Below are 109,348 nucleotides of genomic sequence, written 5' to 3'. Positions count from 1 at the left end.
GCTTAAGCGGGCCAAGAGGATGTTTCCGGAGATCGCGACCATGAAGAAGCTCTATCCCGATGCCGCGGCGGCGCTCGAAGGGGTCCTTCACGACGGCATGACGATCTGCGCGGGCGGCTTCGGCCTGTGCGGCATCCCCGAGCGGCTGATCGACGCGATCCGCGATGCCGGGACGAAGGACCTCACCATCGCAAGCAACAACGCCGGCATCGATGGCGAAGGCCTGGGCAAGCTGCTGCGCACGCGCCAGGTCAAGAAGATGATCAGCTCCTATGTCGGCGAGAACAAGGAGTTCGAGCGGCAATATCTGAGTGGTGAGCTCGAGGTGGAGTTCTGCCCCCAGGGCACGCTCGCGGAACGCTGCCGCGCGGGCGGCGCCGGCATTCCCGGCTTCTACACCAAGACAGGCGTCGGCACGCAGGTCGCCGAAGGCAAGGAAGTGAAGACTTTCGACGGCCAGGACTATATCCTGGAACGCGGCATCCGCGCGGACCTATCGATCGTCAAAGGCTGGAAAGCGGACGAGAGCGGCAACCTGATCTTCCGCAAGACCGCGCGCAACTTCAACCATCCAATGGCGACCGCGGGAAAGATCTGCGTCGCCGAGGTCGAGGAAATCGTGCCGGTCGGCAGCCTTGATCCCGACTGCATTCACCTGCCGGGGATCTATGTGAACCGGATGATCCTAGGCGCGCCCTACGACAAGAAGATCGAATTCCGCACCGTGCGTGAGCGGGCGGCGGCGTGAGGGAGCAGGCCTTTCTAAAGCCCCTCCCCTTCAGGGGAGGGGTTAGGGGTGGGGCAGCGTCGAGCGGGGCTCGATGCCCCGATCGGCGCTTCGGTCTGGGTGGCACGAGTCCTTTTGAGCGCGCAGACGCGCGCCCCCACCCCCTAACCCCGCACCGGGTGAAGAGCGCCCCGCGCTCTTCAGGCCATGCCGGGGGCATGGCCGACCCAGTGCGCCTGAAGGGGAGGGGCTTGCTTGTCTTGGCCCTCGCCCTTTCCGCCTGTTCCACGACGCAGACCCCGCCGCCGTCAAAGGATACTGGCCTCGACCTCGCGGGCGGCAGCGTCCTGTTTGTCGAACCCACACCCCCACCCCCAACCGTCCCCGCCGGCATGCAATATCTCTACGGCTCCGGCGAAAGCTCGGCGATCAGCGCGCAGGCATGGCATACCCTGCTCGGATACACAGCGGGCCAAGCCCGCAGCCGTCCCGCCGACAGCGCCATCCTCGCCCCCGACGCCACGCTCGCCGCGCCCACCTTCGTCCCCTGTGGCACCAAGCCAAAAGCCGCCGTCTTCGACGTTGACGAAACCGTACTGCTCAACCTCGGCTTCGAGTATAACGAAGCCGCTGACCCCAAGCCCTATGACGAGGCCCGCTGGAAGGCTTGGGAAAAGACCGGCGCCGGCAAGGTGTCCCCAACCCCCGGCGCGCTGGAGGCGCTGACTGCCCTGCGCAAGATGGGCGTGACGGTTGTCTTCAACACCAACCGCTCAGCCGTGAACGCTGACGCGACCAAAGCCACCATCGAAGCTGCCGGCCTGGGCCCAGCGGTCCACGGCGAAACCCTGTTCCTCGCCGGCGACGACACAATGGGCTCGAAGAAGGACGGCCGGCGCCAGATGATTGCCGCGAAATATTGCGTGATCGCGATGGGCGGCGACCAGCTCGGCGATTTCAGCGACTTGTTCAACGCGATCAAGTTGCCCGCCGAGCGGCGCGAAGCCACGCTCGCCGGACCGATCGCGGACAAATGGGGCGCCGGCTGGTTCGTGCTACCCAACCCCGTATACGGCACCGGCCTCAAGGGCGGCTTCGACGATATATTCCCTGCAGACAAGCGTTGGGCGCCGCCCCCGCCTGTCCCCACGCCCACGGAGAAGTAACATGGCCTGGACCCGCGACGACATGGCGGCACGCGCCGCGCGCGAACTGCAGGATGGTTTCTACGTCAATCTCGGCATCGGCATACCGACGCTTGTCGCAAACCATATTCCGGAGGGTGTCGAAGTGACGCTCCAGTCCGAGAACGGCATGCTCGGCATCGGTCCCTTCCCCTATGCGGGCGAGGAGGACCCCGACCTGATCAACGCCGGCAAGCAGACCATCAGCGAGCTGCCGCAATCGGCCTATTTCAGCTCGGCGGACAGCTTCGCGATGATCCGCGGCGGGCATATCGACCTGACCGTGCTCGGCGCGATGGAGGTCGCCGAGAATGGCGACATCGCGAACTGGATGATCCCCGGCAAGATGATCAAGGGCATGGGCGGCGCGATGGATCTGGTCGCCGGGGTGAAGAAGATCATCGTGGTGATGGAGCACACCAGCAAGAACGGCGACCCCAAGTTCATCCCGGCCTGTACCCTGCCGCTGACCGGCAAGGATGTGGTCGACATGATCATAACCGATCTCGCCGTGTTCCAGCGGCCCGATCACCTGTCGCCTTTCCGCCTGACCGAGATGGCCCCCGGCGTGACTGCCGAGGAAATCGCGGCCAAGACCACCGCCCATTATCTGAGCTGATCCATGGCCCTCACACTCATCACCGCAAACCGCAATTATTCGAGCTGGTCGCTCAGGCCATGGCTGTTGATGAAGGCGCTCGGCATCCCGTTCGAGGATCGCCTCGTCCAGTTCACCAAGCCCGACAATTATGACGATTTCCGCGCCTTCTCCCCGACCGGACAGGTCCCCGTCCTGATCGATGGTGACCGCACCATCTGGGATTCGCTCGGCATCACCCTTTATCTCGCCGAGCGCCATCCAGGCGTCTGGCCGGCGGACGAAGCGGCGCGCGCCTGGGCGCAGTGCGCCACCGCCGAAATGCATGGCGGCTTCGGCGCGGTGCGGGGCGATTGCACGATGAACGTGGGCGTCCGCGTGGCCGCGAAGCCGGCATCGGCCACGCTGAAACGGCAGGTCGCACGGCTCGCCGAACTCTGGGCCGAGGGCCTGTCGCGCTTCGGCGGCCCATGGCTCGCCGGCCCGGACTTCACCGCGGTCGATGCGTTCTACGCGCCGGTTGCATTTCGGGTCCGTACCTATGGCCTGGACGTCGGCACCGATGGCGCACGCTGGGTCGCGCATATCCTCGATCATCCAGCGATGCGCGAATGGGAAAGTGCCGCGCTGGCCGAAACCTGGCGCGAGGCCGATCATGAGGCAGAGCTCGCCGCGGCCGGCACGATCACCGCCGACTATCGGGCGTGATGCAGCGTGCCATCGCCGCCGCTGCGCTCGCGATCCTGCTCGCACTGGCGTTGATGGTGACATTCATCTCGCCGCCCGCGCTGCTGAGCCTGCTCGACGGCGCCATCGGCGGCGGCGTGGGGGCGAGCCGCCCGGGCAGCGCCCTGCCCTTCGGCACCCACGGCCAGACGCTCGATGTATGGCGGCCGGCGGGCAAGGCGACCGTGAAGCGCCCGGTGCTGATCTTCTGGTATGGCGGCGGCTGGGCCAAGGGCGACCGGCGAGCCTATGCGTTTGCTGCGCGCGCCTATGCCAGGTCCGGCTTCGTCGTCGTCATGCCGGATTACCGCAAGGTGCCGGGCATCCGCTTTCCCGCCTTCGTACAGGACGGCGCCGAAGCGGTGAAATGGACCCGCGATCATGTCGCCGACTATGGCGGCGATCCGGACAGGATCGCGGTCGCGGGGCATTCGGCGGGGGCATACACAGTCGCGATGCTCGCGCTGGACACGCGCTGGCTGAAGGCAGAGGGTGTCGACCCGAACATCATCAAGGCGGCGGTCGGCCTCAGCGGCCCCTATGATTTCTACCCCTTCACCTCAGCCCGCGCGATCGCCGCGATGCAGGGCGCCGATGCGGCCGCAACCCAGCCGATCAATTTCGCCCGCGCCGATGCGCCGCCGATGCTGCTCGTCACCTCCACCGGAGACACCGAGGTCCGCCCGAAGAACGCGATCAACCTCGCAGCCCGGCTTAAGGCGCTCGGCGCTCCGGTGACGCTGAAAATCTACCCCGACCTGACTCATGAGGACGTCGCCAAGGCGCTGTCCAAACCGTTTCGCGGCAAGGGACCAGTGCTAGCCGACAGCGTCGCCTTCCTGAAAGCGGAACTCGAAAGGCCAGCGTCTCAGGGACGGCACTGATGCGCGCAGGGACTGGCTGCCTGCTGGTGCCGGTCTTCGCGCCGCTCCTGTTCATTGCATCCTTGGGACTTGTCCGGACGAGCGCCATGGAATCGCCCGCAGCTTCGACCGACGCCTTTACCTTGACGATTGCCAGTGCCGCCGCTTCGGCTTCGTCGCTGGGCGCCTGGCCAGTGATCTATAACGATATCTATCCGGATGACGGTCGAATCACAGGAACGTTGAACCCGCATTCGCGCACCGTGAAGGTGCAAAACCTGCAGCTGATCATCAGCTCTCCATCCGGCCAAAGCCGCGTCACGCGGTGCCTCTCGGACTATCGGGATACATGTTATTTCGACGCGGACCTTCGACCCGCGAAACTCGAACAGGGGGTCGTGGTTTTGGTGCTCGATGCGGATTCAGGCAAACCGGTCTCATCACCGATCAGTTTCTCCTTCGCGCGCCGCGTCACCTACTCTTCCACTTTGTGGGAAATTTTGATGAGCGTCTGACATCTGGTCGATCGCCGATAGCCAACACCCACCGCGATACAGCCGATCTGAAGGCAATTCCGGCAGCGGCCTCGCCATTTTCCTCTAGCCTGCAGCTGCACGTTTGACGGCTACGAGCCGCAGATCGGTGGAGGGGAAGAATGGCCTTTGCTTTGACGTGGTTGCCGGATGTGCTGAAAGCTGCCGGCCTCAAGGTCGAGCTCCAGCCGGGGTGGGAAACCCGCGGCCTCGGCGACATGGGCATAGTGCGCGGCGTGATGTGTCATCACACCGCCGGGCCGGCAGCCGGAAACATGCCCTGCCTCGGCGTCATCACCAATGGCCGCCCCGATCTGCGCGGGCCCTTGTCGCAGCTCGGCCTCGGGCGCGACGGCACCTATTATGTCATCGCCGCGGGAAAGGCGCAGCATGCCGGCAAGGGCAGATGGCAGGGCGTGACGACGGGCAACACCAATTTCATCGGCATCGAAGCGGAAAACCGGGGCATAGCGGCTGACCCATGGCCGGAGGTGCAGATGGACGCCTATCGACGCGGCGTCGCTGCTATCCTCGGCAAGATCGGCGTGGGCGCCATCATGTGCTGCGGGCATAAGGAATATTCGCTGCCGCTGGGCCGCAAATCCGATCCCTCCTTCGACATGATCGATTTCCGCGCCAGGGTCGCCGCACTCCTCACCGGCACCACACCAGCGCCCAGCCCGGACATCGGTGAAGGTCCCCGGCCGGTCTTGCGTCGGGGCGCGGAAGGAGCATTTGTCGCGGAAATCCAGGCAAAGCTCGGCCTGCCGAATGACGGGATCTTCGGGCCGAACACCGAAGCGAAGGTCCGCGCCTTCCAGCAAGCTCAGGCCCTGTCAGCCGACGGCGTGGTAGGCGCGAAAAGCTGGGCCGCGCTGGACGCCGCTTTCCCCTGATCGCGGAGCCGGCTAAACGCGCCGCCATGAATATTCTGCTGACCGGATCGAGCGGCTGGCTTGGCCGTTTCCTCGCGCCGCGGCTGCGCGCAGCCGGCTATGTCGTGACCGGGCTCGATGTGGCGCCGGGCGTCGATACCGACGTGATCGGCACTGTCGCCGACCGCGCGCTGGTGGACCGGATCTTCACTGAACGCGGGATCGAGGCGGTCATCCATGGCGGCGCGCTGCACAAGCCCGACATCGTCCGCTACTCGAACCAGGCCTTTGTCGACGTAAACCTCAGCGGCACGCTCAATCTGCTCGAGGCATCGGTTGCGGCTGGCGCCAGCCGGTTCGCCTTCACCTCGACCACCTCGCTTATGATCTCGACCGCGATCCGCGAAGGGCGCGGCGATACCGCCGTGTGGATCGACGAAACGCTGGCGCCGCTCGAGCCGCGCAACATCTACGGCGTGACCAAGCTCGCCGCCGAGCAGGTCTGCCGGCTGATCCATGCCGAGCACGGTCTGCCTGTCGTGATCCTGCGCACCTCGCGCTTCTTTCCCGAGGATGACGATACCCACCTCACCCTCTCGGGCGAGAATATGAAGGCGAACGAGCTGCTCCACCGCCGGCTCACCGTCGAGGATGCCGCCGAAGGCCATATGGTTGCGCTCGAACGCGCGCCCGAGATCGGGTTCGGCACCTTCATCCTTTCCGCGCCGACGCCTTTCGTCCTGGACGATGTGGCTGCGCTGAAAGCCGACGCGCTCGGCGTGATCGCCCGCTATTTCCCGGATGCCGCGGAGCTCTATGCCCGGCAGGGCTGGCAGCTTCCCGCCACGATCGACCGTGTCTACGACGCCGGCCTGTCGGAGCGCCTGTTGGGCTTTCGCTGCAAGACCGATTTTGCCGCTGTCCTCGCCGCACTGCGCAGCGGCGAACCGCTGCCCTTCGCGCATGACGCCGATTATGTTTCGCCGAAAGAGCGCAGCGCCTCCGTCGCAATTTAGTCGCTCGACACTCTCGTTTCGCTGCCGTTCCTGTACGGGCCCCGATCCATTTTTTAAGGACACGGGATTTCTTCATGCGGATATTGAGACGGATCGCGATCGGGCTCGTCGGGGTCATCATGCTCGCAACGGCAGTGTTGTACGGCGGATCGGAGTGGGCGCTGGCGCGCGACCATCAGGTGCCGCTGGCGTCGCTCAGCGTCCCGCACGACGCCGCTTCGATCGCCGAGGGTGGACGGCTCGCCCGCATCACCGGTTGCCGCGGCTGTCACGGCGTCGATGGCGGCGGCAACGTCCTGGTCGATGATCCGATGCTCGGCCGGCTGGTGCCGCCGGCCCTGGCGCGTGTCGCAGCGACCGAAACCGACGCCGAGCTCGACCGTACCATCCGGCATGGGGTCCACAAAAATGGCCAGGCGCTGTTCGTCATGCCAACCAGGGCGCACCGGTATCTCGCCGATGAAGACAGCGCGCGGATAATCGCCTGGATCCGGAGCCTGAAGGCGCGGCCGGATGACGTGGTTGCCAGCACGAGCTTCGGGCCGGTCGGACGCGGACTCGTCCTCTTTGGAGCGTTGCAGCCGAGCGCCCATCCCGAACGCGTTTCGCCGGCCACCCGGCCGGCGGACATCGGCCGCTATTTCGTCAACATTTCCTGCGTGTCATGCCATGATCTCCACACGCCTCGACCGACCGAAGACGGCAAGCAGGTTGCGCCGCCGCTCGCGCCGATGGCGGCGGCTTATGACGCGGCCGCATTCCGCACGCTGCTCCGCACCGGCAAGGGCATGTCCGGACGCGATCTGGGGATGATGACAAGCGTGGCGCGAGGCGATCTCTCCGCTCTGAGCGATACCGAGATCACGGCGGTCCAGGCCTATCTGACCGCCGAGGCGGCCAAGGCACCGCTGCAATAGAGGCGTCGGCTCGATTCAACTGCGCCGCCGGATCGGCCATAGGGCAAGCACCAGACATCCCGGATGCTCGCCATGCCCTTTATCCTCACTGACCTGCTGGAGGTTTTTCAGCGCCGGTACGCCAGCGACGTTCGCCCCAAATTCCCTGATAATTCCCTGTTATTCCCTGTTCCGCGGGGGCCAGACCGACCGGAGATTCTTTCAAGTCATTATAAATCAACGCAAAACTGCGGTATTTCTATCGGCACGGCCACAAGAAAAAAAGAAAAATTCCCTGTTATCGCCGCCGGAACAGGGAAATCCACACCGCCACAGCCGCCGCCGCTACAGCAATTTGCGCAGCGTCAAACTCACCGTCCGCCCGATCGGATCGAGATAGTCGGGCTGGAACCGGTTCGGGACTCGGCCATTCCCGTCGCGCACCCGCTGTTGCCCGTCGGTGATGTTGCTCACGCTGACCTTCAGCTGGACTTTCTTCGTCCATTGCTGGGTCTTCAGGAAGTGATGCACGCTGATGAAGGCGCTCATGTTCAGCTTGAAGATCGGCGAGAACTGCAGGTCCGCGGCGGGCGTGGCGCCGCGCGCCCGGCTGGCTCCGTTGTACCAGCAGTCGAACGACATGCCGTTGCCGAGATAGTTGATCCCGCCATAAGCATAGCTCCCCACGCGGAAGGCGCCGCCGGCACCGGTCGTGTCGCCGCGCAGCAGATCGAACTCGGCCGTGCCCGGTCGCAATTGCAGCCGGCTGCTGAACTTGATGCTCGGACCCATGCCGGCATAGAAGTTCGCCCTCGCTGGAGCCGGGCCAGGCGCTGCTGTCTTGGGCGGCGGCTTGCCCAGCATTCCGCTCGAGTTGATGATCAGGTTCAGCGTGCGCTGGCGTTCGCGGTAGAAGTTGATCGGCTGATACGCGACCGAGACGAGCCGCCCCGATGCGTCCCGGACGAACAGGTCGGGCAAAGCCGCCTCGATCTGGGGCGTGACCGCATAGACCGTCCCGGTACGATCCCGGATCATGGTCGCTTCATAGGTCGCGCTCAGCCGCAGCTCGCGCTTCGCGAACGGCTTGATGGTCAGCCCCAGCGACCTGACGAGGCGGTGCTCCGCGCCAAGATCGGGATTGCCGCCGGTGATCAGCGTGACCAGTTCGGTGCGGCCATTGCCGAAATCGAACACGGGTACGTCCGACAAGCGTATCACCGGGTTCGACAGATCCGTCAAAGACGGCGCGACCGCGCTGCGCTTGAGCTGCGCGATCAGCTGGACTCCTTCCAGAAACCCCCATGTCACGCCAAAAGTCGTATCGCTGAGCGACCCGAAGCCACCGACTTCGCGCACATTGGCTGACGCGTTCACCGAGAGATCGCCGATGAAAGAAAGAATTTTTTCGCGTCTCGATGCGATCGGGATGTCGATCGCGACACCGCCCTCGATGCGGGTCCGGCCGATATGCAGCTCGAACGGATTGGCACCGCGCGTAAAGGAGTTCGCTGTCGAGCGGTCGAACTCGGCGGTCGCCGTCACTGCCATCACGCCGGCCGGCAAGCGTATCGGCGTGTTGGTGATTACGGATTTCATGCTGGCGGTGCGGGTGCGCAGCTGCGCCACATCGACCAGCCGCGCTTGCAACAGCGATTGGTCAAGCGGCGCGAATGGGTTCGCGCCGCCCGCGATTGCCGCGTTCGCCGCTTTCACATCGATACTGCGCTCGTTGAACCCGGCGATCGTCTGTTGATCCAGCACTGCGCTCAAATCCCAGCGCCACCCCGCGATCGCCCCGCGCACCAGGCCTCCGGCATGAAGCGTGGTGGTGGTCTGGCGTTGCCGGAGCGGATCGACCTCAGTCAGATAGCGGCTCAGCAGGACAGTTCCCGCAAAGGGCGAATAAGGGTTGGTTCCGGGCACGGTCAGGGTCGCCGGTGCGAGCCCGGCCACGGTGCGGTCGCGGCTTTGCTCGGCCAACAGGCTGAGCGATCCGGCAATCGTCTTCCCGATACGGCCGGCCAACACCGCCTCAGCCTTCACCGCATCATTGCGCGCCACCATTGTCCGATATGGTCCGGAATCGAACAGGCGCGGCTGGTTCGCGCCTGCTGCGAAGCCGGCGATAGTGCCCCGGTCAGCCGGCGCCCCGGGCACTGGCGCGACCGTCACGATCTGGCCCGCTGCGGCCGAGAGCGCCGGGTCGATCTCACCCCGGTTCAGGCCGCTGACATTGCCGAGCGCGTCGAACAATATGTCGGGATCGGGTGCTATGTTGCGTTCGGACTGGAAGAGCGGCTCGGTGTGGCGATATTCCAGGTTGACCGTCAGGCGGCTGTCATTGTGCAGCCGGGTCAGGCCGAAATTGGCATCGCCCCGCGCGCTCCCGCCGCGCGTCGTGGTGCCGGCGGTGCCACGGATCTCGATCTGCTTGAATTGCCGCTTGGTGATGAAGTTCAGCACGCGCCGGGTCGGCGGATAGCCGAATTTCAGCGCTGCCGCCTCAGGCAGCAGCTCCACCTTCTCGATCGCCTCGGGCGGAAGCGCACCAATGTCCTGATAGCCCGAGACCCGCTGCGCATTCAGCAGGAAGATCGGTTCGGATCCGTCCGCGGAGCGCGCCGCGGGGCGGATCACGCGCATCAGGTCCTCCATCGTCGTCGCGCCGACGCCGGCGATGGTGCTCGCGTCATAGGTCGCCAGCGGCTCGATGTCGGTAACAGCCGATCCGCGCTGCCCCGTGACGACGATATCGGAAGCGAGATCGCCGCCGCTTTCCGCCTTTTGCGGCACTGGCGGCTGGCTCGATTGCTGTGCCGCAACCGGCACTCCGATCACGGCAGCAGAACAGGTCAGGGCGCAACGCAGCCACGCTCGCGCAGGACTCGGACGTTTCCTGCGCAAGATCATCCACTCCCCGGGCACAGCGCCCTACTTAACGCCTTGATTTCGCAGGTCCAACGAAAGCGTGATCAAACCCGCCGCGCGAAGCTCCCAGGATCGGCGGCACGCCACCATGCGGCGAGGCGGGGATCACGCGCGCCGTCGATCAGCTCACCAGGTTCGACAAAGGGGTATATCTCGTCGATCGACCGCATCTCGGCCGCATTGATCCGCTGCCGCAGACCATCGGGGGTGAACTCGTCCGGCGATTGCAGCCCACACGCAACCACGATGTCGTGCAACGCATCGAGCGTCGCCTTCTGGAAGCGCGCGACCCGCTCGGCCTTGTCCGGCACCACCAGCCCGCGCTGGCGTGCCGGCGACTGGGTGGCGACGCCGGTCGGACAGGTGTCGGTATGGCAGCGCATCGACTGGACGCAGCCGAGCGAAAACATGAAGGCGCGCGCGGCGTTGCACCAGTCGGCGCCCAGCGCTGCGTTCATCGCGATCGACGCGCCTGAATTGACCTTGCCCGATGCGGCCAGCTTCACCTTGGTCTTGAGGTTGGCCCCGACCAGAGCATTGCGCGCCAGGATAAGTCCCTCTCGCAACGGCATCCCTACCCGGTCGCTGAGCTCGGTCGGTGCCGCCCCCGTCCCGCCCTCGGCACCGTCGATGACGATGAAGTCGATCAGGATCTCCGTCTCGAGCATCGCCTTCATCACTGCGAACAGCTCATGCGGATAGCCGACGCACAGCTTGATCCCGACCGGCTTGCCGCCCGACAGCTCGCGCATCCGGCCCGCGAACTCCACCAGTTCGCGCGGCGTCGAAAAGGCTCTGTGGCGGGCCGGCGACAGGCAATCCTGCCCCTCGGGCACATCACGGGTCTTCGCGATCTCGGCCGTTACCTTCGCGCCGGGAAGCAGGCCACCATGCCCCGGCTTCGCGCCCTGGCTGAGCTTGAGCTCAGTCATCTTGACCTGATCGTTCGCGGCACGATCCCTGAAATGCTCAGCGTCGAAATGCCCATCCTTGTCGCGACAGCCGAAATAGCCCGAGCCGATCTCCCACACCACGTCGCCGCCGTGCTTCGCATGATAGGGCGAGAGCCCCCCCTCGCCGGTGTCGTGGTAGAAGCCGCCGATCTTCGCACCCAGATTCAGCGCCTCGATCGCGTTGGCGCCAAGCGCCCCGAAGCTCATCGCGGAGATGTTCAGTCGAGACGCCTTGTAAGGCCGGCTGCACTGATCCGTCCCGACCGTGACGCGCGAATATTTCTCCACCTCGCGCGACGGCGCCATCGAATGGGCAAGCCACTCATATTCGTCCGAATAAACGTCGAGCTCGGTACCGAACGGATGAGTCGAATTGTCGCCCTTGGCCCGGGCATAAATCAACGAGCGCTCGTCATGATTGAACGGCCGCCCGTCGAGATCGCTCTCGACAATGTACGATCGCAGGAACGGCCGCAGCCATTCGAAAAACCAGCGAAACCGCGCCGAAACCGGGAAGTTGCGCCTTAGCGAATGATGAGGCTGGAACAGATCGATGAGTCCGACGATCAGCAGCGGCGCGAACAGGGCGAGCAACCACAATGCAGCCGGGTGTTCGAACCCGATGGCAATCACCGCGGTCGTGCCGGCCAAACCCGCAAACAGCAGAGAATTGCGCGAAAGGCCCTGATCCCGAAAAAGGGTATCGATGAGTGGCGCGCGGCCGTTCACGACAGCAGCGCCTTGACGTCTCGGATCTTCCCGATTGGTGCCACCGATATCGTCATCGCTCGCCTCCCCCTCGCGCCGCCCGCAGCGACTCGTCGAGCTCGATCGTCGGGCTTTTCTCTCCACCCTTCAATAGCCGAGCAATGACATTCAACGGCTGCCAAAATAGGTCCAATTGGAACCTAATGACGCCTCCAAGCGCTTGAACCCCCGGAGAAGAGGAGGACGACATGGCAGAATATCGAAACACTGATGGAACGACCACCATCGTTGAGAAGCGATCCAATGCTGGCGTTATGATAGGCCTCGTCATCGCATTCATCGCGATCATCGTCGCCTTGCTGTTCCTGACTGGATTCTGGAGCGCCGACGTCAAGAAGAGCGGGTCGCTGCCCGATGTGAAGGTCTCGGCGCAGGGCGGAAGCCTGCCTGAGGTGGACATGCATTCCAAGGAAGTCGTTGTGGGCACCAAGGCGACCAAGGTCACCGTGCCCAAGGTCGAGACCACCAAGACCACCGTCGACGTTCCGGTGGTCGGGGTGAAGGACGACAAGAAATAAGCCCAGCCTAGCCGCCATGCTTACTGGCGAGCAGCAAAGAAAGACCCCGACGGCTCCGCCGTCGGGGTTTTCCGCGAAAATCAGGCAGCCAGTTCGCGCGGCGTCGTGAGCAGAGCGCCGATCGCGGCAGCATCTACCGGGCGGCTGATCAGATAGCCCTGCGCCATGTCGCAATGTGCGTCACGCAGGAAGGCGAGGCATTCCTCGTCCTCGACGCCCTCGGCCACCACCTTTAGGCCGAGCTCGTGGGCCAGCTCAATGGTCGAGCGCACCAGCACCCCGTCGCTGCGATTGCGGTGCGCGAACTGCACGAAGCTGCGGTCGATCTTGAGCTCGTCCAGCGGCAGGCGCTTGAGGTAACTCAGTGTCGACTGGCCGGTACCATAATCGTCCATCGAGATGGCGATGCCCATCGCCTTGAAACCCTGAAGCGCGGCGATCGCGCCTTCGCCGTCGATCATCGCCGCTGACTCAGTCACCTCGAACACCAGCCGGCCCGGCGCCAGCCCGCTGTCCTCGACCAGCTTGCGCGCCGCGGCGAGGAACGGCTCCGAGCCGAGAAGCTTGGCCGAGATGTTCACCGCACCGCTGATCCTGTTGCCGTCACTTTCCCAGGCGCCCAGATCAGCGATGGTCTGGCCGAGCACGAAGAGGGTGAGCCCGGCGATACGATCATTGCGTTCGGCGAGCGGGATGAAGGCGTCGGGCGAGATCATGCCGCGCTCGGGGTGAATCCAGCGCACTAGCGCTTCGACGCTCGCGATATGGCCATGCGCGATGTCGAATTTGGGCTGGTAGAGCACGCGCAGGCCACCCTCCGCCACCGCTTCGTCGAGCTCGCCGAGCAGTGACAGGTCACGCGCGGCCTCTTCCCCCTCGCGCTCGGCATGGACATGCCACCCTGCACCCGCCGCCTGCGCCTGGGCTGCGGCGAGGATCGCGTTGGCCACGACCCGCCCGGCGTCGCGCGGCTGCCCGCTCGCCATGCCGATCACCAGCGACACGTCGATCTTGCGGCCCTGGACCTCGACCGGCGCGAGCATCAGCGCGCGGAGTTGCTCATAGTGCCAGGTGAGCTGTTCGGCATCGACCGTGGCGCACCAGCCGAGCACACGGTCCTCCACCCGGTACACGGTGTTGCCGGCGCCGATCAGGCTGACGCGGTCGCGCACGCGGCGGATCAGGTCGCCGACCGCGTCTCCGCCGATGGCCGCGACGATCTTCTCATAATCAGCGATGCGCGCGGTGGCGACGACCAGCGGCGCGTCGCCATCGCGCGTCGCGGCGACCAGCGCGAGGCGGTTCGGCAGGCCGCTCTGCGCGTCATGCGCCCGGGCGCGGCCCACCGCCTCGGCAACGCGCATCGACAGCATCGCCGATGTGGCGACAGCCCATGCAACCAGCGCGGGAACGAGTTGGAAGACGCACCCAAAGGAACTCGCGGCACCGACTGCCGTGCAGAACAACAGTGCCGGACCGGCAGCGATAATCCCCCCGAGCATCCAGCGCCGCCGATAGGAAACGAACGTGGCCATGCCGGCGAGCATCAATGCCACGAGCAACGGCGCGATCCAGCCGCCGGCCACCGGCACGCCCTGCAGCAGCGTCTCGGCGGCGAGCGCCTGGATGACCACCCCCGGCACGACACCGTGAGCGGGCGCGACATAGCGGTCGCCGACCTCGATCGCCGTCGCACCGATCAGCACCCGCTTGCCACGCACTGCGGCAGGGTCGAAATAGCCGTCGCGGACATCAATGAAGCTGAGCCGCGGAATGGTTGCCGGATCGATCGCATAGTCGATCGGAAAACGCGTGCTCGCGTCGCCGCCGCGCTGCGCGAGGATCGCGGAGAGCGCAGGACGCGGCACGCCGGCAGTCACCGCGCCGAGCGGGACGTTGCGCACCACGCCGTCCGCATCCGGCGCAACGATGATCGAGGCGAGCATTGCATGGTCGCGCAACTGCTGCACCGGAAGAGAGTCGGTCACGCCGCGCCGGCCGCTCCCCGGGGGTTGCGAGAAGGTCGGCAGGATCACCTGGCCCTCAGCCCGCGCCAGCGCGGCCGCGAGCGCCGCATCGTCGTCGGGATTGGAGCGTGACGAGAAGTCGACATCGAACGCGATCGCAGCCGCGCCGGCCCGGCGGAGCTGGTCGATCAGCGCGGCATGGTTGCGGCGGGGCCAGGGCCAGCGGTCGATCCGCGCGATGCTGTGCGCGTCGATCTCGACGATCGTAAGGTCACCACTCGCTGCGTGGCGCCGCAGCGCGAAGCGCCAGTCCTGCACCATGTGCTCGGCACCGGTGCCGAGTTCTCCCACACCGACCAGCACCCCGGCGCAGGCCGCGAGACCCAGCGCAAGCGAACGCCACCGACGGCGCAATAGCACTAGAAGGGGAGACGGAAGCGGTGCGCGGCTCATTGGGTCACCTACCGCGACAAAGCTAACGGAGCGTCAATCGTACCTAGCCCTTCGGGTTGCCGCCGCCGCCGCTGTTGCCGTTGCCGTTGCCGGAATTGCCGTTCCCGTTGCCGGAGCCGTTTCCGTTGTCCGACCCGCCGCCATTACCGTTGCCGTTACCGGAATTGCCGTTCCCGTTGCCGGAGCCGTTTCCGTTGTCCGACCCGCCGCCATTACCGTTGCCGTTACCGGAATTGCCGTTCCCGCTACCGGAACCGTTTCCGTTGTCCGACCCGCCGCCATTACCGTTGCCGTTACCGGAATTGCCGTTCCCGTTACCGGAGCCGTTATCGGACGCGCCGCTGCTACCGTTGCCATTTCCACTATTCGAGCCACCGGAGTTCCCGTTGCCCGAGCCGGTGTCATTACCCGCACCGCTGGAGTTGCCGTTGCCGTTGCCGTTGCCGTTGCCGTTGCCGCTGCTGCCCGCGCTGGAACCATTTCCATTGCCGCTATTCGACGCGCCAACCAAATTGCCGTTGCCTGAGCCGCTCGTCTCCGCGCGCGCGATCGCCACAGCGCTCGCCACCGCGGTGCCGTTGCTCTTGCCGCTGACCAGGCCGTCGGTGATCTTGCCGAGATCTGCCGGCTTAGCTTCGATCGGTGCGGCGACGACGCTGTTCGCGACATCCGCCCAGGCGATATCGTCATAACCGGCCGAATGGCTGCCGGCGCTGCCCGAGGCATCGACCGCCCCGGCGTCATCATGGTCCCCGCTCGCGCTCGCCCCATTCGGGGTCGGCGCTGCCGGGGCGGTCGCCCCGCCACGCCCACGTGCCGGTGAATCGATGCTGTGCGCGTTCTGGCCCTGCACCGTGAGGCGGAAGCGATCGCTCGCCATCACGCTCGCCACCGCACCGGGTCGGATCAGTTCATGCGCGCCGCCATCAGCGGTTGCCGCCTCGACAGCACCCTCGATCACCTGGACCGAGCTGCCCTCGCGGGTGACGGTAACGGAGAAGGTCGTGCCCTTCACAACGGCGGCGAGGTACGGCGCCTGCACCGCGAAACGCGGATCCTTGCGGTGTTCGATGCGGAACAGCGCATTGCCCCATTCCTGGATCATCTGAAAAAGGCCGCCGGACTGCGCCGCGACCGGAAGCCGCATCCGCGCATTCGCCGAGAGGGTGACGAAATCCTGGCCGCGCACCAATATGGCGCGCCCGGTCGGTCCGGTCATCACGGTGGCACCCGCCGGTACCGCGGCCCCGCGCGCGCCAGGGTGATCGCCCGCGCTGTCGCGTATGACGACGCGTCCGCTCGCCTCGCTGATCGTCCAGCCGGCACTCTGCGCATAGGCGCTCGTGCTGCACAGCAACGCAGCGATAGCAGCCATCCCGGCTCGAAGCATTGTGGAAACCCCCCTTCTCTCGCTTGCCGGATAGCGGGTCGTGCTTGCAACCAAGTTGGCGAGGCTGGTTAACTGTTCGCTTATCAACCTAATTTTTACAGCTGAGCGCGTAGGTGCGAGAGTTCTTGATTCACGACGGGAATGCCAATGCAGCGCCGGCCGGCCAGGGCCCTTGGAAAGCTTGTGCTTGGCTGCGCTGCGCTGGCTTTGTCTGGCGCAGCCGCGGCACAGAGCGCGCTCGACCGCGCCACCCGTTCGACCCAGGCCGATAGCGAGCGCCCGACTGCACCTGCCACCAGCGTCGCGCCCATCCCCGTCGACATCGCCGATGATGCCGCGCCGCCGCCTGCTGCATCGAACGAAGCGCCGGTCGCGGTCGGCGCCATCCGGCTGGTCGGGCTGCAAATCCTTACCCCTGCGGATTTCTCGGACATCCTCGGCGATTATGTCGGCAAGGAATGTACGACCGCCGATCTCCAGGCGCTCGCCACCAAGCTGACTCAGCGTGCCCGAGCGCGCGGTTACGTGCTTGCCTCGGCAACGATCGCGCCGCAGCGGCTCGTCGCCGGCGTGCTCGCGGCGTATATCGATGAGGGCCGTATCGCGCATGTTCGGATCGAGGGCAGCGACCGCGCCGCGCTTCATGCCGTGCTCGATCCACTGGCCAGCGGCAAGCCGATCACCATGGCCGAGCTCGAACGTCAGCTGATGCTGGCGAGCGATATCGACGGCATTGCCATCCGCCATACCCGCTATGCGCGCGAGCAGGGACTTGGCGTGCTGACGGTGAAGGTCAGTGCCAACCGCGTGCGGGGGCGCGTGGTCGTCTCCAATGACGGCACCAGGCCGTTCGGCCCCGAACAGGTGCGCATCGAGCTCGGCGCCGGCTCGCTGCTCGCCGCAGACGATTGGGTGAGCTTCACGCTCGGCAGCAGCTTCGAGCCCGGCGAGGTTGCCTATGCCAAGCTGCGGTACAAGCTGCGGGTCGGCGCGAGCGGCACCGAGCTCGCGCTCAGCGGCTCCTTCTCCGCGACGCATCCGGGCGCCTATCTCGCCCCCTATGACCTGGTCGGCCATGACGCCTTTCTTGGCGTCTCGGTGCTCAAGCCTTTGCTGCGCCGTCGCACCCACAGCATGTGGCTGAGCGCCGGGCTCGACCTCCGGGACGCACGGCAATGGTCGCACGGCATCGGCATTCAGCGGGACCGGATCGTCGCGGCGCGGCTCGGCCTTTACGGCTATCAGCGCTTTGCCGGCGGCAATCTGCGCTACAACGCGCTGCTGACCCAGGGCCTGCCGCTGTTCGACGCGAGCGACACCGATCTCGGCGCCTCGCGCTGGCTCGCCCGCGACGATTTCACCTCGGCCTCGGTCTGGGCCGACTGGACCCGGCCCCTCGGGGGAGGCGTCGGCGTCAAGCTCGCCGGGCAGGTGCAGGTCGCCTCTGGCCCCTTGTTCATCGCTGAGCAGATCGGGCTGGGCGGCGGACCGTTCCTGCGCGGTTATGATTATAGCGAGCGGTCGGGCGACGAAGGCGTCATGGGCTCGGCCGAGCTCCAATATTCCCTGCACACCGCCGATGACGGTACGGTGCGGCGCGCGCAGATCTACGCCTTCATCGATGGCGGCAAGGTCGCATATCTCGGCGGCGGTTGTTGCGGCGGCGCGCTCGCCTCGGGCGGCGGCGGCCTCCGCGCCGATCTGGCGCATGGCCTCGGCGCAACGCTGGAAGTGGCGGTCCCGATGACCGGCCCGCGCTACGACACGGGACACGCCGACCCCAAGGTCAACGTGGCGATCGCCAAGTCGTTCTGAACGGCGCCCGCGAGCAATCTAATCCGCACGGATCGCCACGGCTTCGTTGCCATAACTCCGATCGCGAGCGGACGAAAATTCCAGCCATGTCAAAGAGCGGCGCGCACCGCTTCTGACGGTTCGTGGGTGCCGCTATGGGCGATTTCAGGCATGGGTTGAATCGCGGGACGAGTTCGGGGCGGAAATGTTGGACGTGTGACATAATTCGACGCGGATTTTGGCGCTCCGAAGCGGGTTCCACGAGGGGAAATACCCGGAAAACGGCGCGCCCGAGTTGGAGAATTTTGTCATGCCTATCGGGGCTATTCGCAGTTAGGACATGGGACCGAGACAGGTGTCGACAGCGCTCAGCGCCTCCGAGGCTGTTGGGAATGTCATGAGGGGTCACTGACATTTCCTATCTGTACAGAACATTGTACAGATCCGCTCACACCCTGACTTGACTGCTTAAGCGACTGCCCTCGGAGAACCGTGCGATCCTGAGCGATGTCTGACGGCGACTGAAACGACTAAGGGCGAACGCCCGGGGAAATGTCACCGCGACAGAATTGTGAAGCCGGAACTCGATTCCTCATCCCCCGCCGCAAGTCTCACCAAAATGGTGCGATCCTTTTTGATCGCCAAAAAAGCACGGGCTATGCTGCCCCGAGCCCGCGACCGCTTCTGCAGGAAAACCGACGATAAAGAAGGAGGCCCCGTCAATGCCTCGGATACCATGCCCGCCAAGCCGCCGCCTGCGCATTTTCGCGCTCGACCCAAGCCTCGGCAGCTCGCTTCGGACCTATGATTCAAGGATCGCGACGGTCAACGTGCCGTTCGAGGCTGATCTCTGCAAAGGGCCGGTCGGTGAGTATCTCGAGGTCGTCGATGTCGATCCTGCCTCGAACCGCTATTATTTGCCGGTCGACCTGAACCACCCCTATCTGCTGGCGCAGGACGGGCTCGATCCGTCCGAGGGCAATCCGGGCTTTCACCAGCAGATGGTCTATGCGGTGGCGATGCGCACCATCGCCGTGTTCGAAGAGGCGCTTGGCCGCAAGGCACTCTGGGCGCCGACGGTGCCGAAGATCCATGACGGCAGGCCCAACCAATTCGTCCAGCGCCTGCGCCTCTATCCGCACGCGACGCGCGCGGCCAATGCCTATTACAGCCCCGACAGACGGGCGATCCTGTTCGGCTATTTCCCGAGCGAAGCCGAAGAGAATGCGACGACTCCGGGCGGCACCATGGTTTTTTCCTGCCTGTCGGGCGATATCATCGCGCATGAAATGACTCATGCCCTCCTTGACGGCGCGGCGCGGGGTTTTCGGGAATCGTCAAACCCCGACGTTCTCGCCTTTCACGAAGGGTTCGCTGACATCGTCGCGCTGTTCCAGCATTTCAGCTATCGCGACCTGGTCAGGCGCGAGATCGCGGCGGCGCGAGGCACGTCGGGCGCGGCGGGCCTGCTGTCCGGGCTGGCGAAACAATTCGGCGAAGGCGCCAGCCGCGGCGGGCCGCTTCGCGACTATGTCAATTTCCCGTCCGACCTGAGCTATGCGACCACCTTCGAAGTTCATGACCGCGGCTCGCTGCTGGTCAAGGCAGTCTATGACGCCTTTCTGCTGATCGTCGAACGCCGCACCGGCGACCTGATCCGGCTGGCGACGGGCGGCTCGGGGATCTTGCGGCCCGGCGCGCTGCATCCCGACCTTGTCGAGCGCCTGACCGACGAGACCTGCCGCGCCGCGTGGCATGTGCTGCGCATCTGCATTCGCGCGATCGATTATTGTCCGTCAGTCGACATCACTTTCGGCAGCTATCTGCGAGCGCTGATCACGTCCGATCTCGAACAGGTCGAGGAGGATCGGTTCGCCTATCGCATGGCGTTTCTCGAAAGCTTTCGGCACCTGGGGTTGCTGCCGCGCAACCTGCGCACGGTGTCGATCGAGACGCTGCGCTGGCGCTCGCCGCGCGGATCCAAATTGCGTGCCTCGGCGCAATGGGTCCAGGACGTCGTCGACGCGCTCCACATCGACTGGCGGACCAGCTTCACGCGAGAGGAGATATTCCTGAAGGGTGAGGAGCGGCGCAACGTCGTCCAGAAGCTGCTCAAGGAACGCATCTCGAACGAACCCGACATCGCCGCCGAACTCGGCCTGAAGCTCAAGCTACCGAAATATAAAGACGACTTCTCGGCTGATGAGGCCTGGGTCGAGCGCAACAAGGATGACCCGAACGCAACCAATTTCGAAGTGAGCAGCGTGCGCGCAGCGCAAAGGCTGCGCCCGAACAGCCAGTCGCGCGAAGAGATCGTGATTGTCCTTAACCAGCGCAGGCCGATGCCGATCGACCCCGGCCGACCGAAATCGCAGCGCTTCTGGTTTCGCGGCGGGGTGACGCTGATCATCAATCCGCGTGGGCCCGGCAACAAGGCCGAGATATTATACGCCATCACCCGCAGCATGCTCGACAAAGAGCGGCTCAGACGGGAACGCGCGTTTCGCGCCAACCCGGCAGGCGCCGGGCTGTCCGCGCTCTATCTCGCCGACCCGCAGCTTTCGAAAATGGAGCCGTTCGCGATGCTCCATCGGCGCGAGGAAACGGCCCATGAGTGACGAACGCGACGCGCCGGACGCGGAGACGGAGGGCGTCCTGCTCAACCTGTACTGCCATGGGCTTGGCGACTGCCACCTGCTCGGCCTTCCCGCGACCGCCGGCGGGCGGGCCTGGATGCTGATCGACTGCGGCCTGCACGGATCGACCAAGGGCGGCAGAGACCGGATGCGCGTGGTGAAGGAAGCGCTCCGCAGCGAGCTGGACGGCAAGGAGATCGCCGTCGTTGCCCTGACCCATGAGCATTGGGATCACAATTCGGGTTTCCACCCGACGCGCGGCGTGATCGCCGCCGGCGCGCCGGTGGTCGGGGAGGTATGGCTCGCCTGGACCGAGGATGCGACCTGCCCGCTCGGCGGCCAACTCGACAAATATAAGGGCCAGGCCTTCGCCGCGATCGATGCGAGCGAGAAGCGGATCGCCGCGGTGGACTCGCTGGGGCCCCTGAGCAAGGCATGGGATGCGATGCTTGGCTTCTACCGGCAGCCGGTTGATGAGTCAGGTGGCGACAAAGCTCCCACCGACGGCGACTTCGCGCTCAAGGGCGAAGTCACGCGCGCGGCGCGCGACGCAGCGGCGTCCCTCGCGGCCCCGAAACCGCCGCGCTATCTCCACCCCGGCGAGGTCGTGACGATCCCGGGCGTCGATGCGGTCCGCTGCTATGTCCTGGCGCCACCGCGCGACGCCAAATTGCTCGGGCTGCTCGACAGTGCCACGGATACCTTCAGCGCCGCGTCAGGGCGATCGCCCGTGCTTGGCGCGCTGTCCAATGCGCTTGCGGTCAACGCCGGAAGCCTGACGATCGACCAGGACGAGGCGAGCCCCTTCGACGGATCGGAAGGCATGTCGCTTTCCGAGGCGAAGGAGAAGGTCGCTTTCCTGCGCGAGCATTACGGCAATGATCCGGACCGGATGATCGAGCATGACTGGCTGGTCGGCGCGACCGACCTTGCGCTCCAGCTCGACGCCAAGACCAACAACACCAGCCTCGTGCTCGCTTTGGAGATCGTCGCGACCGGTCACGTCCTGCTGTTCGCCGCCGATGCGCAGATCGGCAATTGGCAGAGCTGGGCCAAGGTCGAATTCAAGGGCGCGCCGGGAAGGCCGGCGACTACCGGCGCGGAGCTGCTCGCTCGCACCGTCTTCTACAAGGTCGGCCACCATGGCAGTCGCAACGCGACCCAGAAGGAGGGGCTCGAGCGGATGACGGCGCTCGAGATAGCGTTCAACCCGACCGATCAGGCAATGGCGAAGAAGGTCGGCTGGGGCGATATTCCGGCAAGCAAGCTCAATGCCGAACTCGAGCGCCGGACCAAGGGGCGGCTGATCCAGTCCGACGCCGCCTGGATTCGCGACAAGAATAAGCCGATCCCGATCGCACCGGGCGGAGCGCTGGCGAGCATTGAGCGGAGCGATGGACCGGCGCTGAAACTGATCATCACCTGAAGGGAGATTTTCATGACAGTCCGATGACGTAGCGTAATTGAGTTAGCCATCCTCCTGCATATGCGGAATCGTCCAGGTGCGTGCAGGTCCGCCAATTCCGTTCGGCGCTTCGGCTGGGCCCTCTTCATAAAACGTTTATCAGCGCTTCGTAGTGCCCGGGTTCGGCTGGGGAACGGAGCAGGCATGAACGGAGGGCAGGTCGTTCTGGCGATCAATATCGCTGCGGCGGCCATTTTCATCTTTGGCTACGCGATGATTGCATGCTCATACCGCGCGCAACGTCCCGCTTTGTGGTTCAGCGCGGTCTATGCGATCGGCACGCTCTCACAGATTTTGAACTTTCTGATCTCGCTGATCGGCGGCGCGGCCGTGCTCGAGCGGGCGAGCTATTCGAGCTTCCAACTGGCGATCCTGCTCTTTTCAGCGGGCTGGGCGGCCTATCATCGCCGGCGCGCGCCGTGGCGCATCGTCGCCACCCTGTTATGCGCGGGCGCGGTCCTTCACGAACTCTCTTTTATCCTCCCGCCCGCGACTTTCGCTACCGGAATGGCATATCAGCTCCCCTTTGCGGCAGCCGCCATGCTGGCAGCCCATTCGGTGTTCTCGATCGGACCGCGGAACCTGTTGGTCAGGGCGTTGGGAGGTAGCTACGCGCTGCTCGCACTCAACTTCCTGGCCAAGCCTTTCCTGGCGCTGGAATGGGGATTTCCGACCCACCTGGTCGACTATACGGCCACCAGCTACGCCCTGCTGTCCCAGGCGAGCACCGGCATTCTCATGCTCGGATGCGGCATGATCCTGCTGCTGATCGTGGCGAATGCAGCGATTACGGAGGCGTTATTGGCGTCGGAAACCGATCCGCTATCCGGCCTGCTCAACCGCCGCGGCTTCGAACGGCTTGCGCAGGAGGAGATTGCGCGGGCTCGCAGCCGCGGCGAGCCGCTGGCAGTGGCGCTGTTCGACCTCGACCATTTCAAGCAGATCAACGACCGGCTGGGTCATGATGGTGGGGACCAGGCGATCGTCGGCTTCGCGGCGCTGCTCCGGCAGCACGCATCCGCGACCGCCGCGATCGCGCGGCTTGGCGGCGAGGAATTTGCGATGCTGATCGCCGAGGAGATTGGCCGAGCGTTCGACCGCGCCGAGGCCGTCCGCGTTTCGGCCATGGCATCAGCCGAGGCGACGCATCTCTCGCCCACCACCAGCGCCGGCGTCGCGCGACTATTGCCTGACGAAACGCTGTTCACCCTGCTCCGCCGCGCTGATCAGGCGTGTTACGCCGCGAAGAGCGGCGGACGTAACCAGGTGTGTCTCGCAGGCGAGCCAGCCGTCGCGCTGACGCTTGTCGCCAAGGACATGCTGGCCGCGGCGTGATGCGATCGCCTGACGTTCAGCAGCGAATAGAGAACTGACAAGAATTCCGAATTCCGGTGACCGCAACTCCAGGCATTCGATACGAGGGGACCATGAACGGCCTAACAGAGGACCTACTGGCGAGAGTCGCCGAGCGCGCGAGCGACCCCAGGCGCCGCTACATGACGGCTGCGGAAGACGAGGCGAGGGTTGAGCTGCCCGTCGCCGAAATCGAACGGCGCGAGGAAGAATGGACGCGGAGGCTTGTCGTTCGCTCCAACGCTCTGGAAGGCAAGGAAATGTCCCCGGAAGATGTGGAGCGCCACATGGATGAATGGCGCGTCAGCCGCGATGCTATACGCGACCAGATGGACGCACAGATGCGTGCCTGGGGCCAGACTCCCCCTGAGACCAAGAGCCTCATTGAAACCGAAGACTATTTCCGGGTCTCGTCCGAACCGGCCGGAGCCAAACCCTTGCAGCCGCCGCCGTCCGAGAGCGACTGGAAGGCGCTGGAACACATTGCCGAGCGTCCCATGCCCGAGGACTTGAAGCGTCTCTACACTGTTTCCGACGGCGGCTTCGGGCCAGGGTACACCGGTCTCAACCCGGTGCAGCTCATCAAGACCGGTTGCGAGGACTTCCGGCGGCGCGGACCCGATTATTGTGGCACCGTCGACTACCCCCAGGCTTTCCTTCCCCTCGCCAATGCGGACCTGGATTATCACTATGACCTGGATACCGGCCGTATCATCTCAAGCAACTCGCGTTGGGAAGACGAGGGTCTCGAGGCCAACGATATCTACGACCTGGCCTTTCTGAGCCTCGCTGAGATGATGGAAGATTGGCTCAGCCGCTCGTGAAGCATTCGGAAAACTGACACCGCAACTCTACTCACTCGTCTACGCCGAAGTATTTACGATGGAGGAAAAATGTGAGCGCCAGCGTATCGAAAGCATCGACACTATCAACCCGATTGTTCAGACGAATGAGGCCAGAGGCAGGTTTGGACACATAGGTACCATTCGCCGATCCAATAAACAGGTTGGTGGTCCAGTCAGCATAAACATCGTCCCCGCGCAGGTCCTTCGCGTAGCCAAGATATCGGATTTCGCACTTCGCCACGCCGCCGCCCGACCTCAAACGCTTCATCCTTCCGCTCTCACGCACGAGCCCCGCTGAGAAATCACCAAGAGCCTTCTCGTCTCTGCCGATTGCCACCAGCTTGGCGCGAAGATGCAGATCGAAGCAGAAGTCGCGCGGTATCAGCAGGTCAGATTTTCCGATGTTGATGGCGCGAAACGTGATTGCATCACCCGAAAATCCAGCAGTGAGAATTACATTGTCGCTATCAATAACGCTGGGATGGTGGCTCCGCGCATTGGCATCTGATGTGCTGCAAATGCCCAGCGCAACCAGCAGTGCGACTCTCACGAAAGAGGGAAATCCAATCATTTTCGACACAGCTCCTTATCCCCCAGTCACTCGATCAAAATCCGTGACGGTGCTGGAGCACACCCCTGCGTTGAGACGCGCCTAATTGAATAACACAGAGATTTAGTTGCGTTTCAACATAGGGCGCGCTCCAGTTCCGCACCGGAATTCCCGCTGGATCATCTCGTTCAGCCGGCGAACCGTGTTCCAGTTTCGCACGGTGCCCGCGCCAAGACGCTTCGTCGCAAGCTGGGACAACAGCCGGGAACGGGCCGGATCCTGTTCAAAATGAATCCAGAGATGGCCCTCAGCGAGTTTCAGGGACTCACCTTGGGTCGCATAGGGCATCAACGCTTCGATAGCGGCTTCATCCAGCGGCTTGCGCATGACGCGCACCGCGACGCGCGCGGGATCGCGCTCAGCTTGCTCGGGGAATGGATTGCTTCTCATCAATTTTCGCCAATGCGCCCCGGTCTTCACGATCGTGTCGATATGGCGCCCGAAACTTTGCTCGAACGCCGTTTCGAGGCGTTTCTCGAGTTGCCTGACCGTCGCACGCTCGCTTTCAAACACGGCATTGCCAGTCGCGATCAGCGTCTGAGGCCGTTTCAGCCCGATGGCCTCCATCATGGCACGCCAATCGGCCATGACGAGCCTGCGGTCATTCCCGATCGTGATGCTGTGGAGCAGGGCGATATGGGATGCCATCGATACCCACGCCATAGCCAATCGGCCGAAGATGCAACAGCGACAACTGGGGAGAATTCGCCAAAACAGTCATCCGGCCAGCCGCAAAATCCCCGCCGGTGAAGGCAATTAAGTGCACTGTCACCGTAACCCGGTGAAGGCAATTAAGTGCACTGTCACCGTAACCCAACGTATAAGCACCTGCAACACTTCTCTCTGCGGCTATAGCGGCGCAAACTCAAACACTTGGTTTGTGGGGCCAATGTTTGAAATATTGAAAGAACCACTAGCTGTCGTCGCCGCGGCGTACAGATCGCAACTATTTATTCTTACAAACTCAACCAATTCTTCAATTTCTACTCCATTTATTCCATCAAGGCTACAATTGAAATAGGCATAATTATTGTTTGAGTGTAAAATAACTAGTTGTAGCGTTGGCTCCATGCCCTTTTCGGCAATAATTGCAAGAGACGATTTGCTGTTATTCCAAAGCAAAGACCCAACCTCCGATGTGTCTTCATAAACATTCTCGGTCGGCAGGGCATAGCTTCTCAGCAGATCAATAAAACTGTCTTTATCCATATTAGTGACCTCCCGCATTAACTTTTAAGGTTTTTTGGTGTAAAAATTTTAATAAGGTCACCAGGCTGTAGGAGGGCTCGCGTTATTGGATCCCGAACCTGCGGACTCCATATATGTCACTGAGCACGGATTACGGGATTACCGTGTCAGTGCACGCAACTTCAGCCTTGGGCTCGGCCTGCCTTGACTGAACGATCCTGAGGCGCCCGTGAACCCTTACAATGGCAAATCCCACTGTATGCCTTCAAAGAGACCCGCGACGTCCCTCAAGCCGTTCATGCATGCGCGCCGCGGGACCCGCTCGGTCGGACTCGTCTTCAGTAAACCAAACGGCACCCATGCGATGCCTCCGCGGCAGGCGCTTCACACGCACGATCTCCTCGAAATGGACCCGCGCCGCGCTGAGATCGGGAGACTTGCTCCACGGGAATTTCCGCTTCGGCCGCTCGAAGGAGGGGTCCCTGCGGAGCAGCGCCAGCGCCTTGAGTTCGGCCTGCCTCGCATTGAGCGCCTGCACCCATCGCGTCGTGTAGAAGCCATAAGGTCCGGCTGTCCCCGTCGGTCCGACCGGAAAGCCGGTTCCACGAATGAAGCATTTCCAGGCAGGCATTGGAGCGCAGTAAGCCAGCCCCGGCTTTCCATCAACAACCCCAGCTTCACGCAACAAAACACCGCAGCGGGTTGATCCAGCGCAAGAAAGGGCTAGAGCCCCAGCATGGCTTCCCGTCCGCTGACTCTCTACGAAAAGATCTGGGCGTCGCACGTTGTCGAACGGCGCGATGATGGCACCTGCCTGATCTATATCGATCGCCACCTCGTCCATGAGGTGACCAGCCCCCAGGCCTTTGCCGGCCTGCGCGCCGCCGGGCGCACGGTGCGGCGGCCCGATCTGACGCTTGCGGTGCCCGATCATAATCTTCCCACCACCGCGCGGGTCGATGCGGCCGGGCACCGGCTGCCGATCGCCGATCCGGAAAGTGCGGCGCAGCTCGATGCGCTGCAGCGCAACTGCGCCGAATTCGGCATCGACTATATCGATGCGATCGCGGCCGCGCAGGGCATCGTCCATGTCGTCGGACCGGAACAGGGCTTCACTCTGCCCGGAACCACGCTTGTCTGCGGCGACAGCCATACCTCGGCGCATGGTGCACTCGGCGCGCTCGCTTTCGGGATCGGCACCAGCGAGGTCGAGCATGTCCTCGCGACGCAGACGCTGTTGCTGACTCAGTCGAAGACGATGGAGATCCGCGTCGACGGCACGCTCGGCTTCGGCGTCAGCCCCAAGGACGTGATCCTCGCAATCATCGGCAAGATCGGCGCCGCGGGCGGCACCGGCTATGTCATCGAGTATACCGGCGAGATCATGCGCGCGATGTCGATCGAGGGGCGGCTGACGGTCGCCAACATGTCGATCGAGGGCGGCGCCCGCGCGGGGCTGGTCGCGCCCGACGAGACCACTTTCGCCTATCTCAAGGGCCGGCCGATGGCCCCCAAGGGTGAGGATTGGGACAAGGCCGTGGCGTGGTGGAAGACACTGCCGAGCGACGCCGCCGCGACCTATGACCGCAGCGTCCGGCTCGATGCGACCGATATCGCGCCCTCGCTGACCTGGGGCACCAGCCCCGAGGATGTCGTCGCGATCACCGGGCACGTGCCGGATCCCGAAAGTTTTGCCGATCCCGCCAAGCGCGAGGCGGCGCGCAAGTCGCTTGCCTATATGGGCCTGACGCCCGGCACCGCGATGCAGGACGTGCCTGTCGAGCATGTCTTTATCGGCAGCTGCACCAATTCACGGATCGAGGATCTGCGCGCGGCCGCCTCGGTCGCGAACGGCCGCCATGTCGCTGACGGCGTGCGGGCTCTGGTCGTGCCGGGCTCCGGCCTGGTCAAGCGCCAGGCCGAGGCCGAGGGGCTCGACCGCATCTTCGTCGACGCCGGATTCGAGTGGCGCGAGCCCGGCTGTTCGATGTGCCTTGCGATGAATCCGGATAAAGTGCCGCCCGGTGAACGATGTGCTTCCACTTCGAATCGGAATTTCGTAGGACGGCAGGGACCGGGGGCACGGACGCATCTGGTATCGCCCGCAATGGCCGCAGCTGCGGCAGTGACAGGGCGGTTGAGTGACGTCCGAGACCTTATGGGGAGGAAGCCGGCATGAAGCGCGCATTGGTCCTGTTGATTCTCGGCACCGTGATCAGCGGCATCGCAGCCTATGCCGCGAGCGCCCGCCCCGCGCCCGAAGCCCTCGCCTCGGAAAACCAAACCCCAGAGACTAAAACGGCGCGATAATGGAGCCGGTCAGCCAGGTTTCGGGCCGCGCCTATCCATGGGGCGCGAAGAATATCGATACCGACGTCATCATCCCAGCGCATTGGCTGAAGACCATCACCCGCGAAGGGCTCGGCAAGGGCGCCTTCGAGACGGTGCGCGCGCAGGCCGGCAATATCTTCGACGATCCACGTTATGCCGGCGCGCCTGTCCTGATCGCGGGCGATAATTTCGGCTGCGGCTCGAGCCGCGAGCATGCCGCCTGGGCGCTTGCCGATATGGGCATCAAGGCAGTGATCGCACCGAGCTTTTCCGATATCTTCTCTGGGAACGCCTTCAAGAACGGCATCGTCGCCGTCGTCCTGCCGCAAGAGGCGATCGACCGGCTAGTCGAGGTCGCGAAGACCGACACCGTCACCGTCGATCTCGAGACGATGACCGTCACTACCGCTTTCCAGGATCGGTTCGTCTTCGAAATGGACAGCTTCCGCCGCCAATGCCTGATGCAGGGGCTGGACGAAATCGGCCTGACGCTGGCAAGGGATACCGCGATTTCGAATTATGAGGACGGTGTCACTGCGCACCGGCCATGGATGAGTGGAGACAGGGCAAATGCGGGCACTCTTGTCGAAAGCACCGGGCGGGCCTGAAACGCTCGTTATCGACGAGTTGCCTGATCCCGTTGCCGGCCCCGGCCAGGTGGTGGTCGCGGTCAAGGCCTGCTCGATCAACTATCCGGACGTCCTGATCATCGAGGACAAATATCAGTTCAAGCCGCCGCGTCCGTTCGCGCCCGGCAGCGAAATCTCCGGCGTGATCGAAAGCGTCGGTGAGGGCGTGACCGGCTGGGCGCCGGGTGACCGGGTGATCTCCACCACTGGCTCTGGCGGTCTGGTCGAGAAGATCGCGCTGCCGGCGGCGAGCCTCTATCGCCTGCCCCCGGGCCGCAGCTTTGCCGAGGGCGCCGCGCTGCTGCTCACCTATGGCACGACCATCCATGCGCTGCTCGATCGCGGCCATCTCGTCGAGGGCAACAGCCTGCTGGTGCTGGGCGCGGCCGGCGGCGTCGGCCTCGCTGCGGTCGAGCTCGGCAAGGCCTTTGGCGCTCGCGTGGTCGCCGCCGTCTCCTCCGACGAGAAGGCGGCCGTGGCGAAAGAGGCGGGCGCCGACGAGACGATCGTCTATCCGCGCGCGCCGTTCGACAAGGACCAGTCCAAGGCGCTCGCCGACGAATTCAAGGCTGCGCTCGGCCCCAATGGCGCCGACGTGATCTATGATCCGGTCGGCGGTGACTATGCCGAGCCGGCGCTGCGCTCGATCGGCTGGGAGGGCCGCTATCTGGTGGTCGGCTTCCCCGCCGGCATCCCCAGGCTTCCGCTCAACCTGACCCTGCTCAAGAGCTGCGACGTCTGCGGCGTGTTCTGGGGCGCCTTTGCCGCGCGCGAGCCCAAGGCGAACCAGTCGAACATCGAGCGCCTCTTCCGCCTGTGGAAGGACGGCCAGATCGCCCCGCGCGTGACCGAGACCTTCGCGTTCGAAGATGGCGGCAAGGCAATCGCCAAGATGGCCGCGCGCGGCGCGATCGGGAAGCTGGTGGTGACGGTGGCGGAATAGCTTAATCCTCCCCGGAACGGGAAATCCTCCCCGGAACGGGGAGGGGGACCATCCGAAGGATGGTGGAGGAGCTTGGAGCGCGGCACGGTCGCCGCGCTCCAAGCCCCTCCACCATTCGCTGAAGAAGCGAATGGTCCCCCTCCCCGAGCAAGCTCGGGGAGGAACTAAGGGGCGTTGCCTATCGGCCTTCCCCACCCTATCTCGCATCTGACAATCGCACGCCCAAAGGGAAGAAGAGCATGACCACTTTCGACGATCGCGAACGGGCGTTCGAGACGAAATATGCACGTGACGAAGAGATGGCGTTCCGCGTCACCGCGCGGCGCAACCGCTTGCTCGGCCATTGGGCCGCGAGCCTGATGAAGCTGACCAAGGAAGAGGCCGATGCCTATGCTTCGGCGGTGGTGCAGGCCGAGTTCGAGGAAGCCGGCGACGAGGACGTGATCCGCAAGCTGGTCAGCGATCTGACCGCGGCGGGCGCTGAAGTCGATGAGGGCGCCGTGCGCCGGGCGATCGAGGAACAGACGATCGAGGCGCGCCGCCAGCTGATGCAGTCGGAATAGACCATGGCAATGGCAGCCGAAGAGATCGAGGCGCTGATCACCACGGGCATTCCGGATGCGCGGGTGGAGATCACTGACCTTGCCGGCGACGGCGATCATTATGCGGCGCGGGTCGTCGCCGAGAGTTTCCGGGGCATGCCCCGCATCAAGCAGCACCAGGCGGTCTATGCCGCGCTGGGCGGGCGGATGGGCGGCGTGCTCCATGCATTGCAGCTCACCACCGCGACACCCGAGTGATTTTATTTTGCGCATTTTCCGAGGGAAAATGCTTTGGGAGTGAAGACAGTGACTGACGACGCACAGGCCCGCATCGCCGACATGGTCGCGAAGAGCGACGTCCTGCTGTTCATGAAGGGCAGCCCGCTTTTCCCGCAATGCGGCTTCTCCAGCCGTGCAGTGGCGATCCTCAACCATCTCGGCGTTGAATTCGACAGCGTCGATGTGCTGCAGGATCAAGGCGTCCGTCAGGGCATCAAGGCATTCTCCGACTGGCCGACCATCCCCCAGCTTTATGTGAAGGGCGAGTTCGTCGGCGGCTCGGACATCATGATGGAAATGTACGAGAGCGGCGAGCTCGGTCAGCTGCTCGAGGAACAGGGCGTCGCCTCCGCCGGATAAGGCGGGGCACGTTACGACGCGCGCGCCGCGCGAGCGGTTCCTGACGGTATCGGATTGGGAAAAGCCGGGTAAGGCGGACCGATGCGAGATCGGGGGGAGCATCGGTCCGCCCTGCTGAAGCGTGAACCACGCTCGGCATGTCATGATAGTAGCAGGGTGCGTGCCAGTCCAGCGAAATCGCAGATTTCCGCGGGTTTCGATGGTAAATGACCGTTAACTCTCTCTACAAAGTGTAAGTTTTTTCGACATTCCGCCCGCGCTACCCAAGCGCGAACCGAGCGGGTAGAGACGGCGCCATGACGAAACCCCGTACCGGCGGCCGAATCCTGGTCGATCAACTCGTCGCGCAAGGCTGCGACCGCATCTTCACCGTACCCGGCGAAAGCTTCCTCGCCGTGCTCGACGCGCTCCATGACACGTCCCAGATCGATCTGGTGGTGTGCCGCCAGGAAGGTGGCGTCGGCTTCATGGCCTGTGCCGATGGTGCGCTGACTGGGCGACCCGGCGTCGCCTTCGTCACCCGCGGACCGGGCGCGACCAATGCCTCGATCGGCGTCCATGTCGCGATGCAGGATTCGCAGCCGATGATATTGTTCATCGGCGATGTCGATCGCGGCACGAAGGACCGCGAAGCGTTCCAGGAAATCGACTTCCCGGCGATGTTCGCGCCCATCGCCAAATGGGCGGCGAAGATCGACGATGCCGCGCGCATTCCGGAATATGTCGCGCGGGCATGGACTGTCGCGATGTCGGGCCGGCCGGGGCCAGTCGTGCTGGCGCTGCCCGAGGATATGCTGCTGGACGAGGTGGTCGCGGTCGACCGGCCAAGGGTCGGGCGCGCCGTCCAGGCCTGTGACCCGCTCGTCATGTGTGCGCTGGCCGATCTGCTCGGCGAGGCCGCCAATCCGGTCGCGATCATCGGCGGTGCCGGTTGGGATGCAGAAGCGACGCGCGATCTCCAGCTTTTCGCGGAGCGTAGCGGCTTGCCGGTCGTCGCCGCCTTCCGCCGCCAGGATGCGATCCCGAACAGCTCGCCCGCTTATGCCGGCAATCTCGGCTATGGCCCCAATCCGAAGCTCGTCCAGCGGGTGAAGGACGCCGACCTGCTGCTGGTGATCGGCCCGAGGCTCGGCGAGGCGACGACTGACGGCTATACGCTGGTGACGCCTGAGCATCCTGGACAGATTCTGGTTCATGTCCACCCTGATCCCAACGAACTGAACCGCACCTATCGCGCCGATCTCGCAATCTGTGCCGGGATGCGCGAATTCGCGGATGCGCTGCTCTCGATCGACATCCCGCCGCTCGACACCGCCGCCGCAGCGCGCGCTGAGTATGAGGCATGGTCCACCCCTGCTCCGCGCGACCTGAAGCTCGATCTCGGCCCCTGCGTCGCTGCGATGCGCGAGGCGCTCCCCGCCGACACGATCATCTGCAACGGCGCGGGCAATTATTCGGGCTGGTGGCATCGCTATTGGCGCTATGCCGGCCCGGGCTGCCAGCTCGCCCCGACAGCAGGCGCAATGGGCTATGGCGTGCCCGCCGCCACAGCCGCCGCGCTACGCCATCCGGATCGGACCGTCGTAGCGCTGGCGGGCGATGGCTGTTTCCTGATGAACGGCCAGGAACTGGCAACCGCGGTGGCGCACGACGCTGATATGCTCGTGCTGGTGATCGACAATGGCACTTACGGCACGATCCGCATGCACCAGGAACGCGAATATCCCGGCCGCCTGTCCGGCACGGGGCTACGCAACCCGGATTTCGCCGCGCTCGGCCGGGCTTATGGCTGCTGGGCCGAGACGGTCGAGACCACCGCCGATTTCGCCCCTGCCCTCACCCGCGCCATGGCGGAGAAAGGCGTGCGGCTGCTTCATCTAAAGACCGATATCGAGGCAATCACCCCGGGCACGACCATCTCGGCCATCCGCAAGCGCTGAGGCCGCAAAAAAAGCCGCCCCGGTTGCCCGGGGCGGCCCTTTTGGCTGCGTGACGGCAGCGTTAGATATCGTCGCCGAGCGCGCCCTTTACCTTGCCCATGAACTGCTGGCCCTTGCCCTTCAGTTCCTGGTTGGCGCCTTCATCGCGTGTGACCGGGTTGTCGCTCTGCTGCTTGCTCTTGCCAATCGCTTCGTTGACATTGCCTTTGATCTTGTCGGTAAGCTCACCCATGATGGTGCTCCTTGATCCAGTGGCGGCGCCGGGGGCCGGCGCACATAAGCCCTGGAGATAAAACACCTGACCACGACCGAGGTTCCGACCGCACCGATCATTCAGGGCGCACAAGTATCTGAAATACCGCGATCCCCGGCCAATTTCGCGCCGTGGCGCCGATCGATCAGGGCGCGACCTTCTTCAGGAACGCCAGCGCCGAGGCCCAGTTCGCCTCGGCGCCTTTGGGGTCCTTCGTGGCGATCAACGTGGAGGAGCCATGCACGCCCGTCGCCGGTACATATTGCTCGGCCCGCCCGCCGGACACCCGCGCGGCGATCGCCTTGGCCTTGGCGATTTCCGCAGGGTCGCTCGACGAGGTAATGTAAGCCGGCACGGCCAGCGTCGATGCGGCCCTGCCGACCATGTGGGGGTCAGGAAAATATTCGCCCGGCGAGAACGCCATTACCGCACTCACCTGGCCCGGGTACTGATTGGCGACATCGAAGACCAGCGAAGCGGAATAGCTGCTGCCCCACAGGATGATCGGCTTGCCGAACGGCCGCGCCCAGTTGACCGCGCCGATCATATCACTCTCCGCGTCGACCATTTCGGCCTTGTGCTTGACGTTCTTCATCGTCTCGTTGGTGCCGAACATCGAGCCGCCCGAACGCTGGTCGATCGCCATCGCGGTATAGCCGGCCGCGGCCAGGCGCGGCCCGATGGTGGCATATTCCTCCCGGCTCGAATCCGCCTGATGGAAGAGCAGGATGATCGCCTTGGGCTTCTCGGCAGCGTAGAGATCGCCACGAACATTGATGCGGTCCGCCGCGGTCGCCCAAATCGTGCTGGGCTTGGCCGGCGCCTCCGCCGGAGCGGTGTCGGCTGCCTCATTCCCGGGAGTACCAGCGTTACAGGCGGCAAGAGTGACGGCAGCAAGCAGCGCGACGCGTTTCATGGACAAGCCCCTCCAATATTTCGGCTATCCTATCGGCCTTGCACCGGCCCCGCCAGCGCTGCCGTCAGATCAACCCGGCAAGCGGGCTGGAAGGATCGGCATAGCGCCTCTTGCCCATCCGCCCCGCAAGATAGGCCATGCGGCCGCCCTCGACGCCTGCCTTCATCGCGGCCGCCATCAGGATCGGGTCCTTCGCCTCGGCGATCGCTGTGTTCATCAGCACGCCGTCGCAGCCGAGTTCCATCGCCATCGCCGCATCGGACGCGGTTCCGACGCCCGCGTCGACGATCACCGGCACGCTCGCACCTTCGACGATCAGCCGGATCGTCACCCGATTCTGGATGCCGAGGCCTGATCCGATCGGCGCGCCAAGTGGCATCACCGCGACCGCGCCGACATCCTCGAGCCGCTTCGCAGCGATCGGATCGTCGACGCAATAGACCATCGGCAGGAAACCCTCCTTGGCGAGGATCTCGGTGGCGCGCAGCGTCTCGACCATGTCCGGATAGAGCGTCTTGGCCTCGCCCAGCACCTCGAGCTTGACCAGATCCCAGCCACCAGCCTCGCGCGCCAGCCGCAAGGTGCGGATCGCGTCCTCGGCGTTGTAGCAACCGGCGGTGTTGGGCAGATAGGTGATCTTCTTGGGATCAATGAAATCCGTCAGCATCGGCGCATTGCGATCGGACACATTCACCCGCCGCACCGCGACCGTGACGATCTCGGCGCCCGCGGCCTCCACCGCCGCGGCGTTCTGCGCATAATCCTTGTATTTGCCGGTGCCGACGATGAGGCGCGAGCGGAAGGTGCGGCCCGCCACGGTCCAGCTGTCATCGCCGATCGCCCGTGCGTGATCGCCGCCGCCCACGAAATGGACGATCTCGAGCTCGTCGCCATCCTCGACCCGCACTTGCGCGAGAGTCGAGCGCGGCACCACCTCGAGGTTGCGCTCCACCGCGACCTTCTCGGGAACAAGACCCAGATCGGCGGCAAGTTGGGCGAGCGTCAGGCCGGCGTGGACGCGGCGATGCTCGCCATTGACGGTGATGGAGACTGTGTGGTCGGTATGCATGCGTGTCCCCTAGCCCTTCGCTTCGCGCGAAGTCGAGAAGGCTTTCGAGCGAAGCCGATAAAGCTGCCCTTCACCGCCTCACCCCTCACCGTCACGTCTCGACTTCGCGCGACACGAACGGGTAAGGAGCGCTCGGATATAGGCGCGGGATCAGCGCCCGCAACCAACGGGGAATATCATGGCCGCCACCGTCTTCGTCCTGAACGGCCCGAACATGAACCTGCTCGGCCTGCGCGAGCCGGAAATCTATGGCAGCGATACGCTCGACGATATCGCCGGCCAGCTCGAGGACCGCGCCCGTGACCTCGATCTGTCGATCGACATGCGGCAGTCGAATCACGAAGGCCATCTCGTCGACTGGCTCCACGAGGCGCAGGCAGTCGGCGCGAAGGCGGTGCTGCTCAACGCCGCCGCTTTTACCCACACCTCCTTCGCGCTCTACGACGCGGTCCGGGCGATCACGACTCCAGTGATCGAGGTCCATATGTCCAACCCGAACGCGCGCGAGGAATATCGGCGGCACAGCTTTGTCGGCATGGCTGCCAAGGGCACGATCAGCGGGTTCGGCGCGCTTTCCTACCTGCTTGCGCTTGAAGCCGCGGCCCGTCTCTGACAGGACGCGTCCCCAATAAGGGAGAACAAGGTCGCATGGCCGACGATAGCAATTCAGACGCAATGAGGATCGATGTCGAGCTGGTACGCCAGCTCGCCCAGATGCTCGACGAAACCCAGCTGACCGAGATCGAGGTCGAGGACGGCGGCAGGCGAATCCGCATCGCGCGCAAGGCTGCGGCGGCCGCCGCGCCTGTGCATTATGCGCCCGCGCCACCGCCTGCCCCGGCAGCCGCTACGGCAGCGCCTGAAGCCGCGGCTCCCGTCGCGAGCGCGAACTCAGTGAAATCGCCGATGGTCGGCACTGTCTATCTCGCGCCCGAGCCCGGCGCGCCGACCTTTGTCAGCGTCGGCAAGGCGGTCGCCGCCGGCGATACGCTGCTGATCGTCGAGGCGATGAAGGTGATGAACCCGATCCTCGCCCCAAGCGCGGGCACGGTGAAGGCGATCCTGGTCGAGAGCGGCCAGCCGGTCGAGTTCGACCAGCCTCTTGTGGTCGTCGAGTAAGCCATAATGGCTGAAATCAAGAAGCTCCTGATCGCCAATCGCGGCGAAATAGCGCTGCGCATCCATCGTGCATGCCATGAGATGGGCATCAAGACCGTCGCGGTGCACTCCACCGCCGACAGCGACGCGATGCATGTGCGGCTCGCCGACGAGGCGATCTGCATCGGCCCGCCGCCCGCCGGTGAGAGCTATCTCAACATCGCCAACATCATCTCCGCGGCCGAGATCAGCCATGCCGATGCGATCCATCCCGGCTACGGCTTCCTCAGCGAGAATGCCCGCTTCGCCGAGATCGTCGAGGCGCATGGCATCATCTTTGTCGGGCCGAAGCCCGAGCATATCCGCACGATGGGCGACAAGGTCGAGGCGAAGCGCACCGCCGGCGCGCTCGGCCTGCCGCTCGTCCCCGGCTCGGACGGCGCGATCAGCGATCTCGGCGAGGCGAAGGCAATCGCCGAGGCGATCGGCTATCCGGTGATCATCAAGGCCGCCTCGGGCGGCGGCGGACGCGGCATGAAGGTGTGCACGTCCGAGGATCAGCTCGAGACGCTGATGATGCAGGCCGGCAACGAGGCCAAGGCGGCGTTCGGCGACGCGACCGTCTATATGGAAAAATATCTCGGCAACCCGAGGCATATCGAATTCCAGGTGTTCGGCGACGGCAATGGCAATGCGATCCATCTCGGCGAGCGCGACTGCTCGCTGCAGCGCCGCCACCAGAAAGTGCTCGAGGAAGCGCCCTCCCCCGTGCTCGGCAACGAGGATCGCGAGCGGATGGGCGGGATCGTCGCCAAGGCGATGGCCGATATGGGCTATCGCGGCGCGGGGACGATCGAGTTCCTGTGGGAAGACGGCGAATTCTACTTCATCGAGATGAATACGCGGCTCCAGGTCGAACATCCCGTCACCGAGATGATCACCGGCCTCGATCTCGTCCGCGAGCAGATCCGCATCGCTGAAGGCCATCCGCTGACCTTGCGCCAGCAGGACGTCGTGTTCCGCGGCCATGCGATCGAATGTCGGATCAACGCCGAGGACCCGCGCACCTTCGCGCCCTCGCCCGGGCTGGTGAAGCAATATCACGCGCCGGGCGGCATGAATGTGCGGGTCGATAGCGGCCTGTATGGCGGCTACCGCGTGCCCCCCTATTACGACTCGATGATCGCCAAGCTGATCGTCTACGGCACCACCCGCCAGGGCGCGATCCGCCGCCTCCGACGCGCACTCGAGGAGTTCGTGATCGAGGGGATGAAGACGACCATCCCGCTCCACCAGGCACTGATCGAGAACCCCGATTTCCAGGCAGGGAACTACACGATCAAATGGCTCGAGGAATGGCTGGCTGATCAGGAGGCGTAAGCTTCTCAAGCCCAAGCCACCTCGCATCTTCTAATCCCCCTCCCGCTTGCGGGAGGGGCTAGGGGTGGGCGCCCGGCTTCAGCGAGTGCACCGCTTGCGGAAAGCGCGAGCCCACCCAGTGGCGGTAGCAATCGGGTCGAAATGCCCCCCGGGCATTTCTCAATCATGCCGGGGGCATGATTGACCMGATTGCTACCGCCACTCCCTCCCGCCAGCGGGAGGGGAGCAGAAGAGCCAGCCTCCCCGCTTTCACGCGCATGACAAAAAGCTAGGATGAAAGCGCGCGAGCGGGCATCATCGGCCCGAAGGGGACAACGGATGAGCCTGGCTGCAGACGTGAAACTGCTCTCCAGTTCGCAACGCAGCGCGATCTGGGCGAGCTATCTCGGCTGGACGCTCGACGCGTTCGATTTCTTCCTGCTGGTCTTCCTGCAATCGGCGATCGCCAAGGAATTCGGGACTGACATCAAGTCAGTCTCGGAAGCCTTGTTCATCACCCTCGCCGCGCGGCCGTTTGGAGCCTTCTTCTTCGGCATGCTAGCCGATCGGTTCGGGCGGCGGCCGATCCTGATGATCGTCATCCTGCTCTTCTCAGGCTTTTCGGTCCTGTCTGGTTTCGCGCAGAGCCTCACCGCGCTGCTGCTGATCCGCGGCCTGTTCGGCTTCGCGATGGGTGGCGAATGGGGTGTCGGCGCGAGCCTGGTGATGGAGACGATCCCGCCCCGGCTGCGCGGGCCTGTCTCGGGGCTGCTCCAGAGCGGCTATCCGTCAGGCTTTTTCCTCGCCAGCCTCGCCTATTTCCTGTTCTTCGATCATATCGGCTGGCGCGGCATGTTCATGATCGGGGTGGTGCCGGCGCTGCTGGTTTTCCTCATCCGCATGCACGTGCATGAGAGCCCGGTCTTCGAAATTCGTCGCAAGCGTGCGCCGATCAATGCCTTTCGCGAGCTCGCGCGCCACTGGAAGATCGCGTTGTACGTCGTCGTGCTGATGACCGCGTTCAACTTCTTCAGCCACGGCACCCAGGATCTCTATCCTACCTTCCTGCAGAAGCAGCACCATTTCGATACGCACACGACGGGGCTGCTCGCGATCGTCATGAACCTGGGCGCGATCGTCGGCGGGCTCTCCTTCGGTATCTGGTCGGAACGGATCGGCCGAAAAAAGGCGATCATGGTAGCGGCGCTGCTGGCATTGCCGGTCATCCCGCTCTGGGCCTTCAGCACCACGCCGCTCCTGCTCGGCCTGGGCGCCTTCCTGATCCAGGTTTCGGTGCAGGGCGCCTGGGGAATCGTGCCGGTCCATCTCAACGAATTGTCGCCAGCGCTGGTGCGGGGGATGTTCCCCGGTTTCGCCTATCAGCTCGGCAATCTCATCGCCTCGCGCAACGGACCAATCCAGGCCGGGTTCGCCGAGGCGCATGGCGACAATTACGGCCTCGCGCTGGCGCTGGTCGCGGGGATCACCGCGGTGGTGCTGGTGGTGTGGACGTCGTTCGGCCCCGAACGCCGGCACGTCGATTTCGTCGAGGAAGCGAAGGCGGCGTAATGTTGGAAGAAAGCATCCCGAAATGCGGCCGGCACCAGGCGACGCATGGGCGAACCCTGATGTTTCGGATAGGATTGGCGATGACGAAATGGCTCTCGGCCTCAACGATTGCTGTCGCGATCGGCTGCGCCGTTTCCGTTCCCGCCTTCGCTCGACAACAGGCTTCGGATAGCCAACAATCGGCCGCAGACATATGGATCCTCCCGGGTGGATCGGACCCGAAGCGCTGCAACCTGAAAGTTGCAAAGAAAGTGAACCTAGCCACCTTCGCGGCAGAATCCGCGCAATGGAAAGGCAAATGCGTTGCGGTCCAGGGCTATTGGAACGGGGCGATGCTCTTTGCCGACAATACGCATCGGCCAGGCATAGCCATCTACACCAACAAGAGACTGAGCAGGATGGTACCGCGAGTGCCACGCCTCTATGTCGCCGTCGGCATCGCAGACCTCTGCTCGGACCTGCCCCGCGATGTCATGGTGATGGGTTACTGCCATGTCTCGGACGGACCCTATATCGCTGTGGCGCAGATGCTGTTGCGCTAAGCCCCGGCTTCCCTGTTTCGCGGGATGCCGATGGAGTAAGGTGCGGCGCGGAGAGGGGCGACATAACGCCGGGTAGAAATAGGGCCCATGTCGCGCTCAATTAGATGCGAAGTTTACCGGGACGGCCGCTGGATAGTTGCCGCGTCGGTCAGGTCACGAATTGGCGCAGGAGCTGAGATTGCAGGACGTTAGCGACACATTCGATCTGGTTCTCTCCTACCCGCAGTGGCAGGGATCGGGACGTTCCGAGAATTTGCGAAGGGGCGCGGAAGCCGCGGCCGAAATCTGCGGCCGATTCGGGCCGCTGGCCCATGTTCCGCTTGTCGGTGAGGGCGAAGCGAGCGGCGGCATCAATCGGTGGACGGCGATCCTCGAACAATTCGGTTCGGCGCAGGCGATTCTGAACGAAAAGCGACCCAGGCGTGTCCTGACGGCGGGCGGTGACTGCGCCTGCGACATTGCCGTTATCGACTATCTGCACGGCCAATATCCCGACCTTACCGTCATCTGGGTCGATGCCCATCTGGACGCCAACACAGCGGCGACCTCGCCCAGCGGCAGTTTTCACGGGATGCCGGTGGCCGCCCTCATGGGCTCGGCACCGGCGGATATGTCGGCCCTGCTGGGAACGCCGTTGTCGCCGTCGCAATTCTATTATGTCTCGGCCCATGTCGGCGATGAAGGCGATTGGGCGTTTCAGCGCGACAATGGCCTGAAATGGCTCGCGCCCGATCAACCTGTTTCCGGCCCAGTTCACATCCATTTCGATCTGGATTCGCTCGACCCCGCGGCGTTTCCGCATCTTGCATATCTGGACGGCAACCTGCCGCTTGCGGACGGTCTATCCGTGGTTCGCAAAGTCGCTGGTTCGGCCACGCTTGTCGGCTTGACGATTACCGAGTTTGCGCCGGCCGATCAGGCCGGAGCCGAAGCGGGCTGCGACTTTATCCTTCAACTCTGCGAAGCGGCTGCGGCGCGCTGAATATCCGCCCCACTTCGCTGTTTCGCGTCACGACAATGCGGCAAGATACCACCCGGGAGGGGATCGCCATGTTCATCGGTCACTATGGCCCCGCGCTGCTGGCCGCCACATCGCGAAAGTCGCCGCGCCTCGGCACGCTCTTCATCGCCGCGCAGCTGGTCGATCTCGCCTTTTTCTCGTTCCTGCTGATCGGCGTCGAACATATGCGGCTTGTGCCGGGCATCACCGCGATGAACCCGATGGACCTGTACGATATGCCCTGGACGCACAGCCTGGTCGGCACGCTCGCCTGGTCCGGGGGTTTCGCGCTGCTGATCTGGTTATGGCGACGCAGCATGGTCACCGCGGCGATCGGCGGCGCGGTAGTTATCTCCCACTGGCTGATCGACCTGCTGGTCCACCGCCCCGATCTTACCATCGCCGGCAACCCGCCGCCGCTCGGCCTCGGCCTGTGGAATCATCCCGTGATCGAGATACCGCTTGAGCTGCTCTTCGCCTTTGGCGGGCTCGCCATCTTCATCAGCCGGACGCGCGCGACACGTCCCCGCGCATGGCTTCCGATAACACTGCTCGCCGGAATGATGGTCGTGGCACAGGCGATCAACTGGCTGACCGCCCAGCCCGACAGCGTGATCGATCCGCCGCCGTCGTCGCTCGCAATCATGGGACTAGCCGCTTATGGGGTGCTCGCGGCGCTCGCCTGGTGGGTGAGCCGGACACGCGAGGGAAAGGCGTGAAGGCACCGAAACCACTCCAAGGAATTGCCAGCATGAAATCCAAAACAGCGGCAATCCTGCTCCCGCTCCTGGTCATCGCATCGTATCAGACGGCATATGGGGCGCCGCATATTTCGAGCGCGCGACGGCATCATGCAAGCGCGCCCGCGTCCCGCCATGCGGCGAATTCTCGCTATCACTGGAGTAACGTCGCAATCGTGGGTGGCGGCTACGTGCCAGCGATCCTGTTCCATCCGACCCGGAAAGGTTTGATGTTCGCGCGCACCGACATCGGAGGCGCCTATCGACGCGACCTGACGACGAAAGCCTGGGTGCCAATCATGGACGGCATCAGTTCGTCGCCGAACTGGTGGTACGCCAGTCCAGAAGCGATCGGCGTAGATCCGAGCGACCCAAAACGGATTTATCTCGCGGTGGGATATTATGCCTCCCCGCTTACCGGAAGCATCGAGTGGAATGGCAACGGCGCCATGCTGGTGTCGTCCGATAGCGGCCAAAGCTACACGACTATTCCCTTGCCCTTCAAGAACGGCTCAAACGACAATGGTCGCGGCGGCGGCGAGCGTATTGCGGTGGACCCTCATCGTACCTCGAACGTCTATTTCGGAACGCGAAACGCCGGCGTCTATCTGTCGACTGACCAGGGCGCGAGTTGGAACGCGATGACGGGATTTCCGGCATCGGCGACAATGAAGAATTCCAGCCGATCCAGCGACGCTGGTGTGGTGACGATGACCCCATATGCTGCGGGCGGTTCGACTGCAGCGGTCTATGCCGGTGTTTCGGCGACCGGCTCTGGCGCGGACGTCATGGGATTATACGTGACAGCCCAACCCGGCAAAATCGACGCGACGTGGAACCCTGTTGACGGGCAACCGACTGGAATGCTCGTCCAGCACGTGGCCGTCGGGCCAAATAACAAGCTGTATATCAACTATACCGATCACGAGGGTCCGGTGGGGATCGGTGACAGCCAGCTTTGGGAGTTTACGCCGGATGCCAGCTACCGATCGGGTCGATGGCGGCAAATCACCTTGCCCGGCGGGCCGATCGGCGGCTTGGCGCTATCGCAAAGCAAAAATGGGCTGATGCTGGTCTCGACGGTAGACCGCTATGACCCTTCGGACTCGCGCTGGCTGTCCGGCGACTACGGCAATAGCTGGCACGAAGTCGGCGGCAGCGGCGCATCCTATGACAGCAGCGTATCGCCGTTCATCAAAAATGGCTCGCAGAACTGGGAAAGCGGGATTGCGATCGATCCGTTCGACGCGGCACACGCCATCTACGGAACTGGCGGGACAGTCTATGAAACCCACAATCTGACCGACGGCTTGAACTCCGGCACCGTAAACTGGTCGACCAGGGGCGCACTGGGGATCGAGGAAACTTCGGTTGTGAGCATGGTGGCGCCCCCGTCGGGCAAAACCTTGCTCGTGGCCGGCCTGGGCGACTGGGGCGGATTTGCATTCACCGATTTGAAGAATTCGCCCGCGCAAGGAAACTTCGAGTCGCTTGCCCCGGCTTTGCCCTCGGGCCTGGACTTCGTTCAGAGCAAGCCAACCACGATCGTGGCGGCGATCGCGCCAGGCTGGAAAGCCTATAACGGCCCGAAAGCCCAGATCTCGACTGACGGCGGCATGACCTGGAAGGGCTTCGGCGGCGCTGTCACGACAAAAGGCAGCGGAACGATCGCGGCTTCAGTGGATGGAAGGTCGTTCCTTTGGGCACCAGGCGACACTGGCGTTCAATATGGCGTGGATGGAAGCTGGTCTTCTTCGTCCGGGATTCCAGGACAGGCACAGATTGCCAGTGATCGCGTTGCGGCCGGTGTCTTTTACGGCTTCAGCAAGGGCACATTCTATACCAGCATCAATGGCGGACAGACGTTTTCGATAGTCCAGTCCGGTCTTCCCGCGGACGGCAGGCTGTATACCCGGCCAGGAACCAGGGGCGACGTCTGGCTCGCATCGCCAAGCGGGGGCATTTACCACGCCGCACCTGGCGCCAACCCCATTCGTCTGATCAAATCGGGCAGCGTAAACGATGCGGAACTGCTCGCCTTTGGCGCCCCTTTGCCCGGCTCGAAGACACCGACCATCTTCCTTTGGGGTAAGGTCAATAGCGGCCCTCTCGGATTGTTACGGTCGACCGACAATGCTGCGACCTTCGCCCGCATCAATGATGATCAGCACCAATGGGCCGTTGGCCCGCGCGTGATCGTTGGCGACATGCGCAAATTTGGTGTCGTATACATCGGCACAAATGGCCGGGGCATCATCACGGGAACGCCCTAGCCTGCCATTTTATCGATGAGCGATGCGCAGCACCTGCAGCCCGGATTCGGCTGCGAACCCGATGATGTGGGCAGCTGGATTTCGGGAGTACTGCCTTGCTGCGCTCTTGGCAGAGCCGGCTGCGCTGGTATCGTGATGGCGACGCTTGCCTGGTGGCAGGCCGAACTCAGGAACTGAACGCATGAAGGCAAGTATCTGGCACAATCCGCGCTGCTCGAAATCGCGCGAGACGCTGGCGATCTTGCAGGGCACGCCGGGTGTCGAGGTCGAGGTGATCGAATATCTCAAAAACCCACCGACGCGCGCGAAGCTGGCGGCCCTGTACGAGCGCGCTGGGATGGCGCCGCGCCAGGGCCTGCGCATGGCCGAAGATGCCGCGCGGACGCTCAAATATGCGGATGGCGACACCATCCTCGACGCAATGATCGCCGACCCGATCCTGATCGAGCGCCCGCTGGTCGAGACCGAAAAGGGCGTGCGGCTAGGCCGGCCGCCGGAGAAGGTGCGGGAGATTCTCTAGACCGCAGCCCGCGCTGCGCACTGATGGCACGGGTCGCAAGCTGCATCGTTGCTAACGCGCCGGATCGTCCCAACCTGGACATTCGGCGCTGAACCAACATGTTAGCAAATCGGCAACCGGGTGCATTTATGCCCATGCACATGAACGTGCGCGAAGTGATCCAGTCCGTCCGGGATGACTATGTCGAGCAATTTGAGTCCATGGTTGCTCACCAGCGTGCCAAACGATCCGACGTTCATGTCGAGCGCCGGATCGAGCGGCCCGACAGCGAGCTGTTCGGCAAGCTCTACGTCCCCGACATCAGCTTCGGCGACCCGATGACGGAATGGCTGGACATGCAGCCTCGCGAGCGCGCCGGTCAGCTACCCGGCTTCTCCCTCAACACCCCGAACCTTGTCGTAGAGTTCGAGGACTTGTGGTGGGACGATTTTCGCCTGGACCATGACGGGCAGTTCACGGGGAAGCTGGTCAGCTGGTGGTTCAATCGGTGGATGCCCCCGGCTGGCCCGGCAACGCCGCGCGAGGAAGGGGTGAGCGGCGTGATCCACAGCGCGACGGTCGATGAGAAGTGGATCAGCGTCGACCTGGGCACCGCACCAGTCGACGCGCTGTTCAACATCCTGTCCGTCGCGCAGAATTGCGGAGCCAGGACGGCGCGTGTGACCAGCAGTCGCAAGAGGGCGTGAGACGTCATCGCTATTCTCGACGCAATGATCGCCGACCCGATCCTGATCGAGCGCCCGCTGGTCGAGACTGAGGAGGGTGTGCGGCTGGCCGACCGCCGGACGAGGAGCGGGAGATTCTCTAGGCGGTAGGCGCAGAAGCGGGAGGTCGGGAAGTGGGTGGCAAGCGGCAGTAGCCGAAGCGGCGCGCGAGTTAGCTCGCTCGTGCGCTCGTGACCTTTCGGTGCAGGTCGCATTGGAATGCTCGCAGATCTTCGGCTCGAACGCCAAAATACTTTTCATGGCTCTTCGCGAGCAACGAGAAATCATCTGTGTGCGGAACCACTTCACCCCTGCCGAAAGTGATCGCGTGATAGTGCCTGGAGAGATTCTTGTAGCGGCCCGCCCAAAGCTCGGCGCGCGTGTCGTAATCAAGGCCCCCTTCCCTCATTAGAAAGTGGTCGAGGTGATACATCGCGATCTCATTGTCGCACACAAGTGCCAAGAGCACCTGATAATCCCTGATCGTCCACCGCCCAACAAAATGGAGATTTACAAGCAGGAAATTGGCAATCGTTGATCCAGGCAACCTACCATATAGTCGCCCCAAAATCTCGATCGCGCTCTCCGTCGCCTCCAGATCTTCCATAATCGCGCGATATCTCGCATATTCGCGAGAGCGCGCAACGTCGGTGATACGGCTCGTGAAATGGTCCGTTAGTTCCTCGAAGCCGCTCATCTGCTCGCATCGCCCGCCAACTGACTTATACGCTTAAACCTTTGTCATTTCACCGCAAGGTCCGCGAGCGGGACGCTCGCCCCATCCTGATTACGGGCTCACGACCTAGATCGGACTAAGCATCGTCCGCTGCTCAATCCAGCCGCGGAGCGCCGCGCGATCCGACACCTCGATGCTACCGTAGCGCCGTTTGATCAGCCCTTCCCGCTCGAGCGTACTCAGCGCCGTGCCGATCGCCACCCGCGACACGCCGAGGATCGCCGCCAGCTCCTCATGCGTGGCGTCAGCATGGGCTTCGCCCTGTTGGGCGCCGGCCATGGTCAGCAGCAGCTTGGCGAGCTGGACCTTGAGCGGCAGGCGGCGAAGATCGTCGGCGAATTCGAGTAGCACGTGCAGGCGGCGCGCCATCATCGCCATGATCGCGCGGTCGAGCGCCGGGTGCGCCGCCGCGATGCGCTCATAGGCGGCCGGGCTGACCTGATCGATCACCGTCGCGCCCATCGCGACTGCATCATGGGTGCGCGGCAGATCGCCGAACAGAGTCATCTCGCCGAAGCAATGGCCGGGGCCGAGCACCGAGGTGACGACGAACGAGCCATCCACTCCCGGATTGCCGATCTGGACCGCACCCTGATGAATGATCGACAGACCCGGCCGTGCGTCGCCGCGCGCCTGGACCAGCGCCTTGTCGGGGTAGCTGATCGGCGTCCCGGCGGCGCGCAGGATGGCGAACAGCTCGGGCGACAGGAGCGAGGCCAGGCTGGGTGCGCCGAGAAGGAAGAGTCGAGCCATGGCGGCTCAAGTGGAGGCGCTCGGGGATCGGGCAATGTACCAGTCGGTGATGGCGGCTTCGCCGGCAGCGGTGATCGAAAACACGTAAAAGCCGCTCCGCCAGGTGTCAGGGGCCGCATAATTTTCCGGTTCGGCGACAATCGAGATGGCCTCATCGCGCGGAAGGGGAGGGACTGCCCCCACCTCGGCCCAACCCTGGACGCGCAACAAATCCAACAGGCCCTTTTCGACAAGGCCCTTGGCGAAGATGGCGCGCTCCGCGACGGGGGTATCAGGCTCCATCCACGCGACCTCCCACAGACCGCGCCAATCTTCGAGGCAATCCTCCAGAAAGCCAATGTCTGCGTCTATCAGCACGATATTCTTCCGGTTAAAGCCGTAGCAGAATTGTAAAGAACTTGTCATTCTTAGCCGCGCAAATCCGCTATCGCAATGCTCAGGCAGCCGATCGAGCGCGGCCGGGAGGGTGCGATGAAGGTCGAACTGATCGCGATTGTCGCCATCTATGCCGGCTTCGCGCTGGCCGAAGCGATTTCGACCGGTTTCTTCCGCAAGGGCGGCGCCACGCGGCAGGATGCGGTGGTCGAGATATTCGGCTCGGCGATCCTGCTCGTCGTCACCCAGCCGCTCGTGCTGGCGGGCGGCATCTTCCTTGCCCGGCTCGCAGCGCCGGAAGCCGCCGGTGCGCTCGCCGACTGGCCTATCCTCGCCCAGCTCGCGCTGCTGCTGCTCGGCGAGGACATGATGCAATATTGGTGGCACCGGCTCTCGCACACTGTGCCGTGGCTCTACAAACTCCACCGGCCGCACCATGAGGCCGAATATATGTCAGTGCGGATCGTCTACCGGAACAACATCTTCTATTATCTGCTAATGCCTTCGCTGTGGCTCTCGGGGGTGCTCGTCTATCTCGGGCTCGGCTGGCTCTATGCCGGCTATGTCGTGGTCAAGATGACGGTGATTATAGCCGCCCATTCCGATCGCCGCTGGGATGCGCCGCTGTACCGGGTGAAATGGCTCTCGCCTTTGATGTGGCTGGTCGAGCGGACCATCTCCACGCCGACGACCCATGCGGCGCATCATGGCAAGCATGCGAGTGACGGGGTGACGAACTACAAGGGCAATTTCGGCAATCTGCTATTCTTCTGGGATGTGCTGTTCGGCACCGCCAAGATCAGCCGCCGCTATCCCGAAAAGATCGGCGTCGAGAACCTCCCACCGACCACCGCTGCCGAGCAATTATTGTGGCCGCTGGTCCACGCGCCGAAGCCCGAGGCCGTGAAGGCGGTCGCGACGCAGTAGAGCGCGGCGTCCGATTCAACCGCATCGCCGGATCGGCCATAAGATGCGCACGGGACGTCTCAGAAGCCCGAGCCGCTCTTTCTAATCGTCCGGATTCTGAATGCTGCGCGCGGCGCCGCGGATGGCGGCTGCGCGGCGCAATTTCCCTGTTATTCCCTGTTAATTCCCTGTTCCGTGTTGGAAAGGCTGATGACATATTCTATAAGTTATTGTAAGATAGAGGAATTTTTGCAAATCAGCCGCGAATGACGCCAAGAAAAAAGAAAAAATTCCCTGTTCCGGCGAATTAACAGGGAATTTGTCGCCGCCATGACGAGCGGGCCCGCGGTCAGCGGTTGTGGGGAGTGCGTTTGGACCCTAAAGCCCGCGGGCATGAGCCAGATCACCCCCGAGATCGTCGCCCAGCACGGGCTTTCCCCGGAAGAATATGAGCGCGTACTGCACGCCATGGGCCGCGAGCCCAATCTCACCGAACTCGGCATCTTCTCGGTGATGTGGTCGGAGCATTGCAGCTACAAAAGCTCGCGCATCCATTTGAAGAAGCTGCCGACCACCGGCCCGCAAGTGATCTGCGGCCCCGGCGAGAATGCGGGCGTAATCGACATCGGTGACGGCCAGGCCGCAATCTTCAAGATGGAGAGCCACAACCACCCATCTTACATCGAGCCCTATCAAGGTGCTGCGACTGGTGTCGGCGGCATCCTGCGCGATGTTTTCACCATGGGTGCGCGCCCCGTCGCCAATCTGAACGCGCTTCGCTTCGGCCGGCCCGATCATCCCAAGATGCGCCATCTGATCGCCGGCGTGGTCCATGGTATTGGCGGCTATGGCAATTGCGTGGGCGTGCCGACGGTCGGCGGCGAAGTGAATTTCCACAAGGCCTATGACGGCAACATACTGGTCAACGCGATGACCGTAGGCGTCGCAGAGACCAACAAGATCTTCTATTCGGCCGCGTCGGGCATCGGCAATCCAATCGTCTATGTCGGCTCCAAGACCGGCCGTGACGGCATCCACGGCGCGACCATGGCCTCGGCAGATTTCTCCGAGGACTCGGAGGAGAAGCGCCCCACCGTCCAGGTCGGCGACCCCTTTACCGAGAAGCTGTTGATCGAAGCGTGCCTCGAACTCATGGCGTCGGACGCGATCGTCGCGATCCAGGACATGGGCGCGGCTGGCCTCACCTCATCGAGCGTCGAGATGGCGTCCAAGGGCGGCGTCGGCATCGAGCTGGTGATGGACGCGGTGCCGCAGCGCGAAACCGGCATGACGCCCTATGAGATGATGCTCTCCGAAAGCCAGGAGCGCATGCTGATGGTGCTGAAGCCGGGCCGCGAGGCTTTTGCCGAAGCCATCTTCCACAAATGGGAGCTTGATTTCGCGGTCATCGGCCATGTCACCGATACCGGGCATATGGTGTTGAAATGGCAGGGCGAAATCGTCGCCGACATTCCGCTCGGCCCGCTCGCCGATGACGCGCCGGCCTATGATCGCCCCTGGGTGAAGACGCCGCCGCCGGCTCCTTTGGCCAATGTGCCCGAGGCGACCGATATCGCCGCCGACCTGCTCACGCTGATGGCCTGCCCCGACATCGCCAGCCGCCGCTGGATTTGGGAGCAATATGACCACATGGTCGGCGCCGACACCGTCCAGCGCCCCGGTGGCGATGCCGCTGTCGTCCGCGTCCATGGCACGAACAAGGGCCTGGCAATCACGACCGACTGCACGCCTCGCTATTGCTTTGCCGACCCCTATGAAGGCGGCAAGCAGGCGATCGCCGAGGCCTATCGCAACCTGAGCGCAGTCGGCGCGACGCCGCTCGCCACGACCGATTGCATGAACTTCGGCAACCCGCAGCGGCCCGAGATCATGGGCCAGTTCGTCGGCTGTATCGAGGGCATGGCCGAGGCCTGCGCTGCGCTCGACTTCCCGATCGTGAGCGGCAACGTCTCGCTCTACAACGAGACCAAGAATGACGACGGCACCGGCAGCGCGATCCTGCCGACCCCGGCGATCGGCGGCGTCGGCTTGCTCGCCGACTGGTCGAAATCGGCGACGATCGCCTTCAAGGGAACCGGGGACGTCATCGTCCTGATCGGCACCCGTTCGGGCCATCTCGGCCAGTCGCTCTGGCTGCGCGAAGTCCATGGCCGCGAGGAAGGCCCACCGCCGCCGGTCGATCTGGCGGCCGAGAAGCTCGCCGGCGAATTCGTCCGCGCCGGCATTGCCTCGGGCGCACTCACTGCGGTGCATGACGTGTCCGATGGCGGTATCGCGGTCACCATCGCCGAGATGGCGCTGGCCGGGAATATCGGCGCCATGCTGCACGCCCCCCTCCCCTGCGGCATCGCCTGCTCCTTGTTCGGCGAGGACCAGGGCCTGTATGTCGCGACCGTTGCCGATCATGCCCTGCTCGATACGCTGGCCGGCGCCGGCGCAATCGGACTCGAGGTCGAGCGCATCGGCCGCACCATTGCCGGCCGGCTGATCTTCGAGCTCCCCGACGACGATCATGTCGTGACCCTCGAAGCGCTGCGCTCTGCGCATGAGGGCTTCTTCCCGACGCTGATGGGCGACACGATCGTCTGAACGGGGTCCGCCCTTGACGAAAGGCTGAAGGCGCGAGAACCTCCCGATCGGGGAGATCCTGTCATGCTCAAGCCGATCGCTATCGCTACCCTCATTGCGGGTACGCTCGACATCCTGTCCGCCGTCGTCTTCTCCATCATGGGCGGCTCGACGCCAATCCGCATGCTGCAGTCGGTCGCAAGCGGTCCGTTCGGCGACGTAGCGCTTGCCAACACAAGCTATGCCGCCGCCGGCCTGATCGTCCATTTCGCGATCATGGCGTGCATGGTGACCGCCTATATGGTCGCGGCGCGACAATGGCGGCTGCTGCCCGATCGCCCGATCCTCGCCGGAGCCCTGTACGGCATCCTCTTGTGGCTGGTGATGTACTGGATCGTGCTGCCCCTGCGCTTTCATATATCCCATCCAAGCCAGCTGGTTCCGATCGCCAAGCAGCTGTTCAGCCACATCATCCTGGTCGGTATCCCGATCGGCCTCGTCGCCAGGCGCTATCTGCGATCGCAGGGCCCGGCCCAATGAGCCCGGCCCGGTGAGCCCGACGGGCTATTCGGGCACCCCGCTCGCAAACAAGCTTGGGCTGAAGCCCGGCATGCGCGCCTGGTTCCTCGACATGCCCGACAGCGTCCGCGCCGAGATCGGTTGCGATACGCTCGGCCTGAGCGAACAGCGCGCGCCCTCGGCTGGGATCGAGGCGGCGCATATCTTCGTCACCCGGCGCGAGGCGCTCGTCGGCCACATCGAGGCGTTGCGCCAGCTTCTTGCGCCGGCAGGCTTTGTCTGGGTCTCCTGGCCGAAAAAGGCGGCGAAGACCGATACCGACATCACTGAGGACGTCATCCGCGAAGTCGCGCTGCCGACCGGCCTTGTCGACATCAAGGTGTGCGCAGTCGATGAGACATGGTCCGGATTGAAACTGGTGATCCGAAAGGCGCTGAGGGCATCATAGACCGCACCCGTAACGACCTATATCTTGCCCTGGACATTCAGGAGCAAGTCGATGGAGTCGCGCTACTCGGGCAAGGCGGTCACCCGCGCGATCATCATCGCGACGGTGATCGCCGGCACGCTCGATATCCTCTCCGCCTTTGCCTATGCGATCATGGCCGGTGGAACGCCGCTCGGGGTGTTGAGCGGCATCGGCAGCGCAATCGTCGACCGCGAGGCGTTCGCTGACCCCTATGCGCTGCCGGCGATCGGCCTGGCACTCCATTTCGGCATCATGCTGGTGATGGCGAGCGTCTATCTGCTGGTGGCATCGCGCATTTCGCTGCTCAATCGCCTCCCGGTGCTGAGCGGCATCATCTATGGTCTCATACTGTGGGGCGTGATGTACTGGATCGTCCTTCCACAGCGTTGGCCGACCATGTTCCCGGTCGATCCCCGCCTCGATCCCAAGGGTTTCGCCGAGGATCTGTTCAGCCATATCATGCTTGTCGGTATCCCGATCGCCCTCGTTGCGAAGTCGGCGACGCGCTGGCGGTTCACGTCTGACTATTAAGTGATTGCGCCCCTCCCCGCCGCTTCCTAGTCCCGGAGCATGGCGGAAGGGCATGAGATGACGATCGATCCACCGGCTGCCGCGCCCGACCGGATTGCGACGCTGGACGTGATCCGCGGCGTCGCGGTGATGGGCATCCTCATCATGAATATCACTGCCTTCGCGATGCCCGAGGCAGCCTATACCAACCCGGCGGCTTATGGCGGCCACAATGGCATTGATCTGGCGGTCTGGGCGTTCAACGTCGTCTTCATCGACGGCAAGATGCGCGGGCTGTTCTCCTTCCTGTTCGGCGCCTCGATGCTGCTGGTGATCGAGCGGGCGACCGCCAAGGACGAGAGTCCGGCGCGGGTGCATTTCTCGCGGATGGTCTGGTTGTTCCTGTTCGGCGAGGCGCATCTCATCCTGTTGTGGTGGGGCGATATCCTCAACCATTATGCGCTGATCGGCTGCATCGCCTGGTTTTTCCGCGAGCTGCCGGCATACAAGCTGGTCGCGATTGCAATCATCATGATCGCGATGGAGGTCACGCTGGTGGCGGGGCTGCCGTTCGATGTGCACAGCGCTGAGGTCGCAATGCATGCAGCGCACCCGGCTGCGGCCGCGATCAGCCACTACAACGAGTTCCAGCTCCATTTCGGCACGCCGACCGCCGCAGCACTGCGCGATGACCTCGCACTTCACCGTGGCGCTTATGCTCCCATGCTGGCCGACAGGCTGCAGCATGCGCTCGGCTCGACCCAAGGGAGCTTCCTGTTCGTCGGGTTCGAGACGCTGGGCTATATGCTGCTTGGCATGGCGTGCCTCAAATCGGGGATGTTAACCGGGGAATGGAGCCGCGGCCAATATCGCCGCTGGGTCGCGATCGGCTTCGGCACCGGCGTCCCAGCCTTTGCCGCTCTTGCCTTTTACGTCGCTCATAGCGGCTTCGATCTGCTCCCGGTCGTGATCGGGTCTATCGTCCTGCCCACCCTGTTCCGCCCGCTGATGATCATCGGCTGGGCCTGTCTGGTCATCCTGCTCGCCCGGCCCGGCGCGCTCACCACGCGAATCGCCGCCGCGGGACGGATGGCCTTCACCAACTATCTCGGCACGACGATCCTCTGCACCGCATTATTCTACGGCTATGGGTTCGGCCTGTACGGCCACCTCTCGCGCGCAGAGCTTTATCCGGTCGTGTTCGCCATCTGGGGGCTGGTGTTGCTCTGGTCAAAGCCCTGGCTCGAGCATTTTCGCTATGGCCCGTTCGAATGGCTGTGGCGCTCGCTGGCCCGGCTGCGCCTTCAGCCGATCCGTGGTGGCGCAATAGCCACGGCGTGATTCTTCTTGCGAGTGATCCGCATTAGGTCTTGCGAACAGTTCGCATTAGCCCTAGGCATTGCGAACGCGAGGGAGTTTCCATGGTCGTCTGCATCTGCAATGCCATTCGTGAACGCGATGTCCGTGAAGCCGCACGCGGCGGCGCACGGAGCGCCTGCCAGGCTTATCGTGCGCTTGGCCGCCAGCCCAAATGCGGCCAGTGCGTGCCGTTCGCGCGCGCGATCATCGAGGAAGAGCGTGCGGTTGCGTAGCGTTCGCAAGGCCTGAACACCGCAGTTTTCTGCCCTTTTTCAGCTGTCCTACACGCCGTCGCTGCGCTAGCTTGACCGCGAATGGAGACGTGAAATGAAGGGCGACCCCAAGGTCATCGACTTCCTGAACGAGGCGCTCAAGAACGAGCTGACCGCGATCAACCAATATTGGCTGCACTACCGCCTGTTCGATCATTGGGGCGTGCGCAAACTCGCTGAATTCGAGAAGCACGAATCGATCGACGAGATGAAGCATGCCGACATGCTGTCGGAGCGGATCCTGTTCCTCGATGGCCTGCCCAATTTCCAGCTGCTCGGGCGGCTCCGCATCGGCGAATCGGTCGAGGAAGTGCTGAAGGCCGATCTGGCGCTCGAGATGGAGGCGTTGCCGTTGCTGCGCGACGCGATCGAGCATTGCGAAAAGGTGCGCGACTATATCAGCCGCGACCTGTTCCGCCGCATCCTCGACAGCGAGGAAGAGCATGTCGACACGCTCGAGCGCCAGTTCGAGATGATCGAGCGCATGGGCATCGCGAATTATGTCCAGCTGCAGAGTAAGGCAGCTGACGAGGACGGGTGAGCTGACTTGTTCAAGCCCCTCCCCTTCAGGGGWGGGGTTGGGGTGGGGCAGTGCCTCAAGCAATGTCGCGGCCGGGACAGAGTCCCCCACCCCCTCCCCTGAAGGGGAGGGGCTTTAGCCGCCCATCCGGCCGGAGAAATCCAGCGTCCGCGGTGTGACCCAGCCATAGTGATAATTCAGCAGGAAGATCGCGAACGCCACCGTGGCAACGATCGTCACGCGAAAGGCGATCCGGCCCACACGGAATTCGTGCGGCGCGCTTTCGGCCTGCCCCGGCACGCGCTCTACCCCGGCCTCATCGGCTGTCTTCACGCCGAACGGCAGCACGAAGAACACCGAAAAGGCCCAGAACAGAAAGTAGATCGCGACCAGGGAATACCAGCGCATCGGTATCAGGCCTCGATCAGCAGCACATCGACGATCGGCTTCTTGCCAGTCCAGCGCGTAGCGACGCGGCGCGTGGCGAGGCGAATGCTTTCACGCAGTTTGTCGCGGTCACGCCCGCCCTCGCGGGTCGCGTCTGCGACCGCAACGAGCGTCTCGTCCATGAAGGGATCACGGTCTTCCTCGACCGGAATGCCCTGCAGCCGCACCTGGGGCTGGCCGAGCATCTTGCCGGCACGATCGATCGCGACCGCGACCGAGATCTGGCCGTTGAGCGCGAGCTTGCGCCGCTCATTGATGGTGCCGCCGTCACCGGGCAGGATCACATCGCCGTCAAGCACCAGCCGGCCGACCTGGGCATGGCCGAGCTTCTCGGGCGCGCCCGGTGCGAGGCGGACGATGTCGCCATTGGTCTGCACCAGCGCGCGCGGAATGCCCTCGGACAGGCCGAAGCGCGCCTGCTCCATCAGGTGCCGCATCTCGCCATGCACCGGCATCAGGACTTCAGGCCTGATCCAGCGGTACATCGCCGCAAGCTCGGGCCGGCCGGGATGCCCCGACACATGGACATGCGCCTGGCGCTCAGTGATCATCTCGACCCCCTTGGTGGCGAGCTGGTTCTGGATGCGGCCGATCGCGACTTCGTTGCCCGGGATCTGCTTCGACGAGAAGACGACGGTGTCGCCGGCATCGAGACTGATCGGATGCGAGCCTGAAGCGACGCGCGCCAGCGCGGCACGTTCCTCGCCCTGGCCGCCGGTTGCGACGATCAGGATCTTGTTGCGCGGCAGCCGCATCGCGACCTCGGGCTCAACTGTCTCGGGGAAGTCCTTGAGATATCCGGTCGCGCGGGCGACCTTGAGAATGCGGTCGAGCGAGCGGCCGGCGACGCAAAGCTTGCGCCCCGTTTCCTTCGCGACCTGGCCCAGCGTGTGGAGTCGCGCCGCGTTCGACGCGAAGGTGGTGACGAGCACCCGGCCCCTGGCCTTGGCGATCACCTCGGACAGTCCGACGCGGACATCGGCCTCGGAACCCGAAGCCTCTGTGTTGAACACATTGGTCGAATCGCAGACCAAAGCGAGCACGCCCTCGTCGCCGATAATATCGAGCTGTTCGGGGCTGGTCGGCGCACCGAGCACCGGCGCGGCGTCGAGCTTCCAGTCGCCGGTGTGGAACACGCGGCCATAGGGCGTGTCGATCAGCAGCGCATTGGCCTCGGGGATCGAGTGCGACAGCGGCACGAAGGTCACGCCGAAGGGGCCGGCGTCGAAGGAATCGCCAGGCTGGATGACGTTGAGGCGAACGCGATTGGCGTTGCCCTCTTCCTCCAGCTTGCCGCGGATCAGGCCGGCGGTGAACGGCGTCGCATAAAGCGGCACGCCGAGATCCTCGGCGAGATAGGGGAGCGCGCCGATATGGTCTTCATGGCCATGGGTCAGCACGATGCCGAGCAGATTGTCGAGCTGCTCCTCGATAAAGGCGAGATCGGGCAGGATCACGTCGATTCCGGGATATTGGGGATCGGCAAAGGTGATGCCGCAATCGACCATCAGCCACTTGCCCTGGCAGCCATAGAGATTGACGTTCATGCCAATCTCACCGGAGCCGCCAAGGGCAACGAAAAGGAGTTCTTTTTTGGGAGTCACGTTCTGTTTGGTACTTTCAAAAATTGGGTCACCCATGCCGAAGCAGGGCCTGATCTCTGTCGCTACGGGCGCTACGCCGGCTCAGGGGAGATATGGGTCCCTGCTCATACAGGGATGACGATTAACGTATGATATGGGCCCGATCCCACAACATCGCCAGCCCCTGAATAGTCAGGTCCGGCTCGATATGGTCGAAAACATCAGTCTGTTTCTCGAAAAGCGACGCAAGGCCGCCGGTTGCGATTACCTTTACGGGCCGGCCGACCTCAGCCTTCATCCGCGCCACCAGGCCCTCGATCATCGCGATATAGCCCCAGTAAATGCCGATATGCATCTGGCTGACGGTGTCGCGGCCGATCACGCTGGTGTTGTCCGGCGCCTCGATCGCGATGCGCGGCAGCTTGGCAGCCGCGGTGACCAGCGCGTCAAGCGACAGGTTGATGCCGGGCGCGATGATGCCGCCTTTATAGGCGCCCTTGAAATCAGTCAGGTCGAAAGTGGTCGCCGTGCCGAAATCGATCGTGATCAGGTCGCCCTGGTAGAGCGCATGCGCCGCGATCATCGTGACGGCGCGATCGGCGCCGAGCGCATGGGGCTCCTCGACATCGAGCTGCATGCCCCATTCGACCGGCGGCTGGCCGGCGATCAGCGGCTCGCCGCCGAAATATTTCCGGGCGAGCGTCTGGAGGTTGTGGAGCGCGCGCGGCACCACCGTGGCGATGATCACGCCGGTCACCTGCTTGCGGTCATAGCCTTCGAGGCTCAGCAGCTGGCTGAGCCACACGGCATATTCGTCGGCGGTGCGGCGCGGGTCGGTCGCGATGCGCCAGCGCGCCTTGATGGCGCCGCCTTCAATCAGCGCGAAGACCACATTGGTGTTGCCGGCATCGATCGCGAGCAGCATGGCAGGCCTGTACCTTCGTTCGTCAGATCAGGAAAACATCGGCGGCGTGAATGACACGGCTGGTGCCGTCCGCCAAGCGCAGGATGAGCGCACCCTCGCTATCAAGGCCGGAGAACAGGCCGTCGATTGCGCTGCCATCGGGAAGCCGTGCGGTAAGCGCGGTACCGATCGGGTGGGCCCGGTCGAGCCAGCGGGTGCGGATCGGGGCAAGGCCTTCGTTGCGCCAGATCGAGAGCCAGCGTTCGAAAGCGGCGGCGAGGGTTTCGAGGAAGTTGGCCGGATCGGGAGCTACGCCTTGCGCGGCGAGGCTGGTGGCGGGGCGTTCGAGGTTTTCGGGGTGGCGGGCAAGGTTTACGCCGATGCCGATCACTACCGCATCATCGGCGCGTTCGAGGAGGATGCCGGAGAGCTTGGCGCCGTCGAGGAGAAGATCGTTTGGCCATTTGATCACTGGTCCTCCACGAGGACTCGGGAACGACGGGAGATAAGCCCGCACCACCTCTTCGAGCGCAATCGCGGCAACCAGCGCCAAGGTTGCGGCCTGGGGATCGATTGCCCTCAACCGCACCAGAGTGCTCGCATAGAGGTTCCCCTCGGGCGACCGCCACTCTCGGCCCTGCCGCCCACGTCCACCGGTCTGACGCTCAGCGCGGAGCCACAAGCCCTCCTCAGCGCCGCTGCGCGCAAGCATCAGCATGTCGGCATTGGTCGAGCCCGTCTCGACGACGGTGCGGATCGTGTGCGTCAGAACAGCGCCTTGGCGGCGACCAACGTCCAGGCACCGAGCGGGGCGAGCAGGAGCCAGCCAATGGGGGAAACGAACACTGCCGCCGCGGTCGTGAGGCCGCCTTCGACGATGCTGCGCTCGCTATCGAAGGCCGGGGCCGGCTCGTCGATATACATCACCTTGACCACCCGCAGGTAATAATAAGTGCTGATCACCGATGCCACGAAGCCAGCCACTGCAAGCCAGAACAGGCCGGCGCTGACCGCAGCGTTGAACACCGCCAATTTGGCGTTGAAGCCGAGCAGCGGCGGAATGCCCGCGAGCGAGAACATGAAGATCGCCATCGCCAGGGCAAGAAGCGGTCGGGTGCGCGAGAGGCCGGCGAGGCTCGCAATGGTTTCGACCGGCTCGCCGTCCTGATCCCGCATCTGGAGGACGACCAGGAAGCTGCCGAGCGTCATGACGACATAGATCGTCATGTAGAACAGCACTGAAGCAACGCCCGCCTGCGTGCCGGCAGCGAGGCCGACCAGCGCGAAACCGACATTGTTGATGGAGCTGTAGGCGAGCAGCCGCTTGATGTTGCTCTGGCCGATCGCCGCCACGCCACCGAAGATGATCGAGGCGAGTGACGCGAAGATCACGATCTGGCGCCACTGGTCAGTCGCCGGGCCCATCGCTTCGACTGCCACGCGCACCGCCATCGCCATCGCCGCCACCTTGGGAGCCGAGGCGAAGAAGGCGGTGACCGGCGTCGGCGCGCCCTCATAGACGTCGGGCGTCCACATGTGGAACGGAACCGCGCTGATCTTGAAGGCGAGGCCGGCAAAGACGAACACCAGCCCGAAGGTCAGGCCGAGCGAATGGCCGGCGCCATAAGCAGTCGCGATCGAGGAGAAGAGGGTCGTGCCGCTGAACCCGTACACAAGGCTGATGCCGTAAAGCAGGATACCGCTCGCGAGCGCACCGAGCACGAAATATTTGAGGCCGGCTTCAGCCGAGCGCGTGTCGCGCCGCATGAAACTCGCCAGCACATAGGCGGCCAGGCTCTGCAGCTCGAGGCCGACATAGAGCGTCAGCAGATCGCCCGCCGAAACCATCATCCCCATGCCGACCGCCGAAAGCAGGATTAGCACTGGATATTCGGGGCGCAGATCGTCGCCAGCGCTGCGCTGGAAGAAGCGTGGGGCGATCAGGATCGAGACGGCAGCCGCGCCGTAGATCAGCACCTTGGAGAAGGCAGCGAAGCGATCGGCATGGTAAAGGCCGTTGAACGCGTCTCCGCCGGTGGAAGCGGCGCCATATAAGGAGATCGTCGCGCCCAGGAGCACAGCGACTGCAGTCCAGGAAACGGCCTTGGTCGAGGCCTGTCCGCCCCATGCGGCGACCAGCATCAGAACCAACGCGCCGATCGTCAGCACGTCTTCGGGCAGCGTCATGAGCAACGATGCGATCATTTCGTCGCCTCCCCGTGCGTGTTGGGGATAACGTGCTTGCCCGGTGTCGGCAGCGAATCTCCGGCGGGTGCGGCGCGGGCAACGCGCGCGACCAGCGTGCCGACATCGCCGCGCATCGGCGCGAGGAAGCTCTCGGGATAGACGCCCATCCACAGCACCACCGCCGCGATCGGCGCGAGCAGCGCGACTTCGCGGAGCGAGAGATCAGGCATTGCGCGAACGTCATCCTTGGTGAGATCGCCGAATACGACGCGGCGGTAGAGATAGAGCATGTACGCGGCACCGAGGATGATGCCCGTCGTGCAGAGCAGGGTGATGGTGGTCGAGACCTGATAGGTGCCGGCGAGGCTCAGGAATTCGCCCACGAACCCGCTCGTGCCGGGCAGGCCTACCGAGGCCATGGTGAAGAGCATGAACAGCAGCGCGTAACGCGGCATGTTGATCGCGAGGCCGCCATAGCGGCTAATCTCGCGAGTGTGCAGCCGATCATAGATGACGCCGACGCACAGGAAGAGCGCACCCGAGACCAGGCCGTGGCTGAGCATCACCACCATCGCGCCTTCCACACCCTGGCGGTTGAACGCGAACAGGCCGATCGTGACGATCGCCATATGCGCGACCGAGGAATAGGCGATCAGCTTCTTCATGTCGCTCTGCACCAGCGCGACCAGCGAGGTGTAGATCACCGCGACCGCCGACAGGCCGAACACAAGCCAGGCGAGCTGGGCCGAGGCTTCCGGGAACATCGGCAGCGAGAAGCGCAGGAAGCCGTATCCGCCAAGCTTCAACAGCACGCCGGCCAGGATGACCGAGCCCGCGGTCGGTGCCTGGACGTGCGCGTCGGGAAGCCAGGTATGGACCGGCCACATCGGCATCTTCACTGCGAAGGAGGCGAAGAAGGCAAGCCATAGCCAGGTCTGCGCATGGACCGGGAAATCGGTGTTGAGCAGGACCGGAATGCTCGTCGTGCCGGCGAACTGCACCATCCACAACATCGCGATCAGCATCAGGACCGAGCCGAGCAGCGTGTAGAGGAAGAATTTGTAGCTGGCGTAAATCCGGTTCGCGCCACCCCAGATGCCGATGATCAGATACATCGGGATCAGGCCGGCCTCGAAGAAGATGTAGAACAGGAACAGATCCTGCGCCGCGAAGGTGCCGATCATCAGCATCTCGGTGACGAGGAAGGCGGCCATATATTCCTGGACGCGCTTCTCGATCGCGACCCAGCTCGCGCCGATGCAGATCGGCATCAGGAACACGCTGAGCATGATCAGCATCAGCGCGAAGCCGTCTATGCCGAGCGACCAGCCGAACACGCCGAACAGATGCTCGTGCTGCTCGCCGAACTGCCATTGCGGGCCGCCGATATCGAACTTGGCCCAGAGGCAGATGCCGAGGACGAGGTCGGCCAGCGTCGCGAGCAGCGCGACCCAGCGCGCGGTATTCGCGCTGACGAAATAGCAGACGATCGCGGCGACCGCCGGAACCGCGAGCATGACCGAAAGGATTGGGAAGCCGGTCATTTGGCGCTCACGTAAATCGCCCAGGTCACCACGCCGGTCAGGCCGAGCAGCATCACAAAGGCATAGGTATAGACATAGCCGGTCTGGACCCGGCCAGCGACGCGCGAGCCGAGCGCGACCACCCAGGCCGAGCCGTTGGGCCCGAAGCGGTCGATCGTCTTCTCGTCGCCGCGGTGCCAGAACAGGCGGCCGATCGCAAAGGCGGGGCGGACGAAGAGCAGGTCGTACAGCTCGTCGAAATACCATTTGTTGAGCAGGAAATCATAGACGACGCGGAACTGCTCGACGACGGCAGCGGGCAAGCCGGGCGAACGGATATACATCACCCAGGCGGTCCACAGCCCGACGAGCATGGCGATCGTGGCGGAAAGCTTCACTCCGAGCGGCACCTCGTGCACAGCGTGCATCAAGTGCTCGCGGAAGGCGATGCTGCCCTTCCAATAAGCCTCGCCCGCGGTCGGATCGATGAAATAGCCGTGGAAGGCGAAACCGGCTGCGACCGCACCGATCGACAGCAGGATCAGCGGCACAAGGATCGTCAGCGGGCTCTCATGCGGGTGGTAGCCGCCGGTGCCGTCACCATGAGCGTGCGGATGGTCGTCATGGCCATGGGCTGCATGGTCGTCATGATGATCATCATGCCCGTGCGCATCGTGCAGAGCGTGCTGGATATGCTCGGACTGCGTCCAGCGCGGCTTGCCCCAGAAGGTCAGGAACATCAGCCGCCAGGAATAGAAGCTGGTCAGCAGCGCAACGATCATGCCGACGATCGATGCGCCCGATTGGCCCGAAGCCCAGGCAGCCTCGATGATCGCGTCCTTCGAGTGGAAGCCCGCGAAACCGATCGCCATGGTGTTGCCGAACACGGCGGGAACGCCGACGCCGGTAATCGCCAGCGTGCCCGCCATCATGCCCCAGAAGGTGACCGGAATGCGTTTCCGAAGGCCGCCATAATAGCGCATGTCCTGCTCATGGTGCATCGCGTGGATCACCGAGCCGGCGCCGAGGAACAACAGCGCCTTGAAAAAGGCGTGCGTGAAGAGGTGGAACATCGCAGCGCCATAGGCACCGCAGCCAGCCGCGAAGAACATGTAGCCGAGCTGTGAGCAGGTCGAATAAGCGATGACACGCTTGATGTCGGTCTGCACCAGACCGACGGTCGCGGCGAAGAAGCAGGTCGCTGCGCCGACCGTCATCACCACGCTGAGCGCGAACGGGCTGGTCTCGAACATCGGCGAGAGGCGGCAGACCATGAACACGCCAGCCGTCACCATCGTCGCGGCATGGATCAGCGCTGAGACCGGGGTCGGGCCTTCCATCGCGTCGGGGAGCCAGGTGTGGAGGCCGAGCTGGGCCGATTTGCCCATCGCGCCGACGAACAGGAGCAGGCAGAGGATCGTCATCGTGTCGAAGCGGTGGCCGAGAAAGCCGATGGTCGAGCCGGCCATGCCGGGCGCGGCATGAAGGATGTCGGGGATCGAGACGGTGCCGAACACAAGATAGGTGCCGAAGATGCCGAGCATGAAGCCGAGATCGCCGACGCGGTTGACGACGAAGGCCTTGATCGCGGCGGCATTGGCGCTCGGCTTCTTGAACCAGAAGCCGATCAGCAGATAGGAAGCGAGACCCACGCCTTCCCAGCCGAAGAACATCTGGACGAGGTTGTTCGCCGTCACCAGCATCAGCATCGCGAAGGTGAAGAGCGAGAGATAGGCGAAGAAACGCGGCTGATCCGGATCCTCCTCCATATAGCCCCAGCTATAGAGATGGACGAGCGCCGAGACCGAGGTGATGACGACAAGCATCACCGCCGTCAGCGCATCGACGCGGAGCGCCCATGCGACCTGGAGATCGCCTGAATGGATCCAGTCGAGCACCGGTGCAATCGTCGGTTCGCCGCCGCCGAGATAGTGGATGAAGATCGGCCAGCTGAGCGCGCACGACGCGAACAGCGCGCCGGTGGTCAGCACCTTGGCGACGGTGTTGCCGAGCAGGCGATTGCCGAGCCCTGCGATGATGGCCGCGAGCAGCGGCAGGAAGACGATGAGGAGGATCAAGAAATTACCCCTTCATCCGGTTGACGTCGTCGACCGAAATCGTGCCGCGTCCGCGGAAATAGATGACCAATATGGCAAGCCCAATCGCCGCCTCGCCCGCAGCGACGGTCAATACGAACATCGCGAACACCTGCCCGACCAGATCGTGGAGATAGGCCGAGAAGGCGACCAGGTTGAGATTGACGCTGAGCAGGATCAGCTCGATCGCCATCAGCATGACGATGAGGTTCTTGCGGTTGGCGACGACGCCGAGCACGCCAAGCGCAAACAGAATCGCAGCGACGACCAGATAATGCGTCAGGCCGATCACAGCTCGATCCCCTGTCCGACGCCGGGCTGGGTGTTGCGGGTCGCATCCTGCGGCCGGCGCGACACCTGACGGTTGATGTTCTGCGGCCGGGTGCCGCCACGCTCGCGGTGAGTCAGCACGATCGCTCCGATCATCGCGACGAGCAGCACGAGACCGGCGCCTTCGAAGATGAAGAGATAGCGGGTGTAGAGCAGATTGCCGATCGCCTGGATGTTCGGGATCGCCTTGGCAGCATCGGTCGGCGCGATTCGGCGGCTCAGTTCGATCGCGCCCGCACTATAGGCACCGATGCCGATAATGATCTCGGCCGCGAGCCCCACCGCCAGCGCCATGCCGATCGGCAGATATTTGGCGAAGCCGCTGCGCAGTTCGGCGAAATCGATGTTGAGCATCATCACCACGAACAGGAACAGCACTGCGACCGCGCCGACATAAACGATGATCAGCAGCATCGCGATGAACTCGGCGCCGAGCAGCACCATCAGCCCCGCCGCGTTGAAAAAGGCGAGGATCAGCCACAGCACCGCATGCACGGGGTTGCGCGCGGTGATCGTCAGCGCGCCGCTGATGATCACCATGGCGGCGAAGAGGTAAAAGGCGATAGCTTGGATCACGAAATCTGGGTGCCCCTCGGATTCGGCTGGCGCTTAACGGTACGGTGCATCGGCGGCAAGGTTCGCGGCGATCGCGCGCTCCCAGCGATCGCCGTTATCGAGCAATTTCGCCTTGTCGTAGATCAGCTCCTCGCGCGTTTCGGTCGAGAATTCGAAATTCGGCCCCTCGACCACCGCATCGACCGGGCAGGCTTCCTGGCACAGGCCGCAATAGATGCACTTGGTCATGTCGATATCGTAGCGCGTGGTGCGACGGCTGCCGTCATCGCGCGGTTCGGCCTCAATGGTGATCGCCTGGGCCGGACACACCGCCTCGCAGAGCTTGCACGCGATGCAGCGCTCTTCGCCGTTCGGATAACGGCGCAGCGCGTGCTCGCCGCGGAAGCGGGGGGAGATCGGGTTCTTCTCGTACGGATAGTTGATCGTCGCCTTCGCCTTGAAGAAATACTTCAAGGTCAGCGCGTGGGCCTTGATGAATTCCCACAGGGTGTAGGATTTGATGATCTGAGCGAGGCTCATGATGGAACTCCAACGCGGGTCAGCATCAGGAAACCGGACACCAGGAACACCCAGAACAGCGACAGCGGCAGGAAGATCTTCCAGCCGAGGCGCATCAGCTGGTCGTAGCGGTAGCGCGGGACGGTCGCCTTCACCCAGCTGAACAGGAAGAAGAAGAAGCCCATCTTCAGGAACAGCCAGAGGATGCCCGGGACCCAGTACAGGATCGGGATATCGAGCGGCGGGAGCCAGCCGCCCCAGAAGAGCGTCGCGTTGAGCGCACACATCAGGATGACGTTGGCATATTCGCCGAGCCAGAAGAGCGCGAAGCTCATCGAGGAATATTCGGTCTGGTAGCCGGCGACGAGCTCGCTCTCCGCCTCGGTCAGATCGAACGGCGCGCGCTGCGTCTCGGCGAGCGAGGAGATGAAGAACACGATTGCCATCGGGAACAGCAGCGGATTGAAGATGAAGCCGTTGGCGAAACCGTAGAGCCCCTTCTGCGCGAGCACGATCGTCGAGAGGTTGAAGCTGCCCGACCAGAGCACGACCGAGATCAGCACGAAGCCGATCGCGACTTCATAGCTCACCATTTGCGCTGCGGCGCGGATCGCGGAGAAGAAGGGGTATTTCGAGTTGGACGACCAGCCCGCCAGGATGATGCCGTAAACGCCGAGCGACGAGGCAGCGAGGACGTAGAGCAGGCCGACATTGATGTCCGCCAGCACCACGCCCGCCTGGAACGGCACCACCGCCCAGACGATCAGCGCAACCGTGAAGGTGATGATCGGCGCGAGCAGGAACAGGCCCTTGTTCGCACTCGACGGGATTATGGTTTCCTGCAGAAACACCTTCAGGCCATCCGCGAAGCTCTGCAACAGGCCGAACGGACCGACCACGTTGGGTCCGCGCCGCAGCGCCATCGCCGCCCAGATCTTGCGATCGACATAGATGATCATGGCGACCGCGAGCATCAGCGGCAGCGCGATGACGAGGATGCCGATGATGGTGGCGAGGAACCATGCCCAGCCATATTCCATGCCGTGAGAGGTGAAGAAGGCGGTCATTTCAGTGCTGCCTCAGCTGAGGACAACATAGGCGACGGCAATGCCGATGCCGACCAGCACAACGAGCAGGCAGGCGAGCTGGACACGCCAGGGAAGAAAGTCGAACACCCAGTCCGACAAGAACGATAACATAACGCCATCACTCCGCTGCCTCTGCGAATTCTTCGCCGTGGAGGATTTCAGCCGAGCAGCGCTGCATCGTCGGGCTTGCCCGACAGATGGCGTTGGTCAGGTAGAAATCCTTGATCGGATAGACGACCTCGCCCTCACCCTTCGCATCGAGCGACGGGGCGTTCCAGGCAAAGCTCTTCAGCCCAAGCGTTGCGAGGTCGGGCGTATCGACACCCATCGCCGCACGCAGCTCTTCGATCGTGTCGAAGGGCAGGGTCTTGCCCAGCACCGCGGAAAGCGCTCGCAGGATCGTCCAGTCCTCGCGCGCATCGCCAGGCGGGAACACCGCACGCTCGCCGCGCTGAACGCGACCCTCGAGATTGACCCAGGTGCCCGACTTCTCCGCATAGCTCGCGCCCGGCAGCACAACGTCGGCGGCCGCCGCACCCTTGTCGCCGTGATGGCCGATATAGACCTTGAAGCTCTTTGCGAACTTCGAGAAATCCACCTCGTCAGCGCCGAGGAAGAAGGTCAGCTTCGGCTTGGCGGCGACGATATCGGCAATGCCGCCCTTCTGCGCGAGGCCGAGCATCAGCCCGCCCACCCGGGATGCAGCCATATGCACGACGTTGAAGCCGTTCCAGCCATCACGGACCAGCTTGAGCGACTTGGCGAGCTTCAGCGCGGCGCCGTGCCCGCCCTTCAATGCCCCGCCGCCGACGATCACCATCGGCCGCTCGGCATTCTTGAAGGCGTCCGCCGCGCCCTTTGGCAGCTTGCCGAGCAGGCCCAGATCATTGCCGAGCCACTCGACCTTGTAGGTCAGATCGACCTCGGGGCCGATCGCGAAGACCTTGGCGCCCTTCTTGATCGCCTTGCGGATCCGCGTGTTCACCAGCGGCGCTTCCCAGCGCAGATTGGTGCCAACCAGCAGGATCGCGTCAGCCTTTTCGGCGCCCGCGATCGTGGTGTTGAAATTGACCGCGGCAAGGCTGGAGGTGTCGTAGTCCATGCCGGTCTGGCGGCCCTCAATCAGGGTCGAGCCCATCGACGCGAGCAGCGCCTTGGCTGCATAGAGCGTCTCGCATTCGACCAGGTCGCCGTGGACCGCAGCGATGCTCGAGCCCGCCTTTACCGCGGCAATCGCCGCGAACGCCTCATCCCAGCTCGCCTCGACTAGACGGCCATCCCTGCGCACGAACGGGCGGTCGAGCCGGCGCCGCACTAGGCCGTCGACAGCGTGGCGCGTCTTGTCGGTCGCCCACTCCTCGTTCACATCCTCGTTGATCACGGGCAGGCAGCGCAGCACTTGGCGGCCACGGCTGTCGAGCCGGATATTGGTGCCGACCGCGTCCATCACGTCGATGGTCAGCGTCTTCTTCAGCTCCCAGGGACGCGCTTCGAAGGCATAGGGCTTTGAAGTCAGCGCACCGACCGGGCAGAGATCGACGACATTGCCCGAAAGCTCGCTCGTCACCGCGCTTTCGAGATAGGAGGTGATCTGCATGTCCTCGCCACGCCCGACCGCGCCGATCTCTTCGACCCCGGCGACTTCCTCGGCAAAGCGGATGCAGCGCGTGCACTGGATGCACCGCGTCATCACCGTCTTGACGATCGGCCCCATATATTTCTCGGTGACCGCGCGCTTATTCTCGTCATAGCGCGAATGGCCGCGGCCATAAGCCAGGCTCTGGTCCTGAAGGTCGCACTCGCCGCCCTGATCGCAGATCGGGCAATCGAGCGGATGGTTGATCAGCAGGAATTCCATCACGCCTTCGCGCGCATTCTTCACCATGGGGCTGTTGGTGAAGACCTCCTGATTGTCAGCAGCCGGCAGCGCGCAGCTCGCCTGGGGCTTGGGCGGCCCCGGCTTCACCTCGACAAGGCACATCCGGCAATTGCCGGCGATCGACAGCCGCTCATGATAGCAGAAGCGCGGGATCTCCTTGCCGGCAAGCTCGCACGCCTGCAGCACAGTGGCGCCCTGCGGCACCTCGATCTCGACACCATCGACTTTAAGCTTGGGCATTTATCGCTTACCTCCGGCGATATCACCGCCCCGCACCCTGAAAAGACCCTCGGCGACCATGCCGTGGATCGTCACGCGATCAAACCTGACCTTCCGTCCGTTGCTGCACGCGTTGAGGATTGGAAGAAAAGCATTGATGGCGCGGGTTTCGCCCTCGGAACGCCATCCCGAGCGCACGAGGCGATCGGCCGCTGCGGTATCCCGGGCGGCGGCGCACTGCGCGACGGCATATCCGGCCGACCCGGGTGAAAGCAGCCATTGCGGATTGTTCGAGGGGATCGCCGCCCCAACAGGCACGTCACTGCGGAACGACCGCAGGTATAAAGCTTCTGCGATCGCGCCACGCCAAGTGACGGTGGGAGCCTTTGTTACCCTTTGTGCTCCGAAGCAAAGGACACCATGGTCCAGCAAAGAAACAACCGCCTGATCTGCAGCGGACGTCCCGGGCTCGGCTGATACTACAGTGATCGCGCGGGCGTGTTCGCCGCGGACGAGGCACCTGGCGGCGTCAGCAAGCAAACGCTCGGTCCTTGCCCCTTTAATCATTTCGGGTGGCCCATCGATTTGCGCGTTCGCGGCACTTCCAACCGCCATCGAGAACGAGAGCGAAGCGAAACCGAGCATCGCGGCATGACGAGGCAAAAACCGGCGCATTATTCCGCCGCTTCCATCATCGGGGCGAGGTCGCCCCCGCGCTCCTTGATCCGCCGCTCCAGCTCGGGCCGAAAATGGCGGATCAGGCCCTGGATCGGCCATGCCGCCGCGTCGCCGAGCGCGCAGATGGTGTGGCCTTCGATTTGCTTGGTCACCTGCTGCAGGGTGTCGATCTCGGAGACATCGGCATCGCCGGTGCGCAGCCGCTCCATGACCCGCCACATCCAGCCGGTGCCCTCGCGACACGGCGTGCACTGGCCGCAGCTCTCATGCTTGTAGAAATAGGAGATGCGGCTGATCGCGCGAACGATGTCCGTCGACTTATCCATGACGATCACCGCAGCGGTGCCGAGGCCCGAGCCGACCGCCTTCAGGCCGTCGAAATCCATCGCGCAGTCCATGATCTGCGCCGCCGGGACCAGCGGCACCGAGGAGCCGCCCGGGATCACCGCGAGCAGATTGTCCCAGCCGCCGCGGATGCCGCCGCAATGTTTGTCGATCAGCTCGCGGAACGGGATGCTCATCGCTTCCTCGACCACGCAGGGCTTGTTCACATGGCCGCTGATCTGGAACAGCTTGGTGCCGCGATTGCCCTCGGCCCCGAACGAGGCGAACCATTCGGCGCCGCGCCGCAGGATGGTCGGCGCGACTGCGATCGACTCGACGTTGTTGACCGTGGTCGGCATGCCGTAAAGGCCCGCGCCCGCCGGGAACGGCGGCTTCAGCCGCGGCTGGCCCTTCTTGCCTTCGAGGCTCTCAAGCATCGCGGTCTCTTCGCCGCAGATATAGGCGCCCGCGCCACGGTGGACGAAGACGTCGAAATCATAGCCCGATCCGCTGGCGTTCTTGCCGATCAGGCCGGCGCCATACGCTTCGGCAACCGCCGCGGAGAGAACCTCCGCCTCGCGGATATATTCGCCGCGGATATAGATGTACGCGGCGCGCGCGCGCATCGCATAGCCCGCGATAAGCGCACCCTCGATCAGCTTGTGCGGATCGTGCCGCATGATCTCGCGATCCTTGCAGCTGCCCGGCTCGGATTCATCGGCGTTGATGACGAGGAAGCTGGGACGATCCGGCTTGGGCTCCTTGGGCATGAAGCTCCACTTCATGCCGGTCGGGAAACCCGCGCCGCCGCGCCCGCGCAGGCCCGACGCCTTGATCAGATCGATGATCGCGTCCTGGCCCTTGGCCATCAGGTCCTTGGTATTATCCCAATCGCCACGCGCACGCGACGCCGCCAGGTCCCAGGATTGGAACCCGTAGACATTGGTGAAGATACGATCCTTGTCGGCGAGCATCTATCTACCTTTTAGCCGTCGCATTCTGGACCAGGACATAGACGAACACGCCAAGGCCGATCAGGACCAGTATCGGCAACAGGCTGAAGGTGATCCGCAGGATCAAGCCCAGCACCACCAGCCCGCCGATGACAGCCAGCACGGCAACGATCGGATTTACGCCCTTCATGCCCATTCTCCCCGGTAATCGTGATTCCCGTCGACCATTTCCTTGAGCGTCGTCGGCCCGCCTGCGGGGCAGCTGTCGCGGCGCCCGGTCTGCGAGCCAGGCGGCAGCGTCTTGCCGGTTGCGAGCGCCTCGAGGATCGCGGTCGTGCGATCGTAATCGAGGTCCTCATAATTGTCGTCGTTGATCTGGACCATCGGCGCGTTGGCGCAGGCGCCGAGGCACTCGACTTCGGTGAGGGTGAACAGCCCGTCAGGCGTGGTGTGGCCCTTGCTCAGGCCGCGATTCTTGCAAGCCGCGAGCACGTCGTCGGAGCCGGCCAGCATGCACGGCGTCGTGCCGCAGACCTGGACATGGAAGCGGCCGACCGGCGCCATGTTGAACATGGTGTAGAAGGTCGCGACCTCATAGACGCGCATATAGGGCACCGAGATCGCCCTCGCGACGTACTCGATCACCGGCACGGGGAGCCAGCCCTGCGTGTTGGTTTCCGCCCCAACCTGGCGCTGGGCGAGATCGAGCAGCGGCAGCGACGCCGATTGCTCGCGGCCCTTGGGATAGCGACCAAGGATCTCGTTCGCCTTCTTCTGGTTCTCGGCCGTCCACGCGAACGCGCCCCAGCGCGCGCGGGTTTCGGCTTCGTCGGGGATTTTGGGTGCTTCGGCCATTAGCGGATGAACTCCACGCGCTCGACCTTGTCGCCGCTGAAGGAATAGATGGACATGACCTCGAACTGCTCGCCGTCGGGCGCGCGCGCCACTGTCTCGTGCAGGACGACGGTTTCGCCGAGCACATAGGACGAGAGGATATCAGCCCGGTTCTGCGGGAATTGCGCGAACATCGCCTTGAGGCCGGAGCGTACGCCCTCCCGCCCCTTGCGCAGCACGGCACCGCGATAGATGGCCTCGCACGCATCATCGGTCATCAGCGCGACATAGCCGTCGGCATCCTGCTCGTTGTAGAGCGCGATCATGCGATGCGCGGTGTCGAGGCGGGGGTTCGGTGTTTCAGCCATTGGTCTTTCCGTCGCCAGAATTGGGCGCAGGATTCGGCATCGTAAATACGATCGGGTAAATGGAGATCTCTTTTATTTTGTCGAGCGGCGAAAAGTAGAACCTAGCCAAGCAGGACACATTCGTTCCAAAGGTCGGGCACAGCATCCAGACCGAGACCAGATGATCCTGAATCTTGAGATTGAGCTGACTGTCGGCCATGGCGCAGTTAGCTACAAAGTAAGCCAGAGACTTCTCATCAAGTTTTTGTAGCGCGGCATTGCCGTATCCTGTCTTGATATCCGGACGGGAAATAACCGCATCGCTCGCTGCGACCTGATTGATGGCGCGCACGTCACCTTTGCCGCCAGCCATCAAGAGCTCGTTGATCAGTGCAATACGATGATCACCGACTTGTTCACTAATTTGCGGGAGCACCGTTTTGGGCGTCTTGGATTGCGCGGTAGCCGCACCGGCAATTAAAACGACGGAGAGAAGTAAGAATTGATGCCTCACCGGTCGCACTCCCCGAACACGATATCCATCGCGCCGAGAATTGCGGTCGTATCGGCGAGCATGTGGCCCTTCGCCATGAAGTCCATCGCCTGGAGATGCGAGAATGCCGTCGGGCGGATCTTGCAGCGGTACGGCTTGTTGCTGCCATCAGCGACCAGATAGACGCCGAACTCGCCCTTGGGGCTTTCGGTCGCGACATAGACGTCGCCGGCGGGGACGTGAAAGCCTTCGGTGTAGAGCTTGAAGTGATGGATGAGCGCTTCCATCGAGCGCTTCATCTCGGCGCGCTTGGGCGGCACGACCTTGCGATCGAGGCTGGCGATCGGCCCTTCGGGCATCTCGTTCAGGCACTGCTTCATGATACGCATCGACTGGCGGACTTCCTCGACGCGCACCATGAACCGGTCATAGCAATCGCCGCGAGTGCCGACCGGCACGTCGAAGTCCATCTTCGCATAGACATCATAAGGCTGCGACTTGCGCAGATCCCAGGGGATGCCCGAGCCGCGGATCATCGGGCCGGAAAAGCCCCATTTGATAGCGTCGTCGCGGCTGACGGTGGCGATATCGACGTTGCGCTGCTTGAAGATGCGGTTGTCGGCAACCAGGCTGATCGCATCCTCGAACAGGCGCGGCATGCGCTTGTCGAGCCAGTCGGCGATATCGGTCAGCAGCTTGAGCGGGGTATCCTGGTGGACGCCGCCCGGCCGGAAATAGGCCGAGTGCATGCGCGCGCCGGAGACGCGCTCGAAGAAATTGAGGCAGTCCTCGCGGATCTCGAACAACCACAGGTTCGGAGTCATCGCGCCGACATCCATCACATGGCTGCCGAGGTTGAGCATGTGGTTCGAGATGCGCGTCAGCTCGGCGAAGAACACGCGGAGATATTGCGCGCGGATCGGCACTTCGAGATCGAGCAGCTTCTCGATCGCGAGCACGAAGCTGTGCTCCATGCAGAGCGGCGAGCAATAATCGAGGCGATCGAAATAGGGCAGCGCCTGCATGTACGTCTTGTATTCGATCAGCTTCTCGGTGCCGCGGTGGAGCAGGCCGATATGCGGATCGACCCGCTCGACGATCTCGCCGTCGAGCTCCATCACGAGCCGCAACACACCGTGCGCGGCGGGGTGCTGCGGGCCGAAATTGATCGTGTAATTCTGGATCGTCACGTCCCCGGCAGCGGGATCGGCGGCATCCAGATGGCCTTCGATTGCGTCGAGATGATCAGCCATTATTCGTGTCCGGCTTCTTGCGCGTACGCGGCTTCGACGGCGCTGCGTCAGTCGCGGCGGGCTTGGCGGCGCGCGGTGCTCGCGGCTTCTTCACCACATCGGAATTGGCGGGCTTGGGCTTCGCATCAGGCGAGGCCCTGCCAGCACCGGTCTGGGCCGGGCTCTCGGTCGTCTTCGGCGTGGCCGGCGGCGCCTTGGCCGCGGCCTGCGCCGCGTCCGCCTTGACAATCTCATCAGCCTTCAGCGGGGTCGGCGCACCCTTGGCTTCGGGCAGCTTCGCCTTCTCGTCGCCGGGCAGGATATATTCAGCGCCCTCCCACGGGCTCATGAAATCGAAGGTGCGGAAATCTTGAGCGAGCTGGACTGGCTCATAGACCACCCGCTTCGCTTCCTCGGAATAGCGCAGCTCGACATAGCCGGTCAGCGGGAAATCCTTGCGCTGCGGATGGCCGCGAAAACCGTAATCGGTCAGGATGCGGCGGAGATCCGCATTGCCTTCGAACAGCACGCCGTACATGTCGTACACTTCGCGCTCGAGCCAGCCGGCGACCGGCCAGATGCTCGTCACCGACGGCACCGGCTTTTCCTCATCGGTCTGTACATGGACGCGGATACGGTGGTTGCGGGTCAGCGAGAGCAGGCAATAGACCACTTCGAACCGATCCGGCCGCTCGGGATAATCGACCCCGGCAATCTCCATCAGCTGCTGATATTCGAGGCCGGGCGTATCGCGCAGCGCCGTCATCGTCTCGACCAGCGACATCCGGTCGACCGTCAGCGCAACCTCACCAACCGCGTCGAGCGACGACAGCAGCGCACCACCGAGGACCCCGGCAGCGCGATCGATCACACCGTCATTGGCCGTATAGGCCGGCGCCGGCGCCCTCACCGTTCAATCGTTCCGATGCGGCGGATCTTCCGCTGGAGCTGCATGATGCCGTAGAGCAAAGCCTCGGCGGTCGGCGGGCAGCCCGGTACATAGATGTCGACTGGCACGATCCGGTCGCATCCGCGCACGACGCTATAGCTGTAATGATAATAGCCGCCGCCATTGGCGCAGCTGCCCATCGAAATGACGTATTTCGGCTCGGACATCTGGTCGTAAACGCGGCGCAGCGCCGGGGCCATCTTGTTGCAGAGCGTGCCCGCCACGATCATCACGTCCGACTGGCGCGGTGAAGCGCGCGGCGCGGCGCCGAAGCGCTCGAGATCATAGCGCGGCATGTTCACATGGATCATCTCGACCGCGCAGCAGGCGAGGCCGAAGGTCATCCACCACAGGCTGCCCGTACGCGCCCATTGAAACAGATCTTCGGTCGAGGTGACGAGGAAGCCCTTGTCGCTCAGCTCACCGTTGAGATCATTGAAGAACGACTGGTCGGGCGGCAGGATCTCATCCCGCACCTCCAACGACTGCGGCCGGAACTCGACCGGACCGGAATGGCCTGTTACTCCCATTCCAGCGCTCCCTTCTTCCACGCATAGACAAGGCCGAGCGCCAGTTCGGCGATGAACCCCATCATCGCGATCCAGGCAACCCAGCCGAGCGAGAAGACGCTTACCGCCCAGGGGTAGATGAACGCCGCTTCGAGATCGAAGATGATGAACAGGATCGCCACGAGATAGAAGCGCACATCGAACTGGCTGCGCGAATCTTCGAAGGCTGGGAAGCCGCACTCATACTCAGTGAGCTTCTCGGCTGTCGGCTTGTGCGAACCGGTGAAACGCGCGGCGATCATGGGCAGGAACACGAACGCGCTCGACAGCACGAGCGCGACGCCCAGGAAAAGCAGAATCGGCAGATATTGCGACAGGTCGAACAAGGGGGTTCTCGCAGGTGCGAACGGATGCGGCGGCTTTAGGACGATGGTTGTCGAGGGGCAAGGCCGTCAGCCGTGAGAATCGCTCGCAACTAGTCAGTTTTCTTCATGATAGTAGAATTGTCGGTCAACGCTAAACCGGGTGTGTAAGCAACGACGGAGGGCATAGCGATGAAGTTGATTCATTTGATTTCCACGGCAGCTTTTTGCTGCCTTTCAGTTTCTGTCGCCGGTCAGGCACAGGCGCAAACCGTGACCGCCTCGGCGGAAAGCATCGCGTCTGTCCTGCGCGACAACGGCTATCAGGCGGAGGTGGGCAAGGGCAGCGACGGCGATCCAATGATCCGTAGCGGCGCGGGCGGCTCGAAGTTCACCCTGCTGTTCTTCGGCTGCACCAAAGGCCAGGACTGCACCTCGATCCAGTTCTACACCGGCTATACCGGCACCTCCGCTGACCTGAAAAAGGTCAACCAGTGGAATACGACCAAGCGATTCGGACGAGCCTATATCGACAAAGACGGCGACCCCGTTATCGAAATGGACGTTGACCTCGACGAGGGCGGCATGTCGCGCAAGCTGTTCGAGGACAATCTCGCAGTATGGAGCGCGCTCGTCGGTTCATACAAAAACTATGTCAACGGCGGCTGAACTCCGCGCCGGCGGCATCGTCACGCGTTGCGCAAAGCCCCCGCCAGCAGCTTGTGGAGCTTCGATTGGAGCACATCGTTCGCGGCCAGGAATTCGCTGCGCTCGATCATCTTGTCGCCACCGCGGAAATCGGTGACGAAGCCGCCTGCCTCGCGCACGAGCAGCATACCCGCGGCAACATCCCAGGGCTGAAGGCTCGATTCCCAGAAACCGTCGAAACGGCCGGCTGCAACCCAGGCGAGATCGAGCGCCGCCGAGCCGAGGCGGCGGATACCGGCGACTTCCGGCGCGATCGCGCCGAAGATGCGGCTCCACTCGGCGAAATTGCCGTGGCCAAGGAAGGGAATGCCAGTCGCGATCAGCGAATCGGCGAGGTCGCGCCGTGCCGAGACGCGCAGGCGCTGTTCCTGCATCCAGGCGCCGCGGCCCTTTTCGGCCCAGAAACTGTCGTCAGTGATCGGCTGATAGACGAGGCCAGTGGTGATCTCGCGCTTGCCGTTCGCCAGTGGCTCCTCGACCGCGATCGAGATCGCGAAATGCGGGATGCCGTGGAGGAAGTTGGTGGTGCCGTCGAGTGGATCGACGATCCAGCGCGGCTTGTTGGGGTCGCCGGCGATCTCGCCGCGCTCCTCCATCAGGAAACCCCAGTCGGGGCGGGCGCGCGAGAGCTCCTCGAAGATCGTCTGCTCGGCGCGCTGATCGGCCATGGTGACGAAGTCGGCCGGGCCCTTGCGGCTGACCTGGAGGTGCTGGACTTCGTTGAAGTCACGCCGCAGCCGCGGCGCCGCCTTGCGCGCGGCGCGGTCCATGACGGTGATGAGGCCTGAATGCGAAACCAATGTAATTCTCCCCCCTCCCGCTTGCGGGAGGGGCTGGGGGTGGGCTCGCGCTATCCGCGAGCGGTTCGTTCGAGGGGCGCGGGTGCCCACCCCTCGGTCCCCTCCCGCAGGCGGGAGGGGAGGAAGAAGGTCAGTCCGCGCGCCTTACATAGGTCTGCTCATAGACATCGACCACGATCCGGGTGCCGGCGCCGATATGCGGCGGCACCATCACGCGTACGCCGTTCTCGAGGATCGCGGGCTTGTAGCTCGACGAGGCGGTCTGGCCCTTCACCACGGCATCGGCCTCGACGATCAGCGCCTCGATCGTGTCAGGGAGCTGCACGGAGATCGGGCGCTCCTCCCAGAGCTCCATCACTACGTCCATGCCGTCCTGCAGGAACGCGGCGGCGTCCCCGAGGAGATCGGCCGGCAGCGTGATCTGCTCGTAATTGACCTTGTCCATGAAGGTCAGCTGGTCGCCCTCGCGGAACAGGAACTGGAAATCGGTCGTCTCGAGCCGGACCTTTTCGAGCGACTCGGCGGAACGGAAGCGGACATTGTTCTTGCGGCCGTCGATCAGGTTCTTCATCTCGACCTGCATATAGGCGCCGCCCTTGCCCGGCTGGGTGTGCTGGATTTTCACCGCGCGCCAGATGCCGCCTTCATATTCGAGGATGTTGCCGGGACGAATCTCGACCGCGTTGATCTTCATGGGGATGCCTGCATGTGGAAAGAGCGAAGGCGCGGCCTTTAGCGGGAGGAGGGCTTTCCGGCAAGGTAGGGGTATGGATTGACGTCCTCGCCCTGATACCAATGCTGATCGGGCGTGGTTCGGGACAGCCCGAAATGGAGGTGGAAATTGCCCGCCCCCGCATTGCCGGTGTCGCCGACATAGCCGAGCGGATCGCCGGTCTTGACCACCTGCCCCTCGTGCAGGCCGGGCGCATAGCCGGAGAGATGGGCATAATAATAGGTCCAGTTGCGCTGTGGCGAGCGGACATAGACCGTCGTGCCGCCAGCGACGCTGTTCCACAATTTCTCGACCGTGCCCGGCGCCGCCGCCGTCACCAGGGTACCTGAGGGCGCCATGATGTCGGTCCCGTGATGCAGGCGCAGGCCGTTCTGGCGCGGATCGCCCCAATTGTCGCTGATCGCTGACCGCGCGACGCCGGCAACAGGGACCGCGAGCAAGGCGCCATCGGGGACCACGACGACGTGACTGGTGCCCGTGGTGGAGGTTGTCGTCGTAGCCTGCCGATTTGCCGCCGCCTGCKGCTTGGCGTCGGGCAGAGTCCGCCCGAACAACACCAACGCAACCCAGGCGCCGACGACCGCGCAGACCAGCATGAGCAAGGCGCAGCCGAGCCGCCTCACCGGATCATTCCTGGAAGATCGCGGGCGTGCCTGGCTTCACCATCAGCGACAGCCGGGCCGCATCCCAGTTGGTGAGCCGGATACAGCCATGGCTTTCAGCGCGGCCGATCGTGCTCGGTTCTGGCGTGCCGTGGATGCCGTAATGCGGGATGTTCAGATCGAGCCAGACCACGCCGACCGGGCCATTGGGCCCAGCCGGCAGTTTCGCGGCTTTCGCGCTGCTCTTCGCATCCCAGAACAGGTCGGGATTATAATTGAACGTCGGGTTGTAGGTGGCGCCCTGGATTTTCCAGGTGCCGATCGGCAACGGATCATGCTCGCTGCCCATGGTAGCCTGGAATTGCGCGACCAGCCGGTCATCCGCATCGAGCACGCGCAACACCTGATCGGACTTGTCGACCACGATCTTCACCCCCTGTGGCTGCACCGCATCGACATTGAGCTCCGAAAGGGTCTTGCGCCAGGCCGCCGGCAGTTTCGGATCATAATCGCGCGATGTGGGCAGAGCATTGGGGAACACGACCAGCGAGCCAGGCGCAAGCCGCGTCTGCGGACTGTTGAGCGCCAGCAGCACCTGGGGTGTGGTGTGGAACATCTCCGCCAGCTTCTCCATCGGCGAGCGATAGCTGAGCGAAGGCAGCCTGGCCTGGTCCTGCGGATCCTTGGGAAACGGATTCACGTAGGGGCCGGCCAGCGCATCGGCGGTGAGCGCCAGCGTCCGTGTGGGACGCAGTTCGCGATAATCGTGCAGCGCCCATAGGGTCGCCCGGTCCAGCTTGCCGGTTTCCTCAAGGCCGCGCGACTCCTGGAATCCCTTGAGCGCTGCCACCAGCGACTTGCCCGGCCGCCCGTCAAGCACCCCGGGCGAGAAGCCGAGATGGTCGAGAATTACCTGTGCATGCAGGATATCGCGATCGATCGCCTGGGCTGCTGGAGCCTTTGTTCCCTGTGCGCCGGCACTAACGGGACCAATTGTGCAAAGTGCCAGACAGGCTGCGCCAATCGCTATTTTCATCGTCAATTCAATTTCCTACCTAAGTGTCATGCAGACAACGATGGAGGAGCGGCTTGTGTCCACTGGGCATGAGCGGGATGGCGCTATGTTTTCGCGCCGTGCGCTGATCGGCGGCATGGTGGCAGGCGGAGCGGCACTCGCTCTGCCAATACCGGCCATGGCGGCGGGCGGTGAATGGCGCCTGGCGATCCGCAACGTTCATAATAACGAGAGCGTCGATGCGCTGTTCGCGCGCAACGGGCGGTTCCTTCCCGAGGGCCTTGCCGAGCTGAATCACGGCCTGCGCGACTGGCGTACCGGCGAGGCCAAGGCGATGGACCGCCGCCTGCTCGGGCTCCTCGTATCGCTGCGCGAAAAGCTCGAGCTCGGCAGCAAGCACCCGATCGGCCTGATCTCGGGCTATCGCTCGCCGCGCACCAACGCCATGCTCCGTGCCGCCGGTGGCGACCACACCGGCGTCGCCAGCCAGAGCCAGCATATGCTCGGCAAGGCGACCGACATCATGATCCCGGGCGTTTCGCTCGACCGCCTCCACGGCGCCGCGCTCGCGCTGGGCGGCGGCGGCGTCGGCTATTATCCGCGCGATGGCTTCGTTCATGTCGATTCCGGACCCGTCCGCCGCTGGTAGTATCCACAGACGACTGCACCGCTCTCTCCAAATCTTGAATCGGAACAGCCCGGGCTTGCGAGGCGTTTTCCCGCTCGGCCTGAACGGGCCCAGTTCGAGTAAACAGTTTTGGAGAGAGGTCATGAAGACATTTCTTGCGATTGCGGTCGCCGCGGGCGCGGCGATTATGGCGGCAGCGCCTGCTGACGCGAGCGGCGGCTGCGGCCGAGGCTATCATCGCGGGCCGCATGGCGGCTGCCGACCCAATGTGCGCCCGGTTGTAGTGGCTCCTGGCCTCATCATCGGCAATTATTATGATGGCCGCGGCTATTGGGATGGCCGTCGCTACTGGCACCATCGTGAGCGGTGGCATCGCGGCTGGCGCTATCGCTGATCGCGCACCGATATCTCAAAAGACCAGGTGACCGGGTGTCCGCTCCAGGCGGCGCCCGGTTTTCTTTTGTCGGCGAGGTTAAGGGGGCGCTGGACAGGTCGTAACGGCTCCGTCACACTCCCGGCCCGTGCGCAGACTCTTTGCCGACGCCGAAAGCGTCCTGGGCTCCCCAGTCCGGAACCTCATCACGATCCTGCTCTTTGTCGGGACGGTGATGGTGTTCGCGACGCTCGCCTATATGGCGGCGGGCTGGAGCTTCAGCGACGCCTCCTACATGGTGCTGCTGACCGTCTATACCGTCGGCTACCGCGAGGTGCAGCCGATCGACACCTCGTATCTCCACGCCGTCACCGTGGCGACCATGGTGCTTGGCTGCACCGGCATGATCCTGTTGACCAGCGCGCTGGTCCAGTTCCTCACCGTCCTGCAACTCAGGCAGATTTTTGGAGCAAACCGCATGCAGAGCCGCATCGACAAGCTGTCGGGCCACGCCATCATCTGCGGCTATGGCCGGATCGGCGTGATGCTGGCGCATGACCTCGCCAAGGCCGGCATGCAGCTCGTCGTCATCGAGCGCGAGGCCGGCCGGCTCGCCGAGATCGAAACGGCGGGGCATCTGTGCATCGCCGGTGACGCGACCGAGGAGGATGTGCTGGTGACCGCCGGGATCAGCCGGGCGCGGGTACTGGCAACCGTGCTGCCCAACGACGCAGCCAATGTCTTCATCACGCTCAGCGCGCGTAATCTAAGCCCTGAGGTCGAGATCATCGCGCGGGGCGAAGCACCCACCACTGAGCGCAAACTGCTGCGTGCCGGGGCGCATCAGGTGGTGATGCCGACGCATATCGGCGCCGAGCGGATCGCGCGGATGATCCTCTTCCCGGCCAGCACCGATCTTGCTGCCAATGGCCGCCTCGACCAGGCGCGGCGTGATCTCGGCGAGCTCGGGCTTGATCTCGAACTGGTGATAGCGGGCGAAGGGGCCGCGATGTCGAGCCTGACCGTCGGCGAGGCTGAGCGCCACGGTGGCGGCGCCTTCTTCATCGTCCAGATCAGGCGTGGCGAGGAGGCGATCGCCCGGCCCGCGCGCGACGAGCGCATCCAGGTTGGCGACGAAGTCATGGTGCTGGTCCGCGATTCCGGCGCGACGGCGCGCAAGCTGTTCACGACCAAAGCCGATAACCGGGTCGGCCGCGCCCGATATTAGCGTGCGGCGAGCACTGCCGCGAATGCCTTGATCGCCGCGTCCTCGTCCCCGCCCCAGACCGCGTTGGACACGGCGATGAAGTCAGCGCCGGCCTTGACCAAAGGCGCTGCATTGGCCGGCGTGATGCCGCCGATCGCCACGCATGGGATTTCGAAGACTGTTGCCCACCAGCTCAGGATCGAGGGATCCGGATGGTGGCTGACCTGCTTGGTCGTGGTCGGGTAGAAGCTGCCGAACGCGACATAATCGGCGCCGGCTTCGCCCGCTTCCATCGCAAGATGGCGGCTGTCGTGGCAGGTCACACCGATCTGCGTCGAGGGTCCTAGCAGCGCGCGCGCTTCCCTGGGATCGCCATCATCCTGGCCGAGATGCACACCGTCCGCGCCGAGCCTTTTGGCGAGCGAGACGCTGTCGTTGACGATGAAGGCGACGTCGCGCTCGGCGCAGATCGCGCGGAGCGGTTCGCCGAGACGTGCCGCCTCGTGCTGGTCGATGTCCTTCACGCGGAACTGGAACGCAGCCACCGGCCCGGCGTCGAGGGCACGCGCCAGCCGATCCGGGAAGGCGCCGGTCACATCCAGCGGGGAGACCAGATAGAGTTGGCAGGGCGGCCGACGAATGTCGCGGGTGAATTGATCCGCGAAGCCCTCCAGCGCGTTCTCGTCTTCATCCTCGGGAACGGTCTGCTCCATGCCTCACTCCGATCAACCATCTCGCGCGCCGGCGGAAATCCGCATTGGCTGCTCCGGCTGGAACTACCGGCACTGGCGCAGCGCCTTCTATCCGCAAGGGCTGGCGGTCAAGCGCTGGTTCGCCTTTTACGCTGAGCATTTCGACACGGTCGAGATCAACAACAGCTTTTACCGCCTGCCGAAGGCCGAGACCTTCGATGTCTGGCGTGATCAGGCGCCGGCGGGCTTTCGCTATGCAGTGAAGGCCAATCGCTTCCTGACCCAGGCCAAGAAGCTGAAGGATTGTGAGGAGCCGGTGGCGCGGATGATGGAGCCCGTGCGCCACCTCGGCGATACGCTGGGCCCGATCCTGTACCAGCTGCCGCCGCGCTTCCGGATCAACCTCGAGCGCCTCGAGAGCTTTCTCGAGCTGCTGCCCCGCGACATCACCCATGTCTTCGAGTTCCGGGAGCGCAGCTGGCTGACGCGCGATATGCTCGCCCTGCTCGAGCGGTATGGCGCCTCCTTCTGCGCGCACGACATGCCCGGCCTGGCGACGGAGCGCTGGGCGGTCGGGCCGATCGCCTATGTCCGCTTCCATGGCGGCAGCGGCAAATATTGGGGGCGCTATAGCGATGAAGCCCTGCTCAGCTGGGCCGACTGGATGGTGGCGCAGGCGCGCGGCGGGCGCGCGGTCTGGGCCTATTTCAACAATGATACCGAGGCAGCCGCGATCCATGACGCGCTGACGCTGAAGGCCATGGTGGCGCAGGCGGTGCGTTAATCGACGAGAGCGAGCAGGAAGCCGTCCCAGCCCTTGTCGCCGACGGTCTGCACAGCGGTCGCGGAGAGCCTCGGCTCGGCGGCGATTGCCTCGAACAGCGCGCGGGTGCCCTGCACGCTCGGGTCGCCGCTCGCCGAATCGACGACCGCGCCGCCCCGCACGACATTGTCGACGACGATCGTCGTGCCCCGCCGCGAAAGCGCCAGCGCTGCGTTCAGATAGGCGACATTGCTCGGCTTGTCGGCGTCGATGAAGATGAAGTCGAACGGTGCCTCGCCCGCCGCGATCATGGCGTCGAGCGTCTCGATCGCCGGGCCGACCCGGACATCGACCCGATCGGCAAATCCCGCCGCGGCGATATTGCTCCGCGCGACCTCGGCATGGTGCGGTTCAAGCTCGAGCGTCACCAGTTGCCCCTCCTCGGGCAGCGCCCGCGCCAGCCAGATCGTCGAGTAGCCGCCAAGTGTGCCGACTTCGAGGATCCGCCGCGCCAGCCATCCGGGCGAGAAGATGGAGCATCTTCCCCTGCGCCGCCGATACGTCGATCGCCGCCAGACCGCCCGCCGCATTGGCGGCGAGCACTGCGTCGAGCGCCTGGTCCTGCCCGAGCAGGTGCGCGCCGATATAGTCGTCGACAGCGCCCCAGCCGGCTTCGCTCATCGGCGCACGCCGCTGATCGGCCGGGTCTGCGCGGTGTTGTCGAACGAGGCGATCAAGGCTCGGCCCTTGCCGATGGCTTCCCGCACCGATGGAAGCGACAGCGATGCCTGGTGCGCCTCCTTGCTCTCCCAGACCTCGGTGACCCACAGCGCATCGGCATCGGCGAGATCCTCGGCGACCACATAGCTGAGGCAACCGGGCATGGCGTCCGAACCCGACGTCAGCAGAGCAGCCAGCGCGTCGCGCTGCCCGGGTTTCGCCTTGAGCCGCCCGATCATGCCGTAGATCAAGTCATCTTCCACCGCGCCACCTCCCGGAGTCATCGCACCCGCCTTGCCCACCACCGCGATCGCCACAGCGCCGGCGACGAAACCGCGGCGGCCAATAGCCGATGCAAGGAAGGGCGGCGCGTCGCTCATTCCTCGCCCCTCATTCCTCGCCCTTGTAGATCCGCACGAGCTTGGCGAGCATCGCCAGCGCTTCGGCGCGCGGGCGCTGGAAGGTGTTGCGGCCGATGATCGAGCCGTTGCCGCCGCCGTCGCGAATGTCGCGCGCATCCTGATAGACCGCGTCCTCGCCCTTGGCCGCGCCGCCCGAGAAGACCACGATCCGCCGGCCGGCAAAGCTCGACTGCACCACATGGCGCACCCGGTCCGACTGTTTCGACCAGTCGGTGCCCTCGTACATGGGCTTGGCTTCCTTCTGCTCGATATGGTCGCTTGGCAGCTTCACCTTGATGATGTGCGCGCCAAGCAGAGCGGCCATGTGCGCGGCATAGGCGCCGACATCGAGCGCGAGCTCGCCAGACTTGGGCAGCGCGCCGCCGCGCGGATAGGACCAGATGACGGTCGCGATGCCGACCGACTTCGCCTCGGCGGCCATCTCGCGGATCTGGCCGATCATGTCGAACAGGTCGTCCGAACCGGGATAGATGGTGAAGCCGATCGCCGAGCAGCCAAGCCGAAGCGCATCCTCGACTCCGCCGGTGACTGCCTGGTTGGCGCCTTGCGCCCAGCTGTTCGAGCTGTTGACCTTCAGGATCGTCGGGATCTGGCCAGCGAAGCTGTCGGCGCCCGCTTCGATCATGCCGAGCGGTGCGGCATAGGCGGAAAGCCCGGCATCGATCGCGAGCTGGTAGTGATAGTGCGGATCATAGGCCGGCGGATTGACCGCGAAGCTGCGCGCCGGGCCATGCTCGAAACCCTGATCGACCGGGAGGATGATGAGCTTTCCGGTGCCGCCAAGCTGACCCTGCATCAGGATGCGGGCGAGGTTCGCCTTCACGCCGGGATTGTCGGATTCATAGTTGGCGAGAATGGCTTTCACCTGTGGCGTCATCGTGATTCCCTCGGCGCTGAGTTGACGTGATGCCGGGCTGTTAACGAGGGAAAACGTGAGGGGCAACGGGCGGTTCTGAGAGGGGATTTTCCCTGTTAATTGGCGATAACAGGGAAAATAACAGGGAAAAATTATTTTTTGGGCCGTTTTTGGGTGTTTTGTTGGAGATTTTTCCGTTCTGAAGCAAATGGATAGGTAAGGTTTTCCCTGTTCCGGAATAACAGGGAAAGGCTGGCGCGGAACAGGGAAACGCATCGGCAGGAACAGGGAAACGATGGCTCGGAACAGGGAAGGGACGCTCGAGCCCTGCTGGCGTGCGTTCCGGCAAAGCTTTGGCGCCGCGAGGCCGCGGCGGCGAAATGGATTCGGGCACAAGAGAGCGAGCGTACAGGCAGTCATGCCCGCCTGATTACAGGCTGATCGCCAGCAGTTGAATCGAGCGGCCGCGTTGGAAATGTCATGCGGGGCGCTGACATTTTTCATCCCGCTGGATTCTCATTTTATTGTTATTTTACAATAGAATATGCTTAAGATTCGGCACCCGGATTACGCCGCTGCCTGAATTCGGCAACCTTCGCCTTGTTTCCGCAGGCCGACATCGAGCACCAGCGACGATCTCCCTTTCGCGAACTATCCACGAAGAAGATCGTGCACGTCGGCGACTGGCATTGGCGAATGCGCGAAGCCTCCCGGCCGCCCAATAGCTGCACCGCCTCTCGCGCAAGCGTGACGAGCAACGCTTCCGCGTCGCCTGCGAGGCTGAAGTGCGCATGGGCCTGCAGCACCGGCACGGCTGGCACGCCTGCGGCTATCCGGTTCAGCGTGGCTCTTGCGGCGCTCGCATCTCCGTCGTCATGGCCGGCGAGAGTAAAGATCGCTTCGCGCAATGCCCTGGCAGTCTCGACATCCTTCCCCGTTGCATCCGGCGCGCACCCGAGCCCGGCAGCCGCGAGCCATCGCACCAGATCATTGGGGGTGTTCAGCAATTCACGAGGCGTGTCCCTCAGGCGCCCCTGAAGCGTGGCTGTGAGGTCGATTGCCCGGTGTCCGCCACGGAAACGGAAGCCGTCTCGCTCTTCGGGGGCATGGATTGGGGCTGTGGCGCCTGACATGTAACCCTATTGACAGGTTTCATCGATACCAGCAAGAAGGATGTAACCTATTTAACGGGTTACTAAAGGAGGTACTTCATGTCTAATCGCGAGATCATCACGTCGCTCTGTGCCATGGGCGCAGCTTTGGGCCTTTCCAGTCAGGCCGGAGCAGAAGACCTGAAGTCGCTGAAGGGCGTGTGGGTGATGAAGGCGGCTTACGAGATCCATGCCGATGGCAGCCGCACGACCAACTATGGGGAACATCCCAAGGGGCGCTTCGATGTAGATAGCCGCGCCCGGTACAATATGCAGATATTCCGCCCCGACCGCCCCGCCTTCGCCAGCGGGGACAAAGCTCGCGGCACGCCCGACGAATATCGGGCGGCGCTGGTCGGTATCAGCACCCATATCGGCACGGTGACGATCGACCGCGCGAAGCACCAGCTGATCTTCGATGTCGAGGCAGCGTCCTTCCCCAACTGGGAAGGCAAGCGCCAGGTGCGCGACTACACCTATAAGCATGGCCTGCTGCGCTACGCCGTACCCGCGAGCGCGTCCGGCAGCGGCACGACCGCCTATTCCGTCTGGCGGCGCGTGGCGCGGTGAGCGGGATGAACGAACCCTTCAGCGATCCTGTGTGGGCGGATTCTCGTCACCGTCTGAGCGAAGATATGGTCCGGCTTGGGCGGGCGTTCGGGGCAGCATTGCGCTGGCTGCTCCGCATGTCTCACACTTCGATCATCCGCCGCTTGCAAAACAGGACTCAGTCGGGCTAATTCTCAACTGATTGCAAACTGCAAGCAGTGGAGATATGCAATGATCACCGTGTTTGGCGAAGGCAGGGGTTTCCGGGTCGTCTGGCTGCTGGAGGAAATGGGGCTTCCGTATCGGCTCCGCCCCGTCGATCTGCTGGCGGGTGTCGAGAACGACCCGGAGTTTCTGGAGATCAATCCGGCCGGCTTCATCCCGGCGATCCGGGACGCCGATGTCACCATGGTCGAGTCGATCGCCATCATGGAATATCTGATGGCCCGTTACGGCCCAACGCCGTTTTCGCCGGCCCCACAGGACGCCGCCTTTCCCCTGTATCAGCAGTTCCTGCACCTGGGCGAGGCCGGCCTTGCGGCATCAGCCTATTTCGTCAACGGCGCGCGCAATATCGCGCCCGAGAGCGAACGGGAAAACTGGAGCGCTCGCCAGGCGATGCGGGTGTTCGAATCGAGACTGGGGCTTGTGACGCGGCAACTGGCGCGAACGCCCTATCTTGCCGGCGCCGCGTTTACCGCTGCCGACATCTCGGTGGCCTATGCCCTGCTGATGGCCAGGAGAAATTGCGGCATCACCTATGGCACGCTCGAGGATGCCTATATCGAACGCGTCATCGCCCGTGAGGGATATAGAAAGGCGATGGACGTCTGTCAGGCGACGAAAGCCTGGGCGGCCTCAAGGGGTGGCTGAGGCCGGGTCGCCGAAGATTTCGGTGGAATTTACGCCGGCGTCAGTGCCGGAGCCGCTCGCCAAGGCGGTGCATTTCATGGGCTATATCATAGGGGATGCGCTGTTCGCCGCCGCCCGTCATCCCGGACCACAAGACAGGGCCGTCTGCACGGTGGGCCCACATCATGATCGCCGGGCGGCCGTTCCATATGATGAGCATTGAATCGAGCCCGACCGCGTCCGGGCGTGGGCTGGTGCCCCGAAAGACCTCGACGTCGCTCAGTTGCTCGGCCTCGGACACCATCACCGCGCTGGTGGCACTGGCGAGCGGGCCATAGGCCGGATTGCCGGTGACGTTGTGCACCGGCCTGACCACCAGCACCGGTGCTGCCGTCCGCCCGATCATGGCAAAGGCGAGGCCGCCGCCCAACGCAAGCGCCAGCGCGACCAGCACAAGGATCGCCGGACGAATACGGTTTTTTGGAGCCATGACCGGTGTCTCCGTGGGTATCTCGGCCGGTCGCTCGATCATCAGCCGATAGCCGCGCTTTGCCACCGTCTCGATATAGCGGGGGCTGCGGGCATCGTCTTCGAGCGCCTGACGCAAGTCGCTGATGACGACCGGAACACTGTTGGGGCTGATCGCACGGCCGTTCCACACCTCAGCCACTATGTCCTCGGTCGTTACGATCTCACCCGGGTGATGGCAGAGGAGCTCGAGCGTGACCGCAGCGCGGTGCTCCAGACGGCGGCGTTCGCCATCGCGGCGCAATTCGTTGGCGCCGGGCTCGAACGTCCAGGCGCCGATCATGTGCGTCGTCATTTGAAACTCACAACGGCCCTCGCCCTGCCCGGTTTTTGCACGTCCATGGTCCAATGAAAAGCATTCCAGGGTGGGCGCGGCCGGGGTTAGAAGAACTTGATTCTTTCCTTATTCGCCTTCGCCGCGAACCTTCCTCCACATCTGCTCGACGAGGCCGGACCGCGCCCGGGCACCGGCGGGAAAGAGGATGTTCGATGCAGACCAGAGAGATGTTGCGGCGGCTGGGCCAGCCGGGTGGTGGGGTGACGTTCCTGGGCGTTGCCGCGGTCCTGTACGGAATTGCCTGCTTCCTTCAGGGTGACTTCGCAATCTACTGGCAACCGGTGCCGAAGAGCCTGCCCTTCCGGCAACCGCTCGCCTATCTGTCCGCAGGGCTGCTGGTTGCAGGCGGTGCTGGCTTGCTGAGCGCGCGCATCATTCGGCCGGCGACGATGATTCTGCTGATCCTCTTCGCGCTCTATGATGCCTGTTATCTGCTGCAATTGATCGGCCCACCCGCCAACCCGGCAGCTTTGCTTGGCCTGGCCGAGCAATCATCCGTGGTGGTCGGATGTTGGGCGATCCTGCTCCGGATGCGCGGTAGCGGATCGGCGGGAGCGACGGCGGGAGCGACGGGGGCGCGTGTCGCTTTCGGCATCTGCTCGATCCTTTTCGCGCTCGCCCATGTCCTCGGAGTCAAACCCACCGCCGCGATGGTGCCGGCGTGGATGCCCGGCGGCGGCGTTTTCTGGGCACTCGCGACGGGCGCGGCGCATCTCGCCGTCGGCCTGAGCCTGATCGCGAACCGGCTTGCGGTGCCGGCAACGCGGCTCGGAGCGCTGATGTATGTCTGCTTCGCGCTGTTCGTGTGGCTGCCGGGAGCGGTCACGCATCCAACCGAGTGGCTGCGCTGGGCGGGCTGCGGCATCAGCCTTTGCATGGCAGCGGCCTTGTGGCTCGTCGGCGATCTGTTGGCGGCGCGCAATATGGAGAGCTGACTGGGGTGCCKGGGAAGGGGTCAGGAAAAAAAGGGGGTCAGAGGCGATTGTGGGCCGAATCCCATTGCACGCCGGTGCGCCATGAGGTGCGCAAACCGTAAATGACTCTGACCCCTTTTCTGCTGCTTTCGCCTCAGGCGTTCCGACTCAACCGGTTGCCCGGAACGCCTCAGGGATCGTGAACACCTCGTCGGCGCGGCCGTATCCGCCGTCCGGCACCTCCTCGATCAGCACCATGGTGTGAGGACGCGCAGCTTCGCTCATATATTCGACGAACAGGTCAGTGACGCGGTGGATGATCTCCGCTTTTTGCGCGGTGGACAGCGCTGCCTGCGGGACCTTGATGTTGGCGAAAGGCATGGCTGCTCCTTGGAATGAAAGGGCGGTGATTCACTCGGCCTGCGCGTTGGCGACGAACGCGTTCAGCTGCGCCAGCGTCTCGTCGAACCGGCCGTCGGCTTCGGCGCGGCGGAGGAAACCTACCCGCTCGACCAGGATCTCGGCTGGGGTCGGGACCTGCGAGAAGAGCTGGATCACCTCGTCCGCGAACTCGTCTAACGGCTGATAGCCCTGGCGGCTCTCCTGGCCTGGCGTGAGCCCGGTCTGCACTGCGGGCGGCGCGAGTTCGATCACCTCCACCTGCCCCTTCAGCGCCTCACGCATGGCAATGGTGTAGGAGTGGATCGCCGCCTTTGTGGCGTTGTAGGTCGGCGTCGTCACGAGCGGCACGAAGGCCAGGCCGGACGTCACGTTCACGATCGCTGCGTCAGGCTGCTTCACCAGATGATCGATCAGAGCGTCGATCAGCTGGATCGGGCCGAGCAGGTTCGTCGTGATGGTCGCTTCGGCGTCAGCGAGATCCCGCGCGCGATCAAGCACCTCGAAGCGCATGATGCCGGCGTTGTTGATCAGAACATTGACCGCCGGATGTTCGGCCAGCAGGCGATGGGCGAAGTCGGCGATGCCGCCGGCACTCTCCACGTCGAGTTCGATCGCGTGCATATTCTCGCGCCCAGCGATCGCGCGCTCGAGCGCCTCCCGCCGGCGCCCCGCAACGATCACCGTGTTGCCCGCATCGTGGAACCGGTGCGCCAGCGCTTCGCCGATGCCCGAGCCGCCGCCGGTGATGAGGATGGTGTTGCCATTCGTCTTCATGAAATCTGCTCCTCCAGCTTGGAGCCGTGCATTTAAGACGCTACGTTCAAGGGGAAAGAAGGCACCCAAAATATCTATACTTACCAAAAGGAGAGTGATCTCGTGCCAAAGCTGCCGTTCAGCGACGCCACGCTTCGCAAGGCGCGCCGTATTGCCGAGACGCCACCGCCCGCCGACTGCGATCCGAGGGTGGAGGCGCTGGTCAACGAGCTGATCGGTCGCGTCGCGGACAAGTGGACGATGATCATCCTCGAGGTGCTGACCGAGCATGGAGAGCTGCGCTTCACCCAGCTGTTCCGCCAGGTCAGTGGCATCAGCCAGAAGATGCTGACCCAGACGCTGCGGCAGATGGAGCGCGACGGCATGGTGACGCGCACCGTTCACGCAGTGGTGCCGCCGCGCGTCGATTACCGGCTGACCGATCTGGGCGCGAGCCTCGGCGCTGCCTTTTGCGGCGTCTGGCTTTGGGCGGAAGAGAATCTCACACGGGTCGAGGAGGCGCGTAGCCAGTTCGATGGGCGGGAGGTGTGACCACACAAGCTTGACTCGTCTCTTTGTCCTATCATATACTAGGACAAATAGGACGACCCCATGGATATTGAGATCAATGCCGGAGCGCCGGAGCCTGTCTATGAGCAGATCGTGCGCCAGATCCAGGAAGGCGTGACCACAGGCGCGCTTGCGCCGGGCACGCCATTGCCGCCGGTGCGCCAGCTCGCCAACGACCTGGTTCTTAACCGCAATACGGTCGCGCGCGCTTACAAGATGCTCGAGGACCAGGGCGTGATCCAGACCGCCGGGCGGAAAGGCACGTTCGTGCGATCGGGCGCGGCGGACGAAGTCACGCGCGTCAAGACCGGCCAGGCCGAGCGCAGCGTTCGGCGCGTGATCGAGGGGCTCGTCTCGGACGGGCTCAGCACCGAGCAGATTTCCGCCATCTTCCAATCCGCGCTGGCGGTTGCCGCCAAAGGATGAGCATCATGACCGACTGGGTCGACTTCGCAGTCTATGCCGTTTTCCTGATCGCATTGTATTTCGTGCAGCCGGGCATGCAGCGCCGGATGTTCGAGCCGATGCTCATTGACCGCAACGCCGAATGGGTCGCAGCCCATCCCGACATCGTGCGCAGGATGGCGGGGCGACGCTGGCCGTTCTGGCTCAGCTATGCGCTCGGCACGGCAAGCCTTGCGGTGCTTGCCGCCGCCCAGCTCGGCCTGTGGCAGCCACCAATGATGGCCAACGGCACCGCGTTGCCCAAGTGGATGTGGTTGTGGAATCTGGCGATGGGCGCGATGTTCGTCGCGATCCTCGCGGGTGCTCCGATCGGCATCGCCAGCCACTTCCAGCTCAAGCGGCTGGTCCCGGTCGCGGCGCGGCGACAGGCGTCGCTCGAACCCCGCTCGCTCGATACATGGGTGCCGCGTTGGGTGCAGCTCGCCACTTATGCGCTGGTGCTGATCAGTCTTGCCGCATGGGTCATGGCGGGCGTGCTGGGCACGCACACCTCCCGGATCTTCTGGGTGCGCCTGGCGATCATGTTCGGCCTTTCGGGCTTCTTCTTCATCGTGACACGGGCGATGGTCGCACGGCGGTCCAATGCGATGGATCGCATCTTCGGGTCGGGCTATCGCCCATGGGAAGTGCGCATGAGCTTCTCGACGCAGGTCCTGCCGCCGATCGTCGGTGCGATGCGGCTCTATGAAGAAGTGACCGGGACCCAGCTGTTCGACATGAGCCGCGCGATTCAGCTCCTGCTGGCCGCGTTCATCGCCTATTGGGTGATCCGCGTGTCGATGCTGCCGATCGACCCTGGCGACGCCGCGGCCGGGCACCCTTCGCCCACCACCAATCTCGCCTGATCTGGGAGCGTGACGATGAACAAGATTCTTTGCGCGGTCGCAGCGGCCGGGGCGATGATCGCGGGCGCATCACCCGCGGCGGCGGCTGATCTGCCGGCCGACACCGTCACCTATCTCCGCCAGGCAGTCGCGGGCGGCACTTATGTCGGTGTGATCATCGGGCTGGTCGAGGACGGCAAGGTGACGATCCAGAGCTTCGGCGTCGCCGACAAGGCGAGCGGCAAGGCGCCCGATGCCGACACGGTGTGGGAGATCGGATCGATCACCAAGACCTTCACAGGCACGTTGCTCGCAAGCGAAGTGCTGGGCGGGAAGATGAGGCTCGATGATCCGGTGCAGACCTATCTGCCGGCAGGAGTCACCATGCCGCAGGTCGGCGCGCGGCCGATGACACTGGGCGACCTCGCAACGCATCTCTCGGGCCTGCCGCGCCTGCCGGCCGGCTTCGCGCCGAAGAACCCGGCCGACCCTTATGCCGATATCGACGAGGCGAAGCTGTGGGACACGGTAGGCACGCTGAAGCTGACGCGTGCGGCCGGTGAGACTTCAGAATATTCGAACTTCGGCTTCGGCCTGCTCGGCGCGATCGTCGCACGCGAGGCCGGCCAGCCCTATCGCAAGCTCGTGGCCGAGCGAGTGTTCAAACCGCTCCACATGCGCCTTTCGGACGTCGGGTCGAACGACGCGATCCGCACCCATCTGGCGCAGGGCTATGACGCCGGCGGCATGCCGGTATCGCACTGGACGTTCCAGGCAGTGCCCGGCCTTGGCGGCATCTACAGCAGCGCGAACGACATGCTTGCCTATCTACGCGCCAACATGGCCGCGGCGGCTGGAACCGGGCCCGCGACGCCGTTGCAGAGGGCAATGGCGCTTGCGCTCAAGCCGCGTGCGGCGATGGGCAAGGGCAGGATCGGGCTCGCCTGGATCTCCTCGCCCGACAACAAGAGTTTCGGGCACGACGGCGGCACATATGGCTTCAGCAGCTATATCGGCTTTACCGCCGACGGCAGGCGCGGCGCAGTCGTGTTCGCGAACACGCTTGCGCTGGAGACGACGAGCGCGATCGGAGCCCACCTGGTCGATCCCACGCAGCCGCTGCCGCCGTTGCTGACCGAAATAAAGATCTCACCCGAGATCCTCGCACAGTACGCGGGGCGCTACAGCTTCAGCCCCGAGCTGCAGATGGACGTGACGCAGAGCGATGGCCGCATCACGATCGCCCTGGCCGGCCAGCCGGCCACCCCGCTGTTCGCGAGCGCGCCGGACCATTTCTACATGAAGGTGACACCGATCCGGATCGACTTCGAACGCGATCAGGGCGGCAAGGTCGTGCGACTGGTATCGCACCAGAGCGGCCAGCGCTATCGCGCGCCGCGGCTTGGCAGTGACGGCAAGCCGGTTACGCAGCCGGCGCGGATCGCGCTGAATGCCACGCAACTCGACGGCTATGTCGGCCGCTATCAGCTGACTCCAGAGGCTGTTCTGACAATCGCGCGCGATGGTGACCGGCTGATGGCGCACACCAGCACCCAGCAAACGCCCGCGCCTCTATTTTCGGAGCGGCCGGATCATTTCGAGTTCGATTTGCTCGATGTCGATCTCGATTTCGAACGCGATGCCGGCGGCAAGGTGGTTGCCGCCAATGCGCGCATCGGGGCGGAGCAGCTGCGTGCGCCGCGGCTTGATCCCTAGATCAGCGGGGATCCGAAGATGGCGCGCTGATAGTCGGCGAGGAGCGCGGGTTCGTCGATCGAGCCGTGATGGTGCAGTTGTCGCCATACGCCATCGATCCTGGTGAACCAGCGCGTGGTGCGGATGCGGAGATCGAGTGTGATGCCGCCCGTTTCGCAGGTCCCTTTCTCGCGCCCCACGAAGAGACGCCAATCATCCCCGCCCTGGCTCGTGAAATCGTGAAAGGCGACCTGAACCCTGGCGGGGCCGTCGAACAGTTTCGAATAGCCTTCGCTGATCGCCTGCCAACCGCGCCGGATCCCTCCAATGGGATTGTCCATGCTTGGCAGATCGCCTTCAGCCCAATTGGCGGCGAGACCGGCGAGATCACGGCCGTTGAAAGCGCGATAGAAGCCGATCAGGGCATCCAGCGCACCTTCGCCGGCGTGCGCCTCGGTTCCGGTGACCTCCTGCAACGTGAGAGCCATATTCCTCGCTCCTTCCGCTTGATCGCGCTGGATTTTACTGGACGAACCGAGCCTGTCCAGATTGCAGGGGACGGTTTCTCGCGGTGAACGACCCGACACAAAAAGGGCCGGCGCTTTCACGCCAGCCCTTCCCGTCAGTCGTTCGGCTTCAAATGAACGAGCCGGTCGAGAACGGCGTTGAGCCCCTCGCCCGAACTCGCATGCACATCGATCCGGCCGATCTTCTCGGTGACGCGCTCGAGGGTCTCGAGCTCCTTCAGGCGGATCAGGATGGGGTTGTCCTCCATCAGCTTCGCCGTGTTGAGCAGCGACCGCGTCGCCGCAGTCTCCTCGCGCCGGCGGATCAAGTTCGCTTGCGCGAGCTTCTCCGCCTCGACCACCTTGTTGATCAGCTCGCGCATCTCGCCCGGCAGGATCACATCCTTGATGCCGAGCTCGGTTACGCGCACGCCGATATCGCCGAGCTCGCGCCGGACATGCGCGACGATCTGATCATCGACCGTCTCGCGGTCGTTGAGCAGCTCGTCGAGCGTCCGCCCGCCCACGGCCTCGCGGACAGCGAACTGAACGAGCTTGTAGACATGCGCCTGGTAATCCGGCGTCGCGAGCGCAGCCTTCTCCACGTCCGTCACCTGCACGAAGCTGGTGAGCGTCACGCGGATCGAGATACGGTCACGCGTCAGGATCTCCTGCGCCGTCACCTCGACCGGCAGCGGCCGCGTATCGAGCGTCTTGGCGGAGACCTTGCGGCCAATCTGCCAATAGCCATAGCGGCCCGGCTTCAGCGTCTCGACCAGCTCGCCGTCGAAGAAGACGAGCCCGGCCTCAGCCTCAGCCACGGCAACCACCGCGATCGCGGCACCCGATCCCGCCGAGATATCGGCCTTTTCGAACGCAACGAGCTGCGCCTTGTCGAGCCGCGGCCGCTCGAGCACATCGAAGGTCTCGACGCGAACGTCATTGAGCGCCTTCCAGATATGCACGACCTGCCCCGGCCGGACGATGAGCGACGCGCGCCCATCAAGCCAGACGACCGCCACCTGGCCTTCGGCCGGGCGGACGATCTCGAAATATTCGGCCGCCATCTCGGGATGCAGCTTCTCGATGATCGCGGCCCAGGGCGAGGCGAAATTGCCCTGCGCTGACACGATCTCGGTGCGCAACCGGTGGTCCCAATCCCAGAGCATATGACGCCCCGGATCAAGCATGCGTAGCAGGCGGCCATCCTTTACGAGGAGGCCGCGCTGGTTCTCGGCAACAATGACTTCCTTGCGGATCATCGCCGTCCTCCTCTTCTTCCGCCGGCTCGATTGCCGGAGCGGGAGGGGGCCTCTAGGGGCCGATCGTTACGGGCGCAAGCTCTAAATGCTGCACTGCAACATATAAGGAAACGTGCATATCTTGAAGGGATTAGGCCAACCCGGAGAAGAGGCGGGAGAAAGGTCGGCCGGGGGATGCTCCCCAATGTCACAGCGGTCCAGCGATTAAGGCAGGCGGTTGGCGATTGAGCATTCCCGCAGCATCCGGGCCATGGCCCGAACCTGGAAGAAATGCCGCTTCACCGCGCGGCCTGCCGGTATCCTCGCCGGCACAGAGCCGGACACCGGGTGGTTTTCCGGATCAGCGCGTCGGTTGGGGCCTTCGCGCGTCTTCCTTCAACCTGAACACCCCGCCGGCCTTCCCATATGGAATGCCTTGTTCAGGGGCATGTTTTGGAGCGGGGCTCGAACCCGCTACACACAGATTGCGGTCTGCTGCTCTACCGATGAGCTATCCAAAGGTGACGGAATCGAACCGTCATTGCTTGCGTGTAGGCAAGTGCCCACCATGGGCGCGGCTCTGTCATGGAACACGGCACCGGCAAAGCCGACCGCGCCCGCGGGGTCTCACGAGCCCCAACGAAATGACAAAACCGGGCGGGCCTATAGGCGGCGAAATCCGGAATGTCGAGCCGGTGCTTCGACGCCTCGACCACTTCGATCAGCGCGCATACCACGCCCGGGAGCAGAGCGCCTGCCGCCGGCGTGCGCTCCTCTCGGCGCTCACAGGGCTGTTGGCGCCCTTATTTCTTCTTCCCTTTCGGCTTCTTTTTCCTGGTCTCGCCCTGACCGAGTGCCGAGGCGGCAAGCGCCTTGATCTGCTCGATGGTGGGAATGATGCGGTCGGCAAGAATATCCGAGGCGAGCTGCGAGATCTTCTCGGAGCTTTCCTGGAAAACCGACTTGGATGACCCTTTACCTGCGGCCTTTACCTTGGGTGTCTCGGTTTTTTGCGGCTTGCTTGGGGTGCTGACCGCGGCCGGTTCAGCGACGGGCTTGGCCGCCCGAGGCTTGCTCGCGGATTTCGTCGGCTTGGCTGGCTTCGGTTTTGCCGGCGCTTCGGCTTCGACGGCCAGCTTTGCGGCCGCTTTGCTTGGCGATTTGGCCATGGTCTTCAATTCCTTATCCGTCGTCCGGGAGAGTGCTGCCCGCCCGGACTGCTAAAGCTGCACCCGGCGCGCTCAAATGTCGAGCCATGGTCTCACCCGACCGGCATCGCCTTCAAACGATCCGATCGTCACATGATTGTCGCGTGCCGGGTCCAAGATGATTGCGGCGGGGGAATCGCATGGGAGACTCCGACATGACCGATGCAACGACAGACAATGAGCCCGAAATCGCCGGGGATATCGAGAACGAAATCGAAATCGACGAGTCGGATTGGCTCATCGCCTCCAACAAGGTTGAGGGCACGGCCGTCTATAATGAGGACGGCGAAAAGCTCGGCACGATCCACAATTTCATGGTCGACAAACTTTCCGGCCAGGTGGAATATGCCGTGCTGACCTTTGGCGGGCTATTCGGCGTTGGCGCAGATTATTATCCGCTGCCCTGGGATTCGCTGACCTACGACACCGATCAGGACGGCTATGTCGTCGATATCGACAAGGAAATGATCGAAAACGCGCCGCACTACGGTGCTGGTGAAGAGCCGAGCTTCGACCGCGCTTACGGCGAACAGCTCCATAGCTATTACGGCGTTGCCTATTCCTGAGCCGTGCCGTGAAGGGCTCCCGGCGGCCGATACGAACTTGGAGCGGCGCGGCCGGGCGCGCCTCTCCACCCATCCCCGGGGCGGCCAATCGACCATGAAGCCCATCATGACGATCGACTTCGAAGCCTCCTGCCTGCCGCGGCACGGCCAATCGTTCCCGATCGAGATCGGCGTCGCCGACCTGCGGGGGAATGCGCGATCATGGCTCATCCATCCGCACGTTTCGTGGGAGAGCTGGACCTGGACGGCCGAAGCGGAAGCGCTGCACGGGCTCACGCTCGAACATGTGCGCCTCCACGGCCACGACATCGATTTTGTCATGGCTGATCTGGCCGCCGCCGCGCGCGGCTATCGCATCGTTTCGGACAGTGAGCTCGACACGGGCTGGCTCGAGACACTCGCATGCGCCGCCGGGCGACCGGTGCCCTGGCGGATCGAGCATGTGACGACGCTGTTCGATGAACTCGACGCGACTGCCGAGGAAATCAGCGCCGCACTCGCAATGACGGATCGAACATCGCGCCGACGGCACCGCGCCGGTGACGATGCCGGATGGCTGGCAGACCTGATCTCCCATCTGCGCAACATCGCGGCGCGCCGGCTGGAGGCGGAAAGCCGGCCGATCTTCAGCTGGGACACCGGGCCGATCGTGACCGCGCGAGACAGCGAGCGATCTGTACGATGTATTGGAGAGAATTAGCGCTGTCATTCAATCACAAAAGGGGCAGAGAATCCTGTGTGTGAAAAACTGTTCGCCGGCAGTTACCGCACTCGGAAAGGGGAGAATGCGCCAACAATAGCATCGACTTTAAGCGCTCACGCCAGGCCGGTTTACACAGCCAAGTCCTGATCGAATGACAAGGACGCAGAAGGCGACGGCTCTTCGCCCCTTGACCGCAACCTGCCCCCGTTCCAGTTTCGCCTGGTCAAAGGGGGCACAGGATGGCGCACGGATTCTCGCTATTGTTCAAGGCATTGGGCGTGGGCGCTGCCGCGCTGATGCTGATCGGTGCGAAGGCCCCGAAAGTCGGCGAGCTCGCTCCCGATTTCCAGATGACTCTGGTCGACGGCACCAAGGTTTCCATGGCGGATCTGCGCGGCAAGGTCGTGGTGCTGAACTTCTGGGCGACCTGGTGCGTACCGTGCCGCCAGGAGCTGCCGACGCTCGACACCTATTATAGGGCGCGGGAAAAGGCGGGCTTGCGCGTGTTCGCAGTCACCACCGAGGATTCGGTGCCGCTCTACGAGCTGAAGAAATTGTTCGCGGTCATGCACATCCCGGCAGTCCGCAGGATCAAAGGACCCTATGACATCCTGACCGGCGTGCCGACCAACTACATCATCGATCGGTCCGGCCATATCCGCTACGCCAAGGCGGGCGCTTTCGATCTCGACGCACTCAACGAAACGCTGATCCCGCTCCTGAACGAGCCGGCACCGCCGGAAATCCCCGCGACGCCGGCGACCTGATCTAGCGGGTCAGCGCGGCGACCCCGGGCAATTCCTTGCCCTCCATCCATTCGAGGAACGCGCCGCCCGCTGTCGAGACGAAGGTGAAATCCTCGCCGACTCCGGCCTGGTTGAGCGCGGCCACCGTGTCACCACCGCCAGCGACCGACACGAGCGAGCCGTCGCGCGTCAGCGCCGCCGCAGTGCGCGAGAGCGCTACCGTCGCGGTGTCGAAAGGCGGCGTCTCGAACGCGCCGAGCGGGCMGTTCCACACCAGGGTGCGGCAGTTCTTGAGCACATCGGCCAGCGCCTCGACCGCGGCGGGGCCGACATCGAGGATCATCTCGTCGGCCGCGACCTCATGGACATTGACGGTGCGCACCGGCGGATTGGCGCGGAATTCCTTCGCGACCACCACGTCATAAGGCAGATGGATCGTGCAGTTCGCGCGCTCCGCCGCCTCGAAGATTTCGTCGGCAGTCCCGGTCAGCTCATGCTCACACAGCGACTTGCCGACATCGACGCCGCGCGCGGCAAGGAAGGTATTGGCCATGCCGCCGCCGATGATCAGGTGATCGACCTTCGCGACGAGATGCTTCAGCACATCGAGCTTGGTCGAGACCTTCGCTCCACCGACCACCGCCGCGACCGGGTGCTCAGGGTTCCCAAGCGCCTTGTCGAGCGCGGTCAGCTCAGCTTCCATCGCCCGGCCGGCATAGGCCGGGAGCAGGTGAGCCAGTCCTTCGGTCGAGGCATGCGCACGGTGCGCGGCCGAGAAGGCATCGTTGACGTAGAGATCAGCGAGCTTCGCCATTGCGGCGGCGAGATCGGGATCATTCTTCTCTTCGCCGGCATGGAAGCGGGTGTTCTCGAGGATCGCGACATCGCCGGCCTTCAGTGTCGCGATCGCCTCGGCCGCCTCGTCGCCGACGCAATCTCCGATGAAACGCACCGGCCGACCAAGCACACCCTCATAGGGCTTCGTCACGAGCGCCAGCGACATCTCGGGATCGCGCTTGCCCTTGGGGCGGCCGAAATGAGCGAGGATCAGCACGATTGCGCCCTTGTCGGCGAGCTCGGTAATGGTCGGCAGCGTTGCGCGGAAGCGTGTGTCGTCAGTTACCGCGCCGTCGGCCATCGGGACGTTGAGGTCCTCGCGGACCAGCACGCGCTTGCCGGAGACATTGCCGATATCGTCGAGCGTCTTGAAAGCCTTGGTCATTCTTCCACCCTGATTGAATCGCCGATTCGAATATCGCCGCCGCTGATCACCCGCGCCAGTGCACCGCCGCGCCAGTCCGGCGTCAGCGCCGCTTTCAGCCCCGGCTCGATCTCTTCCATGCGGCTGCACGGATCGCATTCGATCATGATCTCGAGCACGACCTCGTCGCCGATCCGCACAATCGCGCCGGCGTCCTGCGGCAGGTCGAGCCCCTCGACCAGCAGGTTCGCGCGCCGTACCGACCAGTGATGATCAACCCCGAGTTCGGCCATCGCCGCATCCCAGTCGGCACGCTCGATCAGCGACACCTGCCGCTTCGGCTCCCGACCCGGCTTCACCGCCCCGCGAAAATCGCCGGCCAGGCCGCTCTCGACCGAGAGATGGGCGTGATCGAGCACCTCCATCGGGGCGCGGGGAAAGGCATGGCGAGCGATACCGCCCAACCTCCCCGTCGCGCCGATCGCCGTCATCAGATGAACGCCGCCATCGCGCCGGCGGTATCGACCATGCGGCTCGAAAAGCCCCATTCGTTATCGTACCAGCTGACGACGCGGACGAGCTTGCCGTCGAGCACCGCGGTCTCCAGGCTGTCCACGGTCGAGCTCGCCGATGTGTGCATCAGGTCGATCGAGACCAGCGGCTCGTCGGTATAGTCGAGGATGCCCTTCAAGGGGCCGCTCTCCGACGCCGCCTTCAGGATCGCGTTGATCTCGTCCTTCGTGGTGTCGCGCTTCGGCGTGAAGGTCAGGTCGATCAGGGACACGTCAGGCACCGGTACGCGGATCGCCGAGCCGTCGAGCTTGCCCTTCAGCTCAGGGAGCACCTCGCCCACCGCGCGGGCAGCGCCGGTCGTGGTCGGGATCATCGACATGGCGGCAGCGCGGGCGCGGCGCAGATCGGGATGGATCTGGTCGAGGATCTTCTGATCGTTGGTATAGGCATGGACCGTCGTCATCAGGCCGCGCTCGATGCCGACGCTGTCGTTCAGCACCTTGGCGACCGGCGCCAGGCAGTTGGTCGTGCACGAGGCGTTCGAGACGATATTGTGGCCAGCCTCGAGCTTGTCGTTGTTGACGCCGAACACCACCGTCAGGTCGACGCCCTTGGCCGGGGCCGAGATCAGCACCTTCTTCGCGCCGGCATCGATATGCTTCTGCGCGCTCTCGCGATCGGTGAAGAAGCCGGTGCATTCGAGGACGATGTCGACGCCGAGTTCGGCATGCGGCAGCTTGGCGGGATCGCGCTCGGCGGTGACGCGGATGCGCTTGCCGTCAACGACCAGGTCATTGCCTTCGGCCGAGACCGAGCCTGGATATTTGCCGTGCACCGAATCGCGGCTGAACAACCATGCGTTGGACTTGGCGTCGGCGAGATCGTTGATCGCGACGAGCTCCATGCCGGTATCGCTGCGCTCGAGAATCGCGCGTGCGACAAGCCGACCGATCCGCCCAAATCCGTTGATCGCTACCTTCACCGTCATCGTAGGAATCTCCCATCGCGAGTGCCGGCGCCGCGCGAAACGCGCGAAAAGCGAACCGGCGAGTCTTTCAAGTGCGCGCGGTCTTTGCGGTCGGCGGGCGCAGCCGTCAACCGTTGCAGCTCAAATCAAACTTGCCCCCCGGTGAAGCCATGCTATCCGGATGCGATGGCAGAAGAGACGCCACCGCCCCCGCTCGATCGTATCGACCGCGCCCTCGCCAGGATCGATGCCGCGCTCGGCGCGCGCGCGCGTGCAAGCGAAGACATGATCCGCCGCCATGCCGCGCTCCGCGCTCGCATGGAGGAAGCCGTCGCCGCGCTCGACGATCTCATCGCCAGGGCGCGCGGCGCCTGATGGCCGATGTCACGCTCACCATCGGCGATCGCCGCCACACAGTCGCCTGCCGCGACGGCGAGGAGCCGCAGCTCCGCAAGCTGGGCGAGATGCTCGACAAGCACTGGTCGACCGCCGCCCGCGCCTCGGGCGGGCTGAATGGCGAGCGGACCATGTTGTTCGTCGCGCTGATGCTCGCCGACCAGCTCGAAGAGGTCGAACGCCGCCCACCCGAAGGCGTGGGTGCGGCCCTGCTAGAAAAGGTCGCCGAGCGGCTGGAACGCCTTGCGGCGACCCTTGAGAATTAACCTTTCAGGGCTTATATCCGTCAGTGGCGGGCACTGCCCGGTACGAGCCTTACCGATTATCCCTGAGGCGATTATTCTTCCTAGGGGGTTGTCCCTGCGCAGGCCCTGGCCTGTCGTACATGATCCCCACCTGATGCTAACGGCGTCAGAGGATATTCAGGCAAACGGCCATGGCGGTCCCGCCACCGCTTTTCCGGCGGTGCGCCAATCTTCCATCCTTCCGCTTACCCTGCGAAGGCAGGGGCCCAGGTGGGGACATCCGAGGCTGAGCACGGTCCTTCATCACGGGGGCCTTCCCAACTGGGCCCCTGCCTTCGCAGGGGAAGAACTAGGTGACTAGCCTCCTCGACAAACCAGCCCTGCGCGCCCGCATCCGCGCCGAGCGCGACCTGCTCGTCGCCGGGCACCCGCCCGCGATCGAGCCGCTGCCGCAATTCCTCGCCCGCCTAGAACATGGCCTGACCATCGCCTCCTATGTCCCGCTGGGCAGCGAGGCCGACCCCTCTCCCCTCGCCCGCGCCGCGGTCGAGCATGGCTGCATGATCGCCCTTCCCCATGTGACCCGCAGCACCGAGCCGATGCGCTTCCTCGCCTGGGACAGCGAAGAGGATCTGATCTCTGGCCCCTATGGGCTCCAGCAGCCGCATCACGAGGCGCCGGCGCTGGCGCCCGACATCATCCTCACGCCGCTTGTCGCGTTCGATTCGCATCTCAACCGCCTCGGCCAGGGCGCCGGCTATTACGACCGCGCCTTTATTCGCTTTCCCGATGCATGGCGGGTCGGGGTTGCGTGGAGCATGCAACAGGTCGAAAGCCTGCCCGCCGAGCCGTGGGACGTGCCGCTCCACGCGGTGGTCACGGAGCGGGGATGGATCATCCCCTGATGAGCCCCGACCAGAAAGAGCCGAGCATGAACACCACCCCAAGCTGGCGCAAACCCGTCGGCGCGCTCGCCATCCTCGCCCTGTTCGTCGTCTGGGTCATATTGGTCGCGAGCCTGTCGCCCTGGATCGGCCAGTGGCACTGGCTGCTCCAGCTGATCTTCTATGTGGTGGCGGGAATCGCGCCGCTATGGCTATTCCCGATGCGCCGCATGCTGGCCTGGATGGAGACCGGCCGCTGGCGCTGATTCGGCGATGGGATATCGGGGAATGGCGCGAGTGACGGGGCTCGAACCCGCGACCTCCGGCGTGACAGGCCGGCGCTCTAACCAACTGAGCTACACCCGCTTGGAAAGCGTGAGGCGGCGCAACTAGGCGAGGTGCCGGGGGCTGTCAACCGGGCATGGCGCGGGTTTCCGCGGTCTGGCCGATTGGGGGCGACGGGTAAAATGGGAGGCATGCGAATGGAAGCACGTCTTTGGTCAGCATCTCGTACCAAAAGGACGCAGTTCGGTTCGAGCGACGAGCGCCGCCTCCCCGCATTTGTCGAATGATCAGCCCACGCTGCGGACAGGGCGCCGTTTTCCCTGTTAATCGCCCGTAACAGGGAAAGAACAGGGAAAGAAAATTTTTCTTGCCCGTTTTCGGCCGATTTGTTGGAAATATTATCTTTTATTATCATGTATTTAAACCATGTTTTCGCTGTTATTCGATAACAGGGAAAGCGAAATGCGGAACAGGGAAACGTTTTGGCGATAACAGCGAAAGATCGGCGAATAACAGGGAAGCTTGATTCAACGGCAACGCGAGATCGGCTTTTATGATGCGATTCTTCATGAGGAGGACGCTGACATGACCGAGCATAGAATTGAATCAAATGAGGACGCGGCTGCCGAAGCGGATCCGGTCGCGCTCCGCGACTGGAGGATCGGGAAAGGCAAGCCGCCCGTTGAGTGCCAGTTCCCAAAAGGACGATCGGGCAACCCGGCAGGCAGGCCGCGCCGGTCCGGCGCGCCGGGCGACCGGTTGCGCGGCGCAGACGAGCCGACCCGGCAGACGATTCTCGATGAAGCTTACCGGACGGTCGAGGTGCGCGAGGGCGATTCCGTCCTTACTCTGTCGATGAACCAGGCAGTGTTCCGCGCCATCGGCAAGGCGGCATTGGACGGCAACCAGCGTGCACAGGAGCGCTGGGCGGCGATGGTGCAGGCGGCGGAATATGAGCAGAAGCGGGCGCAACTGGCGATCTTCAATGTGATCGAGCGCGAGGAGAAGGAACGGGCTGCGAAGCGGCGGGAGCGGCTCGGGACTGAGGACAAGTATGATCCCTATGCGGAGGATATCATCGTCGACCAGCGATCGGGATCAGTGGTGATCCGGGATGTTGGGGAGGAGGATGGGGGCTGACGCGCGCGATGTCCTGGGCTGGAGATGCGGCCCGAAACCACGCGATGAGTGTATTTGGTAAACTGGCGCCGTAACTGCGGTCATGACATATTGCGCTTTCTCCCCCAGATGTTAGCTTGAGTTCGGCGCGGGCTGAAAGAGCATTTTCATGCGGCGCCACCGCCCGTTTTGCTTTCAGCGGCGCGGAACCCGGGGGAAGTAAGACATGGCTGGTATTTGGTGTGTGGACGAGCGGTTCGCGCTGCGCGATTCTAGCGGCGGTCAGATCGTTCCGGGCGTGAGCTCGATCAGCGGTGCGGATTCGGCCAATCACGCTCATGCCCGTCTGGCACATTCGTGACGGCGCCCTCGAAGCTCGCCGCGGCCGAAGGGCCGATCCTGACGCTTCTCGAAGCGGCGGACGGGACGCAGATCACCGGCAAGACCGACGCCGGCAGCACCGTCGCCGTCACTTTCGTCAATGGCGCAATCCAGCTGGTCAAGCAGGCGAGCGTGATCGGCACCGACTTTACGGTTTCGCTCACCGCGGCTGAGATCGAGATGCTCGGCGAAGGTTATGTAAAATATTCCGCGGTCGCCTCGACGGGCGGCATCGATAGCGCCCCCTCCCCGACCAGCCAGTTCTTCTTCACGCACCAGCCGATCGTCGATGCGCTCACGCGGCTGGATAGCGGCGGATCACTGGCGGCGCTTAGTGCTGAGTCCTCGATCGGCGTGACGGCGCTCGCGGGTGGCGGATTCGCCGTGCGCTGGGTGGTCGACGCCAATGGCGACGGCAATCCCGACGGGATGGCGGTGCAGCGGTACGCGGCCGACGGCGCGAAGCAGGGCAGCCCGACCATGCTGCAGGGCCTGTCGAGCGAGTTGCTGATGCATGGCGACCATGTCAACGCATTCGATCTCGCGGCGCTCGATGGCGGCGGCTATGCGCTGAGCTACTCGATGGCGCAAACGCGCAACTTCCATCAGCCGACGCTGACGAGCTTCAACGCGGCCATCCCCGTGAGCGTCCCGATCGTCGGGCGGCCGACCGTTATCGTCGTCTTCAACACCCCCCCGGCTGGCGCGACTTACTCGCTCAGCGCGATCGGCCCCAACGGCTCGCCGGTAACGATCCCGCTTACGCTGCAGAACAGCGAGATCGTAATCACCCAGGCGATTCTCGATCAGATCGGCGTACAGGATCGCACGACATTGCTGATAGGCGGGCTGCCCGCGGGGCAAAGCGTGAGCCTGCTCATCGAGGCGGCGGAAGACGCCATCTATGATCCGGCCAGCGCGCTGCACAGCGTGGCCCGTTCGGTCAATGTCAGCGCAGCGCCGAACGCCACCTCAGGCAGCGCAACGCTCGGCCTCCCGGCCACCGGCCGGGTCGAATCCTTCCATATCGACACCGCCACCTTCGCGGAGGGCGCCAACCATACCTATTTGCTGCTGATCAATACGCCGTGGGACGGCCATGCGATCAACCTCGGCGGCGTTGCGGGCGCGATCGTTGCGCCCAACGGCCAGATCCAGATTTCGGTCACGCCTGATGCCAATGGCAATGTCGCGGTGCCGCAATCGATTCTCGACCAGATCGGGATTCACGACGCCTCCATCTACCTCGCGGTGATCGGTCTTCAGCCTGGCACGACCGTGACCGGCTCGGTCGGAGTGCGCGACGCCATCAGCCTGCCGGAAGGCGTGTTCGTCCAGCATTTTGGCGCTGACGGCGTGTCGCTTGGGGATCCCGGTGCGAGAATCGATACTGGCGGCACAGCCGCAGGGTTCGATACGTACGGGGTGCTTGCCGACACGGCAATCGGCGTAACGCCGCTCGCTGGCGGCGGTTATGCGGTGCGCTGGCTGACGGACAGCAGCGGCGATGGCTATGCCGACGGGATCGCCGTGCAGCGTTATGGCGCCGATGGCACGAAGCAGGGCAATGTGACCGTGCTGCAGGGCCTGTCGGAAACCCTGTTGCATGACATTAACTCATTTGGTGCCAATCTGGCGTCGTTTAATCTCGCCGCCCTCGATAATGGCGGCTTTGCGTTGAGCTATGCGATAACGCTGACGAGCTTCAGCCATTCGGTGAATCTGACAACGGGCGCCGCCAACCAGACACTCCCCATCCCCGTCGTCGGCCATCCCACCAGCTTCACCATCAATGCCGCGCCGCCGGGAGCAAGTTTCGCCCTTGTCGGCACGGGCAATGCCGGAACCACTGTGACCATTCCGCTGACGGTGCAGAACGGCGTGATCACCGTCACCAACGCGATTCTCGATCAGTTGAGCATCGACAATCGCATGACGTTGGCAGTGACCGCGCCGCAAAGCGCCAACATCCAGGTGACCATCAACGTACAGGAAGATGTCAGCTACGATTCGAACAGCGCGCTACGCGACGTCAGCCGCAGCTCTGTCGTTGTCGGCCCCCAGGGCGGCGCGTCGGGCAGCGCCGTGCTGAATGTGCCGAACGCGCGCGCCGAGCACTTCCACATCGATTCGGCAACTTTCGCGGCGGGCGCCAATCATACCTATTTGCTGGTCGTCAACCCGATCGAGGACGCCCACAACTTATTCGTCAACTTCGTCCCCGGTGCCACATTGTTGCCGAACGGCCAGGTCCAGATCAGCGTGACGCCTGATTTCAACGGCGACATCACGGTGCCGCCGGAGCTCCTCGGCGCGATCGGGAACGGCGACGCCCAGATCTATCTGGTCGTGGGTGGCCTGCAGATCGGCTCAACGCTGAGCGGCACCGTGGCGGTGCATGATGCGATTCCCGCCCCTTCTGGTGTATTCGTGCAGACCTTCGGGGCGGACGGCGCCGCGCTCAACAACGGCAATGTAGCAATCAGCGGCGCCGCCTCCCCTCCGGCCTATGATGCGGACACCGAGATTGGCGTGACACCGCTCGACGGCGGCGGGTTCGTTGTACACTGGGCGGTGGACAATGACGGCAACGGCAGCGCGGACGGCTTCGCGGTGCAGCGCTATGGCGCCGACGGGGCCAAACAGGGCGGCGTAACGCTGCTCCAGGGCATATCGAGCGACCTCATAACGCATGGCGACCATATCGGGTCGGTGGATTTCGCCGCGCTCGCCAATGGCGGCTATGCGCTCAGCTACGCGATCGAGCTCGAACGTTTCGCGCATTTCGCAACTGTTTCGGCGGGGGCGGCGAATCAAGCGCTTTCGATTCCGATCGTCGGACGCCCGGCCAGCCTCTACATAGTCGATGCGCCACCGAACGCCGCCTTTACGCTGACCGGAGTGGGCAATGGCGGCGGCCAGGTGAGCGTTCCTGTGACGGTGCAGAACGGCGCCATCACGATCACCCAGGCGATCCTTGATCAGTTCGGCGTCGATGATCGCATGACGCTGATGGTGACCGGGCTGAACGCGGGCGAGTCGGTCGCTGTGAACGTGGTGACGGTGGAAGACATCACCTATGACCCGACCGCCGCGCTCCATGACATAAGCAGCAGCTTTACCCTCACGGGACCCCAGGGCGCGGCCTCGGTCGGTGCCGTCCTTCGCGCCTCGACCGGGCGCGGCGAGGCCTTCCATATCGATTCCGCAACCTTCGCGGCCGGGGCGACCCCCAGCTACAGGCTGACAATCAATCCGATTCAGGATGGCCACTTAATTAACATCAACGGCATCGCGGGGGCGACGCTCACCTCGAACGGCCAGATTCAAATCACCGTCACCCCCGATGCCAATGGCAATATCGCAGTGCCGCAAGCGATCCTAGACCAGCTCGGTGTGCATGATGCCGGCATCTATCTGACCGTGTTCGGCCTGCAGATCGGCTCGACCTTCAGCGGCACGGTGAGCGTACACGATCCGATCCATCAGCCCGAAGGCGTGTATGTGCAGACCTTCGGCGCGGACGGCGTCGCGATCAGCGCCGACCTGCATCTCGTCGGCGGCAGCACGGACGATGTGCTGCTGGGCGATATCGGCAACGACACTTTAACCGGCGGCGACGGTAACGACGTGTTGGACGGCGGGGCCGGCCACGACCTTATGATCGGCGGCCTCGGAAGCGATGTCTATATCGTCGACAATATGGCCGACATCGTCGTCGAGAATGCCGATGAGGGCTTCGACAACATCGTAACCTCGCTCGATAATTATGTGCTCAGCGAAACCGGCAATGTCGACCAACTGACGCTGCTCGGCAGCGCGATCACTGGCTCCGGCAATAGCTTAAGCAACATCATAACGGGTAATGCGCTCGGCAACATTTTGTACGGCAAAGCCGGCGACGACTGGATGGCGGGTGGCGCAGGCGCCGACACGGTCGACGGTGGCGACGGCAACGATGTCCTGTTCTCGCAAGATCGGGACCCGTATGCCTATGCGTTTTTCAGCTACGCCGGCATTTCCACCGATCTCGGGACAGAGGCCGATACGCTGATCGGCGGCAACGGCGACGATTATATCTACGCCGGATATGGCGACAATGTCGATGGCGGTGCGCAGGGGGCCTTCGGCAATCGGCTGTATATCTCCTTCCAGGGAGCGACCAGCGGCGTCAATGCCGACTTCCGGCTGCTCCAGACCCAGTCTGCGATCACCATCGGTGGCGGCATTATCACCAATATCCAGAGTGTCGGCTATCTCGAGGGCAGCCAGTACGACGACGTCCTGGCTCCGATCGATTCCTTTTTCGCGCTGGAGGCGACTGTCTATGGACGTGGCGGGAACGACCGGCTCATCAGCGGCGCGGGTAGTGACACGCTGATCGGCGGCACTGGCAATGACACCTACGTGGTCAACAGGCTGGACGACATTATCGTCGAGAATGCCAATGAGGGCACCGACACGATCGAGACGGCGCTAACCTATTCTCTTGCCGGGCTGACCGATGTCGAGAATCTGACGCTGACGGGAACCGCTGCGGTGAACGGCACGGGCAACGCCCTGGCGAATGTGCTGATCGGTAATGCCGCAGCCAACACGCTGACCGGCAACGATGGCGCGGATATACTGAACGGCAATGGCGGCGCGGATACGCTGATCGGCGGGCTTGGTGATGACCTTTATGTGATCAGTGACGCCTCGACCGTGATCGTCGAGAATGCCGGCGAGGGCAGCGACACGATCAAGTCTTCGGTCAGCTATGTGCTGGGTGCCGGGGTTGAGGTCGAGACGGTGCGGCTGATGGGTACGGCCAACCTCGATCTGACCGGCAATGCCGGTTCCCAGAGCCTGGGCGGCAACAGCGGCAATAACGTGCTCGACGGCGGCGGTGGCGGCGACAATATGAAAGGCGGAGCCGGCAACGACACCTACATCGTTCGCAGCGCTGGCGACCATATCGTCGAAGTCGCGGGCGAAGGCGACGACACCGTGAGGGCGGCGCTCAGCTTCACCCTGGGTGCAGCCGTACAGGTCGAGCATCTGATGACGGTGGACGCGACCGCGACCACCGCGATCAACCTCACCGGCAACGCCTATAGCCATGATATTCAGGGCAATGCCGGCGTCAATGTGCTGACCGGAGGGTCGGGCAACGACGTTCTCGACGGCGGTACCGGTGCGGATCAGATGCAGGGCGGCACCGGCAGCGACAGCTATTTCGTGGACGATGCCGCCGACACGGTGTTCGAAGCGAATACCGGCGGCGTCGATTACGACACCGTGGTGGCCACGGTCAGCTGGGTGCTGGGCGCAGGACAGGAAGTCGAGCGCTTGCGCGCAGGCCCGGGCACCGATCCGATCAACCTTACCGGCAATGAGTTCGGCCAGAAGATCCAGGGCAATGAGGGTGCGAATATCCTGCTCGGCGACGGCGGCAATGACGTGATCATATC

Annotated in this window: 119 protein-coding genes, 2 tRNA genes, 1 other RNA gene and 1 pseudogene; 65 read left to right on the top strand and 58 right to left on the bottom strand. The window is 63.8% G+C overall.

What is annotated here, in order from left to right; genetic code table 11:
• The first annotated feature begins 40 nt into the window (after positions 1-40).
• The 9 genes from AC1DVS_RS09340 (at position 41) to AC1DVS_RS09300 (ending at position 7,439) form a co-directional block, all read left to right on the top strand.
• Positions 41-748: a CoA transferase subunit A gene (locus tag AC1DVS_RS09340; protein WP_478022311.1), complete on the top strand. Its 708-nt coding sequence runs from the start codon at positions 41-43 to the stop codon at positions 746-748.
• Between the two features lie 197 nt (positions 749-945).
• Positions 946-1,893 (top strand): 5'-nucleotidase, lipoprotein e(P4) family, encoded by a 948-nt coding sequence (locus AC1DVS_RS09335; protein ID WP_478022309.1) that lies wholly within the window; start codon positions 946-948, stop codon positions 1,891-1,893.
• Position 1,894: 1 nt separating this feature from the next.
• Positions 1,895-2,530 carry a CoA transferase subunit B gene (locus AC1DVS_RS09330; protein WP_478022307.1) on the top strand — a complete coding sequence of 212 codons (636 nt, stop codon included), beginning with the start codon at positions 1,895-1,897 and terminating at the stop codon, positions 2,528-2,530.
• 3 nt (positions 2,531-2,533) lie between these two features.
• On the top strand, positions 2,534-3,217 hold the full coding sequence (locus AC1DVS_RS09325; protein WP_478022306.1) for a glutathione S-transferase family protein: 684 nt from the start codon (positions 2,534-2,536) through the stop codon (positions 3,215-3,217).
• The gene (locus AC1DVS_RS09320; RefSeq protein WP_478023010.1) at positions 3,217-4,119 is read left to right on the top strand and encodes an alpha/beta hydrolase; all 903 of its coding nucleotides are present in this window, start codon (positions 3,217-3,219) and stop codon (positions 4,117-4,119) included. The genes AC1DVS_RS09325 and AC1DVS_RS09320 overlap by 1 nt, the downstream gene beginning before the upstream one ends.
• Before the next feature lie 86 nt (positions 4,120-4,205).
• Positions 4,206-4,613, top strand: a complete 408-nt coding sequence (locus AC1DVS_RS09315; RefSeq protein ID WP_478022305.1) for a hypothetical protein — start codon at positions 4,206-4,208, stop codon at positions 4,611-4,613.
• A 140-nt stretch (positions 4,614-4,753) separates the two neighbouring features.
• Positions 4,754-5,527, top strand: a complete 774-nt coding sequence (locus AC1DVS_RS09310; RefSeq protein WP_478022303.1) for a peptidoglycan recognition protein family protein — start codon at positions 4,754-4,756, stop codon at positions 5,525-5,527.
• A 26-nt stretch (positions 5,528-5,553) separates the two neighbouring features.
• Entirely contained in the window at positions 5,554-6,522 is a 969-nt protein-coding gene (locus tag AC1DVS_RS09305) for an NAD-dependent epimerase/dehydratase family protein (protein ID WP_478022302.1), read from the top strand.
• Between the two features lie 74 nt (positions 6,523-6,596).
• Positions 6,597-7,439: a c-type cytochrome gene (locus tag AC1DVS_RS09300; protein WP_478022301.1), complete on the top strand. Its 843-nt coding sequence runs from the start codon at positions 6,597-6,599 to the stop codon at positions 7,437-7,439.
• Positions 7,440-7,763: 324 nt separating this feature from the next.
• Here the strand turns inward: AC1DVS_RS09300 and AC1DVS_RS09295 are convergent, their stop codons facing one another.
• The gene (locus AC1DVS_RS09295; protein ID WP_478022299.1) at positions 7,764-10,250 is read right to left on the bottom strand and encodes a hypothetical protein; all 2,487 of its coding nucleotides are present in this window, start codon (positions 10,248-10,250) and stop codon (positions 7,764-7,766) included.
• A 143-nt stretch (positions 10,251-10,393) separates the two neighbouring features.
• Positions 10,394-12,031 carry an FMN-binding glutamate synthase family protein gene (locus AC1DVS_RS09290; RefSeq protein WP_478022298.1) on the bottom strand — a complete coding sequence of 546 codons (1,638 nt, stop codon included), beginning with the start codon at positions 12,029-12,031 and terminating at the stop codon, positions 10,394-10,396.
• A 227-nt stretch (positions 12,032-12,258) separates the two neighbouring features.
• Between AC1DVS_RS09290 and AC1DVS_RS09285 the strand changes: the two genes are divergently transcribed.
• The gene (locus tag AC1DVS_RS09285) at positions 12,259-12,588 is read left to right on the top strand and encodes a hypothetical protein (protein ID WP_478022297.1); all 330 of its coding nucleotides are present in this window, start codon (positions 12,259-12,261) and stop codon (positions 12,586-12,588) included.
• An 80-nt stretch (positions 12,589-12,668) separates the two neighbouring features.
• Here the strand turns inward: AC1DVS_RS09285 and AC1DVS_RS09280 are convergent, their stop codons facing one another.
• A complete protein-coding gene (locus AC1DVS_RS09280) occupies positions 12,669-15,008 on the bottom strand; it encodes a putative bifunctional diguanylate cyclase/phosphodiesterase (RefSeq protein ID WP_478022295.1) in 2,340 nt (779 codons plus the stop codon).
• 43 nt (positions 15,009-15,051) lie between these two features.
• Positions 15,052-16,383, bottom strand: coding sequence for a FecR domain-containing protein (locus AC1DVS_RS09275; RefSeq protein WP_478022293.1), 1,332 nt, complete (start codon positions 16,381-16,383; stop codon positions 15,052-15,054).
• Between the two features lie 162 nt (positions 16,384-16,545).
• Between AC1DVS_RS09275 and AC1DVS_RS09270 the strand changes: the two genes are divergently transcribed.
• From AC1DVS_RS09270 to AC1DVS_RS09250, 5 genes are all read left to right on the top strand, one after another.
• A complete protein-coding gene (locus AC1DVS_RS09270) occupies positions 16,546-18,213 on the top strand; it encodes a ShlB/FhaC/HecB family hemolysin secretion/activation protein (protein ID WP_478022291.1) in 1,668 nt (555 codons plus the stop codon).
• Positions 18,214-18,914: 701 nt separating this feature from the next.
• On the top strand, positions 18,915-20,810 hold the full coding sequence (locus AC1DVS_RS09265; RefSeq protein WP_478022289.1) for a hypothetical protein: 1,896 nt from the start codon (positions 18,915-18,917) through the stop codon (positions 20,808-20,810).
• On the top strand, positions 20,803-22,254 hold the full coding sequence (locus AC1DVS_RS09260; RefSeq protein ID WP_478022288.1) for an MBL fold metallo-hydrolase: 1,452 nt from the start codon (positions 20,803-20,805) through the stop codon (positions 22,252-22,254). Before AC1DVS_RS09265 ends, AC1DVS_RS09260 begins: the two co-directional genes overlap by 8 nt.
• 183 nt (positions 22,255-22,437) lie before the next feature.
• Entirely contained in the window at positions 22,438-23,628 is a 1,191-nt protein-coding gene (locus AC1DVS_RS09255; RefSeq protein WP_478022286.1) for a GGDEF domain-containing protein, read from the top strand.
• 161 nt (positions 23,629-23,789) lie between these two features.
• Positions 23,790-24,470, top strand: coding sequence for an SMI1/KNR4 family protein (locus AC1DVS_RS09250; protein WP_478022285.1), 681 nt, complete (start codon positions 23,790-23,792; stop codon positions 24,468-24,470).
• A 31-nt stretch (positions 24,471-24,501) separates the two neighbouring features.
• Here AC1DVS_RS09250 and AC1DVS_RS09245 read toward each other — a convergent pair whose 3' ends face one another.
• The 4 genes from AC1DVS_RS09245 to AC1DVS_RS09230 form a co-directional block, all read right to left on the bottom strand.
• Complete coding sequence (locus tag AC1DVS_RS09245) at positions 24,502-25,062, bottom strand: hypothetical protein (RefSeq protein WP_478022283.1); 561 nt, start codon at positions 25,060-25,062, stop codon at positions 24,502-24,504.
• A gap of 102 nt (positions 25,063-25,164) precedes the next feature.
• Entirely contained in the window at positions 25,165-25,749 is a 585-nt protein-coding gene (locus AC1DVS_RS09240) for a DUF1697 domain-containing protein (RefSeq protein WP_478022282.1), read from the bottom strand.
• Positions 25,750-25,950: 201 nt separating this feature from the next.
• A complete protein-coding gene (locus AC1DVS_RS09235) occupies positions 25,951-26,310 on the bottom strand; it encodes a hypothetical protein (RefSeq protein ID WP_478022281.1) in 360 nt (119 codons plus the stop codon).
• Between the two features lie 244 nt (positions 26,311-26,554).
• The gene (locus AC1DVS_RS09230) at positions 26,555-26,920 is read right to left on the bottom strand and encodes a hypothetical protein (protein ID WP_478022279.1); all 366 of its coding nucleotides are present in this window, start codon (positions 26,918-26,920) and stop codon (positions 26,555-26,557) included.
• A 105-nt stretch (positions 26,921-27,025) separates the two neighbouring features.
• Between AC1DVS_RS09230 and leuC the strand changes: the two genes are divergently transcribed.
• The 8 genes from leuC to AC1DVS_RS09190 all read left to right on the top strand — a co-directional run bounded on the left by leuC (position 27,026) and on the right by AC1DVS_RS09190 (position 33,313).
• Positions 27,026-28,468: a 3-isopropylmalate dehydratase large subunit gene (gene leuC, locus AC1DVS_RS09225; RefSeq protein ID WP_478022277.1), complete on the top strand. Its 1,443-nt coding sequence runs from the start codon at positions 27,026-27,028 to the stop codon at positions 28,466-28,468.
• Entirely contained in the window at positions 28,465-28,599 is a 135-nt protein-coding gene (locus AC1DVS_RS09220; protein ID WP_478022276.1) for a hypothetical protein, read from the top strand. The genes leuC and AC1DVS_RS09220 overlap by 4 nt, the downstream gene beginning before the upstream one ends.
• Complete coding sequence (gene leuD / locus AC1DVS_RS09215; RefSeq protein ID WP_478022274.1) at positions 28,599-29,228, top strand: 3-isopropylmalate dehydratase small subunit; 630 nt, start codon at positions 28,599-28,601, stop codon at positions 29,226-29,228. The genes AC1DVS_RS09220 and leuD overlap by 1 nt, the downstream gene beginning before the upstream one ends.
• Complete coding sequence (locus AC1DVS_RS09210) at positions 29,191-30,192, top strand: NADPH:quinone oxidoreductase family protein (protein WP_478022272.1); 1,002 nt, start codon at positions 29,191-29,193, stop codon at positions 30,190-30,192. Before leuD ends, AC1DVS_RS09210 begins: the two co-directional genes overlap by 38 nt.
• Before the next feature lie 239 nt (positions 30,193-30,431).
• Positions 30,432-30,755, top strand: coding sequence for a DUF1476 domain-containing protein (locus AC1DVS_RS09205; RefSeq protein ID WP_478022271.1), 324 nt, complete (start codon positions 30,432-30,434; stop codon positions 30,753-30,755).
• A 3-nt stretch (positions 30,756-30,758) separates the two neighbouring features.
• Positions 30,759-30,992 (top strand): BolA family protein, encoded by a 234-nt coding sequence (locus AC1DVS_RS09200; protein ID WP_478022270.1) that lies wholly within the window; start codon positions 30,759-30,761, stop codon positions 30,990-30,992.
• A 48-nt stretch (positions 30,993-31,040) separates the two neighbouring features.
• Complete coding sequence (gene grxD, locus AC1DVS_RS09195) at positions 31,041-31,373, top strand: Grx4 family monothiol glutaredoxin (RefSeq protein ID WP_478022268.1); 333 nt, start codon at positions 31,041-31,043, stop codon at positions 31,371-31,373.
• A 296-nt stretch (positions 31,374-31,669) separates the two neighbouring features.
• Positions 31,670-33,313: a thiamine pyrophosphate-binding protein gene (locus tag AC1DVS_RS09190; RefSeq protein ID WP_478022266.1), complete on the top strand. Its 1,644-nt coding sequence runs from the start codon at positions 31,670-31,672 to the stop codon at positions 33,311-33,313.
• Positions 33,314-33,374: 61 nt separating this feature from the next.
• Here the strand turns inward: AC1DVS_RS09190 and AC1DVS_RS09185 are convergent, their stop codons facing one another.
• From AC1DVS_RS09185 to thiS, 3 genes are all read right to left on the bottom strand, one after another.
• Positions 33,375-33,545: a CsbD family protein gene (locus AC1DVS_RS09185; protein WP_478022265.1), complete on the bottom strand. Its 171-nt coding sequence runs from the start codon at positions 33,543-33,545 to the stop codon at positions 33,375-33,377.
• A 166-nt stretch (positions 33,546-33,711) separates the two neighbouring features.
• On the bottom strand, positions 33,712-34,482 hold the full coding sequence (locus AC1DVS_RS09180) for an alpha/beta hydrolase (protein ID WP_478022263.1): 771 nt from the start codon (positions 34,480-34,482) through the stop codon (positions 33,712-33,714).
• Positions 34,483-34,546: 64 nt separating this feature from the next.
• Positions 34,547-35,551: a sulfur carrier protein ThiS gene (gene thiS, locus AC1DVS_RS09175; RefSeq protein WP_478022261.1), complete on the bottom strand. Its 1,005-nt coding sequence runs from the start codon at positions 35,549-35,551 to the stop codon at positions 34,547-34,549.
• A gap of 178 nt (positions 35,552-35,729) precedes the next feature.
• Between thiS and aroQ the strand changes: the two genes are divergently transcribed.
• The 11 genes and pseudogenes from aroQ to AC1DVS_RS09120 all read left to right on the top strand — a co-directional run.
• Positions 35,730-36,164 (top strand): type II 3-dehydroquinate dehydratase, encoded by a 435-nt coding sequence (aroQ, locus tag AC1DVS_RS09170; protein WP_478022259.1) that lies wholly within the window; start codon positions 35,730-35,732, stop codon positions 36,162-36,164.
• A gap of 35 nt (positions 36,165-36,199) precedes the next feature.
• Positions 36,200-36,670, top strand: coding sequence for an acetyl-CoA carboxylase biotin carboxyl carrier protein (gene accB, locus AC1DVS_RS09165; RefSeq protein ID WP_478022257.1), 471 nt, complete (start codon positions 36,200-36,202; stop codon positions 36,668-36,670).
• A 6-nt stretch (positions 36,671-36,676) separates the two neighbouring features.
• Complete coding sequence (gene accC, locus AC1DVS_RS09160; RefSeq protein ID WP_478022255.1) at positions 36,677-38,029, top strand: acetyl-CoA carboxylase biotin carboxylase subunit; 1,353 nt, start codon at positions 36,677-36,679, stop codon at positions 38,027-38,029.
• Positions 38,030-38,347: 318 nt separating this feature from the next.
• Positions 38,348-39,577, top strand: coding sequence for an MFS transporter (locus AC1DVS_RS09155; protein ID WP_478022253.1), 1,230 nt, complete (start codon positions 38,348-38,350; stop codon positions 39,575-39,577).
• Positions 39,578-39,828: 251 nt separating this feature from the next.
• Positions 39,829-40,119 carry a hypothetical protein gene (locus tag AC1DVS_RS09150; protein ID WP_478022251.1) on the top strand — a complete coding sequence of 97 codons (291 nt, stop codon included), beginning with the start codon at positions 39,829-39,831 and terminating at the stop codon, positions 40,117-40,119.
• Between the two features lie 178 nt (positions 40,120-40,297).
• Positions 40,298-41,101 (top strand): arginase family protein, encoded by an 804-nt coding sequence (locus AC1DVS_RS09145; protein ID WP_478022249.1) that lies wholly within the window; start codon positions 40,298-40,300, stop codon positions 41,099-41,101.
• A 68-nt stretch (positions 41,102-41,169) separates the two neighbouring features.
• Positions 41,170-41,838, top strand: coding sequence for a hypothetical protein (locus AC1DVS_RS09140; protein WP_478022247.1), 669 nt, complete (start codon positions 41,170-41,172; stop codon positions 41,836-41,838).
• Between the two features lie 32 nt (positions 41,839-41,870).
• Positions 41,871-44,132, top strand: a complete 2,262-nt coding sequence (locus AC1DVS_RS09135) for a beta propeller repeat protein (protein ID WP_478022245.1) — start codon at positions 41,871-41,873, stop codon at positions 44,130-44,132.
• Positions 44,133-44,313: 181 nt separating this feature from the next.
• Positions 44,314-44,652, top strand: coding sequence for an arsenate reductase (glutaredoxin) (gene arsC / locus AC1DVS_RS09130; RefSeq protein ID WP_478022243.1), 339 nt, complete (start codon positions 44,314-44,316; stop codon positions 44,650-44,652).
• Positions 44,653-44,792: 140 nt separating this feature from the next.
• Positions 44,793-45,338, top strand: a complete 546-nt coding sequence (locus AC1DVS_RS09125; protein ID WP_478022241.1) for a hypothetical protein — start codon at positions 44,793-44,795, stop codon at positions 45,336-45,338.
• Positions 45,339-45,460, top strand: a pseudogene (locus AC1DVS_RS09120) (arsenate reductase family protein); the annotation flags it as partial.
• Positions 45,461-45,528: 68 nt separating this feature from the next.
• Here the strand turns inward: AC1DVS_RS09120 and AC1DVS_RS09115 are convergent.
• The 3 genes from AC1DVS_RS09115 to AC1DVS_RS09105 form a co-directional block, all read right to left on the bottom strand.
• Positions 45,529-46,053 carry a hypothetical protein gene (locus AC1DVS_RS09115; protein ID WP_478022239.1) on the bottom strand — a complete coding sequence of 175 codons (525 nt, stop codon included), beginning with the start codon at positions 46,051-46,053 and terminating at the stop codon, positions 45,529-45,531.
• A gap of 105 nt (positions 46,054-46,158) precedes the next feature.
• Positions 46,159-46,845, bottom strand: a complete 687-nt coding sequence (locus AC1DVS_RS09110) for a Crp/Fnr family transcriptional regulator (RefSeq protein WP_478022237.1) — start codon at positions 46,843-46,845, stop codon at positions 46,159-46,161.
• A gap of 6 nt (positions 46,846-46,851) precedes the next feature.
• Complete coding sequence (locus AC1DVS_RS09105) at positions 46,852-47,202, bottom strand: hypothetical protein (protein ID WP_478022235.1); 351 nt, start codon at positions 47,200-47,202, stop codon at positions 46,852-46,854.
• 75 nt (positions 47,203-47,277) lie between these two features.
• Between AC1DVS_RS09105 and AC1DVS_RS09100 the strand changes: the two genes are divergently transcribed.
• The 8 genes from AC1DVS_RS09100 (at position 47,278) to bfr (ending at position 54,385) form a co-directional block, all read left to right on the top strand.
• Positions 47,278-48,147, top strand: coding sequence for a sterol desaturase family protein (locus tag AC1DVS_RS09100; protein WP_478022233.1), 870 nt, complete (start codon positions 47,278-47,280; stop codon positions 48,145-48,147).
• 372 nt (positions 48,148-48,519) lie between these two features.
• On the top strand, positions 48,520-50,736 hold the full coding sequence (purL, locus tag AC1DVS_RS09095) for a phosphoribosylformylglycinamidine synthase subunit PurL (protein ID WP_478022232.1): 2,217 nt from the start codon (positions 48,520-48,522) through the stop codon (positions 50,734-50,736).
• Between the two features lie 63 nt (positions 50,737-50,799).
• Positions 50,800-51,255 (top strand): hypothetical protein, encoded by a 456-nt coding sequence (locus tag AC1DVS_RS09090; RefSeq protein WP_478022230.1) that lies wholly within the window; start codon positions 50,800-50,802, stop codon positions 51,253-51,255.
• A gap of 10 nt (positions 51,256-51,265) precedes the next feature.
• Complete coding sequence (locus AC1DVS_RS09085; RefSeq protein ID WP_478022228.1) at positions 51,266-51,682, top strand: DUF3052 family protein; 417 nt, start codon at positions 51,266-51,268, stop codon at positions 51,680-51,682.
• A gap of 51 nt (positions 51,683-51,733) precedes the next feature.
• The gene (locus AC1DVS_RS09080) at positions 51,734-52,234 is read left to right on the top strand and encodes a hypothetical protein (protein WP_478022226.1); all 501 of its coding nucleotides are present in this window, start codon (positions 51,734-51,736) and stop codon (positions 52,232-52,234) included.
• Between the two features lie 39 nt (positions 52,235-52,273).
• Positions 52,274-53,554, top strand: a complete 1,281-nt coding sequence (locus AC1DVS_RS09075) for a DUF418 domain-containing protein (protein WP_478022225.1) — start codon at positions 52,274-52,276, stop codon at positions 53,552-53,554.
• An 80-nt stretch (positions 53,555-53,634) separates the two neighbouring features.
• Positions 53,635-53,805: a (2Fe-2S)-binding protein gene (locus tag AC1DVS_RS09070; protein WP_478022223.1), complete on the top strand. Its 171-nt coding sequence runs from the start codon at positions 53,635-53,637 to the stop codon at positions 53,803-53,805.
• Positions 53,806-53,899: 94 nt separating this feature from the next.
• Complete coding sequence (gene bfr / locus AC1DVS_RS09065) at positions 53,900-54,385, top strand: bacterioferritin (protein WP_478022221.1); 486 nt, start codon at positions 53,900-53,902, stop codon at positions 54,383-54,385.
• A gap of 114 nt (positions 54,386-54,499) precedes the next feature.
• Here the strand turns inward: bfr and AC1DVS_RS09060 are convergent, their stop codons facing one another.
• From AC1DVS_RS09060 to ndhC, 22 genes are all read right to left on the bottom strand, one after another.
• The gene (locus AC1DVS_RS09060) at positions 54,500-54,772 is read right to left on the bottom strand and encodes a DUF1467 family protein (protein ID WP_478022219.1); all 273 of its coding nucleotides are present in this window, start codon (positions 54,770-54,772) and stop codon (positions 54,500-54,502) included.
• 5 nt (positions 54,773-54,777) lie between these two features.
• Positions 54,778-56,415 (bottom strand): ribonuclease J, encoded by a 1,638-nt coding sequence (locus AC1DVS_RS09055; RefSeq protein ID WP_478022217.1) that lies wholly within the window; start codon positions 56,413-56,415, stop codon positions 54,778-54,780.
• 121 nt (positions 56,416-56,536) lie between these two features.
• A complete protein-coding gene (locus AC1DVS_RS09050) occupies positions 56,537-57,319 on the bottom strand; it encodes a type III pantothenate kinase (protein ID WP_478022215.1) in 783 nt (260 codons plus the stop codon).
• A 22-nt stretch (positions 57,320-57,341) separates the two neighbouring features.
• Positions 57,342-58,055 carry a biotin--[acetyl-CoA-carboxylase] ligase gene (locus AC1DVS_RS09045; protein WP_478023008.1) on the bottom strand — a complete coding sequence of 238 codons (714 nt, stop codon included), beginning with the start codon at positions 58,053-58,055 and terminating at the stop codon, positions 57,342-57,344.
• Between the two features lie 8 nt (positions 58,056-58,063).
• Positions 58,064-59,503 carry an NADH-quinone oxidoreductase subunit NuoN gene (gene nuoN, locus AC1DVS_RS09040; RefSeq protein ID WP_478022213.1) on the bottom strand — a complete coding sequence of 480 codons (1,440 nt, stop codon included), beginning with the start codon at positions 59,501-59,503 and terminating at the stop codon, positions 58,064-58,066.
• Positions 59,500-61,029, bottom strand: a complete 1,530-nt coding sequence (locus AC1DVS_RS09035) for an NADH-quinone oxidoreductase subunit M (protein WP_478022211.1) — start codon at positions 61,027-61,029, stop codon at positions 59,500-59,502. Before AC1DVS_RS09035 ends, nuoN begins: the two co-directional genes overlap by 4 nt.
• The gene (nuoL, locus tag AC1DVS_RS09030) at positions 61,026-63,086 is read right to left on the bottom strand and encodes an NADH-quinone oxidoreductase subunit L (RefSeq protein ID WP_478022209.1); all 2,061 of its coding nucleotides are present in this window, start codon (positions 63,084-63,086) and stop codon (positions 61,026-61,028) included. Before nuoL ends, AC1DVS_RS09035 begins: the two co-directional genes overlap by 4 nt.
• Before the next feature lie 4 nt (positions 63,087-63,090).
• Positions 63,091-63,396, bottom strand: coding sequence for an NADH-quinone oxidoreductase subunit NuoK (nuoK, locus tag AC1DVS_RS09025; RefSeq protein ID WP_478022207.1), 306 nt, complete (start codon positions 63,394-63,396; stop codon positions 63,091-63,093).
• Positions 63,393-64,010 carry an NADH-quinone oxidoreductase subunit J gene (locus AC1DVS_RS09020; protein WP_478022205.1) on the bottom strand — a complete coding sequence of 206 codons (618 nt, stop codon included), beginning with the start codon at positions 64,008-64,010 and terminating at the stop codon, positions 63,393-63,395. Before AC1DVS_RS09020 ends, nuoK begins: the two co-directional genes overlap by 4 nt.
• Positions 64,011-64,043: 33 nt before the next feature.
• On the bottom strand, positions 64,044-64,529 hold the full coding sequence (gene nuoI / locus AC1DVS_RS09015) for an NADH-quinone oxidoreductase subunit NuoI (RefSeq protein WP_478022203.1): 486 nt from the start codon (positions 64,527-64,529) through the stop codon (positions 64,044-64,046).
• A complete protein-coding gene (gene nuoH, locus AC1DVS_RS09010; RefSeq protein WP_478022201.1) occupies positions 64,526-65,575 on the bottom strand; it encodes an NADH-quinone oxidoreductase subunit NuoH in 1,050 nt (349 codons plus the stop codon). Before nuoH ends, nuoI begins: the two co-directional genes overlap by 4 nt.
• A 139-nt stretch (positions 65,576-65,714) precedes the next feature.
• Positions 65,715-67,715, bottom strand: a complete 2,001-nt coding sequence (gene nuoG, locus AC1DVS_RS09005) for an NADH-quinone oxidoreductase subunit NuoG (RefSeq protein ID WP_478022199.1) — start codon at positions 67,713-67,715, stop codon at positions 65,715-65,717.
• The gene (locus AC1DVS_RS09000; RefSeq protein WP_478022197.1) at positions 67,716-68,369 is read right to left on the bottom strand and encodes a hypothetical protein; all 654 of its coding nucleotides are present in this window, start codon (positions 68,367-68,369) and stop codon (positions 67,716-67,718) included.
• Positions 68,369-69,670 (bottom strand): NADH-quinone oxidoreductase subunit NuoF, encoded by a 1,302-nt coding sequence (nuoF, locus tag AC1DVS_RS08995; protein WP_478022195.1) that lies wholly within the window; start codon positions 69,668-69,670, stop codon positions 68,369-68,371. The genes AC1DVS_RS09000 and nuoF overlap by 1 nt, the downstream gene beginning before the upstream one ends.
• A 4-nt stretch (positions 69,671-69,674) precedes the next feature.
• The gene (locus tag AC1DVS_RS08990) at positions 69,675-69,839 is read right to left on the bottom strand and encodes a hypothetical protein (RefSeq protein WP_478022193.1); all 165 of its coding nucleotides are present in this window, start codon (positions 69,837-69,839) and stop codon (positions 69,675-69,677) included.
• Positions 69,836-70,504 carry a complex I 24 kDa subunit family protein gene (locus AC1DVS_RS08985; protein WP_478022192.1) on the bottom strand — a complete coding sequence of 223 codons (669 nt, stop codon included), beginning with the start codon at positions 70,502-70,504 and terminating at the stop codon, positions 69,836-69,838. Before AC1DVS_RS08985 ends, AC1DVS_RS08990 begins: the two co-directional genes overlap by 4 nt.
• Entirely contained in the window at positions 70,504-70,851 is a 348-nt protein-coding gene (locus AC1DVS_RS08980; RefSeq protein ID WP_478022190.1) for a nuclear transport factor 2 family protein, read from the bottom strand. Before AC1DVS_RS08980 ends, AC1DVS_RS08985 begins: the two co-directional genes overlap by 1 nt.
• Entirely contained in the window at positions 70,844-71,344 is a 501-nt protein-coding gene (locus AC1DVS_RS08975) for a hypothetical protein (protein ID WP_478022188.1), read from the bottom strand. The genes AC1DVS_RS08980 and AC1DVS_RS08975 overlap by 8 nt, the downstream gene beginning before the upstream one ends.
• Positions 71,341-72,576, bottom strand: coding sequence for an NADH-quinone oxidoreductase subunit D (locus AC1DVS_RS08970; protein ID WP_478022186.1), 1,236 nt, complete (start codon positions 72,574-72,576; stop codon positions 71,341-71,343). Before AC1DVS_RS08970 ends, AC1DVS_RS08975 begins: the two co-directional genes overlap by 4 nt.
• A complete protein-coding gene (locus tag AC1DVS_RS08965) occupies positions 72,569-73,465 on the bottom strand; it encodes an NADH-quinone oxidoreductase subunit C (protein WP_478022184.1) in 897 nt (298 codons plus the stop codon). Before AC1DVS_RS08965 ends, AC1DVS_RS08970 begins: the two co-directional genes overlap by 8 nt.
• A complete protein-coding gene (locus AC1DVS_RS08960) occupies positions 73,462-74,034 on the bottom strand; it encodes a NuoB/complex I 20 kDa subunit family protein (RefSeq protein ID WP_478022182.1) in 573 nt (190 codons plus the stop codon). The genes AC1DVS_RS08965 and AC1DVS_RS08960 overlap by 4 nt, the downstream gene beginning before the upstream one ends.
• Positions 74,025-74,399 (bottom strand): NADH-quinone oxidoreductase subunit A, encoded by a 375-nt coding sequence (gene ndhC, locus AC1DVS_RS08955; protein ID WP_478022180.1) that lies wholly within the window; start codon positions 74,397-74,399, stop codon positions 74,025-74,027. Before ndhC ends, AC1DVS_RS08960 begins: the two co-directional genes overlap by 10 nt.
• A 168-nt stretch (positions 74,400-74,567) precedes the next feature.
• Here ndhC and AC1DVS_RS08950 point away from each other — a divergent pair, with 168 nt between their 5' ends.
• Positions 74,568-75,044 carry a YbjN domain-containing protein gene (locus AC1DVS_RS08950; RefSeq protein ID WP_478022178.1) on the top strand — a complete coding sequence of 159 codons (477 nt, stop codon included), beginning with the start codon at positions 74,568-74,570 and terminating at the stop codon, positions 75,042-75,044.
• Positions 75,045-75,064: 20 nt separating this feature from the next.
• Here the strand turns inward: AC1DVS_RS08950 and AC1DVS_RS08945 are convergent, their stop codons facing one another.
• The 4 genes from AC1DVS_RS08945 to AC1DVS_RS08930 all read right to left on the bottom strand — a co-directional run bounded on the left by AC1DVS_RS08945 (position 75,065) and on the right by AC1DVS_RS08930 (position 78,254).
• Entirely contained in the window at positions 75,065-75,883 is an 819-nt protein-coding gene (locus tag AC1DVS_RS08945; RefSeq protein ID WP_478022177.1) for an inositol monophosphatase family protein, read from the bottom strand.
• Between the two features lie 130 nt (positions 75,884-76,013).
• Positions 76,014-76,577: an elongation factor P gene (gene efp / locus AC1DVS_RS08940; RefSeq protein WP_478022175.1), complete on the bottom strand. Its 564-nt coding sequence runs from the start codon at positions 76,575-76,577 to the stop codon at positions 76,014-76,016.
• A gap of 38 nt (positions 76,578-76,615) precedes the next feature.
• Complete coding sequence (locus AC1DVS_RS08935) at positions 76,616-77,239, bottom strand: M23 family metallopeptidase (RefSeq protein ID WP_478022174.1); 624 nt, start codon at positions 77,237-77,239, stop codon at positions 76,616-76,618.
• 4 nt (positions 77,240-77,243) lie between these two features.
• Entirely contained in the window at positions 77,244-78,254 is a 1,011-nt protein-coding gene (locus tag AC1DVS_RS08930; protein WP_478022172.1) for a L,D-transpeptidase family protein, read from the bottom strand.
• A gap of 85 nt (positions 78,255-78,339) precedes the next feature.
• Here AC1DVS_RS08930 and AC1DVS_RS08925 point away from each other — a divergent pair, with 85 nt between their 5' ends.
• The 3 genes from AC1DVS_RS08925 to AC1DVS_RS08915 all read left to right on the top strand — a co-directional run bounded on the left by AC1DVS_RS08925 (position 78,340) and on the right by AC1DVS_RS08915 (position 80,462).
• Positions 78,340-78,882 carry a peptidoglycan L,D-endopeptidase MepK gene (locus AC1DVS_RS08925; RefSeq protein ID WP_478023006.1) on the top strand — a complete coding sequence of 181 codons (543 nt, stop codon included), beginning with the start codon at positions 78,340-78,342 and terminating at the stop codon, positions 78,880-78,882.
• 121 nt (positions 78,883-79,003) lie between these two features.
• Positions 79,004-79,255, top strand: a complete 252-nt coding sequence (locus AC1DVS_RS08920; protein WP_478022170.1) for a GCG_CRPN prefix-to-repeats domain-containing protein — start codon at positions 79,004-79,006, stop codon at positions 79,253-79,255.
• Between the two features lie 127 nt (positions 79,256-79,382).
• Positions 79,383-80,462 (top strand): potassium channel family protein, encoded by a 1,080-nt coding sequence (locus AC1DVS_RS08915; protein WP_478022169.1) that lies wholly within the window; start codon positions 79,383-79,385, stop codon positions 80,460-80,462.
• On the opposite strand, the gene thiE is transcribed toward AC1DVS_RS08915, so the two are convergent.
• Positions 80,459-81,154 carry a thiamine phosphate synthase gene (thiE, locus tag AC1DVS_RS08910; RefSeq protein WP_478022168.1) on the bottom strand — a complete coding sequence of 232 codons (696 nt, stop codon included), beginning with the start codon at positions 81,152-81,154 and terminating at the stop codon, positions 80,459-80,461. The two genes, AC1DVS_RS08915 and thiE, sit on opposite strands and share 4 nt — an antisense overlap.
• On the opposite strand from thiE, the gene AC1DVS_RS08905 reads away from it, so the two are divergent.
• Positions 81,153-81,917, top strand: coding sequence for a DUF72 domain-containing protein (locus tag AC1DVS_RS08905; protein ID WP_478022166.1), 765 nt, complete (start codon positions 81,153-81,155; stop codon positions 81,915-81,917). The genes thiE and AC1DVS_RS08905 overlap by 2 nt on opposite strands.
• Here AC1DVS_RS08905 and AC1DVS_RS08900 read toward each other — a convergent pair.
• From AC1DVS_RS08900 to AC1DVS_RS08880, 5 genes are all read right to left on the bottom strand, one after another.
• A complete protein-coding gene (locus AC1DVS_RS08900; RefSeq protein ID WP_478023004.1) occupies positions 81,914-82,357 on the bottom strand; it encodes an O-methyltransferase in 444 nt (147 codons plus the stop codon). The two genes, AC1DVS_RS08905 and AC1DVS_RS08900, sit on opposite strands and share 4 nt — an antisense overlap.
• Positions 82,308-82,577 carry a hypothetical protein gene (locus tag AC1DVS_RS08895; RefSeq protein WP_478023029.1) on the bottom strand — a complete coding sequence of 90 codons (270 nt, stop codon included), beginning with the start codon at positions 82,575-82,577 and terminating at the stop codon, positions 82,308-82,310. Before AC1DVS_RS08895 ends, AC1DVS_RS08900 begins: the two co-directional genes overlap by 50 nt.
• Positions 82,574-82,996 carry a putative quinol monooxygenase gene (locus AC1DVS_RS08890; protein ID WP_478022165.1) on the bottom strand — a complete coding sequence of 141 codons (423 nt, stop codon included), beginning with the start codon at positions 82,994-82,996 and terminating at the stop codon, positions 82,574-82,576. Before AC1DVS_RS08890 ends, AC1DVS_RS08895 begins: the two co-directional genes overlap by 4 nt.
• Before the next feature lie 10 nt (positions 82,997-83,006).
• Positions 83,007-83,915: a class I fructose-bisphosphate aldolase gene (locus tag AC1DVS_RS08885; RefSeq protein ID WP_478022163.1), complete on the bottom strand. Its 909-nt coding sequence runs from the start codon at positions 83,913-83,915 to the stop codon at positions 83,007-83,009.
• Positions 83,916-84,442: 527 nt separating this feature from the next.
• On the bottom strand, positions 84,443-85,027 hold the full coding sequence (locus AC1DVS_RS08880) for a CGNR zinc finger domain-containing protein (protein WP_478022162.1): 585 nt from the start codon (positions 85,025-85,027) through the stop codon (positions 84,443-84,445).
• 78 nt (positions 85,028-85,105) lie between these two features.
• On the opposite strand from AC1DVS_RS08880, the gene AC1DVS_RS08875 reads away from it, so the two are divergent.
• Together AC1DVS_RS08875 and AC1DVS_RS08870 are read left to right on the top strand one after the other, a co-directional pair.
• Complete coding sequence (locus AC1DVS_RS08875; RefSeq protein ID WP_478022160.1) at positions 85,106-85,615, top strand: lipocalin-like domain-containing protein; 510 nt, start codon at positions 85,106-85,108, stop codon at positions 85,613-85,615.
• A 210-nt stretch (positions 85,616-85,825) separates the two neighbouring features.
• Entirely contained in the window at positions 85,826-86,467 is a 642-nt protein-coding gene (locus AC1DVS_RS08870; protein ID WP_478022159.1) for a glutathione S-transferase family protein, read from the top strand.
• A gap of 40 nt (positions 86,468-86,507) precedes the next feature.
• Here AC1DVS_RS08870 and AC1DVS_RS08865 read toward each other — a convergent pair whose 3' ends face one another.
• Positions 86,508-87,269: a winged helix-turn-helix domain-containing protein gene (locus AC1DVS_RS08865; protein ID WP_478022158.1), complete on the bottom strand. Its 762-nt coding sequence runs from the start codon at positions 87,267-87,269 to the stop codon at positions 86,508-86,510.
• 194 nt (positions 87,270-87,463) lie between these two features.
• Between AC1DVS_RS08865 and AC1DVS_RS08860 the strand changes: the two genes are divergently transcribed.
• Complete coding sequence (locus AC1DVS_RS08860; RefSeq protein WP_478022156.1) at positions 87,464-88,246, top strand: hypothetical protein; 783 nt, start codon at positions 87,464-87,466, stop codon at positions 88,244-88,246.
• A gap of 147 nt (positions 88,247-88,393) precedes the next feature.
• Here the strand turns inward: AC1DVS_RS08860 and AC1DVS_RS08855 are convergent, their stop codons facing one another.
• On the bottom strand, positions 88,394-88,606 hold the full coding sequence (locus AC1DVS_RS08855) for a tautomerase family protein (RefSeq protein ID WP_478022154.1): 213 nt from the start codon (positions 88,604-88,606) through the stop codon (positions 88,394-88,396).
• Positions 88,607-88,636: 30 nt separating this feature from the next.
• Positions 88,637-89,401 (bottom strand): SDR family oxidoreductase, encoded by a 765-nt coding sequence (locus tag AC1DVS_RS08850; protein WP_478022152.1) that lies wholly within the window; start codon positions 89,399-89,401, stop codon positions 88,637-88,639.
• Positions 89,402-89,512: 111 nt separating this feature from the next.
• Here AC1DVS_RS08850 and AC1DVS_RS08845 point away from each other — a divergent pair, with 111 nt between their 5' ends.
• From AC1DVS_RS08845 to AC1DVS_RS08830, 4 genes are read left to right on the top strand one after another with little or no spacing between them, the layout of a single operon-like run.
• Positions 89,513-89,932 carry a winged helix-turn-helix transcriptional regulator gene (locus tag AC1DVS_RS08845; RefSeq protein ID WP_478023002.1) on the top strand — a complete coding sequence of 140 codons (420 nt, stop codon included), beginning with the start codon at positions 89,513-89,515 and terminating at the stop codon, positions 89,930-89,932.
• Positions 89,933-89,992: 60 nt separating this feature from the next.
• Positions 89,993-90,376 (top strand): GntR family transcriptional regulator, encoded by a 384-nt coding sequence (locus AC1DVS_RS08840; RefSeq protein ID WP_478022150.1) that lies wholly within the window; start codon positions 89,993-89,995, stop codon positions 90,374-90,376.
• 5 nt (positions 90,377-90,381) lie between these two features.
• A complete protein-coding gene (locus tag AC1DVS_RS08835) occupies positions 90,382-91,260 on the top strand; it encodes a hypothetical protein (RefSeq protein WP_478022149.1) in 879 nt (292 codons plus the stop codon).
• Positions 91,261-91,275: 15 nt separating this feature from the next.
• A complete protein-coding gene (locus tag AC1DVS_RS08830) occupies positions 91,276-92,955 on the top strand; it encodes a serine hydrolase (protein ID WP_478022147.1) in 1,680 nt (559 codons plus the stop codon).
• Here AC1DVS_RS08830 and AC1DVS_RS08825 read toward each other — a convergent pair.
• From AC1DVS_RS08825 to AC1DVS_RS08810, 4 genes are all read right to left on the bottom strand, one after another.
• Complete coding sequence (locus tag AC1DVS_RS08825; RefSeq protein WP_478022146.1) at positions 92,952-93,422, bottom strand: YybH family protein; 471 nt, start codon at positions 93,420-93,422, stop codon at positions 92,952-92,954. The genes AC1DVS_RS08830 and AC1DVS_RS08825 overlap by 4 nt on opposite strands.
• A 134-nt stretch (positions 93,423-93,556) precedes the next feature.
• The gene (locus tag AC1DVS_RS08820) at positions 93,557-94,702 is read right to left on the bottom strand and encodes a slipin family protein (protein WP_478022145.1); all 1,146 of its coding nucleotides are present in this window, start codon (positions 94,700-94,702) and stop codon (positions 93,557-93,559) included.
• 429 nt (positions 94,703-95,131) lie between these two features.
• Positions 95,132-95,202: transfer RNA gene (locus AC1DVS_RS08815), tRNA-OTHER, on the bottom strand.
• A 282-nt stretch (positions 95,203-95,484) separates the two neighbouring features.
• Positions 95,485-95,850 carry a hypothetical protein gene (locus AC1DVS_RS08810; RefSeq protein ID WP_478022143.1) on the bottom strand — a complete coding sequence of 122 codons (366 nt, stop codon included), beginning with the start codon at positions 95,848-95,850 and terminating at the stop codon, positions 95,485-95,487.
• A gap of 194 nt (positions 95,851-96,044) precedes the next feature.
• On the opposite strand from AC1DVS_RS08810, the gene AC1DVS_RS08805 reads away from it, so the two are divergent.
• From AC1DVS_RS08805 to AC1DVS_RS08795, 3 genes are all read left to right on the top strand, one after another.
• Positions 96,045-96,455: a PRC-barrel domain-containing protein gene (locus tag AC1DVS_RS08805; protein WP_478022142.1), complete on the top strand. Its 411-nt coding sequence runs from the start codon at positions 96,045-96,047 to the stop codon at positions 96,453-96,455.
• Positions 96,456-96,561: 106 nt separating this feature from the next.
• Positions 96,562-97,155 carry a hypothetical protein gene (locus tag AC1DVS_RS08800; protein WP_478022140.1) on the top strand — a complete coding sequence of 198 codons (594 nt, stop codon included), beginning with the start codon at positions 96,562-96,564 and terminating at the stop codon, positions 97,153-97,155.
• Positions 97,156-97,397: 242 nt separating this feature from the next.
• Entirely contained in the window at positions 97,398-97,925 is a 528-nt protein-coding gene (locus AC1DVS_RS08795) for a TlpA family protein disulfide reductase (RefSeq protein WP_478022138.1), read from the top strand.
• Between the two features lies 1 nt (position 97,926).
• Here the strand turns inward: AC1DVS_RS08795 and AC1DVS_RS08790 are convergent, their stop codons facing one another.
• From AC1DVS_RS08790 to gap, 3 genes are read right to left on the bottom strand one after another with little or no spacing between them, the layout of a single operon-like run.
• Complete coding sequence (locus tag AC1DVS_RS08790; protein ID WP_478022136.1) at positions 97,927-99,126, bottom strand: phosphoglycerate kinase; 1,200 nt, start codon at positions 99,124-99,126, stop codon at positions 97,927-97,929.
• Complete coding sequence (locus AC1DVS_RS08785) at positions 99,123-99,596, bottom strand: MOSC domain-containing protein (protein ID WP_478022134.1); 474 nt, start codon at positions 99,594-99,596, stop codon at positions 99,123-99,125. Before AC1DVS_RS08785 ends, AC1DVS_RS08790 begins: the two co-directional genes overlap by 4 nt.
• Positions 99,596-100,606, bottom strand: a complete 1,011-nt coding sequence (gap, locus tag AC1DVS_RS08780; RefSeq protein ID WP_478022132.1) for a type I glyceraldehyde-3-phosphate dehydrogenase — start codon at positions 100,604-100,606, stop codon at positions 99,596-99,598. The genes AC1DVS_RS08785 and gap overlap by 1 nt, the downstream gene beginning before the upstream one ends.
• Before the next feature lie 165 nt (positions 100,607-100,771).
• On the opposite strand from gap, the gene AC1DVS_RS08775 reads away from it, so the two are divergent.
• The 5 genes from AC1DVS_RS08775 (at position 100,772) to AC1DVS_RS08755 (ending at position 102,376) form a co-directional block, all read left to right on the top strand.
• Positions 100,772-100,960: a hypothetical protein gene (locus tag AC1DVS_RS08775; RefSeq protein ID WP_478022130.1), complete on the top strand. Its 189-nt coding sequence runs from the start codon at positions 100,772-100,774 to the stop codon at positions 100,958-100,960.
• Positions 100,960-101,247, top strand: coding sequence for a cell division protein ZapA (locus tag AC1DVS_RS08770; protein ID WP_478022128.1), 288 nt, complete (start codon positions 100,960-100,962; stop codon positions 101,245-101,247). Before AC1DVS_RS08775 ends, AC1DVS_RS08770 begins: the two co-directional genes overlap by 1 nt.
• A gap of 27 nt (positions 101,248-101,274) precedes the next feature.
• A non-coding RNA gene (gene ssrS, locus AC1DVS_RS08765) (6S RNA) lies at positions 101,275-101,431 on the top strand.
• 148 nt (positions 101,432-101,579) lie between these two features.
• Positions 101,580-102,131 carry a 5-formyltetrahydrofolate cyclo-ligase gene (locus AC1DVS_RS08760; RefSeq protein ID WP_478022126.1) on the top strand — a complete coding sequence of 184 codons (552 nt, stop codon included), beginning with the start codon at positions 101,580-101,582 and terminating at the stop codon, positions 102,129-102,131.
• Complete coding sequence (locus AC1DVS_RS08755) at positions 102,116-102,376, top strand: DUF2842 domain-containing protein (protein WP_478022124.1); 261 nt, start codon at positions 102,116-102,118, stop codon at positions 102,374-102,376. Before AC1DVS_RS08760 ends, AC1DVS_RS08755 begins: the two co-directional genes overlap by 16 nt.
• A gap of 23 nt (positions 102,377-102,399) precedes the next feature.
• Here the strand turns inward: AC1DVS_RS08755 and AC1DVS_RS08750 are convergent.
• Together AC1DVS_RS08750 and AC1DVS_RS08745 are read right to left on the bottom strand one after the other, a co-directional pair.
• A tRNA-Asp gene (locus AC1DVS_RS08750) sits at positions 102,400-102,476 on the bottom strand.
• Positions 102,477-102,833: 357 nt separating this feature from the next.
• On the bottom strand, positions 102,834-102,965 hold the full coding sequence (locus AC1DVS_RS08745) for a hypothetical protein (RefSeq protein ID WP_478022123.1): 132 nt from the start codon (positions 102,963-102,965) through the stop codon (positions 102,834-102,836).
• A gap of 15 nt (positions 102,966-102,980) precedes the next feature.
• On the opposite strand from AC1DVS_RS08745, the gene AC1DVS_RS08740 reads away from it, so the two are divergent.
• The 3 genes from AC1DVS_RS08740 to AC1DVS_RS08730 all read left to right on the top strand — a co-directional run.
• Positions 102,981-103,535 carry a DUF5681 domain-containing protein gene (locus AC1DVS_RS08740; protein WP_478022121.1) on the top strand — a complete coding sequence of 185 codons (555 nt, stop codon included), beginning with the start codon at positions 102,981-102,983 and terminating at the stop codon, positions 103,533-103,535.
• Positions 103,536-103,740: 205 nt separating this feature from the next.
• Complete coding sequence (locus AC1DVS_RS08735; protein WP_478022120.1) at positions 103,741-103,875, top strand: hypothetical protein; 135 nt, start codon at positions 103,741-103,743, stop codon at positions 103,873-103,875.
• The coding region (locus tag AC1DVS_RS08730; RefSeq protein WP_478022119.1) for a beta strand repeat-containing protein at positions 103,872-109,348 on the top strand (5,477 nt) is incomplete at its 3' end. The genes AC1DVS_RS08735 and AC1DVS_RS08730, both read left to right, overlap by 4 nt.

The sequence above is a fragment of the Sphingomonas sp. P3_C5 genome (assembly GCF_056402635.1).
The sequence above is the reverse complement of the archived record's forward strand: the minus strand, read 5'-3'. Positions and strand labels throughout refer to the sequence as shown.

What these genes read in the sequence shown, in the direction of transcription:
- AC1DVS_RS08980 (WP_478022190.1), bottom strand. Translation starts at nt 70,851, where the DNA reads ATGGCTGAAACACCGAACCCCCGCCTCGACACCGCGCATCGCATGATC.
- AC1DVS_RS08775 (WP_478022130.1), top strand. Translation starts at nt 100,772, where the DNA reads ATGGCAGAAGAGACGCCACCGCCCCCGCTCGATCGTATCGACCGCGCC.
- AC1DVS_RS08865 (WP_478022158.1), bottom strand. Translation starts at nt 87,269, where the DNA reads ATGACGACGCACATGATCGGCGCCTGGACGTTCGAGCCCGGCGCCAAC.
- AC1DVS_RS09000 (WP_478022197.1), bottom strand. Translation starts at nt 68,369, where the DNA reads ATGCGCCGGTTTTTGCCTCGTCATGCCGCGATGCTCGGTTTCGCTTCG.
- AC1DVS_RS09265 (WP_478022289.1), top strand. Translation starts at nt 18,915, where the DNA reads ATGCCTCGGATACCATGCCCGCCAAGCCGCCGCCTGCGCATTTTCGCG.
- AC1DVS_RS09075 (WP_478022225.1), top strand. Translation starts at nt 52,274, where the DNA reads ATGGCGGAAGGGCATGAGATGACGATCGATCCACCGGCTGCCGCGCCC.
- bfr (WP_478022221.1), top strand. Translation starts at nt 53,900, where the DNA reads ATGAAGGGCGACCCCAAGGTCATCGACTTCCTGAACGAGGCGCTCAAG.
- AC1DVS_RS08745 (WP_478022123.1), bottom strand. Translation starts at nt 102,965, where the DNA reads ATGAAGAATCGCATCATAAAAGCCGATCTCGCGTTGCCGTTGAATCAA.
- AC1DVS_RS09090 (WP_478022230.1), top strand. Translation starts at nt 50,800, where the DNA reads ATGCTCAAGCCGATCGCTATCGCTACCCTCATTGCGGGTACGCTCGAC.
- efp (WP_478022175.1), bottom strand. Translation starts at nt 76,577, where the DNA reads ATGAAGATCAACGCGGTCGAGATTCGTCCCGGCAACATCCTCGAATAT.
- AC1DVS_RS08755 (WP_478022124.1), top strand. Translation starts at nt 102,116, where the DNA reads ATGGATCATCCCCTGATGAGCCCCGACCAGAAAGAGCCGAGCATGAAC.
- AC1DVS_RS09260 (WP_478022288.1), top strand. Translation starts at nt 20,803, where the DNA reads ATGAGTGACGAACGCGACGCGCCGGACGCGGAGACGGAGGGCGTCCTG.
- AC1DVS_RS08880 (WP_478022162.1), bottom strand. Translation starts at nt 85,027, where the DNA reads ATGTCAGGCGCCACAGCCCCAATCCATGCCCCCGAAGAGCGAGACGGC.
- AC1DVS_RS08870 (WP_478022159.1), top strand. Translation starts at nt 85,826, where the DNA reads ATGATCACCGTGTTTGGCGAAGGCAGGGGTTTCCGGGTCGTCTGGCTG.
- AC1DVS_RS09305 (WP_478022302.1), top strand. Translation starts at nt 5,554, where the DNA reads ATGAATATTCTGCTGACCGGATCGAGCGGCTGGCTTGGCCGTTTCCTC.
- AC1DVS_RS09185 (WP_478022265.1), bottom strand. Translation starts at nt 33,545, where the DNA reads ATGGGTGAGCTTACCGACAAGATCAAAGGCAATGTCAACGAAGCGATT.
- AC1DVS_RS09340 (WP_478022311.1), top strand. Translation starts at nt 41, where the DNA reads ATGAAGAAGCTCTATCCCGATGCCGCGGCGGCGCTCGAAGGGGTCCTT.
- AC1DVS_RS09280 (WP_478022295.1), bottom strand. Translation starts at nt 15,008, where the DNA reads ATGAGCCGCGCACCGCTTCCGTCTCCCCTTCTAGTGCTATTGCGCCGT.
- AC1DVS_RS08850 (WP_478022152.1), bottom strand. Translation starts at nt 89,401, where the DNA reads ATGAAGACGAATGGCAACACCATCCTCATCACCGGCGGCGGCTCGGGC.
- aroQ (WP_478022259.1), top strand. Translation starts at nt 35,730, where the DNA reads ATGGCCGCCACCGTCTTCGTCCTGAACGGCCCGAACATGAACCTGCTC.
- AC1DVS_RS09140 (WP_478022247.1), top strand. Translation starts at nt 41,170, where the DNA reads ATGTTCATCGGTCACTATGGCCCCGCGCTGCTGGCCGCCACATCGCGA.
- AC1DVS_RS09035 (WP_478022211.1), bottom strand. Translation starts at nt 61,029, where the DNA reads ATGACCGGCTTCCCAATCCTTTCGGTCATGCTCGCGGTTCCGGCGGTC.
- AC1DVS_RS08905 (WP_478022166.1), top strand. Translation starts at nt 81,153, where the DNA reads ATGCCTCACTCCGATCAACCATCTCGCGCGCCGGCGGAAATCCGCATT.
- AC1DVS_RS08895 (WP_478023029.1), bottom strand. Translation starts at nt 82,577, where the DNA reads ATGAGCGAAGCCGGCTGGGGCGCTGTCGACGACTATATCGGCGCGCAC.
- AC1DVS_RS09070 (WP_478022223.1), top strand. Translation starts at nt 53,635, where the DNA reads ATGGTCGTCTGCATCTGCAATGCCATTCGTGAACGCGATGTCCGTGAA.
- AC1DVS_RS08875 (WP_478022160.1), top strand. Translation starts at nt 85,106, where the DNA reads ATGTCTAATCGCGAGATCATCACGTCGCTCTGTGCCATGGGCGCAGCT.
- AC1DVS_RS09155 (WP_478022253.1), top strand. Translation starts at nt 38,348, where the DNA reads ATGAGCCTGGCTGCAGACGTGAAACTGCTCTCCAGTTCGCAACGCAGC.
- nuoI (WP_478022203.1), bottom strand. Translation starts at nt 64,529, where the DNA reads ATGAGCCTCGCTCAGATCATCAAATCCTACACCCTGTGGGAATTCATC.
- AC1DVS_RS08990 (WP_478022193.1), bottom strand. Translation starts at nt 69,839, where the DNA reads ATGAAGGGCGTAAATCCGATCGTTGCCGTGCTGGCTGTCATCGGCGGG.
- AC1DVS_RS09060 (WP_478022219.1), bottom strand. Translation starts at nt 54,772, where the DNA reads ATGCGCTGGTATTCCCTGGTCGCGATCTACTTTCTGTTCTGGGCCTTT.
- thiS (WP_478022261.1), bottom strand. Translation starts at nt 35,551, where the DNA reads ATGCATACCGACCACACAGTCTCCATCACCGTCAATGGCGAGCATCGC.
- AC1DVS_RS09115 (WP_478022239.1), bottom strand. Translation starts at nt 46,053, where the DNA reads ATGAGCGGCTTCGAGGAACTAACGGACCATTTCACGAGCCGTATCACC.
- nuoH (WP_478022201.1), bottom strand. Translation starts at nt 65,575, where the DNA reads ATGACCGCCTTCTTCACCTCTCACGGCATGGAATATGGCTGGGCATGG.
- AC1DVS_RS09180 (WP_478022263.1), bottom strand. Translation starts at nt 34,482, where the DNA reads ATGAAACGCGTCGCGCTGCTTGCTGCCGTCACTCTTGCCGCCTGTAAC.
- AC1DVS_RS09310 (WP_478022303.1), top strand. Translation starts at nt 4,754, where the DNA reads ATGGCCTTTGCTTTGACGTGGTTGCCGGATGTGCTGAAAGCTGCCGGC.
- AC1DVS_RS08820 (WP_478022145.1), bottom strand. Translation starts at nt 94,702, where the DNA reads ATGATCCGCAAGGAAGTCATTGTTGCCGAGAACCAGCGCGGCCTCCTC.
- AC1DVS_RS08770 (WP_478022128.1), top strand. Translation starts at nt 100,960, where the DNA reads ATGGCCGATGTCACGCTCACCATCGGCGATCGCCGCCACACAGTCGCC.
- arsC (WP_478022243.1), top strand. Translation starts at nt 44,314, where the DNA reads ATGAAGGCAAGTATCTGGCACAATCCGCGCTGCTCGAAATCGCGCGAG.
- AC1DVS_RS08825 (WP_478022146.1), bottom strand. Translation starts at nt 93,422, where the DNA reads ATGGCTCTCACGTTGCAGGAGGTCACCGGAACCGAGGCGCACGCCGGC.
- AC1DVS_RS09330 (WP_478022307.1), top strand. Translation starts at nt 1,895, where the DNA reads ATGGCCTGGACCCGCGACGACATGGCGGCACGCGCCGCGCGCGAACTG.
- AC1DVS_RS08830 (WP_478022147.1), top strand. Translation starts at nt 91,276, where the DNA reads ATGAACAAGATTCTTTGCGCGGTCGCAGCGGCCGGGGCGATGATCGCG.
- AC1DVS_RS08785 (WP_478022134.1), bottom strand. Translation starts at nt 99,596, where the DNA reads ATGACGGCGATCGGCGCGACGGGGAGGTTGGGCGGTATCGCTCGCCAT.
- AC1DVS_RS08920 (WP_478022170.1), top strand. Translation starts at nt 79,004, where the DNA reads ATGAAGACATTTCTTGCGATTGCGGTCGCCGCGGGCGCGGCGATTATG.
- AC1DVS_RS08735 (WP_478022120.1), top strand. Translation starts at nt 103,741, where the DNA reads ATGGCTGGTATTTGGTGTGTGGACGAGCGGTTCGCGCTGCGCGATTCT.
- AC1DVS_RS08930 (WP_478022172.1), bottom strand. Translation starts at nt 78,254, where the DNA reads ATGAAAATAGCGATTGGCGCAGCCTGTCTGGCACTTTGCACAATTGGT.
- AC1DVS_RS09335 (WP_478022309.1), top strand. Translation starts at nt 946, where the DNA reads ATGGCCGACCCAGTGCGCCTGAAGGGGAGGGGCTTGCTTGTCTTGGCC.
- AC1DVS_RS09235 (WP_478022281.1), bottom strand. Translation starts at nt 26,310, where the DNA reads ATGGATAAAGACAGTTTTATTGATCTGCTGAGAAGCTATGCCCTGCCG.
- leuC (WP_478022277.1), top strand. Translation starts at nt 27,026, where the DNA reads ATGGCTTCCCGTCCGCTGACTCTCTACGAAAAGATCTGGGCGTCGCAC.
- purL (WP_478022232.1), top strand. Translation starts at nt 48,520, where the DNA reads ATGAGCCAGATCACCCCCGAGATCGTCGCCCAGCACGGGCTTTCCCCG.
- AC1DVS_RS09110 (WP_478022237.1), bottom strand. Translation starts at nt 46,845, where the DNA reads ATGGCTCGACTCTTCCTTCTCGGCGCACCCAGCCTGGCCTCGCTCCTG.
- AC1DVS_RS09205 (WP_478022271.1), top strand. Translation starts at nt 30,432, where the DNA reads ATGACCACTTTCGACGATCGCGAACGGGCGTTCGAGACGAAATATGCA.
- AC1DVS_RS09320 (WP_478023010.1), top strand. Translation starts at nt 3,217, where the DNA reads ATGCAGCGTGCCATCGCCGCCGCTGCGCTCGCGATCCTGCTCGCACTG.
- AC1DVS_RS08890 (WP_478022165.1), bottom strand. Translation starts at nt 82,996, where the DNA reads ATGAGCGACGCGCCGCCCTTCCTTGCATCGGCTATTGGCCGCCGCGGT.
- AC1DVS_RS08810 (WP_478022143.1), bottom strand. Translation starts at nt 95,850, where the DNA reads ATGGCCAAATCGCCAAGCAAAGCGGCCGCAAAGCTGGCCGTCGAAGCC.
- AC1DVS_RS08740 (WP_478022121.1), top strand. Translation starts at nt 102,981, where the DNA reads ATGACCGAGCATAGAATTGAATCAAATGAGGACGCGGCTGCCGAAGCG.
- AC1DVS_RS09245 (WP_478022283.1), bottom strand. Translation starts at nt 25,062, where the DNA reads ATGATTGGATTTCCCTCTTTCGTGAGAGTCGCACTGCTGGTTGCGCTG.
- AC1DVS_RS09285 (WP_478022297.1), top strand. Translation starts at nt 12,259, where the DNA reads ATGGCAGAATATCGAAACACTGATGGAACGACCACCATCGTTGAGAAG.
- nuoG (WP_478022199.1), bottom strand. Translation starts at nt 67,715, where the DNA reads ATGCCCAAGCTTAAAGTCGATGGTGTCGAGATCGAGGTGCCGCAGGGC.
- AC1DVS_RS08970 (WP_478022186.1), bottom strand. Translation starts at nt 72,576, where the DNA reads ATGGCTGATCATCTCGACGCAATCGAAGGCCATCTGGATGCCGCCGAT.
- AC1DVS_RS09270 (WP_478022291.1), top strand. Translation starts at nt 16,546, where the DNA reads ATGCAGCGCCGGCCGGCCAGGGCCCTTGGAAAGCTTGTGCTTGGCTGC.
- AC1DVS_RS08795 (WP_478022138.1), top strand. Translation starts at nt 97,398, where the DNA reads ATGGCGCACGGATTCTCGCTATTGTTCAAGGCATTGGGCGTGGGCGCT.
- AC1DVS_RS08860 (WP_478022156.1), top strand. Translation starts at nt 87,464, where the DNA reads ATGCAGACCAGAGAGATGTTGCGGCGGCTGGGCCAGCCGGGTGGTGGG.
- AC1DVS_RS09050 (WP_478022215.1), bottom strand. Translation starts at nt 57,319, where the DNA reads ATGCTGCTCGCGATCGATGCCGGCAACACCAATGTGGTCTTCGCGCTG.
- leuD (WP_478022274.1), top strand. Translation starts at nt 28,599, where the DNA reads ATGGAGCCGGTCAGCCAGGTTTCGGGCCGCGCCTATCCATGGGGCGCG.
- AC1DVS_RS08805 (WP_478022142.1), top strand. Translation starts at nt 96,045, where the DNA reads ATGACCGATGCAACGACAGACAATGAGCCCGAAATCGCCGGGGATATC.
- AC1DVS_RS08985 (WP_478022192.1), bottom strand. Translation starts at nt 70,504, where the DNA reads ATGGCCGAAGCACCCAAAATCCCCGACGAAGCCGAAACCCGCGCGCGC.
- AC1DVS_RS08950 (WP_478022178.1), top strand. Translation starts at nt 74,568, where the DNA reads ATGAAGTTGATTCATTTGATTTCCACGGCAGCTTTTTGCTGCCTTTCA.
- AC1DVS_RS08800 (WP_478022140.1), top strand. Translation starts at nt 96,562, where the DNA reads ATGACGATCGACTTCGAAGCCTCCTGCCTGCCGCGGCACGGCCAATCG.
- AC1DVS_RS09255 (WP_478022286.1), top strand. Translation starts at nt 22,438, where the DNA reads ATGAACGGAGGGCAGGTCGTTCTGGCGATCAATATCGCTGCGGCGGCC.
- AC1DVS_RS09210 (WP_478022272.1), top strand. Translation starts at nt 29,191, where the DNA reads ATGCGGGCACTCTTGTCGAAAGCACCGGGCGGGCCTGAAACGCTCGTT.
- AC1DVS_RS09315 (WP_478022305.1), top strand. Translation starts at nt 4,206, where the DNA reads ATGGAATCGCCCGCAGCTTCGACCGACGCCTTTACCTTGACGATTGCC.
- AC1DVS_RS09325 (WP_478022306.1), top strand. Translation starts at nt 2,534, where the DNA reads ATGGCCCTCACACTCATCACCGCAAACCGCAATTATTCGAGCTGGTCG.
- AC1DVS_RS09230 (WP_478022279.1), bottom strand. Translation starts at nt 26,920, where the DNA reads ATGCCTGCCTGGAAATGCTTCATTCGTGGAACCGGCTTTCCGGTCGGA.
- AC1DVS_RS09100 (WP_478022233.1), top strand. Translation starts at nt 47,278, where the DNA reads ATGCTCAGGCAGCCGATCGAGCGCGGCCGGGAGGGTGCGATGAAGGTC.
- gap (WP_478022132.1), bottom strand. Translation starts at nt 100,606, where the DNA reads ATGACGGTGAAGGTAGCGATCAACGGATTTGGGCGGATCGGTCGGCTT.
- thiE (WP_478022168.1), bottom strand. Translation starts at nt 81,154, where the DNA reads ATGGAGCAGACCGTTCCCGAGGATGAAGACGAGAACGCGCTGGAGGGC.
- AC1DVS_RS09250 (WP_478022285.1), top strand. Translation starts at nt 23,790, where the DNA reads ATGACGGCTGCGGAAGACGAGGCGAGGGTTGAGCTGCCCGTCGCCGAA.
- AC1DVS_RS09300 (WP_478022301.1), top strand. Translation starts at nt 6,597, where the DNA reads ATGCGGATATTGAGACGGATCGCGATCGGGCTCGTCGGGGTCATCATG.
- nuoN (WP_478022213.1), bottom strand. Translation starts at nt 59,503, where the DNA reads ATGATCGCATCGTTGCTCATGACGCTGCCCGAAGACGTGCTGACGATC.
- AC1DVS_RS09200 (WP_478022270.1), top strand. Translation starts at nt 30,759, where the DNA reads ATGGCAATGGCAGCCGAAGAGATCGAGGCGCTGATCACCACGGGCATT.
- AC1DVS_RS09275 (WP_478022293.1), bottom strand. Translation starts at nt 16,383, where the DNA reads ATGGCTGCTATCGCTGCGTTGCTGTGCAGCACGAGCGCCTATGCGCAG.
- AC1DVS_RS08925 (WP_478023006.1), top strand. Translation starts at nt 78,340, where the DNA reads ATGTTTTCGCGCCGTGCGCTGATCGGCGGCATGGTGGCAGGCGGAGCG.
- AC1DVS_RS08960 (WP_478022182.1), bottom strand. Translation starts at nt 74,034, where the DNA reads ATGGGAGTAACAGGCCATTCCGGTCCGGTCGAGTTCCGGCCGCAGTCG.
- AC1DVS_RS08885 (WP_478022163.1), bottom strand. Translation starts at nt 83,915, where the DNA reads ATGACGCCACAGGTGAAAGCCATTCTCGCCAACTATGAATCCGACAAT.
- AC1DVS_RS09125 (WP_478022241.1), top strand. Translation starts at nt 44,793, where the DNA reads ATGAACGTGCGCGAAGTGATCCAGTCCGTCCGGGATGACTATGTCGAG.
- AC1DVS_RS09240 (WP_478022282.1), bottom strand. Translation starts at nt 25,749, where the DNA reads ATGGCATCCCATATCGCCCTGCTCCACAGCATCACGATCGGGAATGAC.
- AC1DVS_RS08840 (WP_478022150.1), top strand. Translation starts at nt 89,993, where the DNA reads ATGGATATTGAGATCAATGCCGGAGCGCCGGAGCCTGTCTATGAGCAG.
- AC1DVS_RS08835 (WP_478022149.1), top strand. Translation starts at nt 90,382, where the DNA reads ATGACCGACTGGGTCGACTTCGCAGTCTATGCCGTTTTCCTGATCGCA.
- AC1DVS_RS08855 (WP_478022154.1), bottom strand. Translation starts at nt 88,606, where the DNA reads ATGCCTTTCGCCAACATCAAGGTCCCGCAGGCAGCGCTGTCCACCGCG.
- AC1DVS_RS09190 (WP_478022266.1), top strand. Translation starts at nt 31,670, where the DNA reads ATGACGAAACCCCGTACCGGCGGCCGAATCCTGGTCGATCAACTCGTC.
- AC1DVS_RS09220 (WP_478022276.1), top strand. Translation starts at nt 28,465, where the DNA reads ATGAAGCGCGCATTGGTCCTGTTGATTCTCGGCACCGTGATCAGCGGC.
- accC (WP_478022255.1), top strand. Translation starts at nt 36,677, where the DNA reads ATGGCTGAAATCAAGAAGCTCCTGATCGCCAATCGCGGCGAAATAGCG.
- AC1DVS_RS09135 (WP_478022245.1), top strand. Translation starts at nt 41,871, where the DNA reads ATGAAATCCAAAACAGCGGCAATCCTGCTCCCGCTCCTGGTCATCGCA.
- nuoF (WP_478022195.1), bottom strand. Translation starts at nt 69,670, where the DNA reads ATGCTCGCCGACAAGGATCGTATCTTCACCAATGTCTACGGGTTCCAA.
- AC1DVS_RS09080 (WP_478022226.1), top strand. Translation starts at nt 51,734, where the DNA reads ATGGAGTCGCGCTACTCGGGCAAGGCGGTCACCCGCGCGATCATCATC.
- accB (WP_478022257.1), top strand. Translation starts at nt 36,200, where the DNA reads ATGGCCGACGATAGCAATTCAGACGCAATGAGGATCGATGTCGAGCTG.